The 98727-nt window shown below is 46.8% G+C and carries 80 protein-coding genes, 3 tRNA genes and 1 other RNA gene; 68 read left to right on the top strand and 16 right to left on the bottom strand.

What is annotated here, in order from left to right; translation table 11 throughout:
* The 25 genes from I2H74_RS14685 (at position 1) to I2H74_RS14565 (ending at position 24907) form a co-directional block, all read left to right on the top strand.
* Positions 1-86: transfer RNA gene (locus I2H74_RS14685), tRNA-Tyr, on the top strand.
* 5 nt (positions 87-91) lie between these two features.
* Positions 92-167, top strand: a tRNA-Lys gene (locus I2H74_RS14680).
* Positions 168-573: 406 nt separating this feature from the next.
* The gene (locus tag I2H74_RS14675) at positions 574-1695 is read left to right on the top strand and encodes a PucR family transcriptional regulator (RefSeq protein WP_195574858.1); all 1122 of its coding nucleotides are present in this window, start codon (positions 574-576) and stop codon (positions 1693-1695) included.
* 109 nt (positions 1696-1804) lie between these two features.
* Positions 1805-2926, top strand: coding sequence for an ABC transporter ATP-binding protein (locus I2H74_RS14670; protein WP_195574856.1), 1122 nt, complete (start codon positions 1805-1807; stop codon positions 2924-2926).
* Between the two features lie 344 nt (positions 2927-3270).
* Positions 3271-4209, top strand: a complete 939-nt coding sequence (hprK, locus tag I2H74_RS14665) for an HPr(Ser) kinase/phosphatase (RefSeq protein ID WP_195574854.1) — start codon at positions 3271-3273, stop codon at positions 4207-4209.
* 31 nt (positions 4210-4240) lie between these two features.
* Positions 4241-5365, top strand: coding sequence for a prolipoprotein diacylglyceryl transferase (gene lgt, locus I2H74_RS14660; RefSeq protein ID WP_195574852.1), 1125 nt, complete (start codon positions 4241-4243; stop codon positions 5363-5365).
* A gap of 62 nt (positions 5366-5427) precedes the next feature.
* The gene (gene ppaX / locus I2H74_RS14655; RefSeq protein ID WP_195574850.1) at positions 5428-6090 is read left to right on the top strand and encodes a pyrophosphatase PpaX; all 663 of its coding nucleotides are present in this window, start codon (positions 5428-5430) and stop codon (positions 6088-6090) included.
* On the top strand, positions 6077-6574 hold the full coding sequence (locus I2H74_RS14650) for an acyltransferase (protein WP_195574848.1): 498 nt from the start codon (positions 6077-6079) through the stop codon (positions 6572-6574). Before ppaX ends, I2H74_RS14650 begins: the two co-directional genes overlap by 14 nt.
* Positions 6575-6730: 156 nt before the next feature.
* Positions 6731-7948, top strand: coding sequence for a polysaccharide deacetylase family protein (locus tag I2H74_RS14645; protein ID WP_195574847.1), 1218 nt, complete (start codon positions 6731-6733; stop codon positions 7946-7948).
* 121 nt (positions 7949-8069) lie between these two features.
* The gene (locus I2H74_RS14640; protein WP_195574845.1) at positions 8070-9257 is read left to right on the top strand and encodes an acyltransferase; all 1188 of its coding nucleotides are present in this window, start codon (positions 8070-8072) and stop codon (positions 9255-9257) included.
* A gap of 313 nt (positions 9258-9570) precedes the next feature.
* Positions 9571-10791 (top strand): ATP phosphoribosyltransferase regulatory subunit, encoded by a 1221-nt coding sequence (locus I2H74_RS14635; protein ID WP_195574843.1) that lies wholly within the window; start codon positions 9571-9573, stop codon positions 10789-10791.
* A 90-nt stretch (positions 10792-10881) separates the two neighbouring features.
* Positions 10882-11514, top strand: a complete 633-nt coding sequence (hisG, locus tag I2H74_RS14630; protein ID WP_195574911.1) for an ATP phosphoribosyltransferase — start codon at positions 10882-10884, stop codon at positions 11512-11514.
* A gap of 151 nt (positions 11515-11665) precedes the next feature.
* Entirely contained in the window at positions 11666-12964 is a 1299-nt protein-coding gene (hisD, locus tag I2H74_RS14625) for a histidinol dehydrogenase (protein ID WP_195574841.1), read from the top strand.
* A gap of 27 nt (positions 12965-12991) precedes the next feature.
* Complete coding sequence (gene hisB, locus I2H74_RS14620) at positions 12992-13594, top strand: imidazoleglycerol-phosphate dehydratase HisB (protein WP_195574909.1); 603 nt, start codon at positions 12992-12994, stop codon at positions 13592-13594.
* Positions 13595-14227, top strand: a complete 633-nt coding sequence (hisH, locus tag I2H74_RS14615) for an imidazole glycerol phosphate synthase subunit HisH (protein ID WP_195574839.1) — start codon at positions 13595-13597, stop codon at positions 14225-14227.
* A gap of 69 nt (positions 14228-14296) precedes the next feature.
* A complete protein-coding gene (gene hisA / locus I2H74_RS14610; RefSeq protein ID WP_195574837.1) occupies positions 14297-15037 on the top strand; it encodes a 1-(5-phosphoribosyl)-5-[(5-phosphoribosylamino)methylideneamino]imidazole-4-carboxamide isomerase in 741 nt (246 codons plus the stop codon).
* Between the two features lie 81 nt (positions 15038-15118).
* Positions 15119-15877: an imidazole glycerol phosphate synthase subunit HisF gene (hisF, locus tag I2H74_RS14605; RefSeq protein ID WP_195574836.1), complete on the top strand. Its 759-nt coding sequence runs from the start codon at positions 15119-15121 to the stop codon at positions 15875-15877.
* The gene (hisIE, locus tag I2H74_RS14600; RefSeq protein ID WP_420707449.1) at positions 15874-16626 is read left to right on the top strand and encodes a bifunctional phosphoribosyl-AMP cyclohydrolase/phosphoribosyl-ATP diphosphatase HisIE; all 753 of its coding nucleotides are present in this window, start codon (positions 15874-15876) and stop codon (positions 16624-16626) included. Before hisF ends, hisIE begins: the two co-directional genes overlap by 4 nt.
* A gap of 834 nt (positions 16627-17460) precedes the next feature.
* Entirely contained in the window at positions 17461-19392 is a 1932-nt protein-coding gene (locus I2H74_RS14595; RefSeq protein ID WP_229106682.1) for a tetratricopeptide repeat protein, read from the top strand.
* A gap of 133 nt (positions 19393-19525) precedes the next feature.
* A complete protein-coding gene (gene trxB / locus I2H74_RS14590) occupies positions 19526-20482 on the top strand; it encodes a thioredoxin-disulfide reductase (protein ID WP_195574834.1) in 957 nt (318 codons plus the stop codon).
* 193 nt (positions 20483-20675) lie between these two features.
* Positions 20676-21629 carry an ROK family glucokinase gene (locus tag I2H74_RS14585; protein WP_195574832.1) on the top strand — a complete coding sequence of 318 codons (954 nt, stop codon included), beginning with the start codon at positions 20676-20678 and terminating at the stop codon, positions 21627-21629.
* Between the two features lie 28 nt (positions 21630-21657).
* Positions 21658-22554, top strand: coding sequence for an RNase adapter RapZ (gene rapZ, locus I2H74_RS14580; protein WP_195574831.1), 897 nt, complete (start codon positions 21658-21660; stop codon positions 22552-22554).
* A 12-nt stretch (positions 22555-22566) separates the two neighbouring features.
* Positions 22567-23556, top strand: coding sequence for a gluconeogenesis factor YvcK family protein (locus I2H74_RS14575; protein WP_195574829.1), 990 nt, complete (start codon positions 22567-22569; stop codon positions 23554-23556).
* Between the two features lie 6 nt (positions 23557-23562).
* Positions 23563-24495 carry a DNA-binding protein WhiA gene (whiA, locus tag I2H74_RS14570; RefSeq protein WP_195574827.1) on the top strand — a complete coding sequence of 311 codons (933 nt, stop codon included), beginning with the start codon at positions 23563-23565 and terminating at the stop codon, positions 24493-24495.
* Between the two features lie 145 nt (positions 24496-24640).
* A complete protein-coding gene (locus tag I2H74_RS14565; RefSeq protein WP_195574825.1) occupies positions 24641-24907 on the top strand; it encodes an HPr family phosphocarrier protein in 267 nt (88 codons plus the stop codon).
* Positions 24908-25182: 275 nt separating this feature from the next.
* On the opposite strand, the gene I2H74_RS14560 is transcribed toward I2H74_RS14565, so the two are convergent.
* On the bottom strand, positions 25183-27492 hold the full coding sequence (locus I2H74_RS14560; protein WP_195574824.1) for a helix-turn-helix domain-containing protein: 2310 nt from the start codon (positions 27490-27492) through the stop codon (positions 25183-25185).
* A gap of 400 nt (positions 27493-27892) precedes the next feature.
* Between I2H74_RS14560 and I2H74_RS14555 the strand changes: the two genes are divergently transcribed.
* The 5 genes from I2H74_RS14555 (at position 27893) to I2H74_RS14535 (ending at position 33543) form a co-directional block, all read left to right on the top strand.
* Positions 27893-28879 carry an ABC transporter permease gene (locus I2H74_RS14555; protein ID WP_195574822.1) on the top strand — a complete coding sequence of 329 codons (987 nt, stop codon included), beginning with the start codon at positions 27893-27895 and terminating at the stop codon, positions 28877-28879.
* Positions 28880-28910: 31 nt separating this feature from the next.
* Positions 28911-29795, top strand: coding sequence for a carbohydrate ABC transporter permease (locus tag I2H74_RS14550; RefSeq protein WP_195574820.1), 885 nt, complete (start codon positions 28911-28913; stop codon positions 29793-29795).
* 70 nt (positions 29796-29865) lie between these two features.
* Positions 29866-31416 carry an extracellular solute-binding protein gene (locus I2H74_RS14545; RefSeq protein WP_195574818.1) on the top strand — a complete coding sequence of 517 codons (1551 nt, stop codon included), beginning with the start codon at positions 29866-29868 and terminating at the stop codon, positions 31414-31416.
* Between the two features lie 100 nt (positions 31417-31516).
* On the top strand, positions 31517-32797 hold the full coding sequence (locus tag I2H74_RS14540) for a Gfo/Idh/MocA family oxidoreductase (protein WP_195574817.1): 1281 nt from the start codon (positions 31517-31519) through the stop codon (positions 32795-32797).
* 176 nt (positions 32798-32973) lie between these two features.
* Positions 32974-33543, top strand: a complete 570-nt coding sequence (locus I2H74_RS14535) for a superoxide dismutase family protein (protein WP_195574815.1) — start codon at positions 32974-32976, stop codon at positions 33541-33543.
* A gap of 104 nt (positions 33544-33647) precedes the next feature.
* Here I2H74_RS14535 and I2H74_RS14530 read toward each other — a convergent pair whose 3' ends face one another.
* Complete coding sequence (locus I2H74_RS14530; RefSeq protein ID WP_195574814.1) at positions 33648-34403, bottom strand: endonuclease/exonuclease/phosphatase family protein; 756 nt, start codon at positions 34401-34403, stop codon at positions 33648-33650.
* 232 nt (positions 34404-34635) lie between these two features.
* Here I2H74_RS14530 and I2H74_RS14525 point away from each other — a divergent pair, with 232 nt between their 5' ends.
* The 7 genes from I2H74_RS14525 (at position 34636) to I2H74_RS14495 (ending at position 43442) form a co-directional block, all read left to right on the top strand.
* Positions 34636-35394 (top strand): SIMPL domain-containing protein, encoded by a 759-nt coding sequence (locus I2H74_RS14525; protein WP_195574812.1) that lies wholly within the window; start codon positions 34636-34638, stop codon positions 35392-35394.
* A 419-nt stretch (positions 35395-35813) separates the two neighbouring features.
* Positions 35814-36788 carry an ABC transporter ATP-binding protein gene (locus tag I2H74_RS14520; protein ID WP_324254078.1) on the top strand — a complete coding sequence of 325 codons (975 nt, stop codon included), beginning with the start codon at positions 35814-35816 and terminating at the stop codon, positions 36786-36788.
* A complete protein-coding gene (locus tag I2H74_RS14515) occupies positions 36785-37639 on the top strand; it encodes an ABC transporter permease (RefSeq protein ID WP_195574810.1) in 855 nt (284 codons plus the stop codon). The genes I2H74_RS14520 and I2H74_RS14515 overlap by 4 nt, the downstream gene beginning before the upstream one ends.
* Positions 37636-38457, top strand: a complete 822-nt coding sequence (locus I2H74_RS14510) for an ABC transporter permease (protein WP_195574808.1) — start codon at positions 37636-37638, stop codon at positions 38455-38457. The genes I2H74_RS14515 and I2H74_RS14510 overlap by 4 nt, the downstream gene beginning before the upstream one ends.
* Before the next feature lie 64 nt (positions 38458-38521).
* Positions 38522-39568 carry an ABC transporter substrate-binding protein gene (locus tag I2H74_RS14505; protein ID WP_229106681.1) on the top strand — a complete coding sequence of 349 codons (1047 nt, stop codon included), beginning with the start codon at positions 38522-38524 and terminating at the stop codon, positions 39566-39568.
* A gap of 414 nt (positions 39569-39982) precedes the next feature.
* Positions 39983-40996 (top strand): asparaginase, encoded by a 1014-nt coding sequence (locus I2H74_RS14500; protein ID WP_195574807.1) that lies wholly within the window; start codon positions 39983-39985, stop codon positions 40994-40996.
* Positions 40997-41135: 139 nt separating this feature from the next.
* Entirely contained in the window at positions 41136-43442 is a 2307-nt protein-coding gene (locus I2H74_RS14495; protein WP_229106680.1) for a helix-turn-helix domain-containing protein, read from the top strand.
* A 452-nt stretch (positions 43443-43894) separates the two neighbouring features.
* On the opposite strand, the gene clpP is transcribed toward I2H74_RS14495, so the two are convergent.
* Positions 43895-44473 (bottom strand): ATP-dependent Clp endopeptidase proteolytic subunit ClpP, encoded by a 579-nt coding sequence (gene clpP, locus I2H74_RS14490; RefSeq protein WP_324254077.1) that lies wholly within the window; start codon positions 44471-44473, stop codon positions 43895-43897.
* 408 nt (positions 44474-44881) lie between these two features.
* Here clpP and I2H74_RS14485 point away from each other — a divergent pair, with 408 nt between their 5' ends.
* The 3 genes from I2H74_RS14485 to I2H74_RS14475 all read left to right on the top strand — a co-directional run bounded on the left by I2H74_RS14485 (position 44882) and on the right by I2H74_RS14475 (position 48422).
* The gene (locus I2H74_RS14485) at positions 44882-46414 is read left to right on the top strand and encodes an extracellular solute-binding protein (RefSeq protein ID WP_195574805.1); all 1533 of its coding nucleotides are present in this window, start codon (positions 44882-44884) and stop codon (positions 46412-46414) included.
* A 100-nt stretch (positions 46415-46514) separates the two neighbouring features.
* Positions 46515-47483: an ABC transporter permease gene (locus I2H74_RS14480; RefSeq protein WP_229106679.1), complete on the top strand. Its 969-nt coding sequence runs from the start codon at positions 46515-46517 to the stop codon at positions 47481-47483.
* Positions 47484-47546: 63 nt separating this feature from the next.
* Positions 47547-48422 (top strand): carbohydrate ABC transporter permease, encoded by an 876-nt coding sequence (locus I2H74_RS14475; protein WP_195574801.1) that lies wholly within the window; start codon positions 47547-47549, stop codon positions 48420-48422.
* A gap of 104 nt (positions 48423-48526) precedes the next feature.
* On the opposite strand, the gene I2H74_RS14470 is transcribed toward I2H74_RS14475, so the two are convergent.
* Positions 48527-50881: a helix-turn-helix domain-containing protein gene (locus I2H74_RS14470; RefSeq protein WP_229106678.1), complete on the bottom strand. Its 2355-nt coding sequence runs from the start codon at positions 50879-50881 to the stop codon at positions 48527-48529.
* A 125-nt stretch (positions 50882-51006) separates the two neighbouring features.
* Between I2H74_RS14470 and I2H74_RS14465 the strand changes: the two genes are divergently transcribed.
* Positions 51007-52932: a heparinase II/III domain-containing protein gene (locus I2H74_RS14465; protein ID WP_229106677.1), complete on the top strand. Its 1926-nt coding sequence runs from the start codon at positions 51007-51009 to the stop codon at positions 52930-52932.
* A 224-nt stretch (positions 52933-53156) separates the two neighbouring features.
* On the opposite strand, the gene I2H74_RS14460 is transcribed toward I2H74_RS14465, so the two are convergent.
* Positions 53157-53231, bottom strand: a tRNA-Arg gene (locus I2H74_RS14460).
* A gap of 366 nt (positions 53232-53597) precedes the next feature.
* Here I2H74_RS14460 and I2H74_RS14455 point away from each other — a divergent pair.
* The 6 genes from I2H74_RS14455 to eno all read left to right on the top strand — a co-directional run bounded on the left by I2H74_RS14455 (position 53598) and on the right by eno (position 60763).
* Positions 53598-54647: a sugar-binding transcriptional regulator gene (locus I2H74_RS14455; protein WP_195574799.1), complete on the top strand. Its 1050-nt coding sequence runs from the start codon at positions 53598-53600 to the stop codon at positions 54645-54647.
* Between the two features lie 40 nt (positions 54648-54687).
* Complete coding sequence (gene gap / locus I2H74_RS14450) at positions 54688-55692, top strand: type I glyceraldehyde-3-phosphate dehydrogenase (protein WP_195574798.1); 1005 nt, start codon at positions 54688-54690, stop codon at positions 55690-55692.
* 206 nt (positions 55693-55898) lie between these two features.
* Positions 55899-57080: a phosphoglycerate kinase gene (locus tag I2H74_RS14445; RefSeq protein ID WP_195574796.1), complete on the top strand. Its 1182-nt coding sequence runs from the start codon at positions 55899-55901 to the stop codon at positions 57078-57080.
* 47 nt (positions 57081-57127) lie between these two features.
* Positions 57128-57880 carry a triose-phosphate isomerase gene (tpiA, locus tag I2H74_RS14440; protein WP_195574794.1) on the top strand — a complete coding sequence of 251 codons (753 nt, stop codon included), beginning with the start codon at positions 57128-57130 and terminating at the stop codon, positions 57878-57880.
* 1 nt (position 57881) lies between these two features.
* Positions 57882-59420: a 2,3-bisphosphoglycerate-independent phosphoglycerate mutase gene (gene gpmI / locus I2H74_RS14435; RefSeq protein WP_195574792.1), complete on the top strand. Its 1539-nt coding sequence runs from the start codon at positions 57882-57884 to the stop codon at positions 59418-59420.
* A 65-nt stretch (positions 59421-59485) separates the two neighbouring features.
* Positions 59486-60763, top strand: a complete 1278-nt coding sequence (gene eno, locus I2H74_RS14430) for a phosphopyruvate hydratase (protein ID WP_195574790.1) — start codon at positions 59486-59488, stop codon at positions 60761-60763.
* A gap of 82 nt (positions 60764-60845) precedes the next feature.
* Here the strand turns inward: eno and I2H74_RS14425 are convergent, their stop codons facing one another.
* The gene (locus I2H74_RS14425; protein WP_195574789.1) at positions 60846-63836 is read right to left on the bottom strand and encodes a cadherin-like beta sandwich domain-containing protein; all 2991 of its coding nucleotides are present in this window, start codon (positions 63834-63836) and stop codon (positions 60846-60848) included.
* A gap of 350 nt (positions 63837-64186) precedes the next feature.
* Between I2H74_RS14425 and I2H74_RS14420 the strand changes: the two genes are divergently transcribed.
* Positions 64187-64825, top strand: coding sequence for a class I SAM-dependent methyltransferase (locus tag I2H74_RS14420; RefSeq protein WP_195574787.1), 639 nt, complete (start codon positions 64187-64189; stop codon positions 64823-64825).
* 298 nt (positions 64826-65123) lie between these two features.
* Here the strand turns inward: I2H74_RS14420 and odhB are convergent, their stop codons facing one another.
* Both odhB and I2H74_RS14410 read right to left on the bottom strand, forming a co-directional pair.
* Positions 65124-66431, bottom strand: a complete 1308-nt coding sequence (gene odhB / locus I2H74_RS14415) for a 2-oxoglutarate dehydrogenase complex dihydrolipoyllysine-residue succinyltransferase (protein WP_195574785.1) — start codon at positions 66429-66431, stop codon at positions 65124-65126.
* Between the two features lie 53 nt (positions 66432-66484).
* On the bottom strand, positions 66485-69343 hold the full coding sequence (locus I2H74_RS14410; RefSeq protein WP_195574783.1) for a 2-oxoglutarate dehydrogenase E1 component: 2859 nt from the start codon (positions 69341-69343) through the stop codon (positions 66485-66487).
* Positions 69344-69768: 425 nt separating this feature from the next.
* Here I2H74_RS14410 and I2H74_RS14405 point away from each other — a divergent pair, with 425 nt between their 5' ends.
* The 11 genes from I2H74_RS14405 (at position 69769) to I2H74_RS14355 (ending at position 82519) form a co-directional block, all read left to right on the top strand.
* Complete coding sequence (locus I2H74_RS14405) at positions 69769-70107, top strand: PadR family transcriptional regulator (protein ID WP_195574781.1); 339 nt, start codon at positions 69769-69771, stop codon at positions 70105-70107.
* Positions 70100-71089 carry an HAAS signaling domain-containing protein gene (locus I2H74_RS14400; RefSeq protein WP_229106676.1) on the top strand — a complete coding sequence of 330 codons (990 nt, stop codon included), beginning with the start codon at positions 70100-70102 and terminating at the stop codon, positions 71087-71089. The genes I2H74_RS14405 and I2H74_RS14400 overlap by 8 nt, the downstream gene beginning before the upstream one ends.
* A complete protein-coding gene (locus I2H74_RS14395; protein ID WP_195574776.1) occupies positions 71086-72057 on the top strand; it encodes a DUF4097 family beta strand repeat-containing protein in 972 nt (323 codons plus the stop codon). Before I2H74_RS14400 ends, I2H74_RS14395 begins: the two co-directional genes overlap by 4 nt.
* A gap of 96 nt (positions 72058-72153) precedes the next feature.
* Positions 72154-72978, top strand: coding sequence for a pyridoxine/pyridoxal/pyridoxamine kinase (pdxK, locus tag I2H74_RS14390; RefSeq protein WP_195574774.1), 825 nt, complete (start codon positions 72154-72156; stop codon positions 72976-72978).
* A gap of 362 nt (positions 72979-73340) precedes the next feature.
* Positions 73341-73574, top strand: coding sequence for a preprotein translocase subunit SecG (gene secG, locus I2H74_RS14385; RefSeq protein ID WP_195574772.1), 234 nt, complete (start codon positions 73341-73343; stop codon positions 73572-73574).
* Positions 73575-73828: 254 nt separating this feature from the next.
* Positions 73829-76804 (top strand): ribonuclease R, encoded by a 2976-nt coding sequence (gene rnr / locus I2H74_RS14380; RefSeq protein ID WP_195574770.1) that lies wholly within the window; start codon positions 73829-73831, stop codon positions 76802-76804.
* Positions 76805-77065: 261 nt separating this feature from the next.
* The gene (locus I2H74_RS14375; protein WP_195574768.1) at positions 77066-77875 is read left to right on the top strand and encodes an MgtC/SapB family protein; all 810 of its coding nucleotides are present in this window, start codon (positions 77066-77068) and stop codon (positions 77873-77875) included.
* A gap of 274 nt (positions 77876-78149) precedes the next feature.
* The gene (smpB, locus tag I2H74_RS14370) at positions 78150-78620 is read left to right on the top strand and encodes an SsrA-binding protein SmpB (RefSeq protein WP_195574766.1); all 471 of its coding nucleotides are present in this window, start codon (positions 78150-78152) and stop codon (positions 78618-78620) included.
* Between the two features lie 424 nt (positions 78621-79044).
* Positions 79045-79408: a transfer-messenger RNA gene (gene ssrA / locus I2H74_RS14365) on the top strand.
* Between the two features lie 437 nt (positions 79409-79845).
* Complete coding sequence (locus tag I2H74_RS14360) at positions 79846-81159, top strand: NAD(P)/FAD-dependent oxidoreductase (RefSeq protein ID WP_195574765.1); 1314 nt, start codon at positions 79846-79848, stop codon at positions 81157-81159.
* 31 nt (positions 81160-81190) lie between these two features.
* A complete protein-coding gene (locus I2H74_RS14355) occupies positions 81191-82519 on the top strand; it encodes an NAD(P)/FAD-dependent oxidoreductase (protein WP_195574763.1) in 1329 nt (442 codons plus the stop codon).
* 163 nt (positions 82520-82682) lie between these two features.
* Here the strand turns inward: I2H74_RS14355 and I2H74_RS14350 are convergent, their stop codons facing one another.
* Together I2H74_RS14350 and I2H74_RS14345 are read right to left on the bottom strand one after the other, a co-directional pair.
* Entirely contained in the window at positions 82683-83012 is a 330-nt protein-coding gene (locus I2H74_RS14350) for a hypothetical protein (RefSeq protein ID WP_195574761.1), read from the bottom strand.
* Between the two features lie 276 nt (positions 83013-83288).
* The gene (locus tag I2H74_RS14345; RefSeq protein ID WP_195574760.1) at positions 83289-84035 is read right to left on the bottom strand and encodes a MerR family transcriptional regulator; all 747 of its coding nucleotides are present in this window, start codon (positions 84033-84035) and stop codon (positions 83289-83291) included.
* A gap of 85 nt (positions 84036-84120) precedes the next feature.
* On the opposite strand from I2H74_RS14345, the gene I2H74_RS14340 reads away from it, so the two are divergent.
* From I2H74_RS14340 to I2H74_RS14315, 6 genes are all read left to right on the top strand, one after another.
* Positions 84121-84825 carry a CPBP family intramembrane glutamic endopeptidase gene (locus tag I2H74_RS14340; protein ID WP_195574758.1) on the top strand — a complete coding sequence of 235 codons (705 nt, stop codon included), beginning with the start codon at positions 84121-84123 and terminating at the stop codon, positions 84823-84825.
* 548 nt (positions 84826-85373) lie between these two features.
* Positions 85374-86279 (top strand): ABC transporter ATP-binding protein, encoded by a 906-nt coding sequence (locus I2H74_RS14335; protein WP_195574756.1) that lies wholly within the window; start codon positions 85374-85376, stop codon positions 86277-86279.
* A 26-nt stretch (positions 86280-86305) separates the two neighbouring features.
* Complete coding sequence (locus tag I2H74_RS14330) at positions 86306-87049, top strand: ABC transporter permease (protein ID WP_195574754.1); 744 nt, start codon at positions 86306-86308, stop codon at positions 87047-87049.
* Positions 87050-88222 (top strand): sensor histidine kinase, encoded by a 1173-nt coding sequence (locus I2H74_RS14325; RefSeq protein ID WP_195574753.1) that lies wholly within the window; start codon positions 87050-87052, stop codon positions 88220-88222.
* Complete coding sequence (locus I2H74_RS14320; RefSeq protein ID WP_195574751.1) at positions 88223-88828, top strand: response regulator transcription factor; 606 nt, start codon at positions 88223-88225, stop codon at positions 88826-88828.
* 302 nt (positions 88829-89130) lie between these two features.
* On the top strand, positions 89131-89493 hold the full coding sequence (locus I2H74_RS14315; protein WP_195574749.1) for a hypothetical protein: 363 nt from the start codon (positions 89131-89133) through the stop codon (positions 89491-89493).
* Positions 89494-89731: 238 nt separating this feature from the next.
* Here I2H74_RS14315 and I2H74_RS14310 read toward each other — a convergent pair whose 3' ends face one another.
* Positions 89732-89950: a hypothetical protein gene (locus I2H74_RS14310; protein ID WP_195574747.1), complete on the bottom strand. Its 219-nt coding sequence runs from the start codon at positions 89948-89950 to the stop codon at positions 89732-89734.
* 197 nt (positions 89951-90147) lie between these two features.
* Between I2H74_RS14310 and I2H74_RS14305 the strand changes: the two genes are divergently transcribed.
* Both I2H74_RS14305 and I2H74_RS14300 read left to right on the top strand, forming a co-directional pair.
* Positions 90148-91401 (top strand): mechanosensitive ion channel family protein, encoded by a 1254-nt coding sequence (locus I2H74_RS14305; RefSeq protein WP_195574745.1) that lies wholly within the window; start codon positions 90148-90150, stop codon positions 91399-91401.
* A 452-nt stretch (positions 91402-91853) separates the two neighbouring features.
* Complete coding sequence (locus I2H74_RS14300) at positions 91854-92501, top strand: 2OG-Fe(II) oxygenase (RefSeq protein WP_195574743.1); 648 nt, start codon at positions 91854-91856, stop codon at positions 92499-92501.
* 229 nt (positions 92502-92730) lie between these two features.
* On the opposite strand, the gene I2H74_RS14295 is transcribed toward I2H74_RS14300, so the two are convergent.
* Together I2H74_RS14295 and I2H74_RS14290 are read right to left on the bottom strand one after the other, a co-directional pair.
* A complete protein-coding gene (locus tag I2H74_RS14295) occupies positions 92731-93366 on the bottom strand; it encodes a YfbR-like 5'-deoxynucleotidase (RefSeq protein WP_195574740.1) in 636 nt (211 codons plus the stop codon).
* A 292-nt stretch (positions 93367-93658) separates the two neighbouring features.
* Complete coding sequence (locus tag I2H74_RS14290; protein ID WP_195574739.1) at positions 93659-95284, bottom strand: amidase family protein; 1626 nt, start codon at positions 95282-95284, stop codon at positions 93659-93661.
* 218 nt (positions 95285-95502) lie between these two features.
* Between I2H74_RS14290 and I2H74_RS14285 the strand changes: the two genes are divergently transcribed.
* Positions 95503-97590, top strand: a complete 2088-nt coding sequence (locus I2H74_RS14285) for a methyl-accepting chemotaxis protein (RefSeq protein WP_195574737.1) — start codon at positions 95503-95505, stop codon at positions 97588-97590.
* Positions 97591-97707: 117 nt separating this feature from the next.
* Here the strand turns inward: I2H74_RS14285 and I2H74_RS14280 are convergent, their stop codons facing one another.
* From I2H74_RS14280 to I2H74_RS24700, 3 genes are all read right to left on the bottom strand, one after another.
* On the bottom strand, positions 97708-97926 hold the full coding sequence (locus tag I2H74_RS14280) for a hypothetical protein (protein ID WP_195574735.1): 219 nt from the start codon (positions 97924-97926) through the stop codon (positions 97708-97710).
* Between the two features lie 216 nt (positions 97927-98142).
* Positions 98143-98541, bottom strand: a complete 399-nt coding sequence (locus tag I2H74_RS14275; RefSeq protein WP_195574733.1) for a hypothetical protein — start codon at positions 98539-98541, stop codon at positions 98143-98145.
* Positions 98538-98727: hypothetical protein (locus I2H74_RS24700; protein WP_229106674.1), on the bottom strand; the 190-nt coding region annotated here is incomplete at its 5' end. The genes I2H74_RS14275 and I2H74_RS24700, both read right to left, overlap by 4 nt.

The following is a 98727-nucleotide window of genomic DNA, read 5'->3' as shown; positions in this document are numbered from 1 at the left end:
GGAGGATTAGCGAAGTGGCCAAACGCAGCAGACTGTAAATCTGTTCCCGTCCGGGTTCGGTGGTTCGAATCCATCATCCTCCACCATTTGCGAGCCATTAGCTCAGTTGGTAGAGCACCTGACTTTTAATCAGGGTGTCGAAGGTTCGAGTCCTTCATGGCTCACCAGTTTAGAATGTGAACAGCTTTAAGGGAAACCTTGGAGCTGTTTTTTGCTATATGCGGATCTTTATTGATTTTGAATGCAGGGTTGATTTGCAGATATCATTATTTTGGATTATGGTTGAATCAGGCTCAGGATGTTTGTGACATGCAACAATGAGAATTCACTTCTCTATGTCCGTTTCGACTTTATTCATTCGCCTCGGTAATTTAGTTTCCATAACTGCAGCACCAATTACGCCTTCAACATCTTCCGTTAACTTGCTTTTCGTATATGTTTATGTTTTTTTATGCATGAAAGGATTGAGAATATGAAGCTAACCATTGCCTATGTTACAATGTAAGGGACGAATTCATGTTTCACCAGATAACAGGAATACTACCGTATGATACGTGAGATAGGATGATTAAGATGGAGAAGCAATTGCTGCGAGAACAAATTGAACGCATCATTCAGGACAAGCTGGAGACAACAACAATTCCGATCGATACGTGGAAGCAATGGTTAGAAGAAGATCCATCGCAGGAGGAAGGCAGTACTGCAGCACAAGCTCAGCAGGTTGTCCTGCATGAAGGAAACTGCTATATGCTGTGGAAGCAAGGCTCCTCTCAGGTAACACTCCTCTTCTGTGACGCATCACAAGTAACAGAGCGTGATCAAGGGTGGCTTCAAATGCTGTTGTGGATGGAAGCACAACAACGAAAAGGAGCCAATCATTCGGTTACAGGGGATGAGTACCAAGCCTCTTTGCTAGGTCAGTGGATTCTGGAAAGACTGCAGGCTTCAGATATGCAGGCTGAAGTTCCGGATTCTTTCTCTTGGAAAAATAAGCTCTTCAGCACCGTGATTCCTTTCTTATTAGTAACGGAGCAATCCCATCGTGAAGGACCAAGCTATTCTCAACTATATAAATTATTGAAATCATACTTTGGCGGAGACCTCGTCGTGGTTCCATTAACCGATAAGGAATGGTTCTTCCTCGTTCCGGAAAATCTTACGTCCAATGCTGAGCCTGAGGAAGAAGAGGACAATAAGGAGACGCTAGAGGAGTATTTGACCTCATACTGTCATGGATTGTTCGAACTGCTTGCACCGCAGTGGATCGGTGAAAGCCATTTGTCTGTTGCCTATCCGACCGCACCTATACACGGCATACCGGCGATTGTCTCGAGACTTAGAGAGACCATCTATTTGGGTCGAACTTTCCATATTCCAGAGAGCATTCACCTGCCTTGGGAGCTGCATTTGGAACACTTGGTTTACAGTATCCCTGATGAGGTTCGGAAGCAATTCATGCAACGCGTTGTGATTAAAAATGACAACTTTACAGATGCGGAAACCATGACGACGCTCCAGACCTTTTTCCAATATAACTGCAGTGTGAGTGAAACAGCGAAGCGATTGTATATTCATCGCAACACGCTTTTATACCGATTAGATAAGATCAAACAGGAGACGGGACTCGACGTCAGAACGTTTTCGGATGCTGTCTTAGTGAAACTGATCCTGCTATTGTACAAAGTGACGAAATAGGTAAGCGCTTTTTTGTAAGGTATGTGTATAGTCATTTGCCTCAACTTTAGTTATCATAAGGATATATTAAAGGAAACGATTTCAGAATGACTCTAAGGGGGAATTACTCATGGCAGGCGTACGCTTAGAACATGTATACAAGAAATATCCAGGATCCGATAAACCAACGGTTATCGACATCAACCTCGACATTCAAGATAAGGAATTCCTTGTACTTGTAGGTCCTTCCGGTTGTGGTAAATCAACAACACTTCGTATGATCGCAGGTCTTGAAGAGATTTCAGAAGGTAACTTGTTTATCGGCGATCGTCTTGTGAATGACGTAGCTCCTAAAGATCGCGACATCGCGATGGTATTCCAATCCTACGCGTTGTATCCACATATGAACGTATACCAAAACATGGCGTTTGGTTTGAAATTGCGTAAGTTCAAAAAAGAAGATATTGACAAGCGTGTTAAAGAAGCTGCACGCATTTTGGATATTGAGCATTTGCTTGATCGTAAGCCTAAGGCATTGTCCGGTGGTCAACGTCAGCGTGTTGCTCTTGGACGTGCGATCGTTCGTGAGCCACAAGTATTCTTGATGGACGAACCGCTCTCTAACTTGGATGCTAAACTTCGTGGACAAATGCGCGCGGAGATCACAAAGCTTGCTAAGCGTCTTCAAACAACTGTTATCTACGTAACGCATGACCAAATCGAAGCGATGACGATGGGTGACCGTATCGTTGTTATGAAAGACGGCGTTATTCAACAAGCGGCTGCTCCAGACGTATTGTATAACCACCCACTGAACATGTTCGTTGCAGGATTCATCGGATCCCCTACAATGAACTTCATCAACGGTTCCTTGACTGAAGCGAATGGCGAAATTCACTTCAAAGGAACAGGCTTGAATGTTGTTGTACCACAAGGTAAAGCTCAAACATTGAGAGAAAAAGGCTACATCGGCAAAGAGGTTATCCTCGGCGTACGTACAGAAGACATTCATGAAGAGCCTGTATTCTTGGAAGCTTCTCCTAACAGCTTGTTCACAGCTACAATCGAAGTTACAGAGAACATGGGTCATGAAATGTTCTTGTACCTGAACGGTGTAGGCAACGACAGCATCATTGCTCGCGTAGATGGTCGTTCCACAGCTAAAGAAGGTCAAAACATCAAGCTTGCTATCGACATGAACAAAGTTCATGTATTCGATAAAGAGACAGAATTGAACGTATTCGAGAACTAATCGATATCGATAAGAGCCCAGTAGATCATACTGGGCTTTTTTGCTGTCTACAGGCTTTTGCTGTTAACATGAATCTTTTATTAGGGGCTGTTCTTTCGAAGGGTGTGACGTTTTTAAAGAGAGCTTGGTTTAGTACAAGAAGTTAACGAATATGAATGAAACGATTGCGGCTCAAATATGTCATTCTATTGAATCGCATCTTTTGAAGCATGCTTGAGAAAAAGGGCACACATTGATTTCACAATCAATTTCCGATACGATGGTAACAATGAGAAAAAGCATCAGAAACTTACCAATTTGAAGGGAAGCTGATGTTCTACATATGAGATGAGGAGTGAATAACCATGGTCAAGAAGGTGAAGGTGTCAGAGCTCGTAGGGCAGTTTCATTTAGAAGTGCTTGCTGGCCAAGAAGGAATGAAAAATGCCATTACCGTAGATGATGTACACCGTCCAGGGTTAGAGATGGCCGGATATTTTGATTATCATCCAACTGAGCGCATTCAGATGCTTGGTAAGACGGAAATTGCCTTTTTAGATACATTGCCTGAGGATATTCGACGTGATCGCTTGAATCACTTTGCTTCACCTGAACTGCCATGCATTATCATTACCCGTAGCCTGGATGTTCCGTCAGGGCTTGTGGAGGTCTGTGAGGAGCGCAATATTCCGTTGCTTCGTTCATCTGCCGCTTCTACGATTCTGCTTAGCCGCATTACGGATTTCCTGGAGCGCAAATTAGCACCAACTGCAACGATTCACGGGGTATTGGTTGATATTTATGGCGTCGGGATGCTGATCACAGGCGGCAGTGGTATTGGTAAGAGTGAAACGGCGCTAGAGCTTGTAAAACGCGGGCATCGCTTGGTGGCCGATGATGCGGTTGAGATTCGCCAAACCTCCGGCAACCATTTGCATGGGTCTGCTCCAGAATTGATCCGTCACTTGCTGGAAATTAGAGGAATAGGTATTATTAATGTAATGACCTTGTTTGGCGCCGGAGCTATTCGGAACAACAAACGAATCAGTGTCGTGATTCGCCTTGAGAACTGGCAGCAGGATAAGCAATACGACCGTCTCGGCTTGGATGAAGAGACTACACGTATTATTGATACCGATGTGCCTCTTGTTACGGTACCGGTTCGACCGGGTCGAAATCTGGCTGTTATTATCGAGGTTGCGGCGATGAACTTCAGATTGAAGCGCATGGGCTACAATGCGGCACTTCAGTTCACGAATAAGCTGACGGAGCAAATTAACGAGGATTCGGAAGATTTCGATTAATCCGGAGTTGTGAAATAAAGGAGACGTGTAAATGGCTACAATGCTGCTTAACCCGATTGCTTTTCAATTGGGGCCGATCAGTGTTCATTGGTATGGAATTATCCTCGGGACAGCTGCCTTAGTAGGCTTGCTGCTTGCGATTCGTGAGGGCAAGCGCTTTGGTATCTCTCCTGACTTTTTCATGGATATTCTGCTTATTGGATTACCGTCGGCATTAATTGGAGCAAGGGCGTATTATGTTATATTTCAGTGGGATCAATATAAAGGTGACCTGCTGAAGATATTCGCGATTTGGGAAGGCGGTATTGCCATATACGGGGCACTTATCGGTGCCTTCATCGGTGCAGGTATTTATCTTCGTAAAAAAGGCTACAGCTTTATCCGAATCGCAGATATTTGTGCTCCTGGCTTGTTGATTGGACAAGCGATCGGCAGATGGGGCAACTTCATCAACCAAGAGGCATACGGTGGACCTGTGGAGGAAAGCTTCCTTCGCAATACGCTGCACCTGCCTGATTTTATTGTGAATCAAATGAATGTGCAGGGCGTATTTCATCATCCTACGTTCCTGTATGAATCGATCTGGAACATTGTCGGCGTACTGCTGCTCTTTGGCATTCGCAGACTGAAAAATGTGCGTCAAGGCGAGGTGCTCCTAAGCTATTTGATCTGGTACTCGATTGGACGTTTCTTCATTGAAGGCTTGCGTACAGACAGTCTGGCCTACAAAGGTTCTGCATGGGCACAATCACTTGTAGATGCTTTGTGGTCTCCGATGACCATCGTATTTGAGCCAGGTTATTTGGATCCGGCATACGGGAATGTTCGTATCTCCCAGCTGCTCGCACTATTTATTGTCATTGTAGGGATTATTCTTATTGTTTTTCGCCGACTCAAAGGGAAACAGCATGTTGTGCGATACAGCGACCCGATCGTTTCATCGAAAGCGCCGCAAGCTGCTTCTTCGCAAGATAAGCAAGATGCTACTCAGGAATCAACGAAGGGACCTGCTTCTATCCAAGCAAGCGAGGAGAAGCAAGAGCACGTTGCAGGCGATCCTATTAAAGATGAACATAATGGAAAAGATGAAGAGACATCGAGTGAGAAAAGCCCAGCTCATGAAGCTGAGGATACTGATCCGAGGGGTACCAAATAGCACCGGTCAGTAACAATCTTAATCCAAATGTCAGACAGCAGGAAATAAAGGAGTCGTAAGCAATGATTCGAACGGTATTATTTGATTTGGATGGCACGATTATGGATACGAATGAGCTGATCATTGAGACCTTTCAGCACATCCTGCGGGATATTGTGCCTCAACCGTTCACTCGTGAGCAAATCATCCCTTCTATGGGTTTGACGTTAGAAGAACAGCTGCGCAGATTCTCACAGCGAGAACAGATTGAGGATCTCGTGCAAGCATACCGAGATTATAACTGGAAGCGGCATGATGATCTTATTCAGCCTTTCCCGTACGTCCAGGAGGTCATTCAGCGTTTAGTGGAAGCAGATATCAAGGTGGGGATTGTGACGACGAAGATTCGTCTCACGACAGAACGCGCACTTCGTATGTTCGATCTATTCGAGCATATGGGCGCGATTATAACATTCGATGATATTACGAATGCAAAGCCTCATCCAGAGCCTGTGCTTCAGGCTGTTGAACGGCTTCAGGCGGATCCTTCCACAACCTTAATGGTGGGGGACAGCCCGGCAGATATCCAATCAGCCAATGCGGCAGGTGTAATCTCTTGTGGCGTGGCGTGGTCCTTAAAGGGAGAGGCCGTGCTTAGAGAGTATGGCGCTAAGCATGTTATCCACGATATGAGAGATCTTTATACGCTAATCGGATTGGAGCGTAATTCAGGTGAGACAACTTGAGCGTTATCCGGTTGAAGGCCCCAATGGCTTATGGCAGATTTATAAGACGGTAAGCCCTTGGAAAGGGGTTAAAAACTTTATTTTCATCCAACTGGCTCGATATTGCCCTTACCTTCCGTTAAAGAACTGGATCTATCGCAGGATCCTTCATATGAAGGTAGGAAAGCATACCGCCTTTGGACTCATGGTCATGGTGGATGTGTTCTTCCCTGAGCGCATACAGATCGGCAGCAACTCGATCATCGGCTATAATACCACCATATTAGCTCATGAGTACCTGATCAAGGAGTATCGCTTAGGACAGGTTACAATTGGCGATAACGTCATGGTTGGGGCCAACTGTACGATTTTGCCAGGTGTAACGATTGGAAATGGAGCCGTTGTTGCTGCAGGCTCTGTGGTTCACAAGGATGTTCTCCCAGGGCAAATGGTTGGGGGCAACCCGTTAAGAATGATTCGAGAAGCCCCCCATGAAGACGGATAGAGTGTTAGCATTTTGAATATGGATTGAAACGCCTGGCTTTGGTCAGGCGTTTTTTGTATATTCTCTGCAATCCTTGGAACGATAAAAAGTAAATGACAAGGATGGTTTAATATGCTAATTTCTTAATATATCTATCCATTAAAGAGGGCATAACACATGAAAAGGCGTCCGATCATACTCGTACTCCTCATGCTGCTAGCATTCATCACGATGGATTCTACTTCAGACGCAAGAGGAACGCAGTACACCATCGCATGGGACGAGCACACTTGGAAAGAAACCAAGGCGTTCATGCGGAATGGGGAATGGTATATACCCGTAAAAGCATTAGAGAAAGCCTATCACCTTAATTCAAGCATGTCTAAAGCAGACGGTCTTGAGCTGCACACCACATCAAAGACTCCACCTTATGTACGATATCAGCCTATTTACTATCAAAACAAAGTTATTACTTTAATGTACCACAATATTGAAAAGCATCCTTCGGATGTATCGTTTATCTCTCCGGGACAGTTAGAGGAGCAGATTGTAGCGCTGCGTCAACATGGTTTTCGCTTCATTGGCATGGACGACTACGTTCGCTACATGAACGGTCAGCAGCAGGTGCCTGATAATGCTGTGCTGCTCACCTTTGATGATGGCTATGAGACGTTCTATACCGAAGTATATCCCCTATTGAAGCGGCATCATCTGACTGCGACGAACTTCGTCATCGTATCTTCCATTGACGACCGCAAGCAGCCAGGGAGGGCGAAGCTCAGCTGGGTTCAGATGAGAGCAATGATGAAGGATGGCTTTCGCTTCTATAGCCATACCTTTAATTCACATGCCTACGCATCGATTAACACGCGCGGGGTACAGAAGCCTATGCTTACCCGAAAGCTGTACGACAAGAAGACAGGGAAGATCGAAACAAGAGAACAGTATAGAGCACGAATAAGACATGATCTTATGAGGGCAGAGAAGCGGCTTAAAGAGGAATTAGGTAATAAAGAAAGTATGGTGGCATTTCCATATGGGGCGTTTAATACAGACGTTCTTAACATTTGCAAGTCTCTTGGCATCGACATTACCTTTACGGTGAAGCCAGGCATCAATGATCAACAGACTCGTAATGGGTTCCGTATCAATGCCGGCAACCAGAATATTGCAACCAAAGATTTAGTAGAGAGTCTTATCAATCAGGGTGATAAACCTCGGAGAAAGACGATGTATCGCATGAGTTGGAATCAGATTATTGTTCCAATGGAGCGTCCTGCTATTCGAATGGATGGAAATTGGTATCTGCCGCTTAGGGAAGTTGAACAACATATTAGAATCAAAGCAAGCATCGACAATCAGCAGCAACAAATTATGTTGTTTCCCGGGAAATAATGTCGGACTCTGACAACTTCATATCGTCATTTGTGTAATCCGCTCGATTTAGGTTCTAGAAATGGATGAATAGCAGCTTTCCATACTCCATTATCCACTTCAAACGAAAGGAATGTCGTATATGGGAAAACCCATGATTACAGCACTTCCCATTATTCGGGCCTTAGCCATCTTAGGAGTTATCATGGTTCATGCCACATCATTCAGTTCGATCGAGATGACAGCTTCACCAGCGTTTTATGGATACACATGGTTCAACATTTTCTTTAAGTATGGAACACCTACCTTTATTCTTCTAAGCAGCCTCGTCTTATTTTATCAATATGGAGGCGAAGCTGGACTGCCCAAACGTAGAATAAAAAGATTCTATATGAATCGTCTTAAATATATCTTGCTGCCCTATGCCATTTGCTCTTTTTGTTACTTCTTCATGGTTCAGATTACCGTTAACCATGATCGTCCTTGGAATGAGGCCATAAGAAGTTTCAGCAAAGAGCTTGTGACAGGCAGTGCGTATACGCATCTCTACTTTGTTTTTATAAGCCTTCAATTCTACTTGCTTTTTCCTTTGCTGCTTAGACTATGCCGCAATCAGAGGGCAAAGCACTGGATCATTCCGATCGGCTTTTTGATCCAGTGGGGCTTCGTCATATGGAACAACGTCGATCTGCATATTGTTGAAAAGGGAAGCATAGCGCTATCGTATATGAGCGTATACACCATCGGTGCTTATTGCGGGCTCTATTTTGACCGCATTGAGCCGTGGCTGGATTCATGGCTTAATAAGGAGCGCTGCAGTCTGAATCCAGGGTATCGGTTCTGGAATGTCCTGCTGTGGGGCGGATGGTTATGCGCAGGCTTTGCGCATGTTCACATCTGGTATATCACGCGATCGACGGGTGAGGAGTATGCTTCTTTAGCCTATGAAGGGCTCTGGAATATACATACCGTATTAGCTGCGCTCGTGCTGATGCAAATTGCTTATGCGATTCAGCGCTCGCGATATACAGGGCTTATCGCCAAGCTCACGCGTCTTGGTGAACTGTCCTTCGGCATATATTTACTTCATCCTGTCTGGCTCGCACTGCATCGCCAGATCCCTTGGCATCAGCAAAATGAATGGCTGTATGGATTGTATATTATAGTAGGATACGGACTAGCACTAGGATTGTCATGGATCGTTATATCGCTTGCGTTTAAACATATCCCGTGGTCTTGGATTGCATTAGGCTCACCGCCTCGAGGAGAGGGGGATGAGCCGCGTGTAATAGCTAAACGTAAAAAAGAATCGATATCGGTTGCTCCATAAACACAAAAGGTTGAATGACACCAGGAAATATGAAGTCTAAGGACTTTATTTGCTGAGAGAAGAGCCTTTCCATCAGCTGTAGGCTGGAGGAGAGGCCTTTTTTGCGCTAGAAAGATTTATCTCAAAGGGACCTCATGGAATCTAATGAAGTGTTGATGTTCAATACATGTTGGGTAAACATTGGTAAGAAAAACGTTTGACGAAAAAATGGAAGCATGATAAGATAGCTCATAATTTCTTTGGTTTGCTAATTAGTTAACTTGGTAGCACATTAATATATTAAAGTGTTAAATATAGATTCGAGGTGGATATCATGACGAAGCCGAAAATGTTCGAAAAGCCCTCAGGCGTAAGGGATTACCTGCCTGATGCGGTTACGAAGCTTAGATATATTGAACGCCAATCCTTGCAGTGCATGTCCCGTTGGGGGTACGAGCAAATCGTGACACCGTCAATGGAATTCTACGATACGGTGGGCACAGCCAGTGCAACGCTGGATCATAAGCTATTCAAGCTGTTGAATCAACGCGGTACGGCTATGGTGCTTCGCTCAGATATGACGGCCCCGATCGCACGTGTAGCTGCATCCTTGATGCAGGATGTTCCACTTCCCATTCGGCTGTCTTACCACGCGAATGTATTTCGCTCAATGGAAGAGGATAGCGGGAGAGAAGCAGAATTCTATCAGACCGGCGCTGAGCTTATCGGAGATGCTTCTCCCGAGGCCGATGCGGAGGTTATAGCATTATCGATCTCCTGCTTGAAGGATTCCGGCGTCAAGCAGTTCAAAGTCGCTATTGGTCATCATGGCTTCCTGCATGGGCTGTTAGGACAGTTTCTCCCGCAGCAGGATGATCTCCAGCAGCAACTGAAGCAATATCTCGTGATGCGTGATGTGGTGGGCTATCGTGAGCTCGTACAGACGCTTCCGATTGAGGAATGGAAGAAGGAACGGTTGAATCAAATCCTGCGGCTTCGCGGCGGCATTGCCGTTGTGGAGGAGGCGAGACAGATTGTACGGGAAGATACGGTATTTGCCTCGCTGAATCATCTTGAGCAGCTGTGGGAGGTGCTCGAGGCATACGGTGTCGCAGAGATGTGCATGCTTGATCTCTCCATGGTTGGGGATTTCTCTTACTATACAGGAACGATCTTTGAGGGGTATGCAGCCGATCAAGGATTCCCCGTGATGAGCGGAGGACGCTACGACAACCTGCTGACTCAATTTGGCCGTCCGGCGCCAGCAACCGGCTTTGCCCTTAAGACGACAAGGCTTATGGATGCATTAAAGCGAAACGAGATCGATCCTGTTCGACTCCCCATTCTTATTCAATACGATGAGATGAGAAGAGCAGAGGCCTTCCAGGAGGCTATGCGGAGAAGAGAACAAGGGGATCGCGTTGTCACTAGAAGAGTACAGGAGGAAAGCCAGTTGGAAGAGGTTAAACGGAAGCCGGATCATTCTCTGTGCTGGAGAGGCAATCGCTATGAAGAAGTGCTGACATTTGTACGCTTTATGAAGGAGCATGTCTAATCGATATTGGAATCGGTTATGACGGAGGGGTAAGCACCAAGAAGGTCTAGCCTTGGAAGCTCCTCATTTTAATAGAGAAAGGTGATTATGATGCAGGATTGGCTGAAGGTGGCTATGCCGAAGGGCCGTATCTATAAGCAGGCTGCTTCCTTGATGAGGGAAGCGGGATATCCCATCTTTGAAGAAGAGGATGCATCTCGCAAGCTGTTGATTGAACTGCCGGATGCACGGATGCAGTTTATTATGGCGAAGCCTGTAGATGTGCCTACCTATGTTGAATATGGTGTAGCGGATATTGGAATTGTCGGCAAGGATGTGCTGATGGAAGAGAATCGAGACGTATATGAGCTGCTCGATCTTGGCATTGCGCGTTGCCGTATGTCGGTTATAGCCCTTCCGGATTGGGAGCCCGGCACTCATCCTAGGGTTGCGACCAAATATCCGAATGTCGCTTCGCAATACTTTAGAGAGCATGGACAGCAGGTTGAGGTCATTAAGCTTAATGGTTCGATAGAGCTGGCACCTATGATCGGCCTTGCTGATCGTATTGTTGATATGGTAGAGACGGGGACAACGCTTAGAGAAAATGGGCTTATAGAGCAGCAGGTTATCTTTCAAATTACAAGCCGCTTGATTGCGAATCGCGTAAGCTATCGGTTGAAAAATGATGCCATTCAGGAATTGTGCGACCGTCTGCAGGCTCAAATTCAGCTAACGAGATAAGCAATATCTGGCATGTGCGATCCAAAGCAGGCACCCCATAAGGATGGGGATATGGAAGGATAGACTGATGGCAATAAGTTATCAACTCAGAAGAAGACATCATTAGAAAAGAATGACTGGAGAGCATCATTCGTGCGAGGAGGAATGGGATATGAGAATCATACGGGGAAGCGAGTTTCGGCTAGAGCGTGAGGTTGATGCAGGGACTGAGCAGCAGCTCAGGACCGTGCTTACGATTGTACAAAAGGTGCGAGTAGAGGGCGATGCCGCGTTGCTCGAGTATACGAAGCAGTTTGACAACACAGAGATTACAAAGGACAGCATTCGAGTGTCAACGGAGGATATTGCCGCAGCTTATGAAAAGGTGGAGCCTTCCTTCCTGACAGCAATACGTGAAGCGGCGGAGCGGATTCGTTCCTTTCATGAAAAGCAGAAGCGAAATTCCTGGTTTGACATACAGCCAGACGGAACGATGCTGGGACAGTTGATTCGACCGCTAAAACGTGTAGGCGTCTATGTCCCAGGCGGAAAAGCAGCCTACCCCTCCTCGGTTCTGATGAATGTTATCCCTGCACAGGTAGCAGGCGTGAAGGAGATTGTCATGGTTACTCCTCCAGCCACTGGCGGCAAGCAGGGGATTGATCCTTACATTCTTGTGGCTGCTGCTGAGTCAGGCGTTGAGGAGATCTATCGAATCGGCGGCGCGCAAGCCATCGCCGCGCTCGCCTATGGGACGGAGAGTATTACGAAAGTTGATAAGATATGCGGACCTGGCAACATCTATGTCGCTTTAGCCAAACGCGAGGTATATGGAGCTGTTGATATCGACAGCATCGCAGGTCCTTCTGAGATCGCCGTACTGGCAGATGAGACGGCCAATGCAGCCTATGTGGCGGCTGATCTGTTGTCTCAAGCAGAGCATGATGAGATGGCCTCTGCCGTACTTGTGACCACGTCCATGGCGGTTGCCGAAGCTGTGCAGGAGGAAGTCATAAAGCAGCTTCAGGCGCTGCCAAGGCAGTCCATAGCTGCACAGTCCATTGAGCAATACGGCGCGATTGTTGTGACAGACACGATGGAAGAGGCGACATCGCTTATTAACCGTCTTGCCCCAGAGCACTTGGAGATTATGACACAGGACCCGATGAATGAGCTGGCCTCTATTGAGAATGCAGGTGCAATATTTTTAGGAAGATACAGTTCTGAGCCTGTTGGCGATTATTTTGCAGGACCCAATCATATTATTCCAACCAACGGAACAGCCCGATTCTCTTCGCCAGTTGACGTGGATATGTTTGTGAAGAAGTCGAGCATCATTCGATACAGCAAGGAAGCCCTTCTGAAACATGGGCAAACCATTATGCAGCTTGCGCGTCATGAAGGCCTGGAAGGCCACGCGAGAGCGATTCAGATTCGATTGGAGCAAGAGCGAAACGACGATTCTAAGTAGAAGAGGTGGATGAGGGTGAATACGGATATGCAAAAGGAGACAAACAAGCGGGAGGCGGAAATCGCTCGAAGAACGAATGAAACGGATATTAAGCTTGCATTTAATATCGACGGAGCGGGAATCAGCAAGCAGGATACAGGCGTGCCTTTCCTGAACCATATGCTGGATCTATTTACGAAGCATGGGCACTTTGATCTTGATGTTCTAGCAAGAGGAGATATTGAGATCGATGACCATCATACGGTTGAGGACATAGGCATTTGCCTTGGGCAGGCGCTGAATCAGGCGCTTGGCAATAAAGCGGGCATTAAGCGATATGCTTCTGTATTTGTCCCGATGGATGAAGCTTTGGCACAAGTCATTATTGATCTAAGCGGCCGCCCTCACTTTGAGTATCGGGCAGAATACCCTGCACAGCAGGTAGGCACTTTCCATACGGAGCTTGTGCACGAATTCTTATGGAAGCTTGCATTGGAATCTCGTATGACGCTCCATGTTATCGTTCATTATGGTCGCAATACGCACCACATGATTGAGGCTGTATTCAAGGCGCTTGGACGCGCGCTGGATGAGGCAACCAGCCTCGATCCTAGAGTACAGGGCGTCCCATCAACCAAGGGGGTGCTGTAGTTGATTGCAATTGTGGATTATGGCATGGGCAATCTTCACAGCGTCAGCAAGGCAATTGAGCGTCTTGGAGGCGAAGCCGTCGTAACCTCGGATCGCGATGTGCTCGCACAGGCCCCGGCTCTGCTGCTTCCCGGTGTTGGAGCATTCGGGGATGCCATGGATGCGCTGAGATTGACGGGTTTGGATCAGACGATAATTGAGCTTGCGCGCGGCGGCAAGCCGCTATTGGGCATTTGTCTTGGGATGCAGCTGCTGTTTGAGCATAGTGAGGAGCACGGGCTGCATGAAGGCCTGGGGCTTCTTCCTGGCAAAGTTGTGCGATTCCAGGAAGGGGCGTATAAGGTTCCTCATATGGGCTGGAATCAATGCAGCTGGAAGCAGCCTCATCATCTCTTGGTAGAGGGAATGGATGAAGGCTATGTATACTTTGTTCACTCCTATCATGTGCTGCCAGGAGAACAGAAGGATTTGATCGCGACATGTGATTATGCAAATCAGCAGGTAACGGCGATTGTTGCGCGAGACCAAATCTATGGCATGCAGTTTCACCCTGAAAAGAGCGGTGAGCTTGGCTTGCAGCTGTTGAAAAGATTTATAGACGTAGCTGCTTCGGTCAAGCAAGCGGCATCGTAGTTCCTCACGTAGATGAGTTTCATAAGAGGGCTTAATCGATAAATGTAATGGGAAAAAGGAGATGAGTCTGTGAGCGCACCATTTATCATATATCCGGCGATCGATATTCGCGGGGGCAAATGTGTTCGATTGATACAAGGAGATTATGGTCAAGAGACTGTCTATAATGACAATCCTGTCGAGGTGGCAGTCGAATGGCAGGCTGGCGGGGCAGAATGGATTCACTTGGTCGACCTCGATGGAGCGAAAGAGGGGCGTCCCATCAACGCTGAGCTGATTGGCCATATTGCAAGCAGCGTAAAGGTTCCTGTTCAGGTAGGGGGCGGGCTTCGAACTGAAGCGGATGTAGAGCGTTTGCTTGAGCTTGGCGTATCCCGCGTCATATTGGGGACCGCAGCGATAGAGGATCGCAGCTTCGTCGAGCGTGTATTAAAGTCCTATGGATCGAAGATAGCGATCGGGATCGATGCGAGAAATGGCTATGTGGCAACAAGAGGCTGGCTGGACACATCGGAGGTAAAGGCAGAGGACCTTGCGCTGCAGCTGGCGGAAGCGGGAGCGACGACATTTATTTTTACAGATATATCCCGTGATGGCATGATGAAGGGCCCCAACACCGAAGCCATTGTCAGCTTGGCACGTGCCTCCAAGCAAACCGTGATTGCCTCAGGGGGCGTGAGCACACTTGCGGACATCAAATCACTAGCTGAGTATCGTGAAGCGGGTGTAGGTGGAGCCATCGTTGGGAAGGCGCTGTATACAGGAGCCATTCAGCTATCTGATGCGGTAGAGCTTGCGGCAGCAAGATAGTGTTGCCCGTCCAGGTTGATATGCTGACCAATATTATAGCTTCAAGGATCAATGGTTACATGACGATGAGGAGGGATATAGATGCTTGCGAAACGAATCATACCATGTTTGGACGTGAAAGATGGGCGTGTGGTTAAAGGGGTTAATTTCGTTCAGCTTAAGGACGCAGGCGATCCCGTGGAGCTCGCGGCTCTTTATGATCAGGAAGGCGCGGACGAGCTTGTATTCCTAGATATCTCGGCCTCGGCGGAAGGAAGAGAAACGATGGTTGACGTCGTTCGCGAGACGGCAGGCAGCATTTCGATTCCGTTTACAGTAGGCGGGGGAATCAAGAGTGTCGAGGATATGCAGCGCATTCTACGAGCAGGGGCTGATAAGATCGGGATGAATACCGCAGCGGTGCTGGAGCCTTCCTTAATTACGGAAGGGGCTAAGCGCTTTGGAAGTCAGTGCATCGTTGTCGCCATTGATGCCAAATACAATTCCGATTGGCAGGATTGGGAGGTATACACCCATGGCGGCCGTAAGCCGACAGGCATTCGCGCCATTGAATGGGCGGAAGATGCTGTTCGTTTAGGGGCAGGAGAAATTCTATTGACCAGCATGGATGCCGATGGTACGAAAGACGGCTTTGATCTTCCGTTGACCGCAGCGATTTCGAAGCGTGTGCAGGTTCCGGTTATTGCTTCGGGTGGAGCAGGACTAGTGGAGCACTTTGAGAAAGTACTGACAGAAGGCTGTGCGGATGCAGCGCTGGCAGCGTCTATTTTTCACTATAAGGAAATGTCGATTACAGAAGTAAAGGAAGGCTTGCGCAGCAAGGGGGTAATCGTACGATGAAAGCCTATGAATCTGTAGAAGCAGCCGAACGTGCTGCGAAGATGAAGAATGGGGACTCTCTTGAGTTGAACGCAGCAACAGCAGCAGAGTGGGCGGATAAGCTTGCCTGGAGCGAAGCAGGTCTCATCCCTGCAATTGTTCAGGACGTGGATACTCTTGAAGTGCTGATGGTGGCCTACATGAATCGCGAGTCCTTTCTATTAAGCTGTGAGCAAGGAGAAACGGTATTCTGGAGCAGATCCCGTCAATCCTTATGGCATAAAGGGGCAACCTCAGGTCATACACAGCCGATTGTTGGCATGTACACGGATTGCGATCAAGATACGCTGCTTGTTCAGGTGCGTCCTGCAGGACCTGCTTGTCATACAGGCAGCCCGACCTGCTTCTTTGAATCGATAAGTCGTACTCCTATTCAAAAGGGAAGATTCGAGATACTTGAGCATTTGGAAACGACGATTAGAGATAGAGAGCAAGAGCGCCCAGAAGGCGCATACACGACCTATTTGTTTGATCAGGGTCTTGATAAGATCTTGAAGAAGATTGGAGAAGAAGCCTCCGAGGTCATTATCGCAGCCAAGAATCAGGATCCGGATGAATTAAAAGGGGAGATCGGTGATCTTATCTTCCATCTGCTGGTGCTGATGCAGCAGTCCAAGCTTCCGCTTGATGATGTACTCGATGAATTGAAGCGAAGACATCAATCGCCTCGTCGGGATCAATATAGTGACCAGGGGAAAATAAAATCATAAAATGCGTTTTGTGGGCACAAACGAGCAGAGCCATACCGACGAAAGGTCGGAAGGTTTGGCTCGTTTTTTGTTTACTGGGCAAGGATGAGCCCCAGTTGGTTCGTTTATACTAAAACGCCTGTTTTCCATCTGCTTAAAGCAGATTCGGAGGAAACACAGAAGGATTGCCTGAATGGATAATGTACGCTATAATAAGATTATAATAATTATAATATAAAAATCATTTTTAATTTGCTTGTCATGACCCATTATCTCGGTATGCTGAAGCCATTATACATTCAATATTTTAGCCAACATTGCGATAATGGATGCCGCCACACACTGGGAGATCTTATGCTGACGATTAGGAAGCAGAAGCATCGCCAGACTCACTAAGGCAAGGCTGGCCCTATAATGAGGCTTGATAAGCAACCTTTGGAGATGAGGCTCTCTGCCTTACATGCAAGAAGTACCCTTTTATAAAGGAAAGAGCAAGAACGAGGCAAGCGGTCTAATGGAAAGCTTTCGCATAAGGATGTCATTTTTACTGCGCACGACATCCTTATGCGATGGCATCAATGAGGCTATGCCAAATCGTATGAATTAACTCCTGCTAGGAAGAGTTTTATTCGGATTGTTTAACCATGAGATCTTCATGTGTTGTAAGAATAGGAGCTCTGGTTATTCCTTTTTTTTGTTAAGAGATCTTTGATTTGAGTGGGATTGCTAATCAAGATCAAGTCTAGTTCCATCGCTGCTTGCGGAAAGGGTTGAGGGATAACGGTCTCGTTATGTTATACTTGTGATTGCAAGATTAACATAGACAAACGATGACAGTTAGGAGGTGCCTTGGCGATGGCAGATCAGATGTCTGAATCGACCGGACACAATGCAATGATCCATACGAATATTATCTCGTTCCCGGTTGATGCCGCAGCCTATGCAGACCGTGCAATAAAGGCTCTAGAGCGGATGCATTACGACAAGGCATTAAAATATTTTCGTAAAGCAGCGGATTGTGAACCAAGCGATCCGATTCATCAATGTAATTATGCCGGCGCGCTTGCAGAAGCGGGTCAGTTTGAGCAATCGAATCGAATACTTGATCATGTTGTAAACCATCTTGACCCAGATATGACGGAATGCTACTACTATATGGCGAACAATTGCGCCTATCTGGAGAAATTCGATGCTGCAGAAGCATTATTGGAGCATTACTTGACAATAGACCCGACGGGCATCTACGTAGAGGAAGCTCAAGATATGCTGGACATGCTGCATTTTGAGAAGCATCAGCCCGGTGCATCCCGACGAGGACGCGGTGCAAAAGCTTCTCGGCAAGACGAATCCATGGATGCATTAGATGATGAGGACTATGTGCCTACCATCGAGAAACGTGGGGATGAACAGGATGTTAACCGCTCAGAAGCAGACGAGATGCCATCTGTTACGAATGAGGGCGATGAGCAGGAGCTCCAGCATGCCACTGCGCGGCAGATGCTGGAGGAAGGCCGCTTTGGTGAAGCGGAGCAGCTTCTCCTTGGCATATTGGAAGCGGACCCCGATTACTTGGCTGCACGCAACAACTTAGCGTTGGCATACTATTACATGGGTAGATTTGAAGATGCCCAGCAGATGCTGCATGGCGTGCTTGAACGTGATGCAGGCAATTTGCACGCTTTGTGCAACCTTGCAATCTTTGAGCGTCAGGCGGGCCACGAGGATGTTGTGCAAGAGATCGTTGAAGTGCTCACCAAGACAGAGCCCTTCCATCATGAGCACAGCTTCAAGCTGGCGACAACGATGGGAATTCTCGGCGAACATCAGCAGGCTTATCGGCATTTGAAGCGCATCGTAACGACGACTTCAATGAGAGAGCCTTCTGTTTATCACTATGCTGCGGTTGCAGCTTGCCATGTCGGTCGCTACGATGAAGCAGCACGCTGGTGGGCGGTATGTCGAAGACTCGATACGAAGTCTGGCATTGCCGCTTATTTTCTCGAGCAGCTTCAAAGCATACGTCCTGGCGATACACTTACTCCAATGCCGAGTTACCACTATCGGCTTCCCTATGATGAGGAGAGCCGCAGATATCAAGAGGCCTTAAGACGCAGCGGTGTTGCTTCAGATAATCTTCATTCGCATGAATCTACCGAGGGTATTCGCTCTCAGTGGCAGGAGAAGGTTAAAAGTGATCCTTTAGTAAGAAGCTCTTTATTTTGGGCGCTCCGCTTTGGTGATCTGGATACGAAGCTGCAGGCCATTGAGGCAATTAGCGTCCTAGGAGATGAAGAAGCGAAAGAAGCTTTAAAGACACTGCTGTTGGACCCGGCTCAGGAGCCTGTTGTCAAGCAGTTAAGCTTCTATCTACTCCGCCGGATGGGGGTTGAAGGCGAGCTAGAGGTTAATCAGGAGGGTAGCTCGCAGCGCTTCGACTCTATGTATCTTGCAAAGCCGCTTCCCGTATGGGAGACCATCTGGGAGAACGTCATTGAAGAGCTCCGATTCCATATGGAGCCGCATGTCAGCCTGCTTATGATGTATGATGCGGAAATGCTCTGGTACAATTGGTTAGCGAAAATGTATCCGGATATTCCGAGGCTGCAAAAGACTGGTGTATGGGCAGCTGCTCTAGAGTATATTATAATGAGACAGCATCATCGCCCGATCTCTTATCAGGAGGCGGCCGATCGATATGAGGTATCCGCTGCTAGCGTCAGCCGCAATGTGAAGCGTCTTGTTGAAGGCTCACCTGTACAAGGTTATCGAAGCTTTGAGCAAACGTAGAAGAAGACCTTTTTATGAAGTGTAAATTAAACCGATTCTGAATCCTCGGAACAGGTTATTAATAGAAAGATAAATGTTTTGAATCGTATAATACGGCTTAAGATATATCCATATTAAAGGAGGATCATCGCGAATGACTCAACAAGTATATAAATCGGTTGTTATTGGTACAGGGCCTGCGGGCTATACAGCTGCGATCTATTTGGCTCGCGCGAATATGGAGCCGCTTGTCATTGAAGGTCCACAACCAGGCGGACAGTTGACGACAACAACGGAAGTCGAGAATTTCCCTGGCTTCCCAGAAGGCATTACTGGTCCTGAGCTTATGGAGAACATGCGCAAACAAGCAGAGCGCTTCGGCACTACTTTCAAGACGGGTATCGTGCAATCCGTGGATGCAAGCGAGCGCCCATTCAAGCTTCAGGTAGAAGGCTTGGGTGAAGTGGTGACGGAATCCATTATTGTTGCTACAGGCGCTTCTGCTCGTTATCTTGATATTCCAGGTGAGCTGGATAACTTGGGCAAAGGCGTTAGTGCTTGTGCAACATGCGACGGCTTCTTCTTCCGCAACAAGAAGATCGTCGTTGTCGGCGGTGGAGACTCCGCTATGGAAGAAGCAAACTTCTTGACTCGTTTTGCTACTGATTTGACGATCGTGCATCGTCGCGATGAGCTTCGCGCTTCAAAGATCATGCAGGATCGTGCGAAGAACAATGAAAAGATTGGTTGGGCGCTTAATCGCACACCAATCGCAGTTGAATCCTCGCCGCTCGGCGTAACGGGTCTTCGGGTGAAGAACAACGAGACGGGTGAAGAAGAGGTCATTCCTACTGACGGCTTGTTTGTAGCGATCGGCCACACCCCGAACACAGGCTTCTTGAAGGGCCAAGTGGAATTGAACTCCACTGGCTACGTTGTCGTGAAGCCTGGAACAACGGAAACAAGCGTGCCAGGCATCTTCGCTGCAGGCGATGTGCAGGACATGAAGTACCGTCAAGCGATCACAGCTGCGGGCTCTGGCTGTCAAGCAGCTCTAGATTGTGAGAAGTTCTTGGAAGGAAACATGGTTCACGATTGGAGCGGCAACTAAGTCCATCCGTTCTGCATGGTCTGAATAGGGGCCAATATGATAAACTTTATAGCATTTTTTGACGATACAAACGGAGCCGTAACAGGCTCCGTTTGCTTGTGCTGCGAGGCTTCTCGTTCTCTTGACCAGACTAGTGGGTTCGCGTATAGTGGGAACAGAAGAACCTAACGAATAAGATAAAGGTGGATGGCGCATGTCTGAACAATTCTACGTAGGTGTCGATTTGGGAGGAACGGCAATTAAGGTTGGCTTAGTCAATGCTGCAGGCGAATTGCTGCATACGTTTGAAGGTCCAACTGAAGTTGCACAGGGTACCGAAACAGTCATCAATAATATTGAAAAATATGTTCGTCATATCGTAGAGACTTCGCCTTATGAATGGGATCAAATTGCTGGAGTAGGCGCAGGGGTAGCCGGATTTACCAACATAAAGGAAGGCATTATTGTGCTTGCTCCTAACATAGGTTTTAAAGAGGTGCCGATTCGCTCTATTCTTGAGGAGCGTCTAAATAAGCCAATTAAGATTGACAATGATGCAAACGTTGCTGCTCTAGGTGAAGTGTGGAGCGGTGCGGGCAAAGGTCTTGATCACTGTGTATGCTACACGCTGGGTACAGGCGTTGGCGGTGGGATCATCGTTGGAGGCAAGATTGTACAAGGCTTCTCGGGCCTTGCTGGAGAGCTTGGACATATGGCGGTTATCCCAGATCTGGAAGCGATTCAATGCGGCTGCGGGAAGATGGGATGCCTGGAGACCGTATCCTCGGCGACAGGTATTATTCGCATGGCCAATGACGCTGTTGAACGTGGAGACCGTACTTCCTTGTCCCTCATTGAGCAGCCGATTACAGCGAAGGATGTGTTTGACGCAGCTAAAGCAGGTGACGAGGTTGCAGAGCGAATCGTAAGCCGTGCTGCATTTTACATTGGGAAGTCAATGGCTGCGATTGCAGTAACGTTGAATCCTGAGCGCTTCATTATCGGAGGCGGCGTTTCCAAAGCAGGAGAGTTCTTGTTTGACCAAATTCGTGAAACGTTCTTGAAGCTTACGCCAGAACCAGTAACGCGCGGCGTGTCTATTGTGGCAGCTGAGCTAGGCAATGACGCAGGTATGATCGGAGCCGCAGGCTTGTTCTTGCATTCGTAAAGGGTTTGCAGTAAGGAGAGGACGAACGATGATAGAATCGATGGAAACATCAGCAATGTCAAAGCTGGTCATTATCACAGGGATGTCAGGTGCAGGTAAGACGATTGCCGTGCAAAGCCTAGAGGATCTGGGATTCTTTTGCGTCGATAATCTTCCCCCTGTTTTGATCCCGAAGTTTGCTGAGCTCATCGAGCAATCCAAGGGCAAGATCGGCAAGGTAGCCTTGGTGATCGACTTGAGAGGTCGGGAGTTCTTTACAGCATTGTCGGAATCATTAAATTATATTCGTGATCATTATACGATTAGCTGCGAGATTCTCTTCCTTGATGCAACGGACAGCGTGCTTGTTCAGCGTTATAAGGAAAGCAGAAGACGTCATCCGCTTACCCCAGACGGCATGCCGCTTGACGGCATTCGAATGGAGCGTAAGCTGCTTGAAGATCTAAAGGGATGGGCTAATCAAGTCATTGACACAAGCAACTTGAAGCCAGCCCAGCTCAAAGATCGAATCATTACTCGGTTCATGCATGCTGATCAGCATTTGATGTCCATTAATGTAACCTCATTTGGCTTCAAATACGGTGTTCCGATTGATGCGGATCTGATTTTTGATGTGCGGTTCCTGCCGAATCCACATTATGTTGAGCAGCTCCGCCCGAGAACGGGGCAGGATCAGGATGTATATGACTATGTGATGAAATGGCCTGAGACACAGCAGTTCCTAGCGAAGCTATTGGATATGCTGAATTTTCTCATTCCTCAATACCATAAAGAAGGGAAAAGTCAGGTCGTTATCGGTATTGGCTGTACAGGCGGCAAGCATCGTTCTGTCGCCATAGCGGAATATATCGGTCGTATGATCGGCGCCAGCGATACGGAAAACGTTCGTATCAGTCACCGTGATGCGGAACGTGACCGACACTGACGGGAGGGCGCTATGGGTCAACGATCTAAGAAGCAGGAGCAGCGCCCACGCATTGTCGTGATGGGTGGAGGCACAGGGTTATCCGTCATGCTTCGCGGTCTCAAAGAGAAGCCGCTAGATATTACGGCGATTGTAACCGTAGCAGATGATGGGGGCAGCTCCGGCATATTGAGAAATGAGCTCCAAATGCCGCCTCCAGGGGACATTCGCAACGTTCTTACCGCTCTTGCGGATGTAGAACCCTCGTTATCGGAAATGCTAAAATATCGGTTCAAACAAGGAACAGGTCTAGCAGGCCATAGTCTTGGCAACCTTATCCTTGCTGCGATGTCCGATATTACAGGCGACTTTGTAGCAGGTGTACGAGAGCTTAGCCGTGTCTTGGCTGTACGCGGCAGAGTGCTGCCGGCAGCTAATGAAGCTGTCCTGCTTAAGGCTGAGATGATCGATGGAACGATTGTCGAAGGCGAGTCCAACATTCCGAAGCACGGGAAGCGTATTAAACGCGTCTTCTTGGAGCCGGATGATGTTGAGCCATTGCAGGAGGCCGTTGACGCTCTTCGCGAAGCGGATGCTATCCTAATAGGGCCGGGGAGCCTGTATACAAGCATTATTCCGAATTTGCTAGTACCGAAGCTGGCGCAGGCCGTCATTGAGTCTCAGGCTGTAAAAATGTTTGTTTGCAATGTTATGACGCAGCCTGGCGAGACAGACAACTATACGGTAAGCGATCATCTTACGGCTGTACAGGAGCATGTTGGCAGCCAGCTGTTCGACTATGTTATTGTTAATGATGGCGAGATCCCTCCTCAAGTACAGGATCTGTACGCAGAGAAAGGCTCAACAGCTGTCCAGCTTGATCTGGATGAGGTTACAAAGCAAGGCTACAAGGTCATTGCGGATTCCCTTGTGCTGTTCCGCACCTATCTGCGGCATGATGCAGCTAAGCTTAGCCATCATATTTATCAGCTTGTTGAAGATTGGATGTTACGAAAGAGGTGAATGACGATGTCTTTTGCGGCACAAACCAAAAAAGAGTTAACAATGATTGAATCGGATTCGTGCTGTGAAAAGGCGGAGTTGTCAGCGCTGATGCGGATGAACGGATCGGTGCAGCTCTCCTCTAATCGCAAGGTTGTGTTGGATGTCTCGACGGAGAATGCAGCGATTGCGCGCCGCATCTATACGCTCGTGAAGAAGTATTTTCAGGTCCACACGGAGCTGTTGGTACGTAAGAAGATGCGTCTGAAAAAAAATAACGTGTACATCGTCCGCATTCCAGCCGGTGTTCAGGAGATTCTGTCGGATCTTCACATCGTATCCGAAGGCTTCCTGTTCACGGATGGTATAGATCCACGCACAATAGCAAACAATTGCTGTAAGCGTGCATATTTAAGAGGGGCATTCCTTGCTGGAGGCTCAGTGAACAATCCAGAGGGATCTTCTTATCATCTGGAAATTTCCTCGATGTACGAAGAGCATTGCAAAGCGCTTGCTGATCTCGCGAATGAGTTCCACTTGAACGCGCGCTTCATTGAACGCAAAAAAGGCTTTGTCTTCTACATTAAGGAAGGCGAGAAGATCATTGAGTTCTTAAATATCATTGGAGCCCACCAGGCTTTGTTTAAGTTCGAGGATGTGCGCATTATGCGTGACATGCGCAATTCCGTTAATCGAATTGTTAATTGCGAGACCGCTAACTTGAACAAAACAATTGGTGCAGCCGTTAGACAAATTGATAATATTAAGCTGATTCAGAAAGAGATCGGTCTTGATAATCTCCCTGATAAGCTTCGTGAGGTTGCAGAGGTTCGACTTGCGCATCCGGATATCAATTTAAAGGAAGTAGGCGAGCTGCTAAAAGTGAAAGTGAGCAAGTCGGGGGTTAATCATCGCCTTCGCAAGCTTGATGAGATTGCCGAGCGAATTCGGAATCCATAACACTTTTGTTCTAGTTTAATATCCTTTATAATGGTATAATGTGATAAAATGAACTATAATGACGTAAAATTTACTAATGCTTGAATGATGTTTTATAATGAGTATGCTGTGATTATGTAACAAATATATAGGGGGTATGATTTGCATGGCTCAACAACCAGTTGTTGTACGTCTGAAGACAGGACTGCATGCACGTCCGGCGGCACTGTTCGTACAAGAGGCAAATAAATATTCTTCGGATATCTTCGTGGAGAAGGAAGACAAAAAGGTTAATGCGAAGAGCATTATGGGAATTATGAGTCTCGCAATCAGCTCGGGCACGTCTATTACCATTACGGCAGATGGCGCGGATGCAGATCAGGCTGTAAGCGCTTTAGTAACGCTCGTAAGCAAGGAAGAATTGGAGAACTAATCAACCGAGTTTGATTAGGGAGGACGTCCTGCCATCCAACATGAAGATGGGAGAAGAACAAGTTCTTGTTCTTTTCAACAATATAAGCTTGAACGATTGAGTTAAAGGACATAGAAGAGCCGCACTCCTTATGGAGGCGGCTCTTTTGTATGGGAAGCTAGGTTTAACAATAATTGCTTTAACTCCGTTTTCTTTAGAAATGCTTGCTTAAGTCAGATACGACACACTACAAGTAATAATAAATATAAGAGTTGAACGAATCAGAGAGTGTCTGTCTATTTAGCAACGCCCTGCTGGCGATACTGTCCGGGTGTTACGCCTTCAAGCTTCTTAAACATACGATTAAAGTATGAAGGTTGGTAGCCAGCAGCCTCGGCGATCTCATTAATCCGAAGGTCAGTTGTCAGCAGCAGCTCTTTACAGCGGTTCATGCGAACGGTAGTCAAGTAATCGATATAATTCGTACCGGTCATCTGCTTGAACGCCTTGCTTAGCTGAGATACGCTAACGCCAGCCTCCATAGCGATTGTATCGAGTGAAAGGTCCTGCATGCCGATTTGCTCCAATACGCTCTCAACGAGGGATTTCATGGAACTGTTGAAATTTTTCGTCAGATGATCGAGATACGGAGTGATGATTTCATGTTCGAACCAGCTTATACAGGCCTTCGGATCGCGAAGCAGAGACAGCTGCTCTTGAAGATTCGAAAAGTCATATACCTGATAAGGGTTCAAGCCTGCTTGCAGCATCGAGCGGTGCACACTTGTGATCAGACGCATTAATCCGTGATGGACATGCCATTCGGAACCTCCTCCTGCTTGAAGGGCAGTAACGAAGCGGCTTAACGAGCGCATTGCGTCCTCATGCAGGCCGAGATTAAGCGTATGGATGAAGTCTTGTTCAAGCTCCAGCGGGAAGTCGACCCAATCATTTTTCTGAGAGAGCACGGTGTCTGCTTCAAGCAGCTGGCTGCCTGCATCGAATGATCGGTATTGCAGGGCTCTCTTCGCCTGCTCAAGAAGGTGCGGAACGTCGGTCCACTTTGAGCTTGGCCCCCCTAATACAATGGTAGCTGTCATACGCAGTGTATCCCGAAGTGCGCGCATAATCTGATCGCAGAACGTCCTCATCAAGCTGGACTGCTCTTCCTCCGATCCAGCTGCAGGAGCGATTAAGATCACCCCGAAGGACCCATCAAAGAAGTTAATCGGATGCACATAAGCGTGCAAGTCCTCTGCGAGTTCCTGGATGACATTAAGCGCTGCATAGGTTAGTAGGTGCTGATCATTCTCAGTTAAAGGCTCGCGAGCCTCCCCATGCGTATGCTGCTGCAGGACGATCGCAGCAAACTGCTTATCGGTAATATCGAGCTCCATGTCCTGAAGCTTGATCACGTATTCCGATTCCGTAAGATGGGCAGCCTGTCCGTTTAGGAATTGATTCATGTATGCTTCCCTAATCGCTGGCAGGGACTGCTTCCATTGGCTTTGAAGCGTAGAATGAGAGAATCGGTACTGCTTCCATTCGTTTTCAATATAATCGAGTTCATTGTACACCGCGCCGCGCTTCGTCTGGTCACTGCCAATCATGTTCAGCATCTTGCGAATCGGACGATACATGCTCTTGGAGGCGTACCAGCTGACGCCAAGAGAGGCCACAAGCGCAAATGCAAAGCAGATAAGAATGATATGGGTATATGGCTTTGTTGGCGCAATGATCATCGATTGCGGTGTGCCGGACACATAGGTCCATTGGCTTTGCATCTTCTCAAAAGTGACGGTGTTAACCAGGAGCACATCCTGACCAATGGGGATCTTCATGCGCGAATGATTCATCGTCTGTTCATCGCTTTGAAGCTTCAACTGCTCGCGTATGGCAGTCATCGCCTCTGGCATCATGCTGCTTAATCCAGACTCCCCGATTACATGTCCGTCGCCATCCAGTAGAAAGGACACATTCTCCGCATTGCGGATAACGTGCAGCTTCGATGGATCGATATAAATGACAATGGCGCCATAAGGCGTATGGCCATTGAAGGGCAGTCTCATGACGAGCGCGTGCGAGGATCCGCCTTTATTAAATGGACGCTCTAAATCATGGACCCAGAACATATCCATATCCCCGTCCATCAGCTTTTTGAAGCTAGCGGCATCCTGCTCCCCATCCAATGTGCGCAGACCAAGATCAGGCTCCATAATTTTGTTTTGTTTTTTAATATAGAGATATACCTGGTCCACTAAGGGATCCGCATTCTCCACCAAGTTCAACGTGTTGAACAGTTCATTCGTCTCCTCGATGTTCGAGGTGAAGTCCATATCGGATAAGGATGGCTTGAAATGGGGCTTCACCACCATGTTCAGCGCATAGTGAACCAGTTGTGTGAATTGTTCGTCCACTTGTCTTGCAGCATCTACCAAGGCCTCCTCGTTCCGCTGCTGATATTGATTAATCATATGTTGATTTCCTACATAAAGGTACACGGCTGTAATGACAGAGATGGGCAGGCAGGTTAGCAGCACAGCAAGAACAATACTTCTCCAATACATAATCCCTTTGAAACCGGATACAGAATTCCTTGGTCGCATTACGTTAACCCCCTGGTTGATGTAAACGAATGAGAGGCCTGGTCATGGTGGAATGGGAACTTCTTCATGTTTATTTCTATCATATCGAATGAAGGAGTTAGTGAAAAGGCTGTTTATGATTATGGCTGATGCTTTTATAGGGATAAAACAGGCGTAATCGTGGGGAGTTGCACTCGGAAAAAAAGTGCAATTGAAGGAAATGGAAAAGGCGAAAAGCCTTATAGATCAAGCACTTGGTGAGCAATGATGAGCTTTGATGCTGGAAATGAGAATGGAGAGGGGCCAGCGGAAAAAAAGTAAAATTGCAGGCAATGTTGAAAGCGAATACATTAGGAATACATTCCAAATTCCGTGAACGGTATATCGAATGAGATGACAAGCTGAAAGTGAGGGAATATCGATGAAAGTACAAGAGACCGTTCAGTCTGCAAGAGGAACGACGGACACTCCCATCCTTAAGCAATCAAAGCCTAAGACGAAGTGGGGGCGATTATGGTCTGATGTATCGCGTGACAAGTATTTGTATGTGCTTGCCTTGCCAGGCCTTTTATTTTTTATCATTTTCAAATACATTCCAATTACGAATCTGGTCATTGCCTTTCAAGAGTACTCGCCGTACTTTGGCGTATTCGGAAGCCCTTGGGTAGGGTTTGAGCACTTTATGCGATTTTTCTCTAACAATGATTTTTGGATGCTGCTGCGCAACACATTGGCGATCAGCTTCCTGAGCTTGATCTTCTTTTTCCCAGCACCAATCATCTTGTCCTTAATGCTTAATGAAGTACGAAGCTCCCTATATAAACGAACCATTCAATCGTTGGTGTATATTCCGCACTTTTTATCTTGGGTGTTGATCTACGGTTTGACCTACCTCATGTTCTCGCAATCCGAGGGCTTGTTCAATAAATGGCTGGTCTCGATGAACTGGGAGACGATTGATATCCTCTCCAATCCCAATTACTTCTGGGGCATGTTAACAGCCCAATCGATCTGGAAGGAAGTTGGCTGGGGAACAATTATCTTCCTTGCGGCTATTGCAGGGGTGGATCCTCAGCTTTATGAAGCTGCCGTTATGGACGGCGCAGGCCGCATGAGACGGATGTGGCATGTGACGCTGCCTGCGATGCGCAACGTTATTATGATCCTTTTGATTCTTCGATTGGGTACGATCCTGGATACCGGATTCGAACAGATCTATCTGATGATGAATGCAGCCGTTACAAATGTGGCGGAGGTCTTCGATACATACGTATATCGGGTAGGTATTCGACAAGGGGAGTTTAGCTACAGTACCGCGATAGGCTTATTCAAATCGATTGTTGGCGTTATCATGGTCGTCACGGCTAACAAATTGGCACGAAAATATGGAGAAGAAAGCTTGTACTAACGATGGACGAACCAGATAGGAGGAAGTCAGCATGCATGAGAAAGGATGGAAAAACGGACTGTTCAGCCTTCTGAATAACGGATTGCTGTTGCTTGTAGGCTTGGCCACCGTATTTCCCATTTACTATACCGTTATTCTATCGTTCACTGACCCAGTGGAGTATTATCAGCGCAGTCTGATTCTGTGGCCTAGAGAATGGACGCTGGATGCCTATAAGCATCTGCTGTCTAACGGACTATTCGTTAGCTCCATCTCGGTCAGTATCTTTCTTGCAACAGTAGGGACGCTGCTGAGCCTGCTTGTCACAGGCGGCATGGCTTATGCGGTATCAAGGAAGCGTCTTCGCTTCCGCAAGGTGATGATGATTATGGTGTTAATCACCTTCCTATTCACGCCAGGATTGGTTCCACTGTATCTTGTTGTTCGAAATCTGGGACTCATTGATAGCGTATGGTCGCTCATTCTGCCTAGCTTAACGAGCGCTTGGTATGTCCTCTTGATGAAAGGATTCTTCGATTCCATTCCAGACAGTCTGGAAGAAGCAGCGATGATTGATGGTTGCAATGATATCGGGGTATTCTGGCGAATCATACTGCCATTGTCCCTGCCGGCTCTTGTCGCCTTCGGCTTGTTCTTTGCAGTCGGCTATTGGAATACGTACTTCAATGCGCTCATGTTCATTAATGATCAGAAGATGTGGCCGCTTCAAGTGCTGCTGCAAAATATGCTCGTCGATCCAACGACGATGGGATCAGGCAATGGGGGAGGCTTCTCCTTCCAGGTAAACCGCCAGGTTCCAACCGAGACGCTCAAGATGGCTGCGGTCGTGATCGCGACCGTTCCGATTATGCTGGTGTATCCATTCCTGCAGAAGCACTTCGCCAAGGGCGCGATGGTTGGCTCTGTAAAGGGATGATCCGATATACATTTTATGTCGTCCATCATGTTCAGTCAGGTGCGATCATCAAAAATGGGAGGGTCAATACATGAAGAACACAGAACGCAAGTCTGGAAAGTCGCTTTTGAAAATGACACTGCTCTTGCTCCTAACGAGCTCGCTCTTGCTCAGCGCATGCGGTGGCAGCTCTGGAAGTGATTCGAAGGGCAAAGACGGTGGAACGGACAGCAATGAGCCTACAAGCATTACGATTCAGACCTTGAACTATGCGACAGAATTCATTGATAACACCAATGCACTCTGGAAAGAGCTTGAGAAGCGCACCAATACGAAGCTGAACATTACGTGGCTGTCTCCGTCAACAGCGGAAGAGAAGATCAACGTCATGCTTGCTTCTGGTGACCTGCCTGAGGTGACCTTCGTTGAGTCGATGCAGAATCCGCAGCTTCAGAAGATGCTGAAGCAGGGAGTATTCTGGGATCTGACGCCATTTCTTAAGGATTATCCGAATCTGAATCGTGAAGAGTTAAAAGAGATGTGGGAGATCACGAAGGTCGATGGTAAAAATATTGTGATCCCGCGTTATTATCCAAGCTATGGCGGCGGAGTATTCCCAATGGTGCGCAAGGACTGGCTCGATGCGCTTAAGCTGGAAACGCCAAAGACGCTTGATGAATTCTACAATGTGCTGAAAGCCTTCAAGGAGAAGGACCCTAATGGTAATGGTCAGGCTGACGAGATCCCATATGCGGCAAACCCGGGTGCGCTCGCTTATATTTATAACATTTTCAATGAAACGCAAGGCTCTTGGAAGCTGCAATCGGATAACACTTTGTCTCCGATCATCACTTCTGATGAGTCAAAAGAAGCGATGCTTTGGATTAAAAAAGCATATGATGAAGGCTTATTCCCTAAAGACTTCGCCATCATGAAATTCTCGCAGGTTATGGATACGATGCGAAGCGGCAAAGCAGGAATAGGCGGCATGTCCATGAACCATGCATGGGTAACAGGCAAGTCGGTGCGCGATGTTGATCCGAAGGCGGATCTGATGCCGCTTGCTTACTTGGAAAATGCCAACGGAGCGAAGTATACGCCGTCTGGTTCACCTTACTATGGTGTGTATCTGATTCCTAAGAAGGTATCTGAGGAAAAAGTTAAGAAGATCCTCGAGTTCTTTGACTATGGCTACAGCAAGGAAGGCAATGAGATGCTGACCTACGGACTTGAGGGCGTGCACTACAAGGTGGAGAACGGCAAAAAGGTAGCTACACCGCAAGCAGCCATTGATAAGACAGGCGACGGCAATTTGAACAATATGATTCACCTCGTCAGCGATGATATGGCGATTAGCGCAGTGGGCATGCCGGACGAGGTATATCAACGCAATGTGGAAATCGTAAATGAGCGCAAGACGGTAAAGGTACCGAATCCTTCTGCCGAATTGTACTCGGAGGCGTATAACAAGTACTATCCTGAACTTTCCAAGAAAGTAGAGGATATGCGTGTTATGGTCATCACTGGCAAAGAAACGATTGAATCATACGATAAATTGATCGAATCAATCAAAAATGATCCGAAAATGAAGGAAATCACAGATGAGATGTCGAAGGCATATCAGGAGAAGTATGTGAAATAGATGAGGTTGAGGATGCAAGGTCAGGTGCGTGTCGGGGAGGGCACGCACCACTCTTGTATCTAGCACCCGACGACATTTAGATTGAGAGGGAGAGATGAGCATGAAACCGGTAACTGCGATTGTCATCGGAGCGGGAGATCGTGGAGAGCGTGCCTATGCGCCATATGCGCTGAATCACCAATCTGAGCTAGTCATTGTAGGTGTAGCGGAGCCTATTCAGGAACGCCGTGAGCGTTTTGCGAAGACTCATGGTTTGACGCTGGAACAGCAATACGAAACATGGGAAACCATTCTGCAGCAGGAGCGCTTGGCCGATGTTGCCATCATCTGCACGATGGACCGGATGCATCTTGAGCCGACTTTAAAGGCACTTGAGCTGGGTTATCATGTTCTGCTCGAGAAGCCGATGTCACCCGATCCTCAGGAGTGCGTAGAGATGGAGATGGCGGCGAAGGAGCACCAGCGGCTGCTTACCATATGCCACGTCCTTCGTTATACGACTTTTTGGCAAGCGATTAAGAATGAGATTCAAAATGGTGCGATAGGCGAGGTTGTATCCATTCAGTTGAACGAAAATGTAGGAAATATGCACATGTCCCACAGCTTTGTGCGCGGCAATTGGCGGAACAGCCATGAATCGAGTCCGATGATCCTTCAGAAATCATGCCATGACATGGATATTCTCGCTTATCTAATGGACGAGCCGTGCGAGCGCGTAAGCTCTTTTGGTTCTTTGATGCACTTTAATCAGGCGAATAAACCGGAAGGGGCACCGGCTTATTGTATTCAAGGCTGCCCTGCCGAGAAGAACTGTCAATATCATGCGGTTCATTACTATTTAAGCGAGGAAGGCAGAGGCTGGGCTAAAAAGTTCGTCGACCAAGGCACGGATGAGGAGATCCTTGCTGCCTTGACAGATGGCCCATATGGCCGCTGTGTGTACCAGACGGACAATAATGTGGTTGATCATCAGGTAGTCAATATGGAGTTCAAGAGCGGGGCAACTGCAATGTTCAGCATGTGCGGCTTTACGCATGACAATACGCGTATTGTCCAGATCATGGGCACGAAGGGAGATATCCGAGGGGATATGATGGATTATTCCTTTGTCGTGAACGACTTTGTAACGAAAGAATCCCGGGAGGTGAAGCTTGAGGAGACGGCCTCTGGACATGGCGGCGGCGATTTCGGTATTGTAGCCTCCTTCATAGATGCGGTGCGTCGCTTCGGCGAGGGTGGGTCAGAGAGCTTGTCTTCTGCTTCTGTATCCGTGCGCAGCCATCTGATGGCCTTCGCTGCTGAGCACTCACGTCTTCGTGGCGGAGCTCCTGTTGAGATCCAGGCTTATTATGATCAGTTTGCAGCTCAGCCGCAGCGTTAAACTTGAGCAAGGCTATAGATAAATTGAAGTGAATGTAGATGAATAATTGACACTTATGTTGTAACTTTACTTATGAATTAACGGCCACAATGCGGTCAATCTTGCGCATTGTGGTTTTTTACATCCTTAATCTGGCAATAATGATGAGCAGCAATAGAAAAATGCAGGAGGTTACTATGAATCGAAAAAATATCGTTTCCGTCTTGTTTGCCGTGCTGCTCATTATTCTGGTTGGCTGTGAGGATAAAGATCTGCCCGTTACAGGGGCGATGAGTGAAGAATCGCCTGCTGTGAAGGTAGAGCCGATTACAACAGATATTATCGATGGACAAGGCGGTAAAATGGGGACAGCTACCTTTACCCAGCTGGCCAAAGGAGTGCAAGTGGACGTCAAGGTGTCTGGCTTGAAGCCAGGAATGCATGGCATTCATATCCATGAGACAGGCAAATGCGAGAAGCCAGACTTCAAATCGGCAGGGTCGCACTTTAATCCAACGATGAAGGAGCATGGCTATGACAATCCAAACGGCGAGCATGCCGGCGATCTAGCGAATCTTGTAGCAGGTCCGAATGGAACAGCGGAAGTTCAGTTTGTGGTGACTACCGTAACGCTCAACAAAGGAGTGCCTCATTCACTGTTGAAAGAGGGAGGCACATCTCTCGTGATTCACGCTGAAGCAGACGATATGCATACCAATCCTGCAGGCAATTCCGGGGATCGGATCGGCTGTGCGGTGATCAAGTAATCGGTAGTGCCGCTCAAACAGGAATAACCCCCATTCCTTACTTGGAAGGGGGTTGTTTTATTGCTGAATTATTTTTAGAAACAAACATCCTTAAAAAATCATGATTACGCATCTGTGTTCTTTCCTTGTACAGGAACAGCAATGGTTGCGATAATCGGATAGTGATCAGATGCGATTGAGTGCACGATAGAACCTTTATCACGATACTGAACCTGCTCATTGATAAAGATATAGTCGATCGTTTCATTGGCATCGCCTGCAGGGAAGGTATGTGCATGGAACTCATCCTGAAACGCGCTCTGATAAACAGCATTCATAACCGCTACTTCAGGATCTTCAGGCTGCGCATTGAAGTCGCCAGCAATGATGCAAGGGCCTGGCTGCTGTCTAGTGAAGTCGAGCACTTCCTTCACTTGCGAAAGCCTTTCTTGCTCCTCTAAGCCTAGATGAGTGCAGTGAAAATAAAGTTCTGTTCCTTGAACGTCAATCATTGCAGACAGAAGGCCTCGCTGTTCGATGATATCGCTGCTAAGCGGGTGATGGATATGTGAAACAATCTTATGCTTGCTTAAGATCGCAATCCCGTATTCACGCTGCTCCTTGTGCCCTTGTTCAGGCGGTTCAATAACGTTTGCTCCATAGCACCAGTGCATGCCAAGCTCTTTACCGAGCAATGCGATGCTATCTTCATAATGGCTGCGATCAGAGTAATAGCGGTCGACTTCTTGCAGACCGATGAGTTCTGCATCGGAGTTTTGAATGACCTTAGCGATCCGTTGAATGTCGTACATGCCATCCATTCCCTCGCCATGATGGATGTTATAGGACATGACTTTCAGCGACAGATGTGACATAGACATCTTCTCACTCCCATTCATGTGAAATATGTTTCTAGAGCGTTTCGGCTACCTATTAAAAGTATGTAGGAACGTTTCTTCTATTACAATAGGGAGGATGGGAAGTTGTCTATGATCTACTCTTTAAATGCTGGAAAAGATTAAAAAACTGTAACCAAATTCTAGCAACATATTCAAAACCAGTCTCGTTTAAATAGACAAGATGGAATTTCAAAATATTGGAGGGGTTAAGGTCATGAAGAATTGGGTAAAAGTTACGAGCGTATTGATGGTAAGCGGAGCTTTATTTTTTGGTTCATTAGGGGTGTTTAACGGCAACCCGACACCAGTAGTAAAGGCGGCGGCAGATCAAGTGAAGAGAGATTACGTATCCGTGAGTGGGTCTGGAAACATTGAAGTGGACCCGGACATTGCTTATGTATCATTAGGGGTACTTACGCGTGCTCAAACAGCAACAGAAGCGCAGTCTCAAAATGCAGCCAAATTTGAAAAGGTGAAGAAAGTATTGACTGAGACTTACAAGATCGCGGAGAAGGATATCAAGACCGTGGATTTCTCTGTACAGCCTCAATATCAATATAAAGAGAATACAGAGCCAAAGATTGTAGCCTACGAGGCCAATCATATGGTCGTTGTCAATGTTCGCGACCTGACAAAGGTAGGCAAGCTGGTTGATGAAGCGTCCAAGGCAGGAGCCAACCGCATTAACGATATTCGATTCGATGTAGAGAACAAGGAGAACTCCGAGGCTCAAGCGCTTGAGAAGGCTGTAGCGAATGCACGCAAGAAGGCAGAAGCGATCGCAAAAGCATCCGGCCGCCAACTTGGTGCCGTTATATCCGTCACGGAGGGTGCTTCCAGCTACAATCCGGTATATGTTAATGAAAGCCTGCAAAAGATGGCCACAATGGATTCGGCAAGCAACGCGTCTGCTCCACAGGCAGGTCAAGTAAAGCTTACAGAACAGGTTCAAGTGGAGTTTGAATTGAAGTAACCGTTTCTTAAACAAAATTCCCTGATATAAGCAGAAGGTCCTCGAAATGTCAACAGCGAGGACCTTTTATTTTGGTTATTTTTGCGTTATTATAGTGGTTAATGGACATTTTTCGAGTGTTATACGTTTTTTTCGTGAAAATTCATGTATGGAACTGTCGAAATTACGTAAAAATAGTTGTAACACTAACCAAAACAAGGTATAGTGAAAATGCAAAATTATGACTCGTTTGCTGATGGGAGCCATTCCAGTGGATATGGCTTTTTTTAACGGTATCAGAAAGTATTAGGTTCGTGGAATACTCCATGATTCGTACATCATCTAACCTCTATGAGGGTCGCGATTATTGAACGACTTCTGTAGGGGTTAATCTTATTATAAGACTTATGACGTTATCCACGGATGACGGGAAGGGGTTGATGGTTATGATTCGTCTGGAAAATGTGGAAAAGCATTTTGCCGGGCACCCCGTAGTGCATCCCTTGTCTCTGACGATTGAGGAAGGGGAATTCCTGACGCTGCTCGGTCCGAGTGGTTGCGGAAAGACAACGATTCTGCGCATGATCGCAGGCTTTGAGCACCCGACTAGCGGTGTCATCTCACTAGATAATGAAGAGGTTACCAATCTTCCGCCAAACAAGCGAGATTTGAATCTCGTATTTCAACACTATGCACTGTTTCCGCATATGACCGTGGAGCAGAACATTCAATTTGGCCTTAAAATGAAAAAGATTCCGGCAAAGGAGCAGCGTGAACGCATTGATGAAGCGGTTCGCCTTACACAGCTCTCCGCTTTGACGGAGCGTTATCCGCATCAGCTCTCAGGAGGCCAGCAGCAGCGCGTAGCTATTGCCCGCGCTATTGCGAATAAGCCGAAGGTGCTGTTACTCGATGAGCCGCTTGGCGCACTTGATCTTCAGCTTCGCAAAAATCTGCAAACGGAATTGAAGCAGCTTCAGCGGAGCCTAGGTATCACGTTTGTCTACGTGACACATGATCAAGAAGAAGCGATGATGATGTCTGATCGCATCGTCATTATGAACACTGGACGTATCGAGCAAATCGGTACGCCAAAAGAAATATATGAACGCCCGGAGACGTTGTTTGCTGCAACGTTCGTCGGCGAGAATAACATTTTCCATACGGAAAACCGGCTGTATGCCGTTCGTCCAGAGAAAGTTCGGGTAAGCGAGGAGATCACAGCCGAGCACCAAGCGGGTATTATTCATGATATTGTTTATTTGGGTAACATCCATAAGTTGGTCATCCAGCTTGAGCAGGAACAATCGTTGGTAACGAGCGTTCTAGACTTCACCGACAAGCGAACTTGGGAGATTGGACAGTCTGTAGGGGTGTATTGGGCCACTCAAGATGAGGTGACAGTCGGACGATGAACAAACGTTGGTTTGGCATTCTGTCTCCTGTCGTCCTGTGGTTAAGCTTCTTCATGCTGGTACCGATGCTTGCGGTTGTTGTTGTGTCTTTTTTACAAAGGGATACCGTCGGCAATTTGGTATGGACCTTTAACTTAAACAATTACAGTCGGTTCTTTGACCCTTTGTATCTCGGAATCTACTGGGATACGATCTGGCTCTCGGTGCTAACGACTGCATTGTGTTTATTGCTAAGCTATCCGCTTGCTTATTACATTGCGACCGCTGGACCTAAGATGCAGAAATGGATGCTGATTGGGGTCACGGTTCCGTTTTGGATCAACTTTTTGATTCGTACGTATGCATGGGTGCTGATCTTGAGAACACAAGGCCTTGTCAATATGGGACTTGAGAATCTCGGTCTTATCAGCGAGCCGCTTCAACTGTTATATACAAAGGGTGCCGTGCTGCTCGGAATGGTCTATACCTTTATTCCTTACATGGTACTTCCGATATATGTCTCTTTGGAGCAAATGGACAAGCGCTTATTGGAAGCCGCTAGCGACCTTGGCGCGTCCCGCTGGAGCTCATTCTGGCGCATCACGCTGCCGCAAACGAAGTCAGGAATTATGACAGGCGGCGTACTCGTCTTCGTAACCACAACAGGGATGTTCGTTGTTACCGATATTCTCGGCGGTGCGAAGTCGCAGATGCTCTCTAACATTATTCAGAACCAATTCCTAAGCGCTAGAGATTGGCCGTTCGGAGCGGCGTTATCCGTGATCTTTATGATCAGCTCGCTCATTATCATAGGACTCTTTAACCGGGCTATGCGCTCGAAATACGAGTCTGCGAAGGAGGCGAGAGCATGAAAAGCAAAGCGTTGAACCGTAAGAGCCCCTTGCTCTCGATCCATTCGTTCTTGATGATGGCGTTTATCTATATTCCGGTGATTGTGATCATTGTCTATTCCTTCAATGACTCGCGACTCAGCATGAACTGGGAAGGCTTTACCTTTGATTGGTACTTGTCTTTGCTTGATAACCGCAATGTTATGGAAGCGTTGAAGAACAGCTTGATTATCGCTGTGACCTCAACGATTATCTCTACCGTCCTTGGGACGATGGCGGCTATCGCCATGCGCAAGCTGGTGAGCAAGAGTAAGAGCGCAATCGCAGGTCTCCTATATATGCCGATCGTTGTACCGGATATTATCATGGGTTTGTCTTTGCTTGTGCTGTTCAGCCAGCTAGGGTTCACATTAGGGAAAATGACCGTTATGATCGCGCATATTACATTTAGCATCTCTTATGTCTATGCGATCGTATCCTCGCGAATGGCGAATATGGGGAATCAATTAGAGGATGCGGCAAGCGACTTGGGCGCTACGCCTTGGCAGACCTTCCGATATGTCGTGCTGCCATCCATCTGGCCAGGTGTCATCGCTGGAGCGCTGATTGCCTTCACGCTGTCTATTGACGACTTCCTAATAAGCTTCTTCGTGGCAGGTCCGAATTCCTCCACGCTGCCGATTTATATTTACAGCTCGGTGAAGCGAGGCATTTCGCCTGAGATCAATGCGTTGTGTACGATTATGATCTTCGTAAGCGTGGCGCTTATCATCTTGGCGCAGTGGCTGCTAAACCGCGGCAATCGCGAAGAGAAGAAGACGTCGATGCTGCCGTTTTAAACCAATTCGCCTGTTAAAGGCTTATTCTATATTCATATTTGATGCACAGAGAGGGGTAATAAGATTGAACAAAAAGAAATGGTTTGCTGTCGTATTGACAGGGTTGTTTGCGCTCACGCTGCTCGCAGGCTGTTCTAACAGCGGGAAAGAAACGCTGAACTTGTACAGCTGGGTAGATAACTTTGACGAAGATATGATCAAAAAGTTCGAGGAAGAGAACAATGTGAAGGTCAACTACACGAACTTCGCAAACAACGAAGAGCTGCTTGCCAAGCTGAAAGCTGGCGGAGCAGACTATGATCTTATTCAACCATCGGACTACATGGTGGCAAGCATGATCAAGCAAGACCTGCTTGAGCCGCTTGATTTGAATAACATTCCGAACTTTCAATACGTAACAGACCGTTTCAAGAATCCAGAGTATGATCCAGACAATAAATATTCCATTATCTATACCAGCGGTGTGACGGGTATTGCGTACAACAAGAAGTACGTTACCGAAGCGCCTAAGCATTGGGAAGATCTTTGGAATGAAAAATATAAAGGCAAAGTCCTTCTGCTCGACGACAACCGTGAAGTGATCGGGATGTCCTTGAAAAAAGCAGGCAAGTCCAACAGCTCCACAAACGATGCGGATATTGCAGCAGCAGTAGATGACTTGCGTACACTTGTACCTAATGTCCTTGCATTTGATACAGACAGCATCAAACAGAAGATGATCGCGGAAGAGGGCTGGATTGCAATGATGTGGTCTGGGGACGCTGCATTTACACAGGCAGAGAACCCTGATATCGAATTTGTCATTCCTGAGGATGGCAGCACCATCTGGTCGGATAACTATGCGATTCCAAAGGGTGCGAAGAACAAAGCCCTTGCAGAGAAGTTTATCAACTTCATGCTTGATCCTCAAAATTCTGCGAAGAACTATGAGTCGATCGGATACAGCAATCCTGTAACGGAAGCGAAGCAGTATCAAAGCGAAGAATACAATAACAACCACATGATCAACCTTACAGATGAAGAGCTTGCACGCACAGAGTGGCTCCTTGATGTGGGTGACAAGATTCAAATGTACGATCGCTTCTGGACGGAACTGAAGAGCGGACGTTAATAGATGAGAAAAAGCGCCTATAAGTTGTTGCAAACAGCTTCTAGGCGCTTTTTTTGCATAGCTGAAGCAAATGGGAAGGAATAAAATACAAAATCACTTCCGTTTACTCGGCATATTTCTATATATGTGCACTTTTTCTTACATTATTAAAGATTTAATTGTGAAATGTAACAATTGGGATAGAAAAAAAGTGATAAATTTGTTAAAATGCAAAGTAGAAATTGGATAAAAACACGATTTCATGTGACATTTTAGCATTTAAATGTAAGATTATTGAAGACATCCCTAGGTTGTAAAATAAAGGGTTTGTGCAAGCGGTTACATCTGCGAAAAAGCAGCTGCTGATTCTAACGTATTCCAGTATCGCGAAAGACAAAGGTCTTTTGCTAGAGGATAAACAAGGAGTGCTGAACAATGAAAGCTTATGACGGATTCGAAGTACTAGTTCAAGAATACCGTGAAGGGATTCTGGAGAATATCCATTACGGTGCCATTACAGTCGTGAATGATAAAGGCGAAGTCATTCATCAAGTCGGCAATCCCGACCATGAAACCTATCTTCGCTCTGCGGCAAAGCCGTTTCAAGCTCTTCCGGCTATGAAGCGTAATGTGGATGAGGTATATGGTTTGACGAGTGCGGAAACCGCGTTGTTTGCTGCCTCTCATCGCGGGGAAGACTATCACATTGAGGCGCTTCTATCCATTGCGAAGAAGACGGGGATTCGAGAGGAACAGCTCTATTGCTGTGCGACATACCCACTGAATGAGGATGCGAAGGCAGAGCGTCTGCGCAACCGCGAGGAGAAGAGAAGAATCTTCCATAACTGCTCCGGTAAGCACATGGGACTTATTGCATTAGCAAAGCATATGGGCTGGGACGAATCCACATACTATGAGCTGTCTCATCCGATTCAGCAAGAAATTATTCAATCTTTAGCAGAACTTGCGGAAGTTCCAGTAGAGAAGATTGGCATCGGCATTGACGGCTGTGGACTTCCTGTTCACACACTGCCACTGAACCGTATCGCGCTTGCCTACTTGAAGCTTGCCAATCCAGATATGATTCAAGATGAAACGACACGCAAAGCTGCCGCCAAAATTGCACAGCGCATGAATGAGAATCCGAATATGATTGCGGATCGCAAATTCGTTTGCTCTGCTCTGCTTAAGGATCCAAACATCGTTGCTAAGGGCGGTGCGAAAGGGGTATATGGAATCGGACTTCGCAAGGAGAGAATCGGTATCTCCCTGAAAGTATCGGATGGCTCCGAAGCGGTATGGCCTGTTATCATAGCTACGATCCTAGAGCGAATCGGCTACGATAATCAAGAAACGATTGACCGCTTATATGAGGTCGTTCCGAATACGATCTATAACGATGGCGGCCTCGTTGTCGGTGAACGCAAAGCGGTATTTAACTGGTCTTAGATGAATGAGTCCCGTTCCTCAAAGAACCATGATTCTGCCGATCAAGGCAGCATGAATGAGGGACGGGACTTTGTGGTTTATTAGAACGAGACACTTTTATGCATGCATCATGCTATTTATTATTATCTGGAGGGATCAAATGAGATTGAAATGGGACCTGTTGAAATCGAAGTTGTTCATCCGATACTTGTTATCCTATTTACTGATCTCACTAATACCACTGATTGTCCTTACAAGTGTTATCTATAACAACTCCGTAACGGCACTGCGTGAAGAGATTGAGCTTGCGAATATTAATCAGCTGAAGCAAAGCCGCAACATTATGGATACGCGTATGTCGGAGCTGTATGATATTGCATCACGGATTACCTATGACGAGCAGCTGACGCCGTACATGGTGCATGATCCTTATTATTCGATGGAAGCTACCAATGCACTGCGGAAATATAAAGCAAGCAACTCCATTATATCGGAGCTGTTTCTTTATTATCATGGCGACAGTGGGGTCTACTCATCGCGTGGTGTAACCGATATCCATACACTGCTTGGACAAGTCTATCAATTCAATAATTGGAGTATTGAGCAGTTCAAGCAGGATATTAATGAGATCAAGCAGCCGGTTATCCGCCCTGTAGATAAGGTTGTCATCAATGGATATGATACAAGCTCAATGCTCGTGTATCTTGTGCCTATCCCTCCTAATGATACGGCATCCGCACATGGTACAGTCATGTTCTTTATGGAGGAGTCGGTATTCTCCAGCCTGATGGATCCGATTCTGAAGCAGTTCCAAGGCAGGGTGTACATCTTCGATCATGAAGGAATGCTTATTGCTTCCAGAAGTCATGGCAACCGCGAGAATGATATGAATCTGCAGGAGCTTGCAAAGCTTGGCGAAGGGACACACAACATTAAAGTCAATCAGGAAAGCCATTCGGTTGTCGTCGTCAAGTCAGAGACAAACGGCTGGACCTACGTTGCTTCGCTGCCAAGCGATCAATTTTTTGATCGTGTGCAGCATATCAAGTCCTACATCTGGCTTGCAGCCACCATCGTTATTCTTGGCGGTGCATTGTTAGCGGTATACGTGGCCAAGCGTCAGTATCATCCGATTCATGATCTGCTTCAATTCGTGAAGAAGAAAAACGAACTTGTAGATGCTGAGCACATCAAAGGACAGACGGAATTCGATTGGATTAAAAATACGCTGTCCATTTACAGTGATCGTGTGGATATTCAAGAGCCTTACGTACGGAACCAGTATCTCATGACCCTGCTGCGGCGAGGGGCGCCAAATGATGAGGAAGCCGACCAATTGTTCAAGATGCTGGGCCTTACTTTGAATGGCACGCACATTTTCGTAGCAATGATCGCATGGGAAGAAGCGCCGGATCAGCCATATTCCGTTCAGGATCGAGAGTATATGATTCAGATGCTGACAGAAGTAGAGATGCCAGAACGGCAGATTCACCTTTATGGCGTGGAGCTGGCTAAGAGAGATCAGATGGCGCTGATCATCAATATGGTACGTGATGAATCCATCAGCATTCAAGCCCAGATGGAACGCGTCATCAACGATGTATACATGATGATTCGGGAGAACTCCTCCTTAATCTTGTCCATTGGAGTAGGCAGCAGCTATACAACCTTGGAACAATTGAACCAATCCTATATCGAGGCCGCTACTGCGCTTGAATATCGGATGATTCACGGTAAAGGAAGCGTGACCTTCTTCGATACTATTTCGGTTCGCCCAGAACAGAACTTCTGGATACCGAAGGATGGGCTGCTGAAGTTGACGCAATCCTTGAAGCAGGGAAATGCCAAGGTTGCAATGGACACGCTTCATTCGATGTTTGATGAGCTCAAGGAGCAGCAGCTGTCGATTGCTCTGCTTCGCAGCATGAGTTTCGATATTATTAATACGGTCATGAGAACGGCATCGGATCTAGGCATTCAGGATGCGGCGCAGTACTTGCCGGATATTTCACAGTATGAATCCTTGGAAGAGCTGGAACTGAAGCTTGGCGAGCTGTCAGTCTATATTTGTAATCAAATGGAGAAGATCGAAGAGACGGAGCAGCGCACCCTGCTTGATGAGGTTATCTATTATATCGACCAGCACTATGCAGAATACTCCTTAAGCTTGGAGCAGCTGGCTGAAGAGTTCCGCGTATCCGTCTCTTATCTTAGTCGTTCCATTAAGGAAAAGACGGGCGAGACGTTCTCCCAATATGTATGGCATCTGCGGATGAATGAGGTTATTCGTCTGATCACGACAACAGACCAACCGCTAAAAGAGATCATTACGCAGGTCGGCTACCACGATGCACCGAACTTTATCCGTAAATTCAAAAAAGAAATGGGTGTAACACCTGGGCAATACCGGAAAAATGCCGGAATGAACGTTGAGGATGGAGAAGAATCAGACAACGCGGATGAATAGGCAGCTTTCAATCATTTTATCTGTTTTTAAGGTTTCTCTCAGTTTACTTTAAGAAAAACGCGTTATTCTGATAGTGGACCGAATGACAGATCATGAATTGCAAGGAGGGCTGCCGCTTAAACTTCATGACCTTGGACAGGATATAGCATCCGATGCACAAGGAATCCGTTTCATCTTTCTCATGGTTTTACAGTTTACCCCTAGAACATATATTTGGCCGCATCGTCTCGTGAAACGATGCGGTTTTTTTTGTATAACAGGGAGCTACCAATTGTTAACATGGGGGAGTTTCCATTGAAGCATTTAATGAAGATGAGCGACTGTGAAGACAGATTACTTTTTATGTAGATATCGTGATTTAGTCTTACCTAAATTGATCCTTTATTCTATGGAAAAAGAGGACCGTAATGGTCCTCTTTTATGTGTGTATGTTGTTATAAGGAAACATACGATTATTTCTCTAATACTTTGTCGATTAATCCGTAAGCTTGAGCCTCATAAGCTGTCATGAAGTTGTCGCGGTCTGTATCGCGCTCAATCACTTCAAGCGGCTGGCCTGTGCGCTCGGACAAGATACGGTTCAAGTGATCGCGCATCTTCAGGATACGGCGGGCACGAATCTCGATATCGCTCGCTTGACCTTCAGCTCCGCCAAGCGGCTGGTGAATCATAACCTCACTGTTCGGCAGCGCGTAGCGTTTGCCCTTTGCCCCCGCATTCAGGAGGAAGGCTCCCATCGAAGCTGCCATCCCTACACAGATGGTTGATACATCAGGCTTAATGTGCTGCATTGTATCAAAGATCGCCATTCCGGCCGTAATCGATCCGCCCGGGCTGTTAATGTAAAGCGAAATATCCTTATCCGGGTCATCCGCAGCTAAGAACAAAAGTTGTGCGATAATGGAATTCGCCACAACATCATTAACCGGTGAACCCAAGAAAATAATACGGTCTTTCAGCAAGCGAGAATAAATGTCATAAGCTCGCTCCCCGCGATTCGTCTGCTCGACAACCATAGGTACTACACTCACGTATAACCCCTCCTATGCTCCAATAGCTAAAATATACACCATTTACGCCTAGTTTAAACGGTGCTTCATGTAATAAAATAGGTCTTCTTTTTGTTGCTGATAACATCATATCGCAAAAGTTTTGAAAAGTCAAAGATGGTCAAACAAATCATCAGAACCCTTGCGCCATAAGGCGTTGCAGGTATGTGTATCAAGTTTTGCAGCTAAAAGGAGCCTGCAAAAGATGAGCATCAAAAAGTGAACGTTTTCGATTCATCGTGATGCTAGGTATGATGATGGCAAGGGAGGTGCTTGGCAAGACAATCCATGCACTAGCAGGAAACATAGGCTTAACCTTTTAGAGTATGATGTTTTTTTCGATCAAACGCATTTGAATCAAAGAGAAAAAATCATGGGGAGGTTGTATTCATGAAAAAAATGATGGCCCTGCTGCTCGCATGCACCATGGCGATTGGCCTGTTATCCGCGTGCGGTTCAGGTTCTGGCAGCTCTTCTGAATCTCAAGGCAACAACTCAGACACCTCGACATCTTCTGAAAAGAAATACTCTGTAAGCGCGATGAACATCCTGTACGGTGCAGCACCGCCAACAACGAACAGCTCAGGAATAAAAGCAATTGAAGAACGCTATAACATCGAATATAAATATATTCCGGTCGCGGCTGGAGATTACAACAATAAAGTAGGCGTAACGGTTGCATCCGGCGACATGCCTGATCTTATGCTGCTAGAAGATACGTCGCCAAGCTACTTCAACTGGGTGCAGAACGGCATGTTCCTTCCATTAGAAGACTATATCAAGGATTATCCGAACCTTAGCAAGATTCCACAAAGCGTATGGGATACCCTTACGACAGACGGACACATCTATGGCATTCCGCGTTTAAGAGGTATTCCGTTCCATGCGATGGCGATTCGCCAAGACTGGTTGGATAAGCTGGGTATGAAGATGCCAACCACCTATGATGAGCTTTACGAAGTTATGAAAGCGTTCTCTAACAATGATCCAGACGGCAACGGCAAGAAGGATACTTACGGCTATGCGCTTGATGGAGATTTTAGTGGCGCCAACGGCCTGTTCGGTTCAAACCGCGCGCTTCGCACCGGCTGGTATGATGACGGCAATGGCGGCATTCAGCACGGCTACCTGATGCCAAACGCCAAAGCGTCAGTTGAGTTTATGATGAAGGCTTATCAGGATGGTCTCGTAAGCTCCGACTATACGATTAAGAAAGGCGCTCAGGCAGAGGAAGATTTCTTAACGGGCAAAGCCGGTATTATTGGCAACTGGGCCTATACAGCTTACACAACCGCTCGTATGGATAAGGCTCTCTCTGTAAATCCGAACTTCAAAGTTGCTCCAATGCCTCCGTTAACAGCAGCAGATGGATACAAAGGAAATGGTACGGCGGCTGGCTATTATGGATTCTTCGTTATGCCGGTCACGCTTGGCAAAGAGGAAGACAAGGTTAGAAAGCTGTTAAGCATCTTGGATGACATGATGAGCGAAGAGGGCGCTACCTTTATGCAATGGGGCATCGAGGGTGAGCATCATACTGCTGATAATGGCACGAAGGTACTAACGGAGAAGGGTGCAACTGAAGGCCCAGGCAAATACTTGCTCACAAACCACTCGGCTGAAGGGGAATGGATCTTTAGCCCGGACGATACAGAATTAACGAAGGGTCTGAAAGACGAAGCGTTCAAGGTGGCAATGGAGGGAGAGCCCTATGCGGACCTGTCTGTAGGTCTCTATTCGCCAACAAATGCAGAGAAGGGGAAAGAGCTCGGCCAATATCTATTGGATGAAACGAACAAGATCGTAACGGGCCAACGTCCATTAGATGATTATGACAAGATCATTCAAGAGTGGAAAAACCGCGGCGGCGAGCAAATTATTCAAGAGATGAACGAGGCGTACAAGAAGCGTCTTGGTCAGTAACCATCGTTAGGTTCCATGTCATGGCCCTGGTCTTACACGGTTAAGGCTGGGGCTCATGTTTATACACCGAGCGTGAACGTACTTAATGGAGGTGGAAGAGATGTCCGTTGAAGCAGCAACCTCTTTGTCTGTTCCGGCGAAAAAGCAGAAAAAGCCGAAGAACAGCTTGAGTCGCATTTGGAAAACGTTTTGGAACGAGAAATATTTATGGTTGATGGCGCTGCCGGGAATTCTGTTCTTTCTCATCTATAAATATTTGCCGATGCTTGGCGTTATCATTGCCTTTAAAGATTACAACTTAATGCTTGGCATCTGGGACAGCAAATGGGCAGGGCTTAAGCATTTTTATCGTATCTTCGAAAATCCGGACATTGGGCGCATTTTTGTCAATACGTTGATTATTAGCTTCTATCAGATCGTATTCGCATTTACGATTCCCATTGTTCTTGCCATCATGATATATGAAGTATCCAAAAATGCGTATCGGCGCATCCTTCAAACCGTATTCTATATGCCTCACTTTCTATCATGGGTTGTGGTAGCCGGGATCTTCTATCTCATCTTCCGCAGCGACGGCGCGATGAATTCGGTGCTTGCAGACATGGGGCTTGGCCCGATTAACATCCTATCGAATCCCGAGAACTTCCGAATCATGCTTGTGCTTCAAGTGATCTGGAAGGAAGCTGGCTGGGGGACCATTATTTATCTGGCCGCCTTGTCCAGCATTGATCCGGCGCTCTATGAAGCAGCTAAGATCGATGGAGCTTCTCGCTTCCGTCAAATCTGGCATATTACGCTTCCGGGCATCCGCAGCACGATTGTCGTTCTCTTTATCCTTCGCTTAGGCAGTGTGCTTGATGTTGGATTCGAGCAGGTCTTCCTGATGCTGAATCCTTCTGTCCGAGAGGTAGGCGAAGTCATTGAAACCTATGTGTATCAGGTGGGGGTTGTGAATAGCAACTTCAGCTTCTCTACGGCGGTTGGCTTAATGAAAGGCCTTATTGGTCTCGTGCTGATATTCGGGGCGAATAAGCTGGCCAAACGCATGGGTGAGCGCGGTGTATTCTAAGCGTCAAGAAGCACCCTTTCCACACATATGTGATACACGGGCATCATGAAAGGAGCGATTAAGATGATAAAACGGGCAACGATAGGAGATCGTTGGTTCAACGCAATCAATGGCATCTTGCTTATCTTGTTTGCACTGGTGACGATCCTGCCGATCATTCACGTATTCGCGATGTCTTTCGCGACGGTGGAGGAAACATTGTCAGGCAAGTTTATTCTATGGCCTTCTGAATGGACGACGGAGGCGTATAAATATATTTTTGATACAGGCGTTTTCTTCTTGTCGCTGAAAAATACCGTATGGATTACGGTGATCGGTACTTTTATTAACGTTATTGTTACGGCATTGCTTGCCTATGTGTGTTCGCGGCAGCAGTTCAGTGCACGCCGTGTCATCATGTTCTTGGTGCTGTTCACCATGCTATTCGGCGGCGGAATGATTCCTACATACCTCGTTGTTAAAGGAACAGGCTTGATCAACTCGCTATGGGCATTGATTCTGCCTGGCGCTGTATCCGCCTTTAACATGCTGGTTATGCGCGATTTCTTCGAATCGCTGCCTGAAGAGCTGATCGAATCGGCGCGCATTGATGGCTGCGGCGATCTGCGTATTCTGTGGCGCATCGTTATGCCGCTCTCGCTTCCGATTCTTGCGACGTTTACGCTATTCTATGCAGTAGGGAACTGGAACCAATATTTCTCCGCGATTCTGTATCTTAATGATCCAGACAAGTGGCCGCTCCAGATTCTGCTGCGCCAGGTCGTGCTGGTTGGACAGGCGGACATCTATTCCAACCTAGATCCGACAGTTCCGATCCCGCCATCCCTATCGATTCAGATGGCAACCGTCGTACTGGCTTCCTTCCCGATCGTGGTGCTGTATCCGTTCTTGCAGCGATACTTTGTTCAGGGGCTGACGCTGGGTGCAGTCAAAGGATAAACAAGACAAAAAGCAGTATGCGCTCGCAGGTCACGCAGCATACTGCTTATTCGTCATTCCTTCCATAATGTCAGGCGAACGGGTAGCGCATGACAAATCAAGCACTATTCTTCGTCCTTATTGAACTGCTTGCGATACTGTCCAGGTGTCATGCTGGTTGTTTTCTTGAAGGTCCGAATAAAGTTTTGCACCGAATTGTAGCGCAGCTTGTCAGCGATGTCTTGAATGCGCATGTCTGTATCCGTAAGCATAAGCTTCGCCTGCTCGATGCGGTAATGGATCACATAGTCGACAAAGTTCTGGCCAGTATGCTTCTTGAATAGGCGGCTTACCTGGAACGTATTCATCTTCATCCAGTCCGCGCAATGCTGAAGCGAGATGTCTTGATCATAATGCTCGTGAATATATTGAACGAGCTGGCGAATCTGTTCGGCTTGTGCCGGCTGAGACTTCTCTGCCAAGCATTCACGGATGACATTGAAGATCGAAGTGATGAAGAAGGCTTCTACTTCTCCTAGTGTTTGCTGTGCCGACAGGCTGCTTAACAAAGCCCGGTGCCGCTCAGGGGTCAATACAATGCTGTGATGCACCTGCATGCAGCGATAGATAGAGCCAATAAGCTGTGAGAAGAAGCCGTGAATAGATTGCACGGAGAACACGGCACCATCCCTCAAGCCTTCCATAAGCTGAATGAACTCGGCTTCGGCCTCGTCGACCTGAGACAGCTTGAGCTTATCCAGAATCTTGTAGGTCGATTCAGCGATATCTTCGAATTGCATACTCATCGCTGGATCGAGCTCATTAATAAAGATCGTCCGCTCTTCGTGAAGCACGAAGCGATAGCGGGCTGCTTGATCGGCCTGCTTATAAGCCTCAGGCAATCCTGTTAGGCCTTGCAGGGAATAGGAGACCGACAATGTTGCGCTCAGCTTTAAATACTGCTGAATCGCCTCAAGCAAATGGTTGCTGGCTTTTCTTAGCTGATCGGCTTCTAGGGCATCGCTCCGTGCAACCAAAATGAGAAAGCGTCCAGGCTGCATCATGAGGGTATGGATGCTTCCATAGGTGCTCATCACTTCGTGCGCCATATTCTCGATAGCAAAGTAGAGCAAATATTGATCGTTTTGCGGATATTGCGCATACAGCTTCCATGGGTCAAATTCAAGCAGAATAACAGCAATATAGGTATCGTTTGGCACGAATCTAAGATCAGAGCGTGCATCCGGCTCCTGTACATTGCCAAGCAAGTATTGATGTAGCGTATGGGATTCCATCTTATCTTTGTAGCGCTCCAGATTCTTCTCCAGCTGCTGATTGTGGCGAAGCATGGTATGTATGGCGCGAGTGACCTGTTCAATCTCGTTATGCATATTGGCGTTATCGCTATCTTCAGAGCCGCCCTGCTTAATAGCTTGAATGGAGCGGGTCAGGTTCCGCACAGGTCGATACAGCGATGTAGCGGCATGGAGCGCAATAAGCGCTGCGATCAAGACAAGCAAAGCTGCGACGCTGTATATCCATAGCTTCACATGATCGACATTGCGGTACAACTCTGCTTCCGATATGGAGGAGACATAGTACCAGTTCTGATTGCGGGCTGGCAGCACGCTCATGATGGAAGGTGTCCCGTTCAAGGACATCTTTACAGGCTCTAAGGCTTCCGCCTGCTTAATCTGCGCAAGGTTCGGCTCGCTTAGACGAGTGCCGATATCATTGCGGTCATTGTGAAAGACGATCTGACCGCTTTCATTTACGACGAATACCTCGTGCGTATCATAGCTGTTTTTCGAGGCAAGCTTGTTGCCAAGTGTATCTGCGTCAAGATAGGCAATAATGGCGCCCGTTATCGTTTTCTTTGTTGAGGAGTCCTCGGCGACAGGACGAATGAGGGTCAATACATTTTGATTGATCCGTGTATTGGCCGGCAAGCTGGTGCGTGTATCGATCCATACCCCTTGAATAGACAGCTGTTTGGCCTTATCCAATGCTGCAGGGTCACGGAATTGCTCCTCGGTCAGAAACTGGTTGTCCGAGGTGAGAATCTTTTTGGAATGGAAGGAATAGAAGTCAACTTCAATCACATGCTCCATTCCGCTCCGTATATTTACAAGAATGCTTTTAATCTGGCGAAAGGTATCGATATCAGTAGCTGACAGCTCTTTGCTGGCGTACTGCGTTAAGATACCCATATAATCGCTTCGACTGGAGTAAGTATATTGAAGCAGAAGCTCGTCGATCTTCTTCAATTGATCGTGCATGCGATCCTGAGCATTCTGTACCAGCATTTTATTGTACATCGATGCTTGATCTTGAATCGTAGAGGTCAGGATGTTCGTAATAAACAGCCCAAAGACAAGAACCGGAATGGTAGACAACAGCAGCATGTAAATAATGAGCTTCTGCTTATGATAGATCGGGCGTCGAAGCAGAGGGATTTTAGCAAACATGTGTTGTATCAAGGGCGACCCTCCTGGTGGATTCCAAATCCTTCTATGAATTAGTATAAGTCGACATGAAATCGCTTGCAATGCCAATTGCTTATGAAGTGAAAGATTAAACTTCTCACTAGATATGGGAGGACGAGATGATGTTAACAAGAGAAGCAGAATTAAGCTCGCGCAGATTATCTTTGAAGAAAGATGCACCATTCGATCTATTTCCGAGGGCTTCTGATCGAGCAGCTTGGGAGAACTTGGGCGAGGAGGCGCGCGGACTCTGGGTTGCGGCAGGCGAGCAGCATCTTCAGCAGGAGTGGCCATCGCTTCCGGCTACCTTATATATGAACTATGCCCGAACAGGGATAAGGGATCATTATCAAGATCCAAGCTTTATGCGAAGACAGATGCTGGTTAAGCTCGTTATGGCCGAGTGCTTGGAATATAAAGGCCGCTTCCTCGACGACATCGCAAATGGTGTGTGGGCAATCTGCGAAGAGTCTACCTGGTGCTGGCCGGCGCATCTTAACAATCTGGATACTCATCGTCTAGATGAGCTTCCTGATCTTGACCATCCTATTATTGATCTGGGCGCCGGGGAGACGGCATCTCTTATCGTGTGGACTTACTATTTGCTGCAGGAAGCTTTAGATCGCCACAGTCCTAATCTCACAAAACGGATGCTTAGAGAGCTGAGAGTACGCATTTTGGAACCTTATGATAGTGAAGACCGATTCTGGTGGATGTCCTTTGATGAGGATGAACTGATCAACAATTGGAATCCATGGTGCAATTCGAATGTGCTGGCGGTGATCCTGATCGCGGAGCAGGACATGATTCGCAAGGAGCGATTAATCGAGAAGCTGCTTCGCAGTCTGGATCGGTTCATCGGTTCGTATCAAAAGGATGGTGGTTGTGATGAAGGTCCTGCTTATTGGGGGCATGCAACAGGGGCGTTATTCAATGCTTTGCAATCGTTAGGCGCCGTCTCTCCACACGATGAAGAGCTTTATCGGGACGAGAAGATTCGAAATATGGCGAGGTACGTGATGAATATGTACATTGGCAATGGTCAGTTTATTAACTTTGCTGATTCATCCGCCAAGCTCAAGGTAAAGGCCGGTGTGATTTATCAGTTCGGCAAGGCGCTTAAAGACGAAGAGCTCATGAACTTCGGGAAGCAGTTGTACCTTCGTCAGGGGCAATATGAACATTGGAACGATGAAGATTTTCTCTCAAGCCTTCAAGTCATACTAGGTGAAACCTTCCTTGCGAAGGAACTATGGCAGGATAACGGTGAAAAAGAAGAGGTCAGTCAGGAGTCCATCCTGCTTCCAATCGATGTATGGATGGATAGCATCGAGGTGATGGTTGCTCGCGATACCAATGAAGGAGCGGGATTCTGCCTTGCAGCCAAGGGTGGTCACAATGCGGAGAGCCATAACCACAATGATATTGGCAGCTTTATTGTCTACTGGGACAGAGAGCCTGTTCTCATTGACGTAGGTGTTGGTGTCTATACATCCAAGACCTTTAGCAACGAGCGCTATTCCATATGGACGATGCAGTCTGCTTATCATCAGACGCCTACCATTAATGGGCATATGCAGGCTGGAGGGAAGGACTATCATGCAAGTGCTGTTCATTATGAAACGGATGGTACGTTAAGCTGCCTTGCTATGGATATCTCAGGAGCATATCCGGAGGAAGCAGGCGTTTCGAGCTGGAAACGTTCCGTACAGCTTGCACGCGCTGTTGATAGGCAGGAACGAAGCTCTGCCATCTCCATTACAGATCAAGTTCAATTCAGGAACGAGACAAAGGATGTCGTGCTCCATTGGATGAGTGCATCAGCACCTAGTCTGGAAGCTGGTGAACTTGTGATTTCTACACGCACTGGACGGAAGGTGGGCGTGCAGTATGACGCTGAACTTTGGGATGTGGAGATTGAACCGATTGCTTTAACCGATGCGAAGCTTACAGCAGTCTGGGGTACCATGATTTATAGAACGAATATGCGATTGAAAAAACTCCTTTTGAGTGGCGAGTGGCAATTTGAGTTAAAGAGTTTGTAAAGCGAAGTCAAGCGAAGAGGCTTCCGCTTATCGACCTATAGAAACTTTCGATAAGGTTCTTCTAACTTCTGTTGCTGTAATTCAATAAGTATACGAAAAAAGCATCTATTCTATCTCCCTTGCGCGAAGGAGAAGAGTAGATGCTTTCATTGTAGTAAAGACATAGCCTAAATATTGCATACCTGGTCCTCATCCAATGAGGATAACCATCAATCAGGAAGTTATGGCGCGCCCGCAAGGAATCGAACCTTGATCTCAGGCTCCGGAGGCCTACGTCATATCCATTGGACCACGGGCGCATCATGTACTGAAATGGTGCAAGACACATTGTACCGCATTCAGGGTAAAAGTGCAACAAAAAACGGTCCTTGAAGCTGTGGACAAGCAGTTGGCATGAATGGAAGATAGCCTCCGATTTTTGATGAACTTTGGAAGTTATATCACCCCGAAAAGGGCGCTGTTATCACGGTTACGTTTTTAATAAAAGGTTTTAGGGTATGAATAAAGATGTATGCATTTGTTCACCATAGATTCGGGATATATGTAGACTTGCAAGTTCCTAGGAAGTCGGTTAGAATGTAGGTGGGACGAAAAAAGCGTTACATGGACATTTTGCGTCCCACTATGATTCTCACAGTTTCTGGGGAGTGCAGGAGTGGAGAGAAATGCGTGAATGGCTAGAGATAAATAAGCGTCTGCTGCCCGACCTCATGGAACTGTTGAAGAAGCGCTACACGATCTTGCACGAGATCATGTCGTCTGATCTCATTGGTCGAAGAACTTTAGCTTCATCGCTTCATATGTCAGAGCGTGTCCTAAGAGCCGAGACGGACTTGTTGAAGTCTCAGGGACTCATCGAAACAGAGACTGCTGGCATGCGAATCAGCGAAGAAGGGCGTAAGTTAGTGCTTCAGCTTGAACCGCTCATGCGCGAGCTGCTTGGCATGCGTGAGCTGGAAGAGACGATCCGCGAGGCCTTCGGTCTCAAGCAGGTTATCGTCATTCCTGGGGATGCTGATGCCTCTCCTGCTGTAAAGCAGGAGCTTGGAAAGGCCGCTTGCGAGGTGCTGAACCGCTCCATGGGTAAAGACGATGTCATTGCCGTTACAGGCGGGTCTACACTGGCAGCCGTTGCAGATCAACTGCGATCTTCCTCTCCGCGCAAGGGCAATTGGTTTGTTCCTGCAAGAGGAGGGCTCGGAGAAAGCCTTGAATACCAGGCGAATACGATCGCTTCCATGATGGCAAAGCGGGTAGGTGCTCAGTATCGACTGCTGCATGTGCCGGACCTCATCAGTGAAGAGGCGTATCAGTCCTTGAAGCAGGAGCCGAATATTCAAGACATCTTAAGCGTCATTCGTCAGGCACGAATCGTTGTGCATGGCATTGGCGACGCACTCGTTATGGCAAGACGACGCCATGTCGATGAAGCGACAGTAGAGACGCTGAAGGAAGCAGGGGCGCTTGCTGAAGCTTATAGTTATTATTTTGACCGTAATGGTCATGTTGTACATACGATGCTGACCTTGGGACTCCGTATGGAGGATATCTCCCTTGCAGAGGTCGTCATTGCTGTGGCAGGTGGCAAGAGCAAAGGCGAAGCCATCACTGCGGTGCTGAAGTTCGGTCATGAGGATGTCCTCGTCACGGATGAAGCAGCAGCCAATGAAATCGTACGAATTTGTGGTCTCGATGTGCCTAAGACGCCATCTTGAGCAATATAAAATTTCCATAAAGAAATGGGAGGAATCATCAATGGTTAAAGTTGGTATTAACGGTTTTGGACGTATTGGACGTAACGTATTCCGTGCAGCTTTGAACAACTCTGAGGTTGAAATCGTAGCAATTAACGATCTTACAGACGTTAAGACGCTTGCTCACCTGTTGAAATATGACACAACTCATGGCACTTTCGAAGCTACTGTAGAAGCTAAAGAAGGCGCTCTTGTTGTAAACGGCAAAGAAGTTAAAGTATTCGCAGAGCGCAACCCAGAGAACCTTCCTTGGGGCGCTAACGGCGTAGAAATCGTTGTTGAATCCACTGGTATCTTCACAGCGAAAGACAAAGCTGAAATGCACTTGAAAGGCGGCGCGAAGAAAGTTATTATCTCCGCACCTGCTACTAACGAAGATATTACAATCGTTATGGGCGTTAACGAAGACAAGTATGACGCTGCTAACCATACAATCATCTCCAATGCTTCTTGCACAACGAACTGCTTGGCTCCATTTGCAAAAGTATTGCATGAGCAATTCGGTATCGTTAAAGGTATGATGAACACGATTCACTCCTACACGAACGACCAAAACGTTCTTGACTTGCCGCACAAAGACCTACGTCGTGCTCGTGCAGCAGCTCAAAACATCATCCCTACAACTACTGGTGCTGCTAAAGCGGTATCCCTGGTATTGCCTGAATTGAAAGGCAAATTGAACGGTATGTCCATGCGTGTTCCTACACCTAACGTATCCGTTACTGACTTGGTAGTTGAGCTTGAGAAGGACGTTACAGTTGAAGAAGTAAATGCAGCTTTGAAAGCAGCATCTGAAGGTCCATTGAAAGGCATCTTGAACTACTCCGAAGAGCCATTGGTATCCAGCGACTACAACGGCGACCCAGCTTCCTCTACAATCGATGCATTGACAACGATGGTAATCGGCGGCAACTTGGTGAAAGTTGTATCCTGGTACGACAACGAGTGGGGCTACTCCAACCGTGTAGTTGACTTGGCAGCATTCATCGCTAAGAAGGGCCTGTAATCTCATAGCACGAACAATCAAAGAGGAGTAACCAATTTTTGGGCTCCTCTTTGGTTAGTTGCGGACTTTTTCATTATGTATTACCAACCAACCATAGATAGAGAATAAAGAATAAGACAACGTTGATTTCATCAACCATTTCTTAATAATAGATAGAATACCGAATATAGAACCGATAGAAGCCCGATCGATAGGAGGACACGGAGATGAATAAAAAGAGCGTACGTGACATTGATGTGAACGGAAAGCGCGTATTCGTGCGTGTGGATTTTAATGTTCCATTGGAAGATGGTAAAATTACAGATGATACGCGTATTCAAGAAACACTTCCAACGATTAAGTTTTTGATTGAGCAAGGTGCTAAAGTGATCTTGGCTAGCCATATGGGTCGTCCAAAAGGTGAAGTGGTAGATTCCATGCGTCTTACACCAGCAGCGACTCGTCTTGGCGAATTGCTTGGCAAGCCGGTTAAAAAGCTGGATGAGTCCATCGGCGAAAATGTCAAAGCAGAGATCGCGAAAATGGAAAACGGTGACGTTGTTGTATTGGAAAACGTTCGTTTCCACAAAGGGGAAGAAAAGAACGATCCTGAACTTGCGAAGCAATTCGCTGAGCTTGCAGACGTATTCGTAAACGATGCGTTTGGTGCGGCTCACCGTGCTCATGCTTCTACAGAAGGTATCGCGCATCATCTTCCAGCCGTTGCAGGTCTGTTGATGGAAAAAGAATTGAGCGTGCTTGGCAAAGCATTGTCCAATCCAGAGCGTCCATTCACAGCGATCATCGGTGGTTCCAAAGTTAAAGACAAGATCGATGTCATCAATAAGATGATTGAGATCGCTGACAACATCATTATCGGTGGCGGACTTGCTTACACGTTCTTCAAGGCTCAAGGCCATGAGATCGGCAAATCCTTGCTTGATGAGACGAAGCTTCAAGAATCCCTTGGCTTCATCGAAAAAGCAAAAGCAGCCGGCAAAAAATTGTACTTGCCAGTAGATATCGTAGTTGGCGATGACTTCAGTGCTTCCGCGAATACACAAGTGGTTAGCATCGACAGCATCCCAGCTGACTGGGAAGGTCTTGATATTGGACCGAAGACTCGCGAGATCTATGCAGATGTAATCAAGAACTCGAAGCTCGTTGTATGGAACGGACCTATGGGCGTATTCGAGATTGAGCCATTCTCTCACGGTACTCGTGCAGTAGCACAGGCTTGTGCAGACACTGATGCTTACACCATCATTGGTGGTGGTGACTCCGCAGCAGCAGTAGAGAAGTTCAACATGAAAGACAAGATGAACCACATCTCTACTGGCGGTGGCGCATCCCTTGAATTCATGGAAGGCAAAGTACTTCCAGGCGTCGTAGCATTGAACGATAAGTAAGCAGGAGGGCAGCGCAAGCTGCCTCTTGTTCCAAGGAGTGTATTAGGGTGAGAAAACCGATCATTGCAGGTAACTGGAAAATGTTCAAAACGGTACCTGAAACGCTTGAATTCGTAGAGCAAGTAAAAGGCAAAGCAGAAGTGGAAGGCGTAGAGAGCGTAATCTGCGCACCATTCACAAACCTTCCTGCTCTTGTTGAAGCGGTAAAAGGTACATCCATTAAAGTTGGCGCACAAAATCTTCACTTCGAAGATTCCGGTGCTTTCACAGGCGAAATCAGCGGCGTTATGCTGAAAGACTTGGGTGTGGACTATGTGATCATTGGTCACTCCGAGCGTCGTGCATATTTTGCTGAGACAGATGAGATCGTAAACAAGAAAGTCGTAGCGGCTTTCCGTCACGGTCTTACACCTATCGTCTGCGTAGGGGAGTCTCTTGAAGAGCGCGAATCCGGCAAAACAAACGACGTTTGCAACGTACAAACGGTTGCTGCATTCCAAGGTCTGTCCGCAGATCAAGCGAAGCAAGTGGTCGTTGCTTATGAGCCAATCTGGGCGATTGGAACAGGCAAGTCTTCCACAGCAGCAGATGCTAACGAAACAATTAGCTACATCCGCAGCGTGATTGCTGGCTTGTACAGCAACGAAGTTGCTGATGCCGTTCGCATTCAATACGGCGGCAGCGTGAAGCCTGAAAATGTACGTGAATACATGTCTGAATCTGATATTGACGGCGCATTGGTAGGCGGAGCAAGCTTGCAGCCAGCTTCCTACATTTCTTTGGTGGAAGGGGCGAAGTAAGATGTCCGCACCTAGACCAGTAGCCCTAATCATCATGGACGGCTTCGGCCTTCGCAATACGGTTGAAGGCAATGCGGTTGCGCAAGCAAACAAGCCGAATTATGATCGTTATATGAGCATGTATCCAAACACGACTTTGACAGCTTGTGGTGAAGCGGTAGGCTTGCCAGAAGGTCAAATGGGGAACTCTGAGGTAGGTCACTTGAATATCGGTGCAGGCCGCATCGTGTATCAAGATTTGACTCGCATCACGAAGTCCATCCGTGAAGGAGACTTCTTCAAGAACGAAACGCTGCTTGAAGCGGTTAAGCATGCAAAAGAGAACGACAAAGCCTTGCATATCTATGGCTTGCTGTCCGATGGCGGCGTACACAGCCATATTGACCATGCGCTTGCTATGCTTGACATGTGTAAGCAAGAAGGCTTGTCTAACATATTCATCCATGCATTCTTGGATGGCCGCGACGTTGCGCCTGACAGCGCAGTTGGCTATATCAAGAAGCTGCAAGACAAGATTTCTGAAATAGGCATCGGTAAGATTGCGACTGTTCAAGGCCGCTATTATGCGATGGACCGCGATAAGCGCTGGGAGCGTGTAGAGAAGTCCTATCGTGCGATGGTATATGGCGATGGACCGACAGCACAGGATCCAATCAAGGCGGTTGAAGAATCCTATGCAGCATCTGTATATGATGAATTCGTGATGCCTACAGTTATCGTAGACAGCAACAATGAACCGGTAGGATTAGTTCAAGAAGGCGATGCTGTCGTATTCATGAACTTCCGTCCTGATCGTGCGATTCAGCTCGGACAAGTGTTTACGAACGACGACTTCCGCGGCTTTGATCGCGGTCCGAAGTTCCCTAAGAACTTGCACTTCGTGGCATTGACACTGTTCGCTGAAACCGTTGGCGGATACGTAGCTTACTCACCAAAAGAGCTCGACAATACGCTTGGCGAGGTTCTTGCTCAACAAGGCAAGAAGCAGCTCCGTATTGCAGAGACAGAGAAATATCCGCACGTTACATTCTTCTTCAGCGGTGGCCGCGATGTTGAGCTGCCAGGAGAAAAACGTGTATTGATCAACTCGCCGAAGGTTGCAACGTATGACCTGAAGCCGGAGATGAGCGCTTATGAAGTAGCTGAAGCGGCTGTCAATGAGATCAACTCCGATGAGTTTGATGCGATCATCCTGAACTTCGCGAATCCTGACATGGTAGGGCACTCCGGCTTGCTGGAGCCAACAATCAAGGCAGTAGAAGCAACGGATGAGTGCATGGGCAAAGTTGTTGAGGCGGTTCTTGCAAAAGGCGGCGTGTGCTTGATCACAGCTGACCATGGTAATGCTGATATGGTATTCGACGAACAAGGTCGTCCGCATACTGCGCATACGACTAACCCCGTGCCGATTATCGTAACGGCGAAGGATGCAGAATTGCGTGATGGCGGTATTCTAGCTGATATTGCTCCAACGATTCTTGACCTGCTTCAAGTTCAGCAGCCTGCTGAGATGACAGGAACATCGTTGATTAAGAAATAATCACTGCTGTCACTGACAGCTGTGCATAGATTAAATGACTTGATGAATAGGAGATGTAATCGATCATGACAATGATTATGGACGTATACGCTCGCGAAGTCCTCGACTCCCGCGGTAACCCAACAGTAGAAGTTGAAGTAAAATTGGAATCCGGCGGTGCAATCGTACCTTCCGGTGCATCCACTGGTGCTCATGAAGCCGTTGAGCTTCGTGATGGCGACAAAGGCCGTTATGTTGGTAAAGGCGTTGAGAACGCAGTTAAAAACGTAAACGACATCATCGCTCCAGAAATCATCGGTATGGACGCTCTTGATCAAGTACTCATCGATAAAACGATGATCGAGCTTGACGGAACACCTAACAAAGGCAAATTGGGTGCTAACGCTATTCTTGCTGTATCCATGGCTACAGCTCGCGCAGCTGCTGACGCTCTTCAAATTCCTTTGTACACATACCTTGGCGGATTCAATGCTAAGCAATTGCCAGTACCAATGATGAACATCATCAACGGTGGTGAGCATGCAGATAACAACATCGACGTGCAAGAGTTCATGGTACTTCCTGTAGGTGCTCCAAGCTTCAAAGAAGCACTTCGCATGGGCGCTGAAATCTTCCACAACTTGAAATCCGTATTGCAATCCAAAGGCTTGAACACAGCTGTAGGTGACGAGGGTGGCTTTGCTCCTAACTTGACTTCGAACGAAGAAGCAATCACTACAATCATCGAAGCAATCGAAAAAGCTGGCTACAAGCCAGGCGTAGATGTATTCTTGGGTATGGACGTTGCGTCCACTGAGTTCTACAAAGATGGTAAATACACACTTGCTGGTGAAGGCAAATCCTACACTTCCGCTGAGTATGTTGACCTTCTTGCTTCTTGGGTTGATAAATATCCAATCATCACAATCGAAGACGGTATGTCCGAAGATGACTGGGATGGCTGGAAATTGCTCACTGAGAAATTGGGCGACAAAGTTCAATTGGTTGGTGACGATCTCTTCGTTACAAACACTGAGCGTCTTGCAACGGGTATCGAAAAAGGAATCGGTAACTCCATCTTGGTTAAAGTTAACCAAATCGGTACGCTTACTGAGACATTCGATGCAATCGAAATGGCGAAACGTGCTGGTTACACAGCAGTTATCTCCCACCGTTCAGGTGAGTCCGAAGACAGCACAATTGCTGACATCGCTGTTGCAACTAACGCTGGTCAAATCAAAACAGGTGCTCCGTCCCGTACGGACCGTGTTGCGAAATACAACCAATTGCTTCGCATCGAAGACGAGCTTGGTCAAGTATCTCGCTATGACGGCTTGAAATCTTTCTACAACTTGAAAAAATAAGTCGCGCCTCGCGTGATCAAAAAAAGGGAACCTCATCCTTGAGGTTCCCTTTTTGTATATATTCATTGCGAGACCGCCCGTGTTATTGTTCATTCGGATGGAGAAAAGGATATAGTCGAGTTAGCAGGGTAGCAAGCTCAGCTCGAGTAACCATTGCCGCCGCATGGTACTGATTGTTGAGGTCTCCTTGAACAATGGACATGTCCTGCAGCAAGCCCACTGCTTCTCTTGCCCAATTCGGTATATCACGGTCATCCTTAAAGGTTGTACTGCTCTGGCCACTTCGCTCCAAGCCCACCGCTCGCGCTGCCAACAGAGCCATCTCTGCACGAGTTACCTGAGCTTTAGGTCGGAACGATCCATCCGGATAACCTTGAATGAATCGTTCGGAAATCGCTTGTGCGATCGCAGCCTTGGCCCAGTCCCCAATTTCGTTCGAGTCTGTAAAAGATGGCTCAGTACCTGCAGCTGCTTCTTTCACCGTGTTCATGAGCATGACGACCAACTCTGCTCTCGTCACGATGGCATCAGGTCTGAATGTACCATCTGGATCGCCCGTTACCATTTGCCTGCAATTCGCTTCACGAATGAATGATTCTGCCCAATGCCCACGAATATCAGTCAGATTGGTTGATGGATGACTGCAGGGATTATGCTCCTGTACGAAACGCGTGATTTTTAATTTATAGATGTGTGTCGAATGATCTTCTGCGGTAATGACTACCTCAATGATTTTTTCTCCCTCAGGAAGCGTTATGACTTCAGATGTCTTGTTCGGAGATATTTTGCTTCCATCTATGATGATCGATGAACGATCATCTTCTAACTTCCATGAGAGTGTAAGTTGCGAAACGCTCTGATCGATGGCTATGGAATATTCCGTTCGAGATGGTTCAAATGCAGTGTCCCATTGTCCGTTCGATAGCGTGAGTTGAGCAAGGTTCGAATTGTGTGACAGAACGGGCAGGTAAACTCCCGCGCTGCTTTTCGGTTCTTCGCGTTTGATACGAATGGCGTACTCCTTCGATGTTAACTTGTCTGGAGCCGTAACTCGAATCGTGACGAGGTTTAATCCCTCATGAAGAGGTATTGGACCTTTTACTGTCCCTTCATCCAATGGTTCATATTGTCCTCCCTGTCCGATCTCAATGGAGGCGCCGTCTGCTTCTGCTGTTGGTTTGAGTGTAGCGGTAGTAGTTGAGTTTGGCACCTGCAAGGTATACTCGGTCGTATGCTTGTTGAAGTTGGCAAGTGGTGCGTCATTGATGACAATTCTGCTTAGGTTGGCATTTCTGTGCGATGTGGCATCCAAGTAGAAGGGTTTTGAGTGCCTGTGCACTTGATTCCCAGCGTTGTCTTCTGCTCGTATATGCAAATACCACATCCCATCCGTATCTAATTGCGTCAGTTCCTCTCCATTCTTGAAATGATCCCACTTCGCGTTAATATCCGGAATGGATTCTCTTTCTGACCATACGTAGGCTAAGGTGTCATCCTTTATTCCACTTTCATTGTCCATTACATTTACATATACAGCAGCAGAGGGCAGCTTCTCCTCATTTCCATTTGGAGTCAAGCTTACGATCGGGGTCGTTCGATCGATTCGTATGGAGTGCTTCCGCACGATAAGATTCGAAGCTTCATCTTCTGCTTTCACCCAAAGACTCATATCCCCCTCTTGGTCAATAACGAGTGGACTGCCGTCGTATGGCTGCCATGTTTGTCCTTCATCGAATGAAGTTGCGAGCGATATCTTTGCGTCCACTGGAGGTTCATGAGCGGCTTTGATTGTTGCTGTAACCGCTTGATTGGTCCAGCTCCCATCTGCATAGGGTGTGCCGTCTGCTTGTTCCAAGGATGTATTCATCAATATACTCGCTGCTTTGATCTGGATGGTACGGGAAAGGGCTGACTCATGTCCAAGCTGATCTCGAGCTTTAAAATGCACAGTATGAACACCGTTTGTGTCGATTGTTATGGCATCGTTCGTTGTATAAGGCTTCCATTGGTGGGTTCCGTCCAGGGAATATTCGAAGCTGGATATCCCGCTAAAGGAATCAATGGCTTCTGCCGTTATCGTAATGGGCTTATTGCTCCACGAGCCTTCTGCGTATGCTTGCCCGTCTGTATCCTTCATGGCAATCGTGATTGTAGGTGCCGTTTGATCCAAAAGATATCGTTTGGAAGACTGGTGAACAGTGGTTCCACTCGAATGAACAGCGCGCAGATGCAGAAACCACTCCCCTTCGCCATCTTGCTTGATTAGATCACTGCCGGTGGTGTAAGGCTGCCACGATGCAGTGGAACCTGGGTCCGCATCAGATTGCGACCATACATAGGAAAGCTGCTGCTGGTCTGTATGGGTGACGTCCACTTGAGCCGATGCTTGCATCGACCATGATTCATTGCCATTTGGCTTAAAGAGAAAATCAGGCTGTTTGATAATATGGAATCGATATTGCAGACTGCCACTATATAAGGGCGATGTTAGTTCTGCAACGAAGGTTGTCGTATCCCCTTTTAAATAGAGATTCCCAACGTAGCCTCCCCAATTTTGGGTTTGGCCGTCAATGATTACAGTTGTCTGTGTTTCCCAATCCCAAAGGATGCCCATTCGTACTCCGGTTGTTTGATGATCGTCGTTGTCTTGAACCAGCATGTAATAATCACTGGTATTGAAGTTGAAAGGAACATTAATGACATGACCGTGCTGATCCGTCATATATACGGATCGAGCCATTCCGTAAGGTATATCCGATTGCGGTTGGATGATGTTCGCGCTGCTGCTTAATGAATGTCCTGAAGGAACATGACTAGAATCTTGGGCAGCACTATCAGCGACCTTATCGGAAATAGAATAATTTTTCTCATCCCTAGCTCGATTGGAGCTAATCTCAGTACCTTCAATAATATTTGGCTTTGAATCTGTAAATACAGGATCGCTGTTATCAGTTTCACCGTTTGCCGCGAGCAGGCTCTGAAGATCAATATTCACCGTTATCGTAAAAATAATTAGAAAGCTTATAAAGCAGCGAGTTAACCACGGTCGTCGATTTCTTTTTGTATTGAACATATCCATCTTCCCCCCAAAATAAAATACAATGCGTTATGGTTAGATAAGTTGATGTATCTGAGAGCCGTCATTACGGTACCCCTTAACGACTTGGTAAACGCATAATAGGATCATCTCCTGTGTATCTCGTTCATATCGTGACAAATGTATAGATTATTTCGACCAAGATTAGTTTCAGAATCTGTACCGCATGGAAGTTTCCATTTTAATTGGAATATATCATCCGGAGGGGTGCACCTGACAGCAACGAAAGTTGCTTTTCTAAATGATCATTAGCCAGATGAGCAAGATCCTTGATCTGTGCATATGCTGAGATCATAATGTCAGGCGGTGATGTAAGGAGAGATAAGATGACTCTGCCAAGTTTTTTTAAAAAGAGTGATCCTAAGCTGGATCAAGTGGTTCTTCCACTGCCTTCGTTCTGGTGGAGCCGTCCATACGAGTACGCATGGGCAAGCCAATATGCGAAGGGCTGCGTCCTGGATGCAGCCTGCGGTATCAGCCACCCGTTCAAGTTCTGGCTAACGGAGCATTGTTCTGAGGTTCATGGCTGTGACCTCGATCCAAAGATTTTGTCTCATTCCGCTATTCTCAAAGACATTGCAGCAGACTTCGGGGAGCAGGGGGCGGCGAGAATTAAGCAGGAGGGCTTCCTGAACAGACTCAAACTGCTTCGGGCTGATCTTAGCATGCTGCCCTATGGAGATAAGACGTTTGATACGATCTTCTGCATTTCGGTATTTGAACACCTGCCAGACTCGTTAAAGCCAGTAGTGATGAAGGAATTCCATCGGACACTAAAAAGCGGAGGCACACTCGTCATGACCTTAGACTATCCACTGGCAAGCCCACCTTTTATGCTGCAGGTTATTGAAGATAGTGGTTTTGAGATGACTGCACCACATGACTTCTCGATTCCAGATGACGCCATCTCTGGACATGGATTAATGTGTTATCGGCTGCTGCTCAACAAAAAACGATCTATATAGCGGATATCGTTAAACGATTGGATACTAAGATCACTCGGTTATAACGGACTCCTTATTTTATTTATTTTCTGTTTCCTGCGGATACGCAAAAGGGTTAATGTCTGTTTTTGAAGTTGCTGGTTACTCTTGCAAATCAAAAACCCCTGAACAAGGAGTGTCGCCATACGGCGAATCTCTGTCAGGGGCGGTTGAATGTCATGTGTTTGTGGTGCGGCTCATGATCAAGTCATTCAGACTTATTCATCTTAAGTATGGATGTAACAACTTCAGCTGGTATCATTCTGGAAGCTTGATGAGATTAACCTTCCAGCAGCAAGGATTCAGGATCCTCAAGCAATTCCTTCACCTTCACCAAGAAGCTTACCGCTTCTGCACCATCTACGATTCGGTGATCGTAGGAGAGAGCAATGTACATCATTGGACGAAGCTCGATACGCTCGTTGTCGACACCGACTGGACGCATTTGGATCTTATGCATGCCAAGAATACCAACCTGCGGTGCGTTCAGGATCGGGGTAGACAAGAGAGACCCGAATACGCCGCCATTTGTAATTGTGAACGTACCGCCTTGGAGATCAGAGATGGACAAGCTATTGTTGCGTGCTTTGTTGGCAAGCTCAACGATCTCTTTCTCGATCTCCGCAAAGCCCAAGCGATCCGCATCTCTTACGACAGGAACGACTAAGCCTTCCTTCGCGGATACCGCGATTCCGATATCATAGAACTTCTTCACAATCAGCTCATCGCCTGCAATCTCAGCGTTAAGCAGCGGGTAAGCCTTGAGCGCGCCGATGACAGCCTTCGTGAAGAAGGACATGAAGCCAAGATTCACTTCGTACTTCTCTTTGAAACGATCTTTACGGCGCTTGCGAACATCCATGATGGCCGTCATATCGACTTCATTGAACGTAGTCAGCATCGCTGCCGTTTGTTGAGCCTCCACAAGGCGCTTCGCAATTGTTTGGCGGCGGCGGGACATCTTCTGAATGTCCACAGCCTTGCCTGCAAATGCATCCGCTGCGGAAGCCGCTTTAGCAGCAGGAGCAGATGCTGCTGGAGCTGGAGCCGCAGCTTGCGGTGCAGAAGTGCCAGCTGCCTTAGCACGAGCCTGTGCCTCAACATCGTCTTGTGTCACGCGACCGAGCGGATCGCGTGTTTGCACGCTCTTTAGATCAATGCCTTGCTCGCGAGCCAGACGTCTTGCTCCTGGCGTAGCGTAAGTATCGGCATCCGGCGCAGGTACAGCCTCAGGAGCCGAAGCAGCTGCAGTCACATCAGCAGGCTTCGTAGGCGCCTCGACTGCAGCCGCTACTTGCGGCTCAGCTGAAGCAGGCTCGCTGCTTGCTGCTGGCGCGGGGGAAGCGGAGCTTCCACCCGCACCTAGAATCGCAATCACTTCACCAACCAGGACTGAGTCACCGTCCTGGCGTACGATCTGTTCGATAACGCCGTCTTCGTCTGCTGCAATTTCAAGATTTACTTTATCGGTTTCAAGTTCAGCAAGCACATCGCCTTGCTTGACTGCATCGCCTTGCTTTACATGCCATTTGTGTAACGTTCCTTCGGTGATAGAATCTCCTAAGTCAGGGACTTTGATCTCTGCCACGGTTGTGACCTCCTTATGGTTGAAGCTGGAAGATGGTAGGCTGCCGTTCTTTATTATGAAAGCTTAAGGGATGTCTGAATAATCTGACGCTGTTCATGACTATGCACATCTGCGTAACCGCTGGATGGGGAGGAACGCTCGCCTCTTCCCACATAGCTAAGGGACGTATTTTTAGGCAGGATTGCTCGGATACGAGGCTCCATAAAGGACCATGCCCCCATATTCTGCGGCTCTTCCTGTACCCACATCACTTCTTTAAGAGACTTCATTCGACCCATAACCTCAGCAATCTGCTCTTGAGGGAATGGATAGAGTTGTTCTACACGGACAATGTGCAGCCAGCTCCAATCTTGATCCTGATGATTCTCAAGTTCAGCTTCGAGATCCAAGGCGATCTTGCCGGAGCAAAGGATCAAGCGCTGTACCTTGCCAGGCTTGCTGCCCAGCAGTGGCTCCTCAAGGATCGGGGAGAAGGTGCCTTCAGTAAACTCCGATAAAGAGGAAGCACTGCGTGTATTGCGCAGCAAGCTCTTCGGTGACATCACGACAAGCGGCCGCGCCTCCAACGTTCCGCCAATTGCGGCCTGACGGCGCAGTAGGTGGAAATACTGTGCTGCACTAGTCAGGTTGGCTACCGTCCAGTTGCCGTTCGCAGAGAGCTGAAGGTAACGCTCAAGTCTTGCACTGGAGTGCTCAGGGCCTTGACCTTCATAGCCATGCGGCAAGAGCATCGTCAGATTGGAGTACTGATGCCACTTTGCTTGGCCAGATGCGATAAATTGGTCGAAGATGACCTGTGCGACGTTGGCAAAGTCTCCGAACTGTGCTTCCCAGATAACAAAGGTCTCTGGGGAGAACACGTTGTACCCGTATTCGAAGCCGAGCACGGCAGCTTCAGTGAGCGGGCTGTTATGAATATCGAAGGATGCCTTCACCTGCGGGATATGATGCAATGGGCAATACGTATTGCCATTGTTCGGATCATGCATCATCAGGTGGCGATGCGCGAACGTGCCGCGCTGTACATCCTGGCCGCTCATGCGAATAGGCTGACCGTCAGCCAGAATCGTTGCTAAGGCAAGCGCTTCTGCAAGCGACCAGTCGACCTTATTCTCGTCCTTCATCGCATCTGCGCGACGCTTCATGATTCGTTCAAGCTTCGAGTATGGCTTGAAGGACGCTGGATAATCGATCAGAGCCTGATTGAGCTCTTGCAGCAGTTCCACGGATACTCCAGTATTTGCTGGAACCGGATCATTGGCGCGAGGAAGTCTGCTTGTATGAAGCGGATAGTCGGATTCTGTACGCTCACGCATTTTCTCATAAGCTTGTTGAAGCTCAGCTTCAACATCATCCTTCATCTGCTTAAGCTCTTCATCTGTGATTACCGCTTGCTGCTTCAGGCGGTTCGCATACACCTGATAAGGAACAGGGTGGCTGTTTACTTTGTTGTAGACAATCGGCTGCGTTGCGTTCGGATCATCCATCTCGTTGTGACCATGGCGGCGGTAGCCGATCAGGTCGATCAGGAAGTCCTTCTTGAACGTCTCACGATATTCAAAAGCCATCCGTACGGCTGCGATACAAGCCTCTGGGTCATCCGCATTAACGTGTACGATCGGAATCTCGTAGCCTTTCGCAACATCGGAAGCATAAAGGGTCGAACGAGAGTCGGAGCTGTCTGTCGTGAAGCCAATGCGGTTGTTCACGATGATGTGCAGCGATCCGCCGTTCTGATAACCGTTCAGCTTCGCGAAGTTCAAGGTTTCTGCCACGATCCCCTCCCCAGGGAAGGCAGCGTCTCCATGCATCAGAATTGCCGCCGCCCGGCTTGTATCCTGTGTCGGATATCCGGTAACAGAGCGATCGTCCTGAGCAGCGCGTGCGAATCCTTCTACGACTGCGTTTACGTACTCCAGATGGCTCGGATTGTTAGCGAGCGTAATCTTCGTGCGGAGCTGATCTCTTTCAAATTCAAGGTCAGCACCCATATGGTATTTCACGTCGCCGGTCCAGCCGAAGTTGATGCCAGTCGAGCCTTCGGAAGGAACAAGATCCTTATTCGGCGAGTGATGGAATTCAGAGAAAATGGCACTATATGGCTTGCCAAGCACGTGGGCGAGAACATTGAGACGGCCACGGTGAGCCATGCCCATCAGAATATTCTTGACGCCGTCCTTGGCGAAAGCGACAATCAGCTCATCGAGCATCGGAACGAGAGCATCATTGCCTTCAATGGAGAAGCGCTTCTGACCAGCAAAGGTCTTATGAAGGAACTTCTCGAACAGGTCAACTTGAATGAGGCGCTTCAAGAGCTTCTTCTTCTCGTCATCGGAGAGAGGAGCAGGCTCCGCCTCTGCTTGCTTCTTCAGCCATACACTCTCGTTCTTGTCATGTACGTGGCCGAAGTCATAAGCGATCGTGCGTGTATATGACTTCTTCAGCTGCTCAATCGCATCCCAAGCGGAATGAACGCCGATCGGCGGCTCGCTCCAGATCAGGTTAGCCGGAAGTGCAGTCAACTGCTCCTTCGTTAGCCCATAGGCTTCAGGCTCGAAGCTGGATTGGAGCGGCTTGGCATCGATTCCGATCGGATCGATATCTGCAGCCAAATGTCCAAAGTAGCGAATATGGTCTGCGAGCTTCGCTGCATTCACAGCTTGCATCAATTGTTCCTGACCGATGGCGAGAGCGGGGCGCTCTGGAGCGATCAAAGGATTGACAGCGCTTGCAGGTGTTGCAGTCGGAGCTTCGAGCGGAGGCGGTCCGTACTGCTCGAACCATTCTCTGTACTGCGCATCGACGGCATCTGGATTTTTCAAATACTGCTCATACTGCTCTTGAATGTATCCAAGGTTTGGGCCATAATATTGCTCCCAGGCTGTACCTCGGCTTGATATTCCAACCGACATGAATCATAACCTCCTCGTGGGTTCAATCCTGTTGTTAGGAACATGACTTTGCCTCTCATTGACCCATCCACATTACCTGTCGTCTATTATTAATGGTTTCATAAATACTGGAAACGTCTTTATTATACTTTACATTTCGCCAGATGTAGCCTCCTAAAAGCGTAAATGATGATAGCTTTTTCAGATGATATACATATCAAATGGAGATAGATAATGTGTGCGCTTACAAGTGAGTAAATTCACACTTCGCAAGACGGGTACACCGCTGGACTTAAGACTAGTTTTGCCGTGGAGCCCTTGCGATGCATATCAGGCCGATCTATACTGAAAATCAAGGTACTATTCAATATACAATACTGAATGTCACGTACAACTGGTGCGTCGCCATATATCGCAGCATTTGCAGTTCAAGAGGGGTGAGAGGGTTGAAGGAAATTATCCAATTTAAAAAAGGCGTGCTCGGTTTATGTGTGATGGTGCTCATTAATGAGCGGGATCAGTACGGCTTCGAGCTTGCTCAACAAATATCCAAGCATATTGAAGTTGCAGAAGGCGCGCTTTATCCGGTTCTAAGACGGATGGTGGCGGATGGCCATTGTACAACGTATTTGCAGGAATCAACAGAAGGTCCGCCTCGCAAATACTATAAGCTGACGCCTGAGGGCAAAGCTTATATGAACGAGCTTGTCACCGAATGGAATCGATTTGTTACAGGGGTACAGAACCTAATGGAAGAAACCGAACGGGGTGAGAGAGATGCATAAGGAGCTGTTTCTATTAAAGCTCGAGGCTGCGCTTCTGCCATTGTCAGAAAAGGAGCGAATGGAGATTGTAGAGGAATACGACGCACACTTTGAGTTCAGCAAGCAGCAGGGCAGATCGGAAGAGGAGATTGCAAAAGAGCTTGGGGTACCCGAGGAGCTTGCTGCGGAAATCATTCAAGATCAAAGAGAGAGAAAGCCAGAGACGCTGACGGATATTCCGCCATTTCAGGTAGAGGCGCCTGTAGAGCATGGAACCGCACCATCTTTTCAGAAAGAAGACAAAGAATCGAGTCTCCCGCCAAGAAAGTCGGCGCCGATTCCGATCAGTGAATATATGCGGGTACCGTCGAGAGAGCCGCGTCAAGAACCTAAAGATGAGACGATCGCGGAGCCTGAAGATCTCCCTTCGTCCCCCCCTTCAGATGAGCCATTGCCTGAAGCGATGTATGGCGAAGCCTTTAGACAGGGACGTATGGATGCTCCAACTTCCTTCTATGGATCATCTGGGCAGCACCCATCAGCAAATGGATCGCCTAGAGAGCATCCATCAGCATACGGAATGCCAGGGAAGCATCCATCTCCATATGGTGCGCAAGATCCGAACGCATCTGCATATGGATTCCAGGGGCAGGATCCAGCAGCTCAGCAGCAGAAGCCTATAAAAAAGAAGCGGTCAGCGGGCGGTGCGATTGGCGTCTTTTTCGTGAGTCTCGTTATGGTGCCTTTGCTTATCGCCTTCTGGGGAGTGTTCTTAAGTCTTGGCGCAGTCGCGTTAATTCTTATTCTCAGTCCGGCGCTTCTCGTTACTAAGCTGTACATGGGAGGCACCTTCCACGGAATTGACCTAAGCGCGGTTCTGATAATGTTCGGAGTAGGGATCTTCTTGATCCAATTGGTATGGCCGTTAATTAAAGGCTACAGCAAACTGTCCGGCGGTTATATGCGCTGGGTATTCAACATTCGAAAGGAGAGAGCGGCATGAATCGATTGATTCTGAATATGGTTGCTTTGGTGGCTATTGTGCTTGGCGGCCTAGGACTCTTTATGTTCGGCATTGATAATATCGTCAATCCCTCCCATCCGACATACGAGAAAAGCGTAGGCTTTGCTGCCGGAGCCGCAAATTCATCCGGTGACTCCTCGTCGAATGGTGATCAGGCAGGTTCCGCGGGTTCTTCCACTTCTGGTGAAGGCAAGGACTATAATCATGAGACATCATTTGTAGAGCTTAAGAAGCTGCAAGTGAAAGCGGATGTAGGCAAGGTGAAGATTGAGTGGATAGCGGACGGACAGAACCGTGTGGAATGGAACGGGAAAGCTCCACAATCGGTGATTGATACGATTAGCCAAGCAGAGATCGATCATAATGGAACATTAAGCTTGGACTTCTCTGTCAATCGCAAGTGGAAGGATACTCCACTCTTAGACTTAGGTGGACAGAATTACGAGCACAACGTGATTATCCATGCACCTGCTGGCTTCGTATTGGAGCAGTTGGATTCCCGAGTAGCAGCTGGTGACTTAAGCATTGATGGGCTCCAGGTGAAGCAGCTAAAAGCTGTTAACAACCTGGGACAGATCGTTGTCAAAAATGTGCAGGGCGAGTTCGCGGAGCTGCATTCTGATGCGGGCGATATTCAGGCTGTGAAGCTGGATGCAAGACTAGATGTCAGCAGTGCGCTTGGCAAAGTGAAGCTGATTGATACGAAGCAGGATGTTGAGGCTTCTGTGACAACGGGAGATCTTGTTGTAGAGCAGGAGACTCCGCATTCGGTAGATGCTAAGGTTACGCTTGGCAACATCGTAGTTAAAGCTGCTAATGGCTTCGACGGCCGAGTAACGGCTCATTCCACGCTAGGGAATGTGTCCCTGCCAGATATGGATGGCGGCGGAGCGCTTCGCATCAAGGTGCGCACAGAGACAGGAAATGTAACGGTTGTCCAAAAATAACTTGAGATTCCCTTTGTAAGGACTATAATTTTCTTTAGAAGTAAACGTTAAGTAAACGTAGATTAGACATTGTATCTTACAAAGGGGTTACGAGTGATGAAACCAATTCAAAAAGTTCTTACGCTCGCAGGCTCGGATTCGAGCGGCGGTGCTGGCATTCAGGCTGACCTTAAGACATTCCAGGAACGCGGCGTGTATGGGATGACAGCCCTTACGACGGTCGTGACGATGGATCCGGACCATGGTTGGGCGCATGGCGTCTTCCCAATAGAGATCTCTACGGTAGAAGAGCAGTTGAAGACGATCCTATCGATCGGTATCCAAGGCATGAAGACAGGGATGCTCGGATCCGTTGAGATGATTGAGCTTGCACGACGCACCATTGAGAACCACAACATTCCGAATGTGGTGGTGGACCCGGTAATGGTGTGCAAGGGAGCGGATGAGGCGCTTCATCCTGAGCTTAACGAGGCACTGCGCGATATTTTGGTGCCTAAGGCAACGGTGGTTACGCCGAATCTGTTCGAGGCTTCTCAGCTTGCAGGTACGGCACCTATTCGAACACTTGATGATATGAAGCAGGCAGCAGTGAAGATTCAAGAGAAGGGCGCACGCTACGTGCTGGTGAAGGGAGGCTCCAAGATCGGCCTGCCGACTTCTATCGACGTGTTGTATGACGGTCAGGACTTCGAGATTCTGGAAGCAGATCTTATTCAAACGACGTATACACATGGAGCGGGCTGCACGTACTCAGCAGCGATTGCGGCTGAACTGGCCAAGGGCTATGAGGTGAAGCAAAGCATTCGTACGGCAAAACGCTTTATTACAGAGGCAATTCGCTTCTCCTTCCCATTGAATGAGTATGTGGGACCATTGCGCCACAATGCACTTCGTCTTGTAGAGCATGGAGAAGAGGAATAAACTTCACCTCACTCTAGCATTTCGTATTTATTTCAATATGAATATAGCATAAAGGGCGTTACCGTTCATTGCGGTAAAGCCCTTTTTAATTTGAACAGGATACTAGATTCATCTTATAAGGACTTGCAGAGTGAGCTCCTCAGACTGAAACTTAAGACATAAGCATTATCCTTCCAAATAGAAGAAGTGCATCGACGATCACATCCATCTAGAATCGAAATATTCTGCAGGATGCCCCTATGATTTATTCATCAGATAGCCGCACTTGTGTCTTAATAAGGGTTGTGCTATAATGAGAATGCTGTTTTTTAGATATTTCTCTTTTTGAATAATCGTTTATGTAACCATTAGGAGGTGGAACCGTGGACGTTTTTTTGACAATACTGCTCGTAATTAGTGCGATCGGCTTGATTACCGTTGTACTCCTGCAAAAAGGAAAGAGTGCTGGTTTATCAGGCGCCATCTCCGGCGGTGCGGAACATTTATTCGGAAAGCAAAAGGCACGCGGGATGGATTTGGTCCTGCAGCGTGCAACCATCGGATTTGCAACATGTTTCTTCGTATTATCGTTGATCGTAGCGTATTTCTTGAAATAAAACGAACAGCTCCCTTGCTATCTTGGCGAGGGAGTTTATTTGTATATAGACCTGTCGCTGGGACAGGTCTTTCACGTATCTGCGGTAAGAAAAGGATACATAGCGGGATGCAGAAGATCTCGGAGACAGTAATCAGACATAGATCAAATGAAGATAGGCCTGTGCCGACGGATGTGATGATTGGAAATCGTGTATACTAGGGTATATATGGATAACTTTGCACAAGGGGTCTCAGGCAATTGAGAGGTGAACGAATGATAGCAGATCAAGACATATTAAGCTTCATGCGAGAGCTGGCCTATAAACCAATGACCTTCGAGGAACTGGCGGATCATTTTAGACATCAGAGCACACCAGAGGAGATCCGAGAGGCTCTCTCGTCTTTGGAAAGCAGCGGATACATTATCTGCACGCGCAAGGATCGTTACGGGGTTCCTGAACGAATGAACCTGTTAAGGGGCCGTTTGCAGGCGCATGCCAAGGGCTTTGCATTTTTGATTCCGGATGAGGCGGATCATCCGGACGTGTACATTCACGCGAATGATCTTCATACCGCGATGAATGGAGATATTGTGCTTGCAAGGGTTACGAGCAAGGCGCAGGGCGGATCGCGCATGGAAGGTGAAGTCGTTCGCGTGGTGAAGCGAGCGGTTGAGCAAGTGGTCGGCGTATTTGAGAACTTGGAATCTTACGGCTTTGTAATGCCGGACGATCGCCGCATTAACCGAGATGTGTTTATTCCAAAGGGCGCATTTCATGGCGCAGTGACTGGTCAAAAAGTCGTTGCAAGGATCGTGAATTACCCGGAAGGCCGAGCCGCGGCTGAGGGTGAGATTATCGAAATACTTGGTCATAAGGATGATCCAGGTGTGGATATCCTGTCCATTATTCGCAAGCATAAGCTGCCGGAAGCCTTCCCGGATGAAGTGATGGAAGAGGCTGAGAGCGTTCCGGACGTGATCAGCGAGGAAGAAATTATTAGCCAGAAGCGACGCGACCTGCGCGGACTCAACATCGTAACAATCGATGGCGAGGATGCGAAGGATCTGGATGATGCCGTGTATGTGGAGCGTCTTCCTAACGGCAACTATAAGCTTGGTGTCCATATTGCGGATGTCGGTTATTACGTGAAGGAAGGCTCTATGTTAGACCGCGAGGCCTATGCACGAGGATGCAGCGTCTATCTCGTAGACCGCGTCATTCCAATGCTGCCGCATCGTTTATCGAACGGCATTTGCTCGCTTAATCCACGCGTGGATCGCCTAACGCTGTCCTGTGAGATGGAGTTTGATGAAAAGGCGAAGCTGGTGAAGCACGAGGTGTTCCCAAGCGTGATACGCACCGTTGAACGGATGACGTATACGAATGTGCGCAAGATCGTGGAAGATGAGGATCCAGAGGTATCTGCTCGCTATGCCTACATGGTCGACAGCTTCAAGCTGATGAAGGAGCTGGCGCTGAAGCTTCGCAAGAAGCGGATGCAGCGCGGCGCGATTGATTTTGACTTTGAGGAAGCAAAGGTCATCGTGGATCAGGATGGCAAGCCGACGGATATTATCAAGCGTGAGCGCTCTATTGCAGAGCAGATGATTGAGGAGTTCATGCTTGCGGCGAACGAGACGGTGGCAGAGCATTTCCACTGGCTGCGCGTACCGTTCCTGTATCGGATTCATGAAGATCCGGATAGCGAGAAGCTGCTGCACTTTATGAGCTTTGTAGCGAACTTCGGTTATGTGGTTCGCGGCAGAGGCAACTCGGTGCATCCGCGCTCGCTGCAAACACTCTTAGAGGAGATTGAAGGCACGCGTGAGCAAACGGTCATCAGTACGATGATGCTTCGCTCGATGAGACAAGCGAAGTATGATGCGGAAAGCACAGGCCACTTTGGTCTTGCGGCAGAGTATTACACGCACTTCACGTCTCCGATTCGCCGTTATCCTGACTTGGTGATTCACCGTGTCATCCGGGAAGTCATCGACCATGGCGGCTCGCTGTCAGAGAAGAGATTTGAGCTCTTGAAGACACGCATGCCTGAGATTGCGCAGCAGTCCTCAGAACGCGAGCGTGTCGCTGTAGATGCAGAGCGTGATACGGAACAGCTGAAAAAGGCAGAGTACATGCTTGATAAAGTCGGAGAAGAGTTCGACGGTATCATTAGCAGCGTAACGAGCTTTGGTATGTTTATTGAGCTGGATAATACGGTAGAAGGCTTGATTCGCTTGAGCGATATGGCGGACGACTATTATCATTTTGACGAGCAGCATATGCAGCTGATAGGCGAACGTACAGCCAATATTCATCGCATTGGTGACGAGGTCAAGATTCGCGTGGCACGCGTCAACATGGATGATCATACGATTGATTTTGAAATGGTGGACAGCGCGCCGCGTCATGGCACGCTTGGCGATAAGTTGTCCGGCTATGAGCTGAAGAAGCGCCGCCATAAGGAGCGGGCTTCACGTGGAGAAGTCGACCGCGGCGGAAGAAATGGACGAGGCAGCCGCGGAGGAGATAGTCGCGGAGCGCGTGGCGCTTCCGGCCGAGATGATTCCCGTGGATCTCGAGGACAGCACGGCGCTCAAACGGTCGGACGCGATCAAAGCCGGCCATGGAAGAAGGGGCAGCAATCCGGAGGCTTTGGCCGCCCTGGTTATCAAAGCCGTGCTAACGATGAGTCAGTGAATATGGATCGCCGAAATGAAGCGGACAGTGGATCACAGGAATCATCTGATGGCGAATGGGTTAACCGTGGCGAATACCGTTCTCGTCAGTATCGAGATCGCCAAGAGGCTCGCCGGGAGCGTCCAAAGAAGGGCAAGAACGGCATCAACTTCGGCGGTGGTCATGAAAACGGCAGAAGCAGCAACGCGCATAATGATGACGCGAATTGGGTCGACCGCTTGATTGAACAAGCGGAGCGTGAGGAGTCCGGCGGCGGAAGCTTTGACTTCGGCTCTGGGCGCGGTGGTTATGGACGTTCATCCGAGCATGGTGGCGGACATGAACGCAGAGGTGGAAGCGGCTATGGCCGTGGATATGATGGCGGAGTTAGAGGCAGTGGAAAGAACAAATCCGGTGGAGGCAAGCGTGGTCGCAAGAGCACGTCCGAGAGCGGCATCTTTATCGGTGAAGGTGCTGCCAAATCCCGTCAGAAGTCAGGAAGCAGCCCAGCTAAGAAGGGCAAATCCAACAATAGTACGGCGAAGTTTGTTCGCAAGAAGAAACGGTAGCCTAACGGTTATATAAGGGAAAGACGGTTCTGTTTGGTTGGGGCCGTCTTTTTCATTTTTGCAGGACGTGCTGAGCGTTCTCGAATGTTGTCTCATTATTTTTGTTGCGATCGGACACAATGAAAGGTACAGAAGCCACCTTGCGATAAGGTGGTTTTTTGGTTTACTCCGGTAAGGCATGATGAAACCAATAGCGTCATAATATGTATAAAGTGTTATATTAGAAGTAGGGCGAAAACAAGGTAGAGAGAAGATGATAGCATGACACCAGGTGATATTTCAGTTTGGCATGTGCTTGTGCGAATGGCGCTGGCGGTTATATTGGGCGGCTGTATTGGACTGGAGCGGGAAAAGCGCAGTCAGGCAGCAGGTCTCCGTACTCATATGCTTGTTAGTCTTGGATCGGCACTTGTAATGCTTATTTCCGTATATGGCTTCCCTGTGCTGAAGCCAGATGGTCAGGCTAATGTTGATGTCGCGAGAATCGCGGCACAAGTAGTAAGCGGCGTGGGTTTCCTTGGTGCAGGTACGATCATTCGCAACGGGATGAGCGTCAAGGGCTTAACAACTGCCGCGTCGCTTTGGGTATCAGCTGCAATCGGGCTAGCCTGTGGCTCTGGCTTCTATTCAGCAGCCCTATTTGGCTGTGGAATGTCGATTGTGGCGCTGTGGCTATTGAACAAATATGATATCAAAAATCGTGTCGCCCATCGCTTGCACGATATTGAGATTGTCGCTGTGAAGCGTGATGGCTGGATGACCGAAATTGCGAAGCAGGCGGAAGCTTGCGGTCTAACCGTGCGGAGTCTTCGTGTACGTCAGGAACGGACGGGAGTCATGGCCCGAATGAAGCGCGAGCTTGAAGGAGCAGCTCCCGTTCCAACGGATGATTTGAAACAGGAATGGGAACGAGAAGAGACAAAGCCGGTAAAAGAATCTCATGAATTGGAAGCGGTTGCGCTTGTGCATATCGAGCTAAAAGTGCTGGCGGAGAGCATGACATCGGTGTCGGAGTGTGGAGAGTCGATCTTGAAGCTGGACGGTATTCAGGATGTTCGCATTTTAGGATAGTGTTAAAGGAAGAATGGTGTATTAATATACCGCATGTGCTTGATTGTTATCGAGAGGGATGATCAAACAGAAAACGGACAATTTTTGTCCTATCTTTGAGATCTTTATTTGGATTTCTTCATTATATGTGAATAAACCAAAGCCATCGATGTCATCTTTGCATTCATTGACTTGAGAGAAGGGGCGCCTTTTTGGTACAATAGAGGTCTAAATCTAATCATGCTCACAGGTTCAGATTGTGGTCGTTTAGATGCTGTAGACATGGAGGTACATCATGGGCAAAAAGAATAATGATAAGCCGCTGGCTCAGAATAAAAAGGCGTCCCATGATTATTTTATCGAGGACACTTATGAAGCGGGAATGGTGTTGACGGGGACGGAAATTAAGTCTCTGCGCATGGGCAGAGCGAATATTAATGATGCATTTGCGACGATTCGTAATGGCGAGGCGTTCATTCATAATATGCACATCAGCCCATTCGAGCAAGGCAATCGGAATAATCCAACGGATCCGACTCGAGCGCGCAAGCTGCTATTGCATAAGGCGCAGATCAATAAGCTGATCGGACATTCGAAGCAGGAAGGCTATACGCTTGTGCCGCTTAAGATCTATGTCCGCAATGGCTATGCGAAGCTGCTCATTGGGCTTGGCCGCGGTAAGAAGAACTATGACAAGCGCCATACCGAAGCGAAGCGTGATGCAGAGCGCCAAATTCAGCGTGCTTTGCGTGAGCGCCAGAAGTAAGAGCTCGTAGTTCTTTTTCTTAAGGGAGAATCCAAACAGCTTGTGATTACACAAGATCTGCATGGTGTAGATCAGCTTAACAATGCGATTGTGGGACGTTGCGCTCGAAGAAGCTGCATATCTCATGGAACGTATAAGCATTCCTTGACAAGGGAACGTTATGAAGAGCTGGCAACAACATCATTAACACTTTTTTCGCGAGTGTGTTATACTAAGGTTGTCGCCAGGGGATGCTTGTTGTAAGTGGAAAAGCTGACTTGCAGCACTGAAGATCCTAGATGCTAGCACTTTGGAGCTAGTCGATTCTGGCAGCAAATGATTCAACTTTGACAATTGAATAGAGGCAAGACTCTATCAATGTCTGTACTTTCCTTTAATCCGGAACGTGACTCCCCAAGTGGGCGAGCGCTTTTCGCGAACCTTTGGGGGCGTTTATGGATTCGACGGGGATAGTTCGGGCATGGGTAGCGGGTAGTGGGGACGCGTCCGCTTCATCAACGCTAAAGCCAATTAAACGGCAAACAAAACAACAACTTCGCATTAGCAGCTTAATAACCTGTTAGCGAGCTTCTATTCTGCATCGCCCATGTGCCGAGATAGGGGCCCAACTTTAGTGGGATACGCTGTCACATCTCCGCCTGGGGTGTGCTGAAGAAGACAATCAGGCTGACCCAAAGTAGAGCCGGTGACGGGGCGCTACTAGGGTGACATCAAAACTGTGACTACACCCGTAGAAGCCTATGTTGCGTTATCTTCGGACAGGGGTTCGACTCCCCTCGCCTCCACCATGTAAATCCACAACCGCATGAGGTTGTGGATTTTCGCTATTTAGTAGTTGTTTTAGGTGGTTTGCTTAGACTTATGACAAAACCAACGTTAAAACCAAAGAGTACCAAGATTCTCTTACGGCGGACTTTTATCATAATGGTGAAGTGGATATGGTTTTGCGTTCGTTTTGTCGTCTTATTCAAAACTGCAGCTACACCCGTAGAAAGCCGCGTGGCGTGATCTTCGGACAGGGGTCAAATTCCCTCTCCTCCACCATGCAGAATCCATAACCGCACGAGGTTGTGGTTTTTTTTATATTTGGGGTATTACTGTAATGAGGCGTGATGTCAGGAGAATTCTATCGGTTATGCTATAATTATATATAGCGCAGTTTCATTCGGAAAAAATCACATTTCCTATATATAAATTTATTGGACAAGGGGTGCATTGACAAACCATGCACGATTATCAGACTTTCTTGCACCACAAGTTGATTATTATCGGTGCAGGCGCATCGGGACTCATGGCCGCCGTTACTGCGCGGGATTTGGGTATCGATGCCGCCATTCTAGAAGGTAATGACCGGATTGGGAAAAAAATCTCAATGACAGGTGACGGTCGTTGCAATATTACGAACGATTCCACTATGACGGGTACGGACGACGAAGTGGTGTCCTTATCGCGCAAGTACCATAGCAGTCAGGCTGAATTTCCGTTGCCAGTGTTGCAGCAATTCGGCATTCGTCAAACCATTGATTTTTTTAATATGCTTGGATTGCCACTTACAAAATTGAAAGAGGGCTTAATGTATCCGATGTCGCTGCAGGCTGCATCCGTATTGGATATTTTCGAGCTTGCTTTGGAGGAGCGGAACGTTCCGGTATATCTTAACAACAAAGTGCTGGATGTTACCGTATCGACGGATCATCCGCGATTCAAAATTACATGCCGCAACGAGACAGACGAGAAGGTTGTCTATACCAGCGAATACCTGTTTATATGTACGGGCGGCCTCACTGGCCAGAATGCGGGAACGGATGGGACTGGGTATGTGCTTGCTCAAAACATGGGGCACGCGATGGTCGAACCTGTGCCGGCAATAGTGCAATTAAAGGTGCAATACCCATATATGAAGGCTCTATCCGGCATCAAGCTCCAGGGACGAGCCCACATCCTCGTGAATGGCGAGGTCGTTCGCAGCGAGACCGGCGAAATTCATTTTGCCGATTACGGCTTTTCCGGCCCACCGATTCTTCAACTCAGCCGGATAGCCGCCGTTCATCTCTCGAGAGGGGATTCCGTGACTTTATCCATCGATTTGATGCCGAGCCGCACGAAGCAGGAGGTTATCGAATTCTTGGAGATGAACTGTGGAACATTCGCCCACCGGCCGGTCGCGGAATCCTTCATCGGTTTTTTACACAAGAAGCTGATCCCGGTCTTGCTGAAAGAGGCGAGAATCGATCAAGAGCCAAACCTACTTTGCCAGGATCTCTCGTGGAAAACAAAAGGGATCTTCTATAAAATATTGAAGCGTTGGGAATTCAAAGTAACAGATACCCATAGCTTCGAGAAGGCACAAGCGACAGCCGGAGGCATCGTTACAAAAGATCTCTTCGCAGACACTTTGGAATCCAAGCTCGTGCCTGGGCTCTATTTCGCTGGCGAGGTGATGGATGTCGACGGCGAGCTCGGCGGCTACAACCTGCAATGGGCCTGGAGTTCCGGCTATGCGGCCGCGATGGCGCTAGGGAAACATATTTTCAAATGAAGCTATTAAAAAAGGAATGAACTCAACACATATGTATAAATCGAAATCTACAATGCACCACGAGCTGTTCATTATCGGTGCAGGTGCTTCTGGTCTTATGGCCGCCGTTACCGCGCGAGACCGAGGGGTCGATGTTGCGATCATTGAAGGCAACGACCGGGTAGGCAAGAAGGTACTAACGACCGGCAACGGTCGCTGTAACATTACGAACCAATCCACGGCGAAGGGTACGGACGAAGCGGTCGCACTATCGCTTAAATATCACAGCAATCAAATGGAATTCCCGCTGCCTGTGCTGCAGCAATTCGGCGTCCGGCAAACCGTCGATTTCTTCAACACACTCGGCCTTCCGTTGATCGCCGTGGAGAATGGCCGGATGTATCCGATGTCGCTGCAGGCAGCATCTGTATTGGAGGTTTTCCGGATTGCGCTAGAGGATCGGTATGTTCCGATACACTTCAAAACCAAAGTATTGGATGTTACCGTATCGAAGGGACATCCGCGATTCACGATTTTGTGTCAAACGGAAGCAGAGGGAGAGGTCGTGTATACCAGTGATTATCTCTTTATCTGTACGGGCGGCCTTACCGCACCAAAGACAGGAACGGATGGATCTGGCTATACGCTTGCCCAGCGACTAGGACATACACTGATCGATCCTGTACCTGGGATCGTACAATTGAAGCTGCAATATCCGAATCTAAAGGAGTTGTCCGGCGTCAAATTCGAGGGATTGGGACATATCATCGTCAACGGCGAAGTTATCCGCAGCGAATATGGGGAAATCCTATTTACAGACTACGGCGTCTCCGGCCCACCGATTCTCCAGCTAAGCCGGAAGGCTGCGTATCAGCTCAAAAAAGGAGAAACAGTAACCTTATCGCTTGATTTGATGCCAGACCGCACGGAGGAAGAAGTCGTCGATTTTCTGGATACGCATTGGGGGACGTTCGGATACCGGACTGTTGCAGCTTCCATGATCGGCATCTTTAACAAGAAGCTGGTCCCTATTCTGTTAAAAGAGGCGGGGATCGACCAAGAGCCGAACCTCCTATGTCAGGATTTATCGTGGAAAACGAAGAAAATCTTGTGCCAACTCATAAAGCGTTGGGAATTTATCGTAACTGATACCAATGGTTTCACGAATGCACAAACGACGGCCGGCGGCATCGATACAACAGAGTTAAGAGAAGGAACGCTAGAATCAAAGCTAGTACCTGGACTTTATTTTGCCGGCGAAGTGATGGATGTGGATGGAGATTGCGGTGGCTATAACCTGCAATGGGCCTGGAGCTCCGGCTATTCCGCCGCGACGGCACTTGCTGATCAACTTACAGGCATCATGGAAAAAGATGGATAGTTGTTCACTCCCCGCACGCAGGGAACACGCAGCGGTGAATTGTGGATTTGTACATCCACGGTTCGACTCCACCAAACCATGAAAAAAGACACCTCAGCGGTGTCTTTTTTGCGTTTGGATAAGGCGATATAGGGAGTTGACGAGTATAATGATTTCTATAAATTTATTTATGCAGAAGTGTTTTTATTTCTTGTAGTTGATTTTCAGTTATTTGTTGTGATTGATGAATGGCATTTAGCCGATCCTCCACTCTTTTTAAACGAAGCTGAGTTTCCTGTTGAATTATTTTGGTGTCCTTTTGCGTTTTGTTGTTATCCATTACGACTAAAATGGTAAGGCCTGCACTGAATATTGTTAATCCTCTGGCTAACTGATTTAAATCTAGTTTGTTAAGGGAGAATAAGCAATCTGCAAGTCCTGCTCCTATTAATATGCCTCCGATCGTTACAATTCCAGTCCATTTCCATTTATCTGGGATAATGGTGAATTTCATCTATAGTTCTCCTTTAGCTTATATCATGAATTGGAATACAAAAGCTTCTATCAATATGTCAACTCGTATTCTACTATCCCACTCTCGACTTCACCATACATAACGAGTTTCTCCGACGCACCATATTTTTTATTATTCCACCTGTCTACCGTAAGGGGAGCATATCAATTATCGGCAGCATTTTCTGTTACATCCACATAGTTTGCTGAGGATATATGCAACAATGATCATTGGTGGATGAAGGAAGCACTCAGATCTATAGTGTTAAGAAACCAATCATTCATTTTCTTTATTCAGTAATTGCTCTGCATAGATAATACAACGTTCTGCAAATTCCAGTGATTGATCTGTTATAGGATACAGTCCAGTTGTCTCTGACGGCATTTTTCTTACTTCCCAAAACTTATTCATTAACTCTTCATTTCCATCAAATGTATCATTGGAAACTGCAATCAACTCACAACCAATCTGATAGCCAGCTTCAGATTCAGGTAATATGCTATGCTGCTGACACCATTCAATTCTCCGTAATAGTGAAATATATTTTTGGGTGATTCGGTCGCTTTTACTAAGACTAGGAAGCACTTGTTCTAAAAAATCCTTCTCGTCATCTTCAAAATATTCAATCCATTTTTTCGAATTATGTTTGGCTGTCTGTACTAAATGTGAAATTCGTTTCCACGATAATTCTCCCTCAAGATCAAACATGTTGATGAGCGAGGTCGTATTGGAGATGCTAGTTTGGAGCGAAGAAAGTTGTTCTTGAAGATGATTATAGTGAGCTTTTAGTATTTCTCGGTAGGATAGCTTATCCAATAAATTCTGAATCTCTTCGAGTGGAAGCATGAGAGATTTTAGAAGTGTGATCTTTTCCAAAGTAAACAAGTTTTCTTCGGAATAGCAACGGCGTCCGCTTTCGTCCTTAAAGCTAGGTGTAAGGAGCCCAATTTGATCATAATAGCGAAGTGTTCTTACAGAAACATTGCTTTGTTTGGATACTTGTCCTGTTGTCCAATGACTCATGATATTCCTCCAAAAAAATGCTTGCAGGTGACGTAGCGTCACCCAATATATTTGAATTATATCACAGAGACAAAGGGGTAAGGGAATGACTGATCACTTAACGCATTGGAAACAAAGGGATAATTGGACATGGAAAGAGTTTGTAGCTTTGCTGTTGCTAGAGTTTGTATTTGTTATCGGATTTATTAAATTTGTAGTAAAACCCGTATATGCGCAATGGCTTGGAGATGAGCTGTATTCAGGAACATTGACAGGGCTTACAATAGCAATAGTATTAATGCTGGGATTGTATTTCATAGGGCTACGTCCTAAAAAGCTTTCTTGGAGTGAAGTGGGTTTAAGATCCTTTCCTGCGAAGGATTGGTGGCGAATTCTGTTATGGACGTTCTTGCTGATTATAGGCAGCACCATCGTAATGATCCTTACCAGCTATCTCGGCAATACATTTGAAAATTCTAAGACGGAATCAATTCAGCAGAATGTTACGGTCTTCAGTGTATTCATTGCGTTTGCATCAGCAGTGATCATCTCGCCTATATATGAAGAGATATTCTATCGCGGTTTTATCTATCGCTGGCTGCGAACCCGATTAGGCATTGGTTGGGCAATGTTTTTGAGTGCGAGTCTCTTTACGATAGTCCATATTCCTACCTATAACGCGATGCCTGCGAATTTTCTTGGGGGGATCATATTTGCATGGGCGTATGAACGAACAAATTCTGTTTGGCCTGCAGTATGGGTACATGGCTTAACAAATGGACTATTTTTATTATTGACTCTGGTAATGTAACGGGAGAAAGAAAAAGAGTTACCTAATTCGTAAACAAGCACTTCGAGGCAATGACGACAAATGAGACGGGACTCATCACATGGCTAGTAGAGTTTAGGATTAGAAGAGATGAATTATAAGTGGGGCTGCCATTTGGTAGCCCTTTTTGCTCGGTTTTGTATTTACCATTTACTATATCTATATGATTGAAAGGCATTAGAAGAAAATTTGGCTTTCCTCACAAACGGCACAAAACTGAGCTAGTATATGGTTATGGTGAGCAGACCAAAAGGCTATTTCGGAAATGATGGGTCACTCGGATATTAGTACCCTGAGCAGAATATATACTCACATGTATTAGTTTGCAAAGCAAAGCACCTCAATCAAAAAGTGTCAATGTACGTTATGCTGAAGAAGGGCCTAGTGGCCCTTCTTTTTTGCTATTGGTCTTTTTTCTGACATTTGTCATATCCGGCTTGTGACAACCCACACTAATTGAATCTCGCGCTTATTCAATATAATAAGGACATCAAGTAACGAAAGAAGAAATTAACGGAGGTTAGTACAAAATGAAAAAGGCGATTGAGTGTACAAATCTAGTAAAGAAATTCGGCGACTACTGTGCCGTTGACCATATGAATCTATCCTTTGAGAAAGGGCAAATATCTGCATTGCTCGGACCCAATGGTGCGGGCAAGACAACAACCATTTCGATGATACTCGGAATGATACAGCCAACATCAGGAGAAATCAGGGTCCTGGGGGTCTCGTCTGGAACAAAAGAATTAAGGCAACGCGTTGGAGCACTTATGCAGGATGTTAAAGCGGCAGATGGACTTACGGTCAAAGAAGTGCTTCAATTGTTCCGCAGTTATTATCGTAATCCGATGTCGCTAGAGCGGCTGTTAGATATTTCGGGTCTCCATGCGGATGTGAAACGGCGCGCATCCTCCCTGTCTGGAGGACAACGCCGGAGATTAGCTTTCGCCCAAAGCTTGGCGGGGAATCCAGAGCTTCTTCTGCTTGATGAACCAACCGTCGGAATGGATATCGAGGCTCGTGGTCGCTTCTGGGACACTATCCAAGCGCTGGCAAGTGACGGACGTACTGTGCTCTTAACTACACATTATTTAGAGGAAGCGGATGCTGTCGCAGATCATATCGCAGTAATCGCCAGTGGAAAGGTTGTTGCGGAAGGGAGTCCAGAACGTTTAAAGGCACAAACAACGCTTAGAACGGTTTCATTTCGAGCTTCAAACGCGCCAACTGAGCAGGAATGGCTCACATTACCTGGTGTTGAAAAGGTAGAGTGCAACGGCGAGCGAATTCGCCTTTATGCCCAAGAGACAGATGTATTGTTATTTACCCTGATGCAGTCTGAATGGGGAATTTCAGATATTGATATACAATCTGCCAGCTTAGAAGATACATTCCTAAGTCTTACAGAATCACATAAACCAACGATTATACGATAAAAAACATTATTAGGAGGAAAATACCTATGTTACATATGTTTGTTGCTCAGACCAAAGCAGAAAGTTTACGAATTATCCGTAGTCCATTTTTCTTACTCTTCTCCATTGCGATGCCGCTTGCCTTCTACTTTTTATTTGCAAGTATGAATGGGGTAGATAAATCGATTCAATCGACAACTTGGGGTGTCTTTTCATTGATGTCGATGACAGCATTCAGTTTGATTGGTACAGCCGTATCTCAATTCGGTATCCGTCTATCGTTCGAGCATCAAGATGGGTGGGTACGCTTGTTGAAGCTAACGCCACTATCTCCTGCCGTTTGGATTGGCAGCAAAATTGTATCGCAAATGGCTGTTCACTTGATCGTAATTGTTGTCATATTTTTATCTGCTGGTCTTGTTCATGATATACAATTAACCACTGGGCAATGGGTTTTATGCGGATTATGGTTATGGATTGGAAGCATATCTTTTCTGGCACTTGGTGCATTGTTAGGCACGCTTAAAAATGCGAATACTTCCGTTGCAATTGGTAACGTATTGCAGATGGGGCTTGCCATTATGGGGGGGCTATGGATGCCGCTTAGTACTTTGCCAGGTTGGATGGGCTCTGTCGGGGAATGGCTTCCATCTCACCGTTACGCAAATGGGGCATGGAATATGATCGCTGGAAAAACTCCAGCAGGCATTGATTTCATAATTTTAACAGGATGTGGACTCTTCTTTATGCTACTATCAATCTATATATATAATCGACGGGAAGCGGTCTAATTGAATAGAGAAAAATGGCGTCTCTTTCCAAAATCAGAAGGAGTCGCCCCTTACTTCTTATTAACAAATATCATGATACCCATGTACTTTTTACTTTATGAGCCATCAAGTATACAGTGGCTTGGCTTTGTTCTGATAGGCATATTTGTTCTATTGTTTCGACAATCTTACTTTTATGCAAAGTGGGCCTCGCCAATATTGATGGCTCAGGTGGGAATAATCTTAATTTTAGCAGCTGTATTTCACCCTATGTATACGTTTATAGGTTTTATGATTGCTGCTCCGCTGAGCAAACAAAAGATGCCGATATTACTCTCTATAACGATCGTTTTTACGGTAGCTATGGGATTTATCGTTGTTCCTTACTTGGATCAGATGGGCAGCCAAATATGGATAGGACTGGTGCCTATGTTTGGCATCTGTATTCTGCCGTATATTATTCGAACGTCGACTCGATTTCAACAGAAGTCCGCGCGGCTGCGAGCAGAAACTGCTGAACGAATGGCACAGCAGGAGGAGCGTCAGCGGATAGCACGCGAATTACATGATACATTGGGACATACGCTGTCATTAATTGCACTAAAAGGGGAAGTCGTTGAGAAATTGATCAATCGTCACCCCGAGAGAGCGATAGAAGAGGCTCGTGAAATACGAGAAACGGCACGCGCAGCCTTGAAACAAATGCGTGAATTGGTTACGGAGATGAAATTTACACACTTCGCTGACGAATATAAGCATGCTGTATCGTTATGTTCAGCTGCGGGCATACCGCTTTTATTTCAGTATCAATCGATTTCAGATCCCAGGCTTTCGAATGTAGGGACGGGAGACGCTTTAGTGAACATTCAGCTTCCGTTAACACCCTTGCAGGAGACGATTTTGGCGATATGTTTTCGCGAGACGATCACAAATGTGGTTCGACATAGCCGAGCAACAAAGTGCAACGTTCATCTAGATATTCAGGAAGGGGAAGTTCGTGTATCTGTAAGTGATGACGGTATTGGGGCAGATACGGATCAACTCTACACTAGCAGTAATGGCCTCGCCGGATTACGACAACGGTTGGTTATGATCGACGGTCATATGTCGCTGTCTTCGGCCTTAGGCAAGGGGACGGAAGTCACCTTACATATACCTAGGGTAATACGAAATGAAAAGGTAGGTAGAGCTTAGATGATTCGTATTGTTTTGGCAGAGGACCAAAAGTTATTAAGGGGAGCACTGGCAACTTTACTTTCGTTAGAAGAGGATATTGAAGTAGTCGGTCAAGCTGAAAATGGGGAAGAAGTGATGTCCATGATTCAGCAATATGAACCAGATGTTGCTATTCTGGATATTGAGATGCCACTGAAGACGGGGTTAGATATTGCGGAAATGATTCAAAAAAATAAGTTAGCTTGTCGCGTAATCATCTTGACGACATTCGCGCGTCCTGGATATTTTCAGCGGGCTATGCAGGCAGGGGTGTATGGATATCTTCTCAAAGATACGGGCAGTGAGGAACTGTCTGATGCGATTCGTCGAGTCTATAATGGGAAACGTGCCATTAATGCAGAATTGTCGCTCGCGGTATGGGATGATCCCTGTCCATTATCACCTCGAGAACGTGAGGTCATGAAGTTGGCTGCCCAAGGCTTAGTTCTTCAAGATATTGGAGCGCAGCTGTTTCTATCCTATGGAACGGTACGGAACTATATGTCAGAAGCGATTGGGAAGCTTGGGGCGAACACACGGATCGAGGCGATAGATATCGCACGAAGCAAGGGATGGTTGGATTAAGGAGAGCTCCGAGTTAATAGAATGCCCCCATTTTAAACCAAGAACAGGAAAATTCTAGTTCACGATGGCGGCGAATTGTGGTATTGCACAGCCACGGTTCACCTTACCATCTTTTAGCCGACCGCATGAGGTCGGCTTTTTGCGTTCATAAACACTATTCGTATGAGGGTGGTGTCTGTTGTTTCCAATAAGCAACTCCTTTTACAAAGATTATTTATTATAATATAGTCATTGATAACGACGGACTTTTGCTCACGCGATCGGGTTAAATATATTAACTATTGATTGGTTGGTGAATCTAAATGAGTGAACAATTCTGGTTAGTGGTACAATATCCACTGAAAAGTGCCAAAGGCAGTCAACGCGATCACTGGTTGAGAGATAAAGTAATGGAATACTTGGAGGTCGCTCTAGCAGATGCTAGCTTAGGCTATGTTGATGGCTCAGATATGGGGAAATGCATTTCCGACCCTAAAAAGTATGCTCTAAATATATTTAGTGTTGTTACGGAAGAAGAACAGAGTATTGCTTTGGTAAAAAGAGTTTTAAGAGAGAGCAGGCTTGATTATACTCGTATCAAAATCGCTACAATGCCCTATGGGAAAGAAGAAGCCTATACGCTGAAATATGCATATAAGAAGGGCGTTACGGAGTTTTCACTATAGTGCAGCATTGCTGCAATTGTGACGACACCCATAGAAGCCTATGTTGCGTCATCTTTGACATGGGTTCGTTCACCCGTAGGAAGCGGTGAGAAGCAATGAAGATAATGAACAAAGAGCGACCCTTATGAGGCCGCTTTTTGTTTATCAGAGTGATCCATATTGTTCGATCTCAACCGTTATCCTACCGAGAAGATACAACTTATCACTCGCCTATAACCATTTACTATCTTTCATTCAATTAGAACAGCTTCTTTAGCGAGCCAAGCATGTCACCGGCTTTATCCACGGTCAATTTCGCTTTTACTCCATCGATCAAGGCATTGATCTGATCGTTCGGGAGGTCAATCCCTATAGCAGATTCAATCGCCGACACTGGGTCGCTCATGAATCTAGATGAGAAGTCCTTATCTGCTTTTATTTTAGCAACGATTTCTTCAATTTTTGCTTTGATATCCATGTGTAACTCCACCTCAATTTTTACTATGTACTCTTCGCTATTATACTAAATCTTATTCTTTGCGTAAAAAACGGAGCTCAGAAGGGGATGGATTCAAGTACGTCTACCAATATCGTTTGCTGCACCCCTTTATTGATTGCTTCATATCCTCATGTATTCTATAATGTTAGGCTAACATATCAGGTTAGGAGGCACTTATGGATTTCATTAAACAGCAGCTAGACGGATACGGCATAAGCGAGCAGACGGTGTTTTACCTTTCGAATATCATCATGGTTGTATTCATAGCGTTGGTGTGTATTCTAGCTAATGTCATTACGAAGAGAATTGTGCTGCGGATGATCATTCATCTCGTTCAAAACAATAAGTATACCTGGGACAATATCATTGTCGAGAAGAAGCTGTTTCACAAGCTGTCGCATCTCGTTCCCGCGATGATTATTTATTATTCCGCGTATGTCTTTCCATCTGTTCGAGGCTTGATCGAAAAAGCGGCGCTGACGTATATGATCATTGTGATGATCTCGGCGTTAAATGCGCTGCTCAATGCTCTAGATGCTATTTATCGTTCATTTGAGGTCTCTAAGATCAGACCGATCAAGGGATACATTCAGGTTGCCAAGATTGCTTTATACATTATCGGCGGCATTGTGGTCATCTCGAATCTCATCGGACAGAATCCTTTGATTATTCTTAGCGGATTAGGTGCTTTATCGGCAGTGTTAATGCTTATTTTTAAAGATTCCATTCTTGGTTTGGTGGCGGGCGTGCAACTGTCATCGAATGATATGGTGCGTGTAGGTGATTGGATCGAAATGCCCAAATATAACGCTGACGGCAATGTTATAGACATTACGTTGAATACAGTTAAGGTCATGAATTTTGATAAAACGATCACGATGATTCCAAGCTATGCGCTCATCTCGGATTCTTTCAAGAATTGGAGAGGCATGCAAGCATCTGGCGGCAGAAGGATTAAACGAAGCGTGTATATCGATACGAGCAGCATCTCCTTTTGCACGGAAGAGATGATCGCGGAATTCCAGAAGATTCACTACCTTACCGAATATATCGAGACAAAAGTAGATGAGATCAACACATACAATATGGAGCATCATATTCATACAGACAGCAAGGTGAATGGGAGACATCTTACGAATATAGGCGTCTTCCGAATCTATGTGCTTCAATATCTCAGAAATCATCCCAACATTCATCAGGATATGACGCTGATTGTCAGGCAGCTGGCTTCAGGGGACAATGGATTGCCATTGGAAATCTACGCGTTCAGCAATAATATCGATTGGGGAGCCTATGAATCGATTCAGGCGGATATCTTTGATCACATTTTTGCAGTAGCCCCAACCTTTGGGCTTCGTGTCTTTCAGAATCCAACAGGTCATGATATTGCTCATATAAAAGAAAGTGCGGAGTATGTGCGTCAATATTAAAGCAAAAAGATGATAGGTGTTAAAGCTTAATGAGCTTTACAATTAGCGGCAACACCCTTTGACCTTCAGATGTCAGGGGGTGTTTTTTACTCGGGATGATATTGATGCAGCGATACTGGAGAGGAACGACCGAATTGGCAAGAATATCTCTATGAGCATACACAGAGTAAGGGTAATGGCTTGTTAAGAACAAAATGGTTATGAATAAGAATCAGACGGAGATGAGTATCTAAACGATACAAGAACGGTCTGATTCTTTTTTTTTAATCCAATAGAACGTGGACTGAATGATGATTTATCGGTTGCGAATGCCTGCATGATGTTCACTTTTGAATGGTGTAAAAAGAGACCAAAAAAATAAGGGAACTCGGAAATCGTTTTTAGAGAAATAAAGACCATTTTATGGTATATTATTCTAGCGATTTATGTCATTTAATGGGAGCTGCATAAGGATGATAGGGAATACGACGGCAAAAGAACAAACCATTTTTGGTCATGCGGGAAATGTAATCAAGACAGAGGATCGAGACGTTCGAATTGTTGCCAAATATGAGGAACCGTTAGTTGTCGTACTAGGAAATGTGCTCAGCGATAGGGAATGCGATGAGCTCATCGAACATGCTAGGGGACGAATGCAGCGCTCAAAAATAGGTGAAGAACGTGAAGTCAATCCAATCAGAACGAGCAGCGGGGTGTTCTGCGAGGAGAATGAGACGATCACAAGAATCGAGAACCGAATCTCATATATTATGAATATCCCCATCGATCATGGCGACGGCATGCAAGTCCTGTTATATACCCCTGGTCAAGAGTACCAGCCTCATTATGATTTCTTTGCAGAAACAAGCCGGGCAAGTGCCAATAATCGAATCAGCACGCTCGTGATATACTTGAATGATGTAGAGGGAGGCGGAGAAACAGCATTCCCTATGCTTAATCTATCTGTTTTCCCTAACAAAGGCATGGCCGTGTATTTCGAATATTTTTACAGCAATCATGAATTAAATGAGCTTACTTTGCATGCAGGGACACCTGTGATCCAAGGGGAAAAATGGGTAGCTACGATGTGGATGCGAAGACAAGCCTATCGTTCCTCTTAAAGGGAGGGTTCAAGCGCGGGCCTTACTCGGAAAGGTATAATAAAACGGTTATACGTGGGGGACTTATTATCACATACTAAGCATTAAACCTAAATAAAGACACCGTCTAAGTGTCAGGTGTCTTTATTTTACTTTCCTAAACCAGATGGTAATGCAAGTGAGGGGGGAGCGTTAAGGGGGGATCCTATTGTGGGAAATCAAATCAAACAATAAACGTGGGAGCTATAAGTCAGGATGACGAAGCTAATGCCTCATTTGTAATCCTTTCAATATCAATGGGTGACTTAGAGCCTTCACTAACCATATCAGGCAATATGTGCTGCAGAAAATAATGGACGCAATGCAGGTTGATTTTTTTAATTTTCATTATTGCATTTCGATACATGGTGATAAACTCTTTTTCTGTATTCCCTCGTTGCAGTTCCGAAAAGGCCTCGTAGATTTGATCCATTTTATCTGCAACCTCTAATATTTTTCCCTCTAAAGAGTCATCTTTACCTTCACGAAGCTGCCTCTGAAATATCGGCTTGAACGGTTCTGGAATATGCTCTTCAATAAAATGAGCGACCATGCCTTCTTCCACTTTTTGCAGCATCGAGCGGAGTTCAAGCGAGTAGTGCTTAACAGGGGTTTTAATATCTCCGATAAAAATTTCTCCATAATCATGACTGCTCGTGATTTCATAAAGTTTTTTCCAATCTACAGCAGCTCCATTGCTCTCTTCGATATCCGCCAATGTCTTCGCATATTGAACAACTTTCCAAGAATGTTCCGCTACACTATGCTCTTGAAACTTAAATTTTCCTGGGCAGCGGATGATCCTCTCCAGATCAGTTAAGGATTGAAAGTAGGTATGAATTCCCATAAGGCGTGTTCCTTTCTTTGATGAATTATCGATTGGTTACATCCAGTATAAAAGGGATTTGTTAAGGGAGGATAAATTTAAATTAGAAAAGATCACAAGTAGAGTTGAATTTTGGAGTGCGAGAGCTGCAAAAGATCCCTAGGGACAATAAAAGACATGGATATTAATCTACTAGAAAACCGCCCCGTAGATACGGAGCGGCTTTTATAAAAAATACCTCATATTCCACGAATCAACAGCCGATATAAATCTAGGGAGAAAGCATGATTGCAGCTGCTGATCTGCATAGAAGTTACTTATTCAAGTTCGGCGTATGTGTAGGAGCTGTTCTAACTTTAGTCGCTAGCTCAAAGGAGTAAGCAAGGTCAAGCAGTTTTTGCTCTGTATACGCTGGTCCCATGAAGGAGATGCCGACAGGCACGCCAGCTTCAACCATTCCTGCTGGTACCGTTACTTCAGGGAAGCCTGTAGTGGAAGCTACATAGCTTGCAGCATAAGTATCATACGCATTGCAGACGTATGTAGGGTCTTCTTTGTCAAAGCGGTTCGAAGCTGGGCAGGACATAGTAGGGAACACGATTGCGTCCAGGTCGTTGTCCTTCATGAGCTTCTCAACACTTTTGCGTGTTTCTGGAATAAGCTTCTCCTTGATATCCTTATACTCTGCAGAGTTTAAAGTATCTGCTTTTTCCAAAGCAGTCTTCAAGCCGTCCAGACGACCAGGGTTCACTGGCGTCTTGGAGTTCAGTACTTCAGGAGATTCACTAATCTTAATGACCTCTTCAAGGGTCTTTACTCCACCAGCTGGAAGTGTGCTCAAATACTTCTCAAACTGGCTCTTGAATTCTGCATCGCCAATTGGACCAAGCGCTGGTGTCCACAGGTACTTCGTACGGTCGGAGAATTTAACGCGGATAACCTCCGTTCCCATGCTTTCCATTTTAGCAATTGCTTCGTTCGCGATCGCGTCTACTTCTTCGTTATCGCCAAAGAAATCGACAGCCACGCCGATGCGCGCTTTTTTAAGAGAGGAAGCATCAAGTGCTTTTGCGTAATCTTGAACATGCTTGTTCGCTGATTTCGTTGCTTCATCCGCTTTGTCGGTGCCAGCCATTGCAGCAAGCACGATGCTTGCATCTTCAACGCTGCGTGCCAATGGACCTGTTACGTCCAAGGAAAGAGAAGACGGAACAACACCGCTGCGGCTTGTTAAGCCTAAAGTGGGTCTGATTCCTACTAGACCTGTAACATTAGCAGGTCCTCTAACCGAACCGGAAGTGTCTGTACCAAGCCCGAACACAGCAAAGTTTGCAGCTACTGCTGCAGCACTGCCGCTGCTGGAACCGGATGCATCACGATTCAGGTTGTACGGGTTCACTGTCAAGCCGCCAAAAGAGCTATATCCAAGTCGTCCGTAGGAAGCGGCGAGCTCGGACATGTTTGTTTTAGCGATAACAATAGCACCGGCATCGATAAGTTTTTGTACAGTATATGAATTTTTGATCGGATATTCATTCTTAAGTGCTACGGAACCAGCCGTTGTTGGCATACCAACCACGTCAAAGTTGTCTTTTACAACAAATGGAATACCATGAAGGATGCTTCTTGGTCCCTTGGATTTGCGTTCTGCATCAAGTGCTTTAGCCGTTTCGAGCGCCTTTTCGTTTATCGAGATGATAGAATTAATCGTTGGCCCCTGCTTGTCAAAAGCTTCAATGCGTTTCAGATAATATTCAACTAGTTCTTCAGACGTAATTTGCTTACTTTTCAAAGCCTTAGCGACTTCTTCGATGCTCTTCTCGAACGGATCAAATGACGGGGTCTTCGCAACTTCCGCATTCGCATGATTCCACGGGAAAATCGCGATGACGAGTAAAATTGCAAGCAAAGCTTTGAAATTCACATATTTTTTACCCACGAGTCTTGCCTCCTGCTGTCTTAAAATAGGTCATGATGATACAATTTTCTCCCCTCTATACCATTATCGTTGTTTTATATAAAAAAATGAATACATTTCGACAATAGTTCTTTTGTTCTATAAAAAAATTCGACAATATCTAACAATAATTGATCTTTTGCCGATAGTATGTAAAGACATACATCTTTTGTGATATACAAAATTGGAGGAGAAACATCTTGAGAAAGAAATTGCAGTGGAATCTAAAGCTTCAACTATTGGTCACGATGGTTGTCCTAGTACTACTGTCGACATTATCGCTAGGTCTAGTGATCAATCAAAAAGTAATGAATGACATGGAAGAGGATTTCTACGAGGCTACTCGCAAGGAAATCGAGCAGGTGAGCAACGCGATGGATTTGTACTTTAGTACAATCAACGAATCCGTTCAATATTTTGCAAACAACCCGATTGTTCAGCAAATCGACAGCACCGTTACATCCTATGTGAATGCAGTCGGGGAAGATGGAACAATCCAAATGACTCCATCACAGAAGCCGGGTATGGAATCACAGATTTATAATCTATTCTTGAATTACGCGAATACGCATCCGAATGTGGCATATATCTATTTGGGCACAAAGGATGGCGGATACATACAATGGCCGGAAGGCACCTCGAAAGATAAGTTTGATCCAAGGCCGCGGGCATGGTATACCCAGGCAGCAGAGAATCCAGACAAGGTTATGCGCTCTGGTGCTTATGCAGCCTTTACGACGAACAGTCCAATCGTGAGTTCTTCCGTAACCATCAAAGATAAAGCGGGTAACGTTGTCGGTGTACAGGGCGTTGACGTAAGCTTGGACTCGCTGACGAAGACGATCAACGAGATTAAGATCGGGAAAACGGGCTATGTTATTTTGGCTGATCAGACGGGTACGATTCTTGCCAATCCCAAGAACCCGGAAACGAACTTTAAGACCCTTAAGGATCTTGGCGTCGAACAGTTTAATGATATCGACAAGATGGCCAATAAGAACTTCGACATTGTGATGAATAAGCAGAATTTCACCGCAGGTGTTTACGTTTCACCAGTAACAGGCTGGAAATACATCACGGTCATGGACAAGAGCGAGATCGAGGAATCCATTAAAGCGATTCAAAACATCATTTATCTCGTCATGGCAATCATCGCTGTTATCGCTATCGCTGCTGCTCTGATTGTTTCGAATGCCATTACAAAACCAATCCATGCAGCGGTGAAGTACCTTCAGAAGATCGGCGCCGGCGACTTAACGGTTCAAATCCCAGATTCCTTGTTGAAGAAGCAAGGGGAAGTAGGAACCATGGTTAGAGCGATAAACGATATGAAACAGGATATCCAGTCGATGATTGGCGGTATCTCTAATTCGGGTCATATTGTATCGGAATCAGCGGTTAACCTGGCTACTAGCATGGATCAGACGCAAAAGGCTTCTGCCTTGATTACGGAATCGATCATTCAGCTTGCCTCTGCGTCCAGCCATGAAGCCAGCACGGTCATGGAGGGCTCGGAGAAAGTCGAAGAACTTGGCGGAGCGATCGACCAAGTGACGCATTCCTCGCAGGAAATTCTTGATTTTGCTCGTCGTACAGGTGAATTGAATCAACGCGGAATGGTGATTGTGGAGGAACTGGTTGAGCGCTTCAACAGCACCTTGCAATCTTCAGAGGAGACGGCGCAGGCTGTTCAGCATGTAAGCAATAGTGCTGGAGAGATCAACACCATCCTGTCGACCATTCTTCAAATCTCCAGTCAGACGAACCTGCTGGCTTTGAATGCTTCGATTGAGGCTTCTAGAGCGGGCGAGCATGGACGCGGATTCTCTGTTGTCGCAGCTGAGATTCGTAAGCTTGCGGAGCAATCGGCTGACGCAGCGAACAATATCAGCACAATTATTGCGAATGTAAGCAATGAAATGAATGCAGCCGTTGAGGCGATTGGAACATCTCGCGACTTGTTTATGGATCAAGAGACAGCCGTTCGAGAAACCGAATCCATCTTTAATGATATTAAGATATCGGTGGATAGCCAAATGGGTATGACTAGCAAGGTAGAAGAGCATATTCAGGTAATGGTGGATAAGCGTCACGAGCTTTCAGACATTTTCAACAATATCTCGGCGATTACAGAGGAGAATTCGGCAATTTCTCAAGACGTGTCTGCTGCTGCTGAGGAGCAAATGGCGACGATTGATGATGTGGCGGGTTATCTGACGAAGCTTCAAGAACTATCTAAAGAGCTCGAGGACAATATTAAGAGATTTACGATTCAGCAAAAGGAATAGCAGTATAGGTATAGCAAGTTTGCGAATCTAAACCGCATAAAAAAGAGCCTGGAGAAGACATGGGATTGCGTGCAGTTCCATGGACTTCACTAGGCTTTTTTTCTTACATAGCATAAATTAGGATTCCGGCGGAATGCTCTCAATGGCTGTGAAAAACACATCAAGCAGGTCTCGATCGAATTTCTCCTTTACATAGCTGGATATATGATCAAGCTCCTCCTGCGTATCGTACTCTAAGCATGCACGCCCTTCGCACCATAATATTGTGCATTGAAAGGCTTCTTTCACATCTTCAATGACGTAATCTTGATCAACGGGTCTACGGCTCGCTGCCAACGTATATACACTCCTTTGCTAATCATTTCCTCATTGTTGCTGTTATTCTTATTATTTAAAATTTAATATATTTTTTCGAGGACATTTGTCACACCTTTCAATGTTGGGAGAAAAAAGAGCATACGAAAAAGAACACCATGAAAGGTGCTCCTTGGCATCGTTATTTGACCTTTTTAAATGATTATACAAGGTTCCAGAATGCTCTAATAATCTGGGCTATTCACTCGCTTTGGCAACAAATAAAGGGTATTCAGCTATTACATTCAGCTGACTATCTCGTAGTACAATCGGATATACCCCAGGCTCCGTAATAACAAGTCTTATTTCTCGCTGCATATCGACCCCTGGGGGCATCCCTTCAGGGCGCCAGTTCGTTATGGGCTCTATTCGGTCTTGAATGAGAGCCTCCCCTTGGGGATTGTAAGCATTCAGAATGACAGAATATGTCTGTTCGACCTTCATCCACAATTTCATCCATACCTGGACGATTGCCACCGCGGGGTAAGTGCTTACCGTAACACGATTTCGTGTATTCATAATAGAGTGGCTCTTTAATTCCGAGTTAAATACAACCTCTTCAGCAATCACGATTTGTCCTGCTAATGCGGTACTCATGAAGCAGCCTCCTTCTTCCGATTAGTTGTGTCTTTGAAATGTTTCAAAAATAGGTATTGATTCTTATAGCGGTAGAACCGTGTGCCGTCCCACAATGCTGCTGTAAATGGCGAAGGGATGAGAACATGCCACCCCTGCTGAGTTTTGTTTCCATCGATAACCGATGCACGTCCTCCCCAGCTTTTG

Origin of the sequence: Paenibacillus sp. 1001270B_150601_E10 (genome assembly GCF_015558675.1) — a bacterium.
Classification (GTDB): Bacteria; Bacillota; Bacilli; order Paenibacillales; family Paenibacillaceae; genus Paenibacillus_B.
The sequence above is the reverse complement of the archived record's forward strand: the minus strand, read 5'-3'. Positions and strand labels throughout refer to the sequence as shown.

Bases quoted from the DNA above. Each gene is read 5' to 3' on its own strand.
- I2H74_RS14675 (WP_195574858.1), top strand. From the start codon at position 574: ATGGAGAAGCAATTGCTGCGAGAACAAATTGAACGCATCATTCAGGAC.
- I2H74_RS14670 (WP_195574856.1), top strand. From the start codon at position 1,805: ATGGCAGGCGTACGCTTAGAACATGTATACAAGAAATATCCAGGATCC.
- hprK (WP_195574854.1), top strand. From the start codon at position 3,271: ATGGTCAAGAAGGTGAAGGTGTCAGAGCTCGTAGGGCAGTTTCATTTA.
- lgt (WP_195574852.1), top strand. From the start codon at position 4,241: ATGGCTACAATGCTGCTTAACCCGATTGCTTTTCAATTGGGGCCGATC.
- ppaX (WP_195574850.1), top strand. From the start codon at position 5,428: ATGATTCGAACGGTATTATTTGATTTGGATGGCACGATTATGGATACG.
- I2H74_RS14645 (WP_195574847.1), top strand. From the start codon at position 6,731: ATGAAAAGGCGTCCGATCATACTCGTACTCCTCATGCTGCTAGCATTC.
- I2H74_RS14640 (WP_195574845.1), top strand. From the start codon at position 8,070: ATGGGAAAACCCATGATTACAGCACTTCCCATTATTCGGGCCTTAGCC.
- I2H74_RS14635 (WP_195574843.1), top strand. From the start codon at position 9,571: ATGACGAAGCCGAAAATGTTCGAAAAGCCCTCAGGCGTAAGGGATTAC.
- hisG (WP_195574911.1), top strand. From the start codon at position 10,882: ATGCAGGATTGGCTGAAGGTGGCTATGCCGAAGGGCCGTATCTATAAG.
- hisD (WP_195574841.1), top strand. From the start codon at position 11,666: ATGAGAATCATACGGGGAAGCGAGTTTCGGCTAGAGCGTGAGGTTGAT.
- hisB (WP_195574909.1), top strand. From the start codon at position 12,992: ATGCAAAAGGAGACAAACAAGCGGGAGGCGGAAATCGCTCGAAGAACG.
- hisF (WP_195574836.1), top strand. From the start codon at position 15,119: ATGCTTGCGAAACGAATCATACCATGTTTGGACGTGAAAGATGGGCGT.
- hisIE (WP_420707449.1), top strand. From the start codon at position 15,874: ATGAAAGCCTATGAATCTGTAGAAGCAGCCGAACGTGCTGCGAAGATG.
- I2H74_RS14595 (WP_229106682.1), top strand. From the start codon at position 17,461: ATGGCAGATCAGATGTCTGAATCGACCGGACACAATGCAATGATCCAT.
- trxB (WP_195574834.1), top strand. From the start codon at position 19,526: ATGACTCAACAAGTATATAAATCGGTTGTTATTGGTACAGGGCCTGCG.
- I2H74_RS14585 (WP_195574832.1), top strand. From the start codon at position 20,676: ATGTCTGAACAATTCTACGTAGGTGTCGATTTGGGAGGAACGGCAATT.
- rapZ (WP_195574831.1), top strand. From the start codon at position 21,658: ATGATAGAATCGATGGAAACATCAGCAATGTCAAAGCTGGTCATTATC.
- I2H74_RS14575 (WP_195574829.1), top strand. From the start codon at position 22,567: ATGGGTCAACGATCTAAGAAGCAGGAGCAGCGCCCACGCATTGTCGTG.
- whiA (WP_195574827.1), top strand. From the start codon at position 23,563: ATGTCTTTTGCGGCACAAACCAAAAAAGAGTTAACAATGATTGAATCG.
- I2H74_RS14565 (WP_195574825.1), top strand. From the start codon at position 24,641: ATGGCTCAACAACCAGTTGTTGTACGTCTGAAGACAGGACTGCATGCA.
- I2H74_RS14560 (WP_195574824.1), bottom strand. From the start codon at position 27,492: ATGCGACCAAGGAATTCTGTATCCGGTTTCAAAGGGATTATGTATTGG.
- I2H74_RS14555 (WP_195574822.1), top strand. From the start codon at position 27,893: ATGAAAGTACAAGAGACCGTTCAGTCTGCAAGAGGAACGACGGACACT.
- I2H74_RS14550 (WP_195574820.1), top strand. From the start codon at position 28,911: ATGCATGAGAAAGGATGGAAAAACGGACTGTTCAGCCTTCTGAATAAC.
- I2H74_RS14545 (WP_195574818.1), top strand. From the start codon at position 29,866: ATGAAGAACACAGAACGCAAGTCTGGAAAGTCGCTTTTGAAAATGACA.
- I2H74_RS14540 (WP_195574817.1), top strand. From the start codon at position 31,517: ATGAAACCGGTAACTGCGATTGTCATCGGAGCGGGAGATCGTGGAGAG.
- I2H74_RS14535 (WP_195574815.1), top strand. From the start codon at position 32,974: ATGAATCGAAAAAATATCGTTTCCGTCTTGTTTGCCGTGCTGCTCATT.
- I2H74_RS14530 (WP_195574814.1), bottom strand. From the start codon at position 34,403: ATGTCTATGTCACATCTGTCGCTGAAAGTCATGTCCTATAACATCCAT.
- I2H74_RS14525 (WP_195574812.1), top strand. From the start codon at position 34,636: ATGAAGAATTGGGTAAAAGTTACGAGCGTATTGATGGTAAGCGGAGCT.
- I2H74_RS14520 (WP_324254078.1), top strand. From the start codon at position 35,814: ATGGTTATGATTCGTCTGGAAAATGTGGAAAAGCATTTTGCCGGGCAC.
- I2H74_RS14515 (WP_195574810.1), top strand. From the start codon at position 36,785: ATGAACAAACGTTGGTTTGGCATTCTGTCTCCTGTCGTCCTGTGGTTA.
- I2H74_RS14510 (WP_195574808.1), top strand. From the start codon at position 37,636: ATGAAAAGCAAAGCGTTGAACCGTAAGAGCCCCTTGCTCTCGATCCAT.
- I2H74_RS14500 (WP_195574807.1), top strand. From the start codon at position 39,983: ATGAAAGCTTATGACGGATTCGAAGTACTAGTTCAAGAATACCGTGAA.
- I2H74_RS14495 (WP_229106680.1), top strand. From the start codon at position 41,136: ATGAGATTGAAATGGGACCTGTTGAAATCGAAGTTGTTCATCCGATAC.
- I2H74_RS14485 (WP_195574805.1), top strand. From the start codon at position 44,882: ATGAAAAAAATGATGGCCCTGCTGCTCGCATGCACCATGGCGATTGGC.
- I2H74_RS14480 (WP_229106679.1), top strand. From the start codon at position 46,515: ATGTCCGTTGAAGCAGCAACCTCTTTGTCTGTTCCGGCGAAAAAGCAG.
- I2H74_RS14475 (WP_195574801.1), top strand. From the start codon at position 47,547: ATGATAAAACGGGCAACGATAGGAGATCGTTGGTTCAACGCAATCAAT.
- I2H74_RS14465 (WP_229106677.1), top strand. From the start codon at position 51,007: ATGATGTTAACAAGAGAAGCAGAATTAAGCTCGCGCAGATTATCTTTG.
- I2H74_RS14455 (WP_195574799.1), top strand. From the start codon at position 53,598: ATGCGTGAATGGCTAGAGATAAATAAGCGTCTGCTGCCCGACCTCATG.
- gap (WP_195574798.1), top strand. From the start codon at position 54,688: ATGGTTAAAGTTGGTATTAACGGTTTTGGACGTATTGGACGTAACGTA.
- I2H74_RS14445 (WP_195574796.1), top strand. From the start codon at position 55,899: ATGAATAAAAAGAGCGTACGTGACATTGATGTGAACGGAAAGCGCGTA.
- gpmI (WP_195574792.1), top strand. From the start codon at position 57,882: ATGTCCGCACCTAGACCAGTAGCCCTAATCATCATGGACGGCTTCGGC.
- eno (WP_195574790.1), top strand. From the start codon at position 59,486: ATGACAATGATTATGGACGTATACGCTCGCGAAGTCCTCGACTCCCGC.
- I2H74_RS14425 (WP_195574789.1), bottom strand. From the start codon at position 63,836: ATGTTCAATACAAAAAGAAATCGACGACCGTGGTTAACTCGCTGCTTT.
- I2H74_RS14420 (WP_195574787.1), top strand. From the start codon at position 64,187: ATGACTCTGCCAAGTTTTTTTAAAAAGAGTGATCCTAAGCTGGATCAA.
- I2H74_RS14410 (WP_195574783.1), bottom strand. From the start codon at position 69,343: ATGTCGGTTGGAATATCAAGCCGAGGTACAGCCTGGGAGCAATATTAT.
- I2H74_RS14400 (WP_229106676.1), top strand. From the start codon at position 70,100: ATGCATAAGGAGCTGTTTCTATTAAAGCTCGAGGCTGCGCTTCTGCCA.
- I2H74_RS14395 (WP_195574776.1), top strand. From the start codon at position 71,086: ATGAATCGATTGATTCTGAATATGGTTGCTTTGGTGGCTATTGTGCTT.
- pdxK (WP_195574774.1), top strand. From the start codon at position 72,154: ATGAAACCAATTCAAAAAGTTCTTACGCTCGCAGGCTCGGATTCGAGC.
- rnr (WP_195574770.1), top strand. From the start codon at position 73,829: ATGATAGCAGATCAAGACATATTAAGCTTCATGCGAGAGCTGGCCTAT.
- I2H74_RS14375 (WP_195574768.1), top strand. From the start codon at position 77,066: ATGACACCAGGTGATATTTCAGTTTGGCATGTGCTTGTGCGAATGGCG.
- smpB (WP_195574766.1), top strand. From the start codon at position 78,150: ATGGGCAAAAAGAATAATGATAAGCCGCTGGCTCAGAATAAAAAGGCG.
- I2H74_RS14360 (WP_195574765.1), top strand. From the start codon at position 79,846: ATGCACGATTATCAGACTTTCTTGCACCACAAGTTGATTATTATCGGT.
- I2H74_RS14355 (WP_195574763.1), top strand. From the start codon at position 81,191: ATGTATAAATCGAAATCTACAATGCACCACGAGCTGTTCATTATCGGT.
- I2H74_RS14350 (WP_195574761.1), bottom strand. From the start codon at position 83,012: ATGAAATTCACCATTATCCCAGATAAATGGAAATGGACTGGAATTGTA.
- I2H74_RS14345 (WP_195574760.1), bottom strand. From the start codon at position 84,035: ATGAGTCATTGGACAACAGGACAAGTATCCAAACAAAGCAATGTTTCT.
- I2H74_RS14340 (WP_195574758.1), top strand. From the start codon at position 84,121: ATGACTGATCACTTAACGCATTGGAAACAAAGGGATAATTGGACATGG.
- I2H74_RS14335 (WP_195574756.1), top strand. From the start codon at position 85,374: ATGAAAAAGGCGATTGAGTGTACAAATCTAGTAAAGAAATTCGGCGAC.
- I2H74_RS14330 (WP_195574754.1), top strand. From the start codon at position 86,306: ATGTTACATATGTTTGTTGCTCAGACCAAAGCAGAAAGTTTACGAATT.
- I2H74_RS14320 (WP_195574751.1), top strand. From the start codon at position 88,223: ATGATTCGTATTGTTTTGGCAGAGGACCAAAAGTTATTAAGGGGAGCA.
- I2H74_RS14315 (WP_195574749.1), top strand. From the start codon at position 89,131: ATGAGTGAACAATTCTGGTTAGTGGTACAATATCCACTGAAAAGTGCC.
- I2H74_RS14310 (WP_195574747.1), bottom strand. From the start codon at position 89,950: ATGGATATCAAAGCAAAAATTGAAGAAATCGTTGCTAAAATAAAAGCA.
- I2H74_RS14305 (WP_195574745.1), top strand. From the start codon at position 90,148: ATGGATTTCATTAAACAGCAGCTAGACGGATACGGCATAAGCGAGCAG.
- I2H74_RS14300 (WP_195574743.1), top strand. From the start codon at position 91,854: ATGATAGGGAATACGACGGCAAAAGAACAAACCATTTTTGGTCATGCG.
- I2H74_RS14295 (WP_195574740.1), bottom strand. From the start codon at position 93,366: ATGGGAATTCATACCTACTTTCAATCCTTAACTGATCTGGAGAGGATC.
- I2H74_RS14275 (WP_195574733.1), bottom strand. From the start codon at position 98,541: ATGAGTACCGCATTAGCAGGACAAATCGTGATTGCTGAAGAGGTTGTA.